119 protein-coding genes and 4 tRNA genes (2 of these 123 only partly in view) are annotated in these 109,793 nt (G+C 60.0%); 47 read left to right on the forward strand and 76 right to left on the reverse strand.

Translation table 11 applies throughout. The features are described from left to right. The 3 genes from AB1E42_RS06075 to AB1E42_RS06085 all read right to left on the reverse strand — a co-directional run. A protein-coding gene (locus AB1E42_RS06075) for a capsular polysaccharide biosynthesis protein (protein WP_368346094.1) crosses the window boundary here: on the reverse strand, positions 1–262 show its 5' portion. 1,634 nt of this gene lie to the left of the window's left edge; 262 of the gene's 1,896 nt are visible here — the first part of the coding sequence; the start codon lies at positions 260–262; its stop codon lies beyond the left edge, outside the window. Between the two features lie 121 nt (positions 263–383). Beyond that, positions 384–1,523, reverse strand: a complete 1,140-nt coding sequence (locus AB1E42_RS06080) for a polysaccharide biosynthesis/export family protein (RefSeq protein WP_368346095.1) — start codon at positions 1,521–1,523, stop codon at positions 384–386. 136 nt (positions 1,524–1,659) lie between these two features. Further along, positions 1,660–2,952: a capsule biosynthesis protein gene (locus AB1E42_RS06085; protein WP_368346096.1), complete on the reverse strand. Its 1,293-nt coding sequence runs from the start codon at positions 2,950–2,952 to the stop codon at positions 1,660–1,662. Between the two features lie 138 nt (positions 2,953–3,090). On the opposite strand from AB1E42_RS06085, the gene AB1E42_RS06090 reads away from it, so the two are divergent. From AB1E42_RS06090 to AB1E42_RS06110, 5 genes are all read left to right on the forward strand, one after another. Further along, positions 3,091–3,693: a riboflavin synthase gene (locus AB1E42_RS06090; RefSeq protein ID WP_368346097.1), complete on the forward strand. Its 603-nt coding sequence runs from the start codon at positions 3,091–3,093 to the stop codon at positions 3,691–3,693. A 148-nt stretch (positions 3,694–3,841) separates the two neighbouring features. Beyond that, positions 3,842–4,966, forward strand: a complete 1,125-nt coding sequence (gene ribB / locus AB1E42_RS06095; RefSeq protein ID WP_368346098.1) for a 3,4-dihydroxy-2-butanone-4-phosphate synthase — start codon at positions 3,842–3,844, stop codon at positions 4,964–4,966. A gap of 5 nt (positions 4,967–4,971) precedes the next feature. Continuing rightward, complete coding sequence (locus AB1E42_RS06100; RefSeq protein ID WP_368346099.1) at positions 4,972–5,511, forward strand: 6,7-dimethyl-8-ribityllumazine synthase; 540 nt, start codon at positions 4,972–4,974, stop codon at positions 5,509–5,511. Then, positions 5,508–5,975 (forward strand): transcription antitermination factor NusB, encoded by a 468-nt coding sequence (gene nusB, locus AB1E42_RS06105; RefSeq protein ID WP_368346100.1) that lies wholly within the window; start codon positions 5,508–5,510, stop codon positions 5,973–5,975. The genes AB1E42_RS06100 and nusB overlap by 4 nt, the downstream gene beginning before the upstream one ends. A gap of 113 nt (positions 5,976–6,088) precedes the next feature. Continuing rightward, the gene (locus tag AB1E42_RS06110) at positions 6,089–6,403 is read left to right on the forward strand and encodes a hypothetical protein (RefSeq protein WP_368346101.1); all 315 of its coding nucleotides are present in this window, start codon (positions 6,089–6,091) and stop codon (positions 6,401–6,403) included. Between the two features lie 206 nt (positions 6,404–6,609). Here AB1E42_RS06110 and AB1E42_RS06115 read toward each other — a convergent pair whose 3' ends face one another. Next, entirely contained in the window at positions 6,610–6,774 is a 165-nt protein-coding gene (locus tag AB1E42_RS06115; RefSeq protein WP_368346102.1) for a hypothetical protein, read from the reverse strand. A gap of 192 nt (positions 6,775–6,966) precedes the next feature. Between AB1E42_RS06115 and AB1E42_RS06120 the strand changes: the two genes are divergently transcribed. After that, positions 6,967–7,446 carry an MmcB family DNA repair protein gene (locus AB1E42_RS06120; RefSeq protein WP_368346103.1) on the forward strand — a complete coding sequence of 160 codons (480 nt, stop codon included), beginning with the start codon at positions 6,967–6,969 and terminating at the stop codon, positions 7,444–7,446. Here the strand turns inward: AB1E42_RS06120 and AB1E42_RS06125 are convergent. Next, positions 7,424–7,624, reverse strand: a complete 201-nt coding sequence (locus tag AB1E42_RS06125; protein ID WP_368346104.1) for a DUF6324 family protein — start codon at positions 7,622–7,624, stop codon at positions 7,424–7,426. The genes AB1E42_RS06120 and AB1E42_RS06125 overlap by 23 nt on opposite strands. A 129-nt stretch (positions 7,625–7,753) precedes the next feature. Here AB1E42_RS06125 and AB1E42_RS06130 point away from each other — a divergent pair. Then, a tRNA-His gene (locus AB1E42_RS06130) sits at positions 7,754–7,830 on the forward strand. Positions 7,831–8,555: 725 nt separating this feature from the next. Here AB1E42_RS06130 and AB1E42_RS06135 read toward each other — a convergent pair. After that, the gene (locus AB1E42_RS06135; protein ID WP_368346105.1) at positions 8,556–8,861 is read right to left on the reverse strand and encodes a DUF6476 family protein; all 306 of its coding nucleotides are present in this window, start codon (positions 8,859–8,861) and stop codon (positions 8,556–8,558) included. Here AB1E42_RS06135 and AB1E42_RS06140 point away from each other — a divergent pair, their 5' ends adjacent. From AB1E42_RS06140 to AB1E42_RS06155, 4 genes are all read left to right on the forward strand, one after another. Further along, entirely contained in the window at positions 8,862–9,914 is a 1,053-nt protein-coding gene (locus AB1E42_RS06140; RefSeq protein WP_368346106.1) for an RluA family pseudouridine synthase, read from the forward strand. A 169-nt stretch (positions 9,915–10,083) separates the two neighbouring features. Beyond that, the gene (rpoH, locus tag AB1E42_RS06145) at positions 10,084–10,980 is read left to right on the forward strand and encodes an RNA polymerase sigma factor RpoH (protein ID WP_368346107.1); all 897 of its coding nucleotides are present in this window, start codon (positions 10,084–10,086) and stop codon (positions 10,978–10,980) included. A gap of 253 nt (positions 10,981–11,233) precedes the next feature. After that, positions 11,234–11,656 carry a hypothetical protein gene (locus AB1E42_RS06150; RefSeq protein ID WP_368346108.1) on the forward strand — a complete coding sequence of 141 codons (423 nt, stop codon included), beginning with the start codon at positions 11,234–11,236 and terminating at the stop codon, positions 11,654–11,656. 309 nt (positions 11,657–11,965) lie between these two features. After that, a complete protein-coding gene (locus AB1E42_RS06155) occupies positions 11,966–13,528 on the forward strand; it encodes a hypothetical protein (protein ID WP_368346109.1) in 1,563 nt (520 codons plus the stop codon). Positions 13,529–13,594: 66 nt separating this feature from the next. Here the strand turns inward: AB1E42_RS06155 and AB1E42_RS06160 are convergent, their stop codons facing one another. Continuing rightward, entirely contained in the window at positions 13,595–14,617 is a 1,023-nt protein-coding gene (locus AB1E42_RS06160; protein WP_368346110.1) for a CsgG/HfaB family protein, read from the reverse strand. 4 nt (positions 14,618–14,621) lie between these two features. Next, entirely contained in the window at positions 14,622–15,050 is a 429-nt protein-coding gene (locus AB1E42_RS06165) for a curli assembly protein CsgF (RefSeq protein WP_368346111.1), read from the reverse strand. A gap of 212 nt (positions 15,051–15,262) precedes the next feature. Between AB1E42_RS06165 and AB1E42_RS06170 the strand changes: the two genes are divergently transcribed. Genes AB1E42_RS06170 through AB1E42_RS06185 form a run of 4 tightly spaced genes read left to right on the forward strand, consistent with a single transcriptional unit; the run spans position 15,263 to position 17,576 of the window. Next, positions 15,263–16,234 carry a Gfo/Idh/MocA family protein gene (locus AB1E42_RS06170; RefSeq protein WP_368346112.1) on the forward strand — a complete coding sequence of 324 codons (972 nt, stop codon included), beginning with the start codon at positions 15,263–15,265 and terminating at the stop codon, positions 16,232–16,234. A 20-nt stretch (positions 16,235–16,254) separates the two neighbouring features. Further along, complete coding sequence (locus tag AB1E42_RS06175; RefSeq protein WP_368346113.1) at positions 16,255–16,563, forward strand: DUF4389 domain-containing protein; 309 nt, start codon at positions 16,255–16,257, stop codon at positions 16,561–16,563. Positions 16,564–16,579: 16 nt separating this feature from the next. Further along, a complete protein-coding gene (locus AB1E42_RS06180) occupies positions 16,580–16,849 on the forward strand; it encodes a DksA/TraR family C4-type zinc finger protein (RefSeq protein WP_368346114.1) in 270 nt (89 codons plus the stop codon). A gap of 31 nt (positions 16,850–16,880) precedes the next feature. Then, positions 16,881–17,576 (forward strand): DUF4336 domain-containing protein, encoded by a 696-nt coding sequence (locus AB1E42_RS06185; protein ID WP_368346115.1) that lies wholly within the window; start codon positions 16,881–16,883, stop codon positions 17,574–17,576. 234 nt (positions 17,577–17,810) lie between these two features. Here AB1E42_RS06185 and AB1E42_RS06190 read toward each other — a convergent pair whose 3' ends face one another. From AB1E42_RS06190 to AB1E42_RS06205, 4 genes are all read right to left on the reverse strand, one after another. Beyond that, positions 17,811–19,622, reverse strand: coding sequence for a M3 family oligoendopeptidase (locus AB1E42_RS06190; RefSeq protein WP_368346116.1), 1,812 nt, complete (start codon positions 19,620–19,622; stop codon positions 17,811–17,813). 66 nt (positions 19,623–19,688) lie between these two features. Further along, entirely contained in the window at positions 19,689–20,540 is an 852-nt protein-coding gene (locus AB1E42_RS06195) for an amidohydrolase (RefSeq protein ID WP_368346117.1), read from the reverse strand. 51 nt (positions 20,541–20,591) lie between these two features. Beyond that, entirely contained in the window at positions 20,592–21,548 is a 957-nt protein-coding gene (locus AB1E42_RS06200; protein WP_368346118.1) for an alpha/beta fold hydrolase, read from the reverse strand. A gap of 4 nt (positions 21,549–21,552) precedes the next feature. Then, positions 21,553–21,843 (reverse strand): SCP2 sterol-binding domain-containing protein, encoded by a 291-nt coding sequence (locus tag AB1E42_RS06205; protein ID WP_368346119.1) that lies wholly within the window; start codon positions 21,841–21,843, stop codon positions 21,553–21,555. Positions 21,844–21,922: 79 nt separating this feature from the next. Here AB1E42_RS06205 and AB1E42_RS06210 point away from each other — a divergent pair, with 79 nt between their 5' ends. The 5 genes from AB1E42_RS06210 to AB1E42_RS06230 all read left to right on the forward strand — a co-directional run bounded on the left by AB1E42_RS06210 (position 21,923) and on the right by AB1E42_RS06230 (position 26,840). Further along, complete coding sequence (locus AB1E42_RS06210) at positions 21,923–22,483, forward strand: hypothetical protein (protein ID WP_368346120.1); 561 nt, start codon at positions 21,923–21,925, stop codon at positions 22,481–22,483. 37 nt (positions 22,484–22,520) lie between these two features. Then, complete coding sequence (locus AB1E42_RS06215) at positions 22,521–25,343, forward strand: helicase-related protein (RefSeq protein ID WP_368346121.1); 2,823 nt, start codon at positions 22,521–22,523, stop codon at positions 25,341–25,343. Next, positions 25,340–25,720: an RNA-binding S4 domain-containing protein gene (locus tag AB1E42_RS06220; RefSeq protein ID WP_368346122.1), complete on the forward strand. Its 381-nt coding sequence runs from the start codon at positions 25,340–25,342 to the stop codon at positions 25,718–25,720. Before AB1E42_RS06215 ends, AB1E42_RS06220 begins: the two co-directional genes overlap by 4 nt. A gap of 48 nt (positions 25,721–25,768) precedes the next feature. Further along, the gene (gene fdxA, locus AB1E42_RS06225) at positions 25,769–26,104 is read left to right on the forward strand and encodes a ferredoxin FdxA (RefSeq protein ID WP_368346123.1); all 336 of its coding nucleotides are present in this window, start codon (positions 25,769–25,771) and stop codon (positions 26,102–26,104) included. 226 nt (positions 26,105–26,330) lie between these two features. After that, on the forward strand, positions 26,331–26,840 hold the full coding sequence (locus AB1E42_RS06230; protein ID WP_368346124.1) for a CarD family transcriptional regulator: 510 nt from the start codon (positions 26,331–26,333) through the stop codon (positions 26,838–26,840). Positions 26,841–26,890: 50 nt separating this feature from the next. Here AB1E42_RS06230 and AB1E42_RS06235 read toward each other — a convergent pair whose 3' ends face one another. The 5 genes from AB1E42_RS06235 to AB1E42_RS06255 all read right to left on the reverse strand — a co-directional run bounded on the left by AB1E42_RS06235 (position 26,891) and on the right by AB1E42_RS06255 (position 31,280). Then, a complete protein-coding gene (locus tag AB1E42_RS06235) occupies positions 26,891–27,604 on the reverse strand; it encodes a DUF1194 domain-containing protein (RefSeq protein WP_368346125.1) in 714 nt (237 codons plus the stop codon). Between the two features lie 2 nt (positions 27,605–27,606). Then, positions 27,607–28,314 (reverse strand): DUF1194 domain-containing protein, encoded by a 708-nt coding sequence (locus AB1E42_RS06240; RefSeq protein WP_368346126.1) that lies wholly within the window; start codon positions 28,312–28,314, stop codon positions 27,607–27,609. Positions 28,315–28,317: 3 nt separating this feature from the next. Next, positions 28,318–28,746, reverse strand: a complete 429-nt coding sequence (locus tag AB1E42_RS06245) for a VOC family protein (RefSeq protein WP_368346127.1) — start codon at positions 28,744–28,746, stop codon at positions 28,318–28,320. An 80-nt stretch (positions 28,747–28,826) separates the two neighbouring features. Further along, entirely contained in the window at positions 28,827–30,200 is a 1,374-nt protein-coding gene (locus tag AB1E42_RS06250; RefSeq protein WP_368346128.1) for a surface lipoprotein assembly modifier, read from the reverse strand. 18 nt (positions 30,201–30,218) lie between these two features. After that, positions 30,219–31,280, reverse strand: a complete 1,062-nt coding sequence (locus tag AB1E42_RS06255; protein ID WP_368346129.1) for a hypothetical protein — start codon at positions 31,278–31,280, stop codon at positions 30,219–30,221. A 190-nt stretch (positions 31,281–31,470) separates the two neighbouring features. Between AB1E42_RS06255 and thyX the strand changes: the two genes are divergently transcribed. Then, the gene (thyX, locus tag AB1E42_RS06260) at positions 31,471–32,379 is read left to right on the forward strand and encodes an FAD-dependent thymidylate synthase (protein WP_368346130.1); all 909 of its coding nucleotides are present in this window, start codon (positions 31,471–31,473) and stop codon (positions 32,377–32,379) included. Positions 32,380–32,416: 37 nt separating this feature from the next. Here thyX and AB1E42_RS06265 read toward each other — a convergent pair whose 3' ends face one another. The 4 genes from AB1E42_RS06265 to AB1E42_RS06280 all read right to left on the reverse strand — a co-directional run bounded on the left by AB1E42_RS06265 (position 32,417) and on the right by AB1E42_RS06280 (position 34,543). After that, complete coding sequence (locus tag AB1E42_RS06265; protein WP_368346131.1) at positions 32,417–32,785, reverse strand: BLUF domain-containing protein; 369 nt, start codon at positions 32,783–32,785, stop codon at positions 32,417–32,419. 381 nt (positions 32,786–33,166) lie between these two features. Beyond that, positions 33,167–33,643 (reverse strand): BLUF domain-containing protein, encoded by a 477-nt coding sequence (locus AB1E42_RS06270; protein ID WP_368346132.1) that lies wholly within the window; start codon positions 33,641–33,643, stop codon positions 33,167–33,169. 99 nt (positions 33,644–33,742) lie between these two features. After that, on the reverse strand, positions 33,743–33,952 hold the full coding sequence (locus AB1E42_RS06275) for a cold-shock protein (protein WP_368346133.1): 210 nt from the start codon (positions 33,950–33,952) through the stop codon (positions 33,743–33,745). Positions 33,953–34,099: 147 nt separating this feature from the next. Next, positions 34,100–34,543, reverse strand: a complete 444-nt coding sequence (locus tag AB1E42_RS06280; protein WP_368346134.1) for a BLUF domain-containing protein — start codon at positions 34,541–34,543, stop codon at positions 34,100–34,102. 133 nt (positions 34,544–34,676) lie between these two features. Between AB1E42_RS06280 and AB1E42_RS06285 the strand changes: the two genes are divergently transcribed. Both AB1E42_RS06285 and AB1E42_RS06290 read left to right on the forward strand, forming a co-directional pair. Further along, positions 34,677–35,003, forward strand: a complete 327-nt coding sequence (locus AB1E42_RS06285) for an arsenate reductase family protein (protein ID WP_368346135.1) — start codon at positions 34,677–34,679, stop codon at positions 35,001–35,003. Positions 35,004–35,044: 41 nt separating this feature from the next. Next, positions 35,045–35,413 (forward strand): hypothetical protein, encoded by a 369-nt coding sequence (locus tag AB1E42_RS06290; protein ID WP_368346136.1) that lies wholly within the window; start codon positions 35,045–35,047, stop codon positions 35,411–35,413. Between the two features lies 1 nt (position 35,414). Here AB1E42_RS06290 and AB1E42_RS06295 read toward each other — a convergent pair whose 3' ends face one another. The 5 genes from AB1E42_RS06295 to thrS all read right to left on the reverse strand — a co-directional run bounded on the left by AB1E42_RS06295 (position 35,415) and on the right by thrS (position 40,125). After that, positions 35,415–35,972, reverse strand: coding sequence for a DoxX family protein (locus AB1E42_RS06295; RefSeq protein ID WP_368346137.1), 558 nt, complete (start codon positions 35,970–35,972; stop codon positions 35,415–35,417). After that, positions 35,969–36,733 carry a putative DNA-binding domain-containing protein gene (locus tag AB1E42_RS06300; protein WP_368346138.1) on the reverse strand — a complete coding sequence of 255 codons (765 nt, stop codon included), beginning with the start codon at positions 36,731–36,733 and terminating at the stop codon, positions 35,969–35,971. Before AB1E42_RS06300 ends, AB1E42_RS06295 begins: the two co-directional genes overlap by 4 nt. Continuing rightward, positions 36,730–37,587, reverse strand: a complete 858-nt coding sequence (locus AB1E42_RS06305) for a DUF692 family multinuclear iron-containing protein (RefSeq protein ID WP_368346139.1) — start codon at positions 37,585–37,587, stop codon at positions 36,730–36,732. The genes AB1E42_RS06300 and AB1E42_RS06305 overlap by 4 nt, the downstream gene beginning before the upstream one ends. A 64-nt stretch (positions 37,588–37,651) precedes the next feature. Further along, entirely contained in the window at positions 37,652–37,954 is a 303-nt protein-coding gene (locus tag AB1E42_RS06310) for a DUF2282 domain-containing protein (protein ID WP_368346140.1), read from the reverse strand. Positions 37,955–38,178: 224 nt separating this feature from the next. Continuing rightward, a complete protein-coding gene (gene thrS, locus AB1E42_RS06315; protein WP_368346141.1) occupies positions 38,179–40,125 on the reverse strand; it encodes a threonine--tRNA ligase in 1,947 nt (648 codons plus the stop codon). A gap of 188 nt (positions 40,126–40,313) precedes the next feature. Here thrS and AB1E42_RS06320 point away from each other — a divergent pair, with 188 nt between their 5' ends. Then, complete coding sequence (locus AB1E42_RS06320) at positions 40,314–41,063, forward strand: alpha/beta hydrolase (RefSeq protein WP_368346142.1); 750 nt, start codon at positions 40,314–40,316, stop codon at positions 41,061–41,063. Here the strand turns inward: AB1E42_RS06320 and phaZ are convergent. Further along, the gene (gene phaZ / locus AB1E42_RS06325) at positions 41,053–42,330 is read right to left on the reverse strand and encodes a polyhydroxyalkanoate depolymerase (RefSeq protein ID WP_368346143.1); all 1,278 of its coding nucleotides are present in this window, start codon (positions 42,328–42,330) and stop codon (positions 41,053–41,055) included. The genes AB1E42_RS06320 and phaZ overlap by 11 nt on opposite strands. Before the next feature lie 101 nt (positions 42,331–42,431). Between phaZ and AB1E42_RS06330 the strand changes: the two genes are divergently transcribed. The 3 genes from AB1E42_RS06330 to phaR all read left to right on the forward strand — a co-directional run bounded on the left by AB1E42_RS06330 (position 42,432) and on the right by phaR (position 45,562). Next, positions 42,432–44,261 (forward strand): PHA/PHB synthase family protein, encoded by a 1,830-nt coding sequence (locus tag AB1E42_RS06330; protein ID WP_368346144.1) that lies wholly within the window; start codon positions 42,432–42,434, stop codon positions 44,259–44,261. Positions 44,262–44,415: 154 nt separating this feature from the next. Next, a complete protein-coding gene (locus AB1E42_RS06335) occupies positions 44,416–44,868 on the forward strand; it encodes a Phasin (protein ID WP_368346145.1) in 453 nt (150 codons plus the stop codon). Positions 44,869–45,013: 145 nt separating this feature from the next. After that, positions 45,014–45,562 (forward strand): polyhydroxyalkanoate synthesis repressor PhaR, encoded by a 549-nt coding sequence (gene phaR, locus AB1E42_RS06340; RefSeq protein WP_368346146.1) that lies wholly within the window; start codon positions 45,014–45,016, stop codon positions 45,560–45,562. Positions 45,563–45,589: 27 nt separating this feature from the next. Here phaR and AB1E42_RS06345 read toward each other — a convergent pair whose 3' ends face one another. The 13 genes from AB1E42_RS06345 to secG all read right to left on the reverse strand — a co-directional run bounded on the left by AB1E42_RS06345 (position 45,590) and on the right by secG (position 58,102). Further along, positions 45,590–46,897 (reverse strand): NAD(P)/FAD-dependent oxidoreductase, encoded by a 1,308-nt coding sequence (locus AB1E42_RS06345; RefSeq protein ID WP_368346147.1) that lies wholly within the window; start codon positions 46,895–46,897, stop codon positions 45,590–45,592. Beyond that, positions 46,894–48,249 carry a glutamine synthetase family protein gene (locus tag AB1E42_RS06350; protein ID WP_368346148.1) on the reverse strand — a complete coding sequence of 452 codons (1,356 nt, stop codon included), beginning with the start codon at positions 48,247–48,249 and terminating at the stop codon, positions 46,894–46,896. Before AB1E42_RS06350 ends, AB1E42_RS06345 begins: the two co-directional genes overlap by 4 nt. After that, positions 48,246–48,929, reverse strand: coding sequence for a type 1 glutamine amidotransferase (locus AB1E42_RS06355; protein WP_368346149.1), 684 nt, complete (start codon positions 48,927–48,929; stop codon positions 48,246–48,248). The genes AB1E42_RS06350 and AB1E42_RS06355 overlap by 4 nt, the downstream gene beginning before the upstream one ends. Before the next feature lie 61 nt (positions 48,930–48,990). Beyond that, positions 48,991–50,325: a glutamine synthetase family protein gene (locus AB1E42_RS06360; protein ID WP_368346150.1), complete on the reverse strand. Its 1,335-nt coding sequence runs from the start codon at positions 50,323–50,325 to the stop codon at positions 48,991–48,993. A 148-nt stretch (positions 50,326–50,473) separates the two neighbouring features. Further along, positions 50,474–51,280: an ABC transporter permease gene (locus tag AB1E42_RS06365; RefSeq protein ID WP_368346151.1), complete on the reverse strand. Its 807-nt coding sequence runs from the start codon at positions 51,278–51,280 to the stop codon at positions 50,474–50,476. Continuing rightward, positions 51,277–52,161, reverse strand: coding sequence for an ABC transporter permease (locus tag AB1E42_RS06370; protein ID WP_368346382.1), 885 nt, complete (start codon positions 52,159–52,161; stop codon positions 51,277–51,279). Before AB1E42_RS06370 ends, AB1E42_RS06365 begins: the two co-directional genes overlap by 4 nt. Before the next feature lie 64 nt (positions 52,162–52,225). Further along, positions 52,226–52,954 carry a transporter substrate-binding domain-containing protein gene (locus AB1E42_RS06375; RefSeq protein ID WP_368346152.1) on the reverse strand — a complete coding sequence of 243 codons (729 nt, stop codon included), beginning with the start codon at positions 52,952–52,954 and terminating at the stop codon, positions 52,226–52,228. A gap of 26 nt (positions 52,955–52,980) precedes the next feature. Further along, positions 52,981–53,757 carry an ABC transporter ATP-binding protein gene (locus AB1E42_RS06380; protein WP_368346153.1) on the reverse strand — a complete coding sequence of 259 codons (777 nt, stop codon included), beginning with the start codon at positions 53,755–53,757 and terminating at the stop codon, positions 52,981–52,983. A gap of 113 nt (positions 53,758–53,870) precedes the next feature. Next, positions 53,871–54,632: a phosphate/phosphite/phosphonate ABC transporter substrate-binding protein gene (locus AB1E42_RS06385; RefSeq protein WP_368346154.1), complete on the reverse strand. Its 762-nt coding sequence runs from the start codon at positions 54,630–54,632 to the stop codon at positions 53,871–53,873. Further along, positions 54,629–55,066: a TerB family tellurite resistance protein gene (locus tag AB1E42_RS06390; RefSeq protein ID WP_368346155.1), complete on the reverse strand. Its 438-nt coding sequence runs from the start codon at positions 55,064–55,066 to the stop codon at positions 54,629–54,631. Before AB1E42_RS06390 ends, AB1E42_RS06385 begins: the two co-directional genes overlap by 4 nt. A gap of 39 nt (positions 55,067–55,105) precedes the next feature. Beyond that, a complete protein-coding gene (locus tag AB1E42_RS06395; protein ID WP_368346156.1) occupies positions 55,106–55,909 on the reverse strand; it encodes a 23S rRNA (adenine(2030)-N(6))-methyltransferase RlmJ in 804 nt (267 codons plus the stop codon). Between the two features lie 7 nt (positions 55,910–55,916). Further along, positions 55,917–57,560, reverse strand: a complete 1,644-nt coding sequence (locus AB1E42_RS06400) for a CTP synthase (RefSeq protein WP_368346157.1) — start codon at positions 57,558–57,560, stop codon at positions 55,917–55,919. 170 nt (positions 57,561–57,730) lie between these two features. Beyond that, positions 57,731–58,102 (reverse strand): preprotein translocase subunit SecG, encoded by a 372-nt coding sequence (secG, locus tag AB1E42_RS06405; RefSeq protein ID WP_368346158.1) that lies wholly within the window; start codon positions 58,100–58,102, stop codon positions 57,731–57,733. A 148-nt stretch (positions 58,103–58,250) separates the two neighbouring features. Here secG and AB1E42_RS06410 point away from each other — a divergent pair, with 148 nt between their 5' ends. Then, entirely contained in the window at positions 58,251–59,543 is a 1,293-nt protein-coding gene (locus AB1E42_RS06410; protein WP_368346159.1) for an adenylosuccinate synthase, read from the forward strand. Next, a complete protein-coding gene (locus AB1E42_RS06415) occupies positions 59,543–59,776 on the forward strand; it encodes a DUF2842 domain-containing protein (protein ID WP_368346160.1) in 234 nt (77 codons plus the stop codon). The genes AB1E42_RS06410 and AB1E42_RS06415 overlap by 1 nt, the downstream gene beginning before the upstream one ends. Here AB1E42_RS06415 and AB1E42_RS06420 read toward each other — a convergent pair whose 3' ends face one another. The 3 genes from AB1E42_RS06420 to AB1E42_RS06430 form a co-directional block, all read right to left on the reverse strand. Beyond that, entirely contained in the window at positions 59,777–60,772 is a 996-nt protein-coding gene (locus AB1E42_RS06420; protein ID WP_368346161.1) for a hypothetical protein, read from the reverse strand. It abuts the gene before it with no gap. Between the two features lie 58 nt (positions 60,773–60,830). Then, positions 60,831–61,988, reverse strand: a complete 1,158-nt coding sequence (locus tag AB1E42_RS06425; RefSeq protein WP_368346162.1) for a WD40/YVTN/BNR-like repeat-containing protein — start codon at positions 61,986–61,988, stop codon at positions 60,831–60,833. A gap of 98 nt (positions 61,989–62,086) precedes the next feature. Continuing rightward, positions 62,087–62,170: transfer RNA gene (locus AB1E42_RS06430), tRNA-Tyr, on the reverse strand. A 133-nt stretch (positions 62,171–62,303) separates the two neighbouring features. On the opposite strand from AB1E42_RS06430, the gene rlmB reads away from it, so the two are divergent. Together rlmB and AB1E42_RS06440 are read left to right on the forward strand one after the other, a co-directional pair. Further along, positions 62,304–63,089, forward strand: a complete 786-nt coding sequence (gene rlmB / locus AB1E42_RS06435; protein WP_368346163.1) for a 23S rRNA (guanosine(2251)-2'-O)-methyltransferase RlmB — start codon at positions 62,304–62,306, stop codon at positions 63,087–63,089. A gap of 8 nt (positions 63,090–63,097) precedes the next feature. Beyond that, entirely contained in the window at positions 63,098–63,433 is a 336-nt protein-coding gene (locus AB1E42_RS06440) for a hypothetical protein (protein ID WP_368346164.1), read from the forward strand. 150 nt (positions 63,434–63,583) lie between these two features. On the opposite strand, the gene AB1E42_RS06445 is transcribed toward AB1E42_RS06440, so the two are convergent. Continuing rightward, a complete protein-coding gene (locus AB1E42_RS06445; protein WP_368346165.1) occupies positions 63,584–63,892 on the reverse strand; it encodes a phosphoribosyl-ATP diphosphatase in 309 nt (102 codons plus the stop codon). Then, positions 63,889–64,650: an imidazole glycerol phosphate synthase subunit HisF gene (hisF, locus tag AB1E42_RS06450; protein ID WP_368346166.1), complete on the reverse strand. Its 762-nt coding sequence runs from the start codon at positions 64,648–64,650 to the stop codon at positions 63,889–63,891. Before hisF ends, AB1E42_RS06445 begins: the two co-directional genes overlap by 4 nt. A gap of 97 nt (positions 64,651–64,747) precedes the next feature. Between hisF and AB1E42_RS06455 the strand changes: the two genes are divergently transcribed. Next, positions 64,748–65,506 carry an SDR family NAD(P)-dependent oxidoreductase gene (locus AB1E42_RS06455; protein WP_368346167.1) on the forward strand — a complete coding sequence of 253 codons (759 nt, stop codon included), beginning with the start codon at positions 64,748–64,750 and terminating at the stop codon, positions 65,504–65,506. Positions 65,507–65,512: 6 nt separating this feature from the next. On the opposite strand, the gene hisA is transcribed toward AB1E42_RS06455, so the two are convergent. Further along, positions 65,513–66,235, reverse strand: coding sequence for a 1-(5-phosphoribosyl)-5-[(5-phosphoribosylamino)methylideneamino]imidazole-4-carboxamide isomerase (hisA, locus tag AB1E42_RS06460; protein ID WP_368346168.1), 723 nt, complete (start codon positions 66,233–66,235; stop codon positions 65,513–65,515). A gap of 132 nt (positions 66,236–66,367) precedes the next feature. Here hisA and AB1E42_RS06465 point away from each other — a divergent pair, with 132 nt between their 5' ends. Continuing rightward, positions 66,368–66,760, forward strand: coding sequence for a DUF2147 domain-containing protein (locus AB1E42_RS06465; RefSeq protein WP_368346169.1), 393 nt, complete (start codon positions 66,368–66,370; stop codon positions 66,758–66,760). On the opposite strand, the gene hisH is transcribed toward AB1E42_RS06465, so the two are convergent. Both hisH and hisB read right to left on the reverse strand, forming a co-directional pair. Next, entirely contained in the window at positions 66,761–67,399 is a 639-nt protein-coding gene (gene hisH / locus AB1E42_RS06470) for an imidazole glycerol phosphate synthase subunit HisH (protein ID WP_368346170.1), read from the reverse strand. A gap of 27 nt (positions 67,400–67,426) precedes the next feature. Next, the gene (gene hisB, locus AB1E42_RS06475; protein WP_368346171.1) at positions 67,427–68,014 is read right to left on the reverse strand and encodes an imidazoleglycerol-phosphate dehydratase HisB; all 588 of its coding nucleotides are present in this window, start codon (positions 68,012–68,014) and stop codon (positions 67,427–67,429) included. Between the two features lie 186 nt (positions 68,015–68,200). Between hisB and AB1E42_RS06480 the strand changes: the two genes are divergently transcribed. Continuing rightward, on the forward strand, positions 68,201–68,884 hold the full coding sequence (locus AB1E42_RS06480; RefSeq protein ID WP_368346172.1) for an isoprenylcysteine carboxylmethyltransferase family protein: 684 nt from the start codon (positions 68,201–68,203) through the stop codon (positions 68,882–68,884). A gap of 17 nt (positions 68,885–68,901) precedes the next feature. Beyond that, on the forward strand, positions 68,902–69,594 hold the full coding sequence (locus tag AB1E42_RS06485) for a tyrosine-protein phosphatase (protein ID WP_368346173.1): 693 nt from the start codon (positions 68,902–68,904) through the stop codon (positions 69,592–69,594). Here AB1E42_RS06485 and AB1E42_RS06490 read toward each other — a convergent pair. From AB1E42_RS06490 to AB1E42_RS06520, 7 genes are all read right to left on the reverse strand, one after another. Further along, the gene (locus AB1E42_RS06490; protein ID WP_368346174.1) at positions 69,591–70,478 is read right to left on the reverse strand and encodes a DMT family transporter; all 888 of its coding nucleotides are present in this window, start codon (positions 70,476–70,478) and stop codon (positions 69,591–69,593) included. The genes AB1E42_RS06485 and AB1E42_RS06490 overlap by 4 nt on opposite strands. Next, positions 70,475–70,789, reverse strand: a complete 315-nt coding sequence (locus tag AB1E42_RS06495; RefSeq protein ID WP_368346175.1) for a polymer-forming cytoskeletal protein — start codon at positions 70,787–70,789, stop codon at positions 70,475–70,477. The genes AB1E42_RS06490 and AB1E42_RS06495 overlap by 4 nt, the downstream gene beginning before the upstream one ends. A gap of 132 nt (positions 70,790–70,921) precedes the next feature. Continuing rightward, positions 70,922–70,996: transfer RNA gene (locus AB1E42_RS06500), tRNA-Gly, on the reverse strand. Positions 70,997–71,015: 19 nt separating this feature from the next. After that, a tRNA-Gly gene (locus tag AB1E42_RS06505) sits at positions 71,016–71,090 on the reverse strand. Positions 71,091–71,168: 78 nt separating this feature from the next. Beyond that, positions 71,169–71,978, reverse strand: coding sequence for a phosphodiesterase (locus AB1E42_RS06510; protein ID WP_368346176.1), 810 nt, complete (start codon positions 71,976–71,978; stop codon positions 71,169–71,171). A gap of 99 nt (positions 71,979–72,077) precedes the next feature. After that, on the reverse strand, positions 72,078–75,527 hold the full coding sequence (locus AB1E42_RS06515) for a pyruvate carboxylase (protein ID WP_368346177.1): 3,450 nt from the start codon (positions 75,525–75,527) through the stop codon (positions 72,078–72,080). Positions 75,528–75,653: 126 nt separating this feature from the next. Then, a complete protein-coding gene (locus AB1E42_RS06520) occupies positions 75,654–77,183 on the reverse strand; it encodes an MDR family MFS transporter (protein WP_368346178.1) in 1,530 nt (509 codons plus the stop codon). A gap of 171 nt (positions 77,184–77,354) precedes the next feature. Between AB1E42_RS06520 and AB1E42_RS06525 the strand changes: the two genes are divergently transcribed. Continuing rightward, complete coding sequence (locus tag AB1E42_RS06525; RefSeq protein WP_368346383.1) at positions 77,355–79,745, forward strand: ATP-dependent helicase; 2,391 nt, start codon at positions 77,355–77,357, stop codon at positions 79,743–79,745. Here the strand turns inward: AB1E42_RS06525 and AB1E42_RS06530 are convergent. From AB1E42_RS06530 to AB1E42_RS06570, 9 genes are all read right to left on the reverse strand, one after another. Beyond that, on the reverse strand, positions 79,742–80,716 hold the full coding sequence (locus tag AB1E42_RS06530; RefSeq protein ID WP_368346179.1) for a type I glyceraldehyde-3-phosphate dehydrogenase: 975 nt from the start codon (positions 80,714–80,716) through the stop codon (positions 79,742–79,744). The two genes, AB1E42_RS06525 and AB1E42_RS06530, sit on opposite strands and share 4 nt — an antisense overlap. 81 nt (positions 80,717–80,797) lie before the next feature. After that, on the reverse strand, positions 80,798–81,544 hold the full coding sequence (locus AB1E42_RS06535) for an ABC transporter ATP-binding protein (protein WP_368346180.1): 747 nt from the start codon (positions 81,542–81,544) through the stop codon (positions 80,798–80,800). Then, on the reverse strand, positions 81,541–82,317 hold the full coding sequence (locus AB1E42_RS06540) for an MlaE family ABC transporter permease (protein WP_368346181.1): 777 nt from the start codon (positions 82,315–82,317) through the stop codon (positions 81,541–81,543). Before AB1E42_RS06540 ends, AB1E42_RS06535 begins: the two co-directional genes overlap by 4 nt. Continuing rightward, positions 82,317–83,354 carry an alanine racemase gene (gene alr / locus AB1E42_RS06545; protein WP_368346182.1) on the reverse strand — a complete coding sequence of 346 codons (1,038 nt, stop codon included), beginning with the start codon at positions 83,352–83,354 and terminating at the stop codon, positions 82,317–82,319. The genes AB1E42_RS06540 and alr overlap by 1 nt, the downstream gene beginning before the upstream one ends. 39 nt (positions 83,355–83,393) lie before the next feature. After that, entirely contained in the window at positions 83,394–84,884 is a 1,491-nt protein-coding gene (locus AB1E42_RS06550) for a replicative DNA helicase (RefSeq protein ID WP_368346183.1), read from the reverse strand. Positions 84,885–85,108: 224 nt separating this feature from the next. Beyond that, positions 85,109–85,783 (reverse strand): orotate phosphoribosyltransferase, encoded by a 675-nt coding sequence (locus AB1E42_RS06555; protein ID WP_368346184.1) that lies wholly within the window; start codon positions 85,781–85,783, stop codon positions 85,109–85,111. Between the two features lie 25 nt (positions 85,784–85,808). Then, positions 85,809–86,864, reverse strand: a complete 1,056-nt coding sequence (pyrC, locus tag AB1E42_RS06560) for a dihydroorotase (RefSeq protein WP_368346185.1) — start codon at positions 86,862–86,864, stop codon at positions 85,809–85,811. A 40-nt stretch (positions 86,865–86,904) separates the two neighbouring features. Beyond that, positions 86,905–87,840: a hypothetical protein gene (locus AB1E42_RS06565; RefSeq protein ID WP_368346186.1), complete on the reverse strand. Its 936-nt coding sequence runs from the start codon at positions 87,838–87,840 to the stop codon at positions 86,905–86,907. Between the two features lie 107 nt (positions 87,841–87,947). Continuing rightward, entirely contained in the window at positions 87,948–89,147 is a 1,200-nt protein-coding gene (locus tag AB1E42_RS06570) for an acyl-CoA dehydrogenase (protein WP_368346187.1), read from the reverse strand. Between the two features lie 105 nt (positions 89,148–89,252). Between AB1E42_RS06570 and AB1E42_RS06575 the strand changes: the two genes are divergently transcribed. The 4 genes from AB1E42_RS06575 to AB1E42_RS06590 all read left to right on the forward strand — a co-directional run bounded on the left by AB1E42_RS06575 (position 89,253) and on the right by AB1E42_RS06590 (position 92,746). Continuing rightward, positions 89,253–90,128 carry a LysR substrate-binding domain-containing protein gene (locus AB1E42_RS06575; RefSeq protein ID WP_368346188.1) on the forward strand — a complete coding sequence of 292 codons (876 nt, stop codon included), beginning with the start codon at positions 89,253–89,255 and terminating at the stop codon, positions 90,126–90,128. A gap of 77 nt (positions 90,129–90,205) precedes the next feature. After that, a complete protein-coding gene (locus tag AB1E42_RS06580) occupies positions 90,206–90,673 on the forward strand; it encodes a peptidase S1 (protein ID WP_368346189.1) in 468 nt (155 codons plus the stop codon). A 118-nt stretch (positions 90,674–90,791) separates the two neighbouring features. Further along, positions 90,792–91,763, forward strand: a complete 972-nt coding sequence (locus AB1E42_RS06585; protein ID WP_368346190.1) for an XdhC family protein — start codon at positions 90,792–90,794, stop codon at positions 91,761–91,763. Next, positions 91,760–92,746 (forward strand): molybdopterin-binding protein, encoded by a 987-nt coding sequence (locus AB1E42_RS06590; RefSeq protein WP_368346191.1) that lies wholly within the window; start codon positions 91,760–91,762, stop codon positions 92,744–92,746. Before AB1E42_RS06585 ends, AB1E42_RS06590 begins: the two co-directional genes overlap by 4 nt. 3 nt (positions 92,747–92,749) lie before the next feature. On the opposite strand, the gene AB1E42_RS06595 is transcribed toward AB1E42_RS06590, so the two are convergent. From AB1E42_RS06595 to cysG, 8 genes are all read right to left on the reverse strand, one after another. Then, on the reverse strand, positions 92,750–93,352 hold the full coding sequence (locus AB1E42_RS06595; RefSeq protein ID WP_368346192.1) for a cyclopropane-fatty-acyl-phospholipid synthase family protein: 603 nt from the start codon (positions 93,350–93,352) through the stop codon (positions 92,750–92,752). Between the two features lie 59 nt (positions 93,353–93,411). Next, entirely contained in the window at positions 93,412–93,954 is a 543-nt protein-coding gene (gene infC / locus AB1E42_RS06600; protein ID WP_368346384.1) for a translation initiation factor IF-3, read from the reverse strand. Positions 93,955–94,061: 107 nt separating this feature from the next. Then, complete coding sequence (locus AB1E42_RS06605) at positions 94,062–94,892, reverse strand: ferredoxin--NADP reductase (protein WP_368346193.1); 831 nt, start codon at positions 94,890–94,892, stop codon at positions 94,062–94,064. 62 nt (positions 94,893–94,954) lie between these two features. Continuing rightward, positions 94,955–95,380: a DUF934 domain-containing protein gene (locus AB1E42_RS06610; protein WP_368346194.1), complete on the reverse strand. Its 426-nt coding sequence runs from the start codon at positions 95,378–95,380 to the stop codon at positions 94,955–94,957. A gap of 28 nt (positions 95,381–95,408) precedes the next feature. Beyond that, positions 95,409–96,167, reverse strand: coding sequence for a phosphoadenylyl-sulfate reductase (locus AB1E42_RS06615; protein WP_368346195.1), 759 nt, complete (start codon positions 96,165–96,167; stop codon positions 95,409–95,411). Further along, complete coding sequence (locus tag AB1E42_RS06620) at positions 96,157–97,827, reverse strand: nitrite/sulfite reductase (protein WP_368346196.1); 1,671 nt, start codon at positions 97,825–97,827, stop codon at positions 96,157–96,159. Before AB1E42_RS06620 ends, AB1E42_RS06615 begins: the two co-directional genes overlap by 11 nt. A 2-nt stretch (positions 97,828–97,829) precedes the next feature. Then, positions 97,830–98,129, reverse strand: a complete 300-nt coding sequence (locus AB1E42_RS06625) for a DUF2849 domain-containing protein (protein WP_368346197.1) — start codon at positions 98,127–98,129, stop codon at positions 97,830–97,832. Continuing rightward, positions 98,126–99,526, reverse strand: coding sequence for a siroheme synthase CysG (gene cysG, locus AB1E42_RS06630; protein ID WP_368346198.1), 1,401 nt, complete (start codon positions 99,524–99,526; stop codon positions 98,126–98,128). Before cysG ends, AB1E42_RS06625 begins: the two co-directional genes overlap by 4 nt. A gap of 139 nt (positions 99,527–99,665) precedes the next feature. Here cysG and AB1E42_RS06635 point away from each other — a divergent pair, with 139 nt between their 5' ends. After that, positions 99,666–100,127, forward strand: a complete 462-nt coding sequence (locus tag AB1E42_RS06635) for an Lrp/AsnC family transcriptional regulator (RefSeq protein ID WP_368346199.1) — start codon at positions 99,666–99,668, stop codon at positions 100,125–100,127. Here the strand turns inward: AB1E42_RS06635 and AB1E42_RS06640 are convergent. After that, entirely contained in the window at positions 100,124–101,287 is a 1,164-nt protein-coding gene (locus AB1E42_RS06640) for a cytochrome P450 (protein ID WP_368346200.1), read from the reverse strand. The two genes, AB1E42_RS06635 and AB1E42_RS06640, sit on opposite strands and share 4 nt — an antisense overlap. 58 nt (positions 101,288–101,345) lie before the next feature. On the opposite strand from AB1E42_RS06640, the gene AB1E42_RS06645 reads away from it, so the two are divergent. From AB1E42_RS06645 to AB1E42_RS06665, 5 genes are all read left to right on the forward strand, one after another. Then, positions 101,346–103,082 (forward strand): ATP-binding protein, encoded by a 1,737-nt coding sequence (locus AB1E42_RS06645; RefSeq protein ID WP_368346201.1) that lies wholly within the window; start codon positions 101,346–101,348, stop codon positions 103,080–103,082. After that, positions 103,079–104,305: a sigma-54-dependent transcriptional regulator gene (locus AB1E42_RS06650; RefSeq protein WP_368346202.1), complete on the forward strand. Its 1,227-nt coding sequence runs from the start codon at positions 103,079–103,081 to the stop codon at positions 104,303–104,305. Before AB1E42_RS06645 ends, AB1E42_RS06650 begins: the two co-directional genes overlap by 4 nt. A gap of 249 nt (positions 104,306–104,554) precedes the next feature. Next, positions 104,555–105,559, forward strand: a complete 1,005-nt coding sequence (locus AB1E42_RS06655; RefSeq protein ID WP_368346203.1) for a DctP family TRAP transporter solute-binding subunit — start codon at positions 104,555–104,557, stop codon at positions 105,557–105,559. Between the two features lie 70 nt (positions 105,560–105,629). Continuing rightward, entirely contained in the window at positions 105,630–106,310 is a 681-nt protein-coding gene (locus tag AB1E42_RS06660; RefSeq protein WP_368346204.1) for a TRAP transporter small permease, read from the forward strand. 4 nt (positions 106,311–106,314) lie between these two features. Beyond that, complete coding sequence (locus AB1E42_RS06665; RefSeq protein WP_368346205.1) at positions 106,315–107,745, forward strand: TRAP transporter large permease; 1,431 nt, start codon at positions 106,315–106,317, stop codon at positions 107,743–107,745. 64 nt (positions 107,746–107,809) lie between these two features. On the opposite strand, the gene tpiA is transcribed toward AB1E42_RS06665, so the two are convergent. From tpiA to AB1E42_RS06680, 3 genes are read right to left on the reverse strand one after another with little or no spacing between them, the layout of a single operon-like run. Next, positions 107,810–108,556 carry a triose-phosphate isomerase gene (tpiA, locus tag AB1E42_RS06670; protein WP_368346206.1) on the reverse strand — a complete coding sequence of 249 codons (747 nt, stop codon included), beginning with the start codon at positions 108,554–108,556 and terminating at the stop codon, positions 107,810–107,812. A 58-nt stretch (positions 108,557–108,614) separates the two neighbouring features. Continuing rightward, entirely contained in the window at positions 108,615–108,998 is a 384-nt protein-coding gene (locus tag AB1E42_RS06675) for a HesB/IscA family protein (RefSeq protein WP_368346207.1), read from the reverse strand. A 30-nt stretch (positions 108,999–109,028) separates the two neighbouring features. Further along, positions 109,029–109,391 (reverse strand): SUF system Fe-S cluster assembly protein, encoded by a 363-nt coding sequence (locus tag AB1E42_RS06680; protein WP_368346208.1) that lies wholly within the window; start codon positions 109,389–109,391, stop codon positions 109,029–109,031. Between the two features lie 140 nt (positions 109,392–109,531). On the opposite strand from AB1E42_RS06680, the gene tgt reads away from it, so the two are divergent. Beyond that, positions 109,532–109,793, forward strand: the 5' end (the start) of a protein-coding gene (gene tgt, locus AB1E42_RS06685; RefSeq protein ID WP_368346209.1) for a tRNA guanosine(34) transglycosylase Tgt. The gene runs 866 nt beyond the window's last position; only the first 262 of its 1,128 coding nucleotides appear in the window; it begins with the start codon at positions 109,532–109,534; its stop codon lies beyond the right edge, outside the window.

A 109,793-nucleotide genomic window follows, 5' to 3' on the forward strand; every position in this document is an offset into this window, starting at 1 on the left:
ATGAATGATCCAGCGGGTCTTCGAGCAAGAGCCTTTCCAGATCGGAGGTTTGGCTACCGTCAAAATGAACGCCGGTGTGATCGAGACAAAGGCCAAGCGGCGCGGCTCCATCGCGACCAGTTTTAACCGAGCGCAGGAAGGCGTCTTCGACCCTTAAGACAGCCGCGCCGGTCCGCTTGGTGATCTTGAGCCCGCGACGGCTGGTTGGGCTATTGCCCCAAATGGCGACTGTGTCATTGGGTTTTGGCAGGCCGATAGTCACTTTGAAACCGGCTGCCGCGAGTATTTTGCGGATAGGGGAGCGCAGAAAGCCCCCATTGAAAACAAAAATCCGCCGCGGAGGTGAGGCCGCGGCGGATTGAGATTGCGGTTTGATCATCCGATTAGTTTAGGCCTGAGCCAATGGACGCGGCGGCGTCGATCTGCTGGAGTGAGCCGAAGGCGGCTGCAATGGCCTTGTTGAACTGAACGAATGGCGCTTCGGTGACGTAGACCGTATCACCGTCGCGAATGGCGAAGTCACGGGCCATGAACACGCCGTTCGGTTTCGTTAGATCAAGCACATAGATGACGCGCTGGGTGCCGATGAGATCGTTGCGCCCGACGAGTTGTTTGGCGATTTCTTCCGGCTCGTTTCGGAAGACAAAAACGCCGGTTGGGTCTGCTGCGTTGGCGCTGAGGCCACCCACTTGGGCAATGGCTTCAATGGCGGAGATAGACTTGCTTTGGAACTGCACACGGTTTTGTGCGCCGGTTGCACCGAGAGCGGTGAAGCTGCGGGTGTCTTCTTCCACAATGATGCGGTCGTTGTTACGCAATGCAATATCAAGCCCAGGCATTTCATGCAGGTCTTCGAACCATACTGAACCGCGAGCCTCGCCGCGCACGACTGTGACCTGGGCGATTTCCGGCTCGATACGGACGCCGCCTGCGCGGGCGAGCATGGCGCTCAGTGTGCGTGTCGGGCGCTCAATCGGGTAGACACCTTGCGCACCAACACCGCCGAGGACGGAGACGCTAGCGCCATCACCCGCGAGGCGTCGCACTTGAACTTGCGGTTCGGGTGTTTGTTCTTCGAGCCGTTCGGTAATCAGGCGGCGCAGGGCTTCAGGTGTATTCCCCGAAGCGCGCAGGCGACCCGCATAAGGGATGAAGACAAAGCCTTGCCCATCGACCTGTACCTCGTCGAGTACGGTGGCGTTCTGGCCGCTCGGAACCAGTAGGCCGTCATCGACGTTTTCCCAGATTGTGATGCCGATCACGTCGCCGGGGCTGATTGTGTCAGAGCCGAGGATGCCAGCATTCTGGAAGCCGTCGGAGAAACCGAGCGCCGGCGCGACTGCCGCGATGCGGTTCACGCGGTCATCGACGGTCAGAACGAATGCGTCGCCTTCCTCCAGAACGGAGCCGGAGAAGATTTCGGCTTTGTTGGGGCCGGAACGCGGAAGGCCGCATGATGAAACAACCAATGCGGCGGCAAAGAGAAGCGCGCGACTGGCCAGTCGCTTGTTTAAGGGTTTCACTGCTCGGTCTCCTCGACCTGTTATTTTTGCCTCGATTTTTGGAAAGCGTAGTCGATCAGGCTCCGCAATGCTAGAAAAAGCGTGCAAGGTTAGCGTGTGTTTAGGGGGAACTGTTGCGCGTGAGACTCGCCGCCCGCTACTTGACCAGCCGCAAATTCTGGCGTGGGGGCAGCTTGCCGGCGCGGAGGGCGTCGTAGGGATCCTCCTCGCTGAGCATCATGTCGACCACTTGTCGCAACAGTTGGCGCCGGCCTCTGGTGGAATAGAAGCTGCCGGGTATCTGGCTGGTTTCAAGCAGGAACCGCCGATAATCGCGATAGGCACGGCTGTCGGGGCGCTGCGGATTCGCGAAGAAATCCTCGATGCTGTCAGCGGCTACGAATTCCGGTTTGTCATATACCGCCTTGCCAAAGACCTTCAGGGGAATGGCCCGCCAAAGCACCTGCTGGGCGGCGGTTGAATTGACGGTCACGGCTGTGCGGGCATCATCAAGGAGGCGCGCAAGTTTGCCGCCCCTGACATAGTGCACACGGTTGGAAATCCCGTATTTCCCTGCCAATTCACTGATCTTGCGGTTCAGGGGCAATTGGCCGTTCTCGAGTGGATGTGCCTTGAAAACGAGGTGGTGGTGTTTTGGTGCGCCTGTCGCGAAACCTGCAATGACCACTTCGAGAAACTCCGCCATCGAGTTGAATGGTGAGTGGGCGATAAAGCTGGAGTCATGTTCGAGCTGTAGCAGCGCAAGGTGGTACGGATAACCGCCGCGACCGATGCGCCATGTTTGCAGCATCCGGCCAAGGGCGATGACCGGCATAAGGAGCAAGCGCCGCGTGTAGAGGGTGGTTTCAGTCCACAGAGGCAGCGCGCGATGGGGTTGGAAATTGCGATAGTCGCCGTTCCTGAATAAAACGAACCAGTGGTAGAGTGCGCCATAGAAGATATGCTGGCGCATGTCGCCCCAGCGGGCTGGTGGTTCTGGAATATCCAGATCCGAGTGGGCCAATGCGCTGCGCATGTCGTCAATCGACAGATCCATCAGACGGGAATTGCCGTTGGAGCCATCGCGCTCGTAGGTGCACCAATAGGGGCGCATGTAGCCTTCTTCGAAAACATGAATGTTGATGCCCATTTCGCGCGCGATGTCGATAGCCTGGGCATGTATTGGGCGGGTGTCGCCGTAGAGGACAATGTCGGTGACGGAGTGCTTACCCAACAAACCTTCGAAGAATGCCGGCCAGTCGCCAGACGGGGCGGTGAACGGAATGTAGCCGCCGGCGCCGAACCAGAATGCGCGGTCCCCGGCGTTGAATCCGACACGAAAAACCTTGGCACCCGCGGCGCGGATCATACGGCCCAGACCGTAGAAGAACGGTCCGTGCGGGCCTTGGAGGAATAAAAAGGTTCTCTGCTCTTTTGACACCGAAGCCACCGAATGCACCAAGTAACACCGTCACTCTAGCATATTTTGCGGCGGTAATAAGACCTTAGGCTGAAATCGTCGCGGCGAAGTCTTGCCGGGATGCGCGCGAACTTATAGGTCATCGCAAGTGCCAAACAGGAGCAGATCATGTTCACCGGGATCATTACAGATATTGGCGAAATCCTCGAAATCGAGAAACGGGGCGATTTGCGTGCGCGTATTCTCACGCGGTACGACGTTGAGACGATCGATATTGGCGCTTCGATTGCCTGCGATGGGGTGTGCCTGACGGTCGTTGCCACGGGAGAAGCGCCGCGTAACTGGTTCGATGTCGATATCAGTGCGGAGACTGTGAACCTGACGAATATCGGGCAGAATGACTGGTCCGCAGGTCGCAGGATCAACCTAGAGCGGGCGCTGAAGATTGGCGACGAACTGGGGGGTCATATCGTCTCCGGCCATGTGGACGGCGTGGCGCATTTGGTCGAGATGTTCGACGAGGGTGACAGTACGCGCATGGTGTTTGAAGCCCCCGAACCGTTGGCCAAGTTTATAGCGCCTAAAGGGTCGGTTGCGCTGAACGGGACTTCACTGACGGTGAACGAGGTTGCGGGGTGCCGGTTTGGTGTGAATGTGATCCCACATACCAAAGAAGTCACCACTTGGGGCGATCGTAAAGTCGGCGATGCGATCAACCTCGAAGTGGACACGATGGCGCGCTATGTGGCGCGATTGCGTGAGTGGGACTAGGTTGCTTTCGACCTGCGTGACGGTCTTTGGGCGCGGGTGGTCGAGTTTGACAGGGCGCGGCAATGCCGGATCTTGCATTGCGACGCTGCAAGCCCTTTCCAATGCGGGCTTGCTGGATTAGATGCCCTGTAACGCCGAAAGGGAAGCCATGCCAACGCCATTTGAAACACCTGGTCCTGTCGAATCCGATTGGAGCGAAGCCATCAGCCCGATCGAAGAGATCATCGAAGATGCCAGAAATGGCCGGATGTTTATCCTTGTTGATCATGAGGATCGGGAGAATGAGGGTGATCTTGTGATCCCCGCGCAGATGGCGACACCCGAGGCGATCAATTTCATGGCGACGCATGGGCGGGGATTGATTTGCCTGTCGCTGACAAATGAACGGATCGAGACGCTTGGTTTGCAGCTGATGTCGACCAACAACTCCTCGCGCCATGAGACTGCCTTCACGATTTCGATCGAGGCCCGCGAGGGTGTGACGACGGGGATCTCAGCGCACGACCGCGCCCGCACGGTGGCGGTGGCGATTGATGGAAGCAAGGGTGCCGCCGATATCGCGACGCCTGGTCATGTGTTCCCTTTGCGGGCGCGTGCAGGCGGCGTGTTGGTCCGCGCAGGGCATACCGAGGCGGCTGTTGATGTAAGCCGTCTGGCGGGCCTGAATCCGTCCGGTGTGATCTGTGAAATCATGAATGAGGACGGCACCATGTCGCGGCTGCCGGAGCTTGTCTCCTTTGCGCAGAAGCATGGTTTGAAGATCGGGACGATCAGTGATTTGATCGCCTATCGTCGTCGCCACGATAACCTTGTGAAAGTCGAAACCGATCAAGTCATCGAAAGCGAGTTCGGTGGTGAGTGGCGGATGCGGATTTATTCGGACCTGACCCACGGCGACGAGCATATTGTGCTGTCCAAAGGCGATCTGGGTGGTGACGCGCCGGTGCTTGTGCGGATGCATGCCATGGACCCGATGCTGGATATCGTCGGCACTGGCCCCAAAGGGCGCGCATCGGAATTTAGCGCGGCGATGCATGCCGTGGCAGAAGAGGGACGGGGCGTGGTTGTCCTCCTGCGGGATACGGCGATGAAGCTTGATGTTGCTGACGAGGTATCGCCAAAGACCCTGCGCCAGTACGGGCTTGGTGCGCAGATCCTGAGCTCTCTGGGCTTGTCGGATATCGAGTTGCTGACCAACTCGCCCATGCCGAAGGTTGTTGGGCTTGAAGCCTATGGCTTACGGATTGTCGGAACACGAAAGATCGGGGTTTAAGATCAATGGCCGGTTCATCTCACCATATTCTGCCGCGTCCGAAGTTTGATACGCCGGTCAAGATCCTGATCGTCGTGGCCCCGTATTACAAAGATATTGCTGATAATCTCGTTGCGGGGGCGCAAGCCGAAATCGCTGCAGCGGGGGGATCACATGAGGTGATCGAGGTGCCGGGCGCACTGGAAGTGCCGACCGCGATTGCGATGGCGGAGCGCTTGAGCAGCTATGACGGATATGTGGCGCTGGGCTGTGTGATCCGTGGTGAGACGACCCATTACGACACCGTTTGCAACGATTCGAGCCGCGCGCTTCAGTTAATGGGGTTGCAGGGGCTTTGCATTGGCAATGGTATCCTGACTGTTGAAAATAAGGACCAAGCGGATGTGCGGGCCGACCCTGAGGGCCAGAACAAAGGTGGTGGCGCGGCTGCTGCGGCCTTGCACCTGATTGCGCTGGAGCGTAAGTGGGGCGGCGCCCGAAAGGGTGTCGGTTTTACCGGTGATATCCTCCTCGCCCGCAACAAGGACGGCAGCGAAAACGCATGACCCGCTCATCTCCTCAATCCCGCAGCATGAAATCAGCGTCGCGGCTTTATGCCGTGCAAGCGCTCTTCCAGATGGAGGCGTCCGAACAGACCGTTGAGGCTGTGTGCCGCGAGTTCGAGGACCATCGCTTTGGCGCGGTCTATGAGGGCGAGGAAATGCAGGAGGGGGATGTCGACTTCTTCCGCAAGCTTGTGGATGTCGCCGTTGATCAACAGGCCAAGATTGACCAAGCAACGGATCGCGCGCTGGTGGCCAAGTGGCCGATCAAGCGGATTGATCCAACGCTGCGCGCCTTGTTCCGCAGCGCTGGTGCTGAATTCGTAAACGCGGAAACGCCGCCGAAGGTAGTGATTGTCGAGTTTGTGCAGGTGGCTGAAGCATTCTTCCCCGAAGGGAAGGAGCCGCGTTTTGTGAATGCGGTGCTTGATCACATGGCGCGTGAGTTCCGGCCTGACGCTTTCTGATAACGGGCCTGTGGCCGGTGGCTTGACGCCGCGCATCCGAGGCAATTTGTCAGGCTGATTTTTGTCTCGTTGGGCGTGTAGTATACTCAGGAACCACGACTCTGGAGGCTGCTATGCCGAAGTTGATTGCGCTTTATATTCGCAGTGTGGCGATTGGCTTTGCCTTGGCGGGACTGTTCGTGGGCTTATTGCTCTGGCTCGACATTGCCGGATTGGGCGGGCTTGTCTGGCGCTCTGATCAAATGGTGTTGGCGGTTGCGATGCTGGTGATGTTCCACGGGGTGGTCTTTGCCGGTGTGCAATTTGCCTATGCGATTATGAGAATGGCAGAGCCGAGCGGCGGGCAGGGGGGACGTGGAAAACCCATTCAAAACAAGGCTTTGATTCCTGCCCTCGTGCGGGCAGTGCCGCCCGCGAGGCGGCGGTAAAAGGCGGCGAGAACCACAGCGACCGTATGGGTTACGAATTCCCGAGGACCTGTGTGAACAGGTGGGCGCCAGATAAATAGGCCAGGACCTAAACAGAGCCAGCTCCCTCGGATTTGCTTAAGGCCACCGGAATTGACCCGTGCTACGCGAAGAGCAGAAACTCGCCTGCGTGACAGGTAGGGCCTACGCGCTTTCGGCGCAAGGGGTCAGAGATCGTCTTCGGTGCTTTCGAGATCAAGGAGCCAGCCGCCGGGGCCGACGATATGATCCGGAAGCCGGTGCAAGATCCGCTCGACGACGGCGAGGGTGATCATTGCAAGGCCGATTTCGGTAAGGGTGATGTTGCCATAGAGAAACGCGAGCAGACTCATAATCAAATTCTTTCGTTTCGCCCCGGAACCCTGATCGGGGGGAAATGCGGCAATCCCGTGGCGGCGAGGGGGCGGTCAGGTGATTTACCGAATATTTACGAAACAAACCGTTTCAAACCGTGAAATATGCATATCTCTTGCAGGGTGGAAAATGGGATTGACCAATGTTCTCCTTATGTTCATGTTAAGATCATGCCGATAAATGAACTTGCATCCAGTTTAGAGCAAAACCCCCTAACAGCCGGTCAACTGATCGCGCGGGGGGTGTGTAGGCATTTGCTTTCGCTGGATTTTGTCTCGGTCGAGGAGCTGGTGCCGACGCGCGGATTGCGGGTCGATGTGATGGCGCTTGGTCCGAAGGGCGAGATTTGGGTCATAGAGTGCAAATCGGGCGTGGCGGACTTTCGCACCGATCAGAAGTGGCAGGGCTATCTGGAGTGGGCGGATCGTTTCTTTTGGGCGGTGGATACCGACTTTCCGACTGAGATTCTGCCTGATGAAACGGGGCTGATCATTGCTGATGCCTATGGCGCCGAGGTCATTCGGATGGGGCCGGAAACGCCGCTACCAGCGGCGCGGCGCAAGGTAATGACGCGCAAATTCGCCCGCCATGCGGCGCGGCGCCATCATTGGGAACGGGATCCGGGGCTTAGCGCTTCCCGCCGCTGGTAACGCTGCGCGCGGCGATGGCCGCTGCGCGAATTTCTTCAGCGATTTCATCGGCTTCGTCGGGTTCGAAATCCATTGGGATCTCGACGCCATCGGCCTCGATGAACAGCCGGACCATGCCGCTGTCGGTGGGACCGATTTGCAGGTTGGCTTCGACGTCGCGTTCTGTGTTGATACCCATGGGTGGATGCTCCTGAAAAACGTTCATTGAGTACAGTCTGGCTTTCAGCGATGCAAGGCGGCAAACATGCATTTGCGGCGGATTAGCCCCTTGCAATCTGTGAGCGGCGGCGGTAATTCCCCCGCCAGTGCCGCCTTAGCTCAGTTGGTTAGAGCGCTGGATTGTGGATCCAGAGGTCCCCTGTTCAAGCCAGGGAGGCGGTACCATCTCCCCCTACATGACAAGGTGAATGCCGCAGGGCAGAAAAACTGCGTTTTTGCGTGGAAAAGTGGATGCACAATCCATGCACAACTGATGCACATCCTATGCATATCGCACCTGCAGAAAGATGAACGGAAGGTTAAGAAGCTGCCGCTCAAAAAGCAGGTTTCGAGGACCGAATAGCACCGCAGGTGCCGGTCCTATCGCCAGACCGCCCGCGAGGGCTGGCGATTTGGATGGGGTGTGCCTCTGGGTAGAGGGCGAGCGGATGTGGTGGGATAAATTGCGCTGCTCGGGCGTTGGGATACCATCCTGTGGTCTGGCGACATCGCGTGCCTTCTTGGGGGCGAGCAGCATCGAAGGTGCAGGCCCATCGCCGCACCGCCCGCTAGGGGATGGTGATTTGGGTTGGGTGTGCATCAGTTTGGAAGGAGGACGGTTTCGATCTGTGAGTGCGCATGAGCGGACCCTCTTTCGTCGGTTCGTGTGTGTTTGTAATGCGGAGGGAACTGCCATTGGCGCCTAGCCGTGCCGTCGGTGGACCGGGGGCTGGCGATCAGGCGGTTGTGCTGAGTGGTTTATGCCCGCAAAGACACAGCATCTGTCTAAACTAGGCGCCCTACATCGACAAATCGCCAGACCGCTGGGCCGGTCCGGCGATGGTACGGCGGGGCTATAGCCCCTTGATTCCGTGCATGGCCTTCGCATTGAATGTCCGCCAAGGGCTCTCTTACTCCGCGCCGATCATAACCCGCTGCTGCAACTGGCTGGTGGCGCGGTCGAAGATGAGAATTTCGTTCTGGCTCGTCACCACAGCAAACCAGTCGTCGCCTTGGGTGAAGGCTTGCGCGGCGGCGCCGTCGGGCAGGGTGATGCGTTCAGGCAGGGGGAGGGGGTCTGCATTCAGGCGGATGACAAGGGCCGCAATCAGGACTAGGAAGCCTGCAATCATCACGACGCTGAGCACTGTCACCAATCGTTTGAGAAACACGATCTGGGGTGGCAGGGGGGCGTCGTTTTCTGGCATGGGGTCCATATGACCGAGTCCCTTATTGAATTCCGGATCGAAGCTGATCCTCCGTCCCGCCTTGATAAGGCGCTTTCGCGTGATGTGCCAGAGAGTGCATCGCTCAGCCGGTCGCGGCTGGGCAAGCTGATCGAGGAAGGGGTGGTGAGCATTGACGGGGTGACCGTTACCAATCCTCGCCAGAAGGTGGCTGAAGGGGCCGCGGTTTCGATCCGTGTGGCGGTTGCCAGCGAGAGCCATATCGGCGCGGAAGACATCCCGCTTGATGTGGTGTGGGAAGATGATGACCTGATCGTGGTGAACAAGCCTGCGGGGATGGTGGTGCATCCGGCACCGGGCACGCCCAGCGGCACGCTGGTGAATGCGCTGATCCACCATTGCGGGGAGAGCCTTTCGGGTGTGGGCGGCGCGAAGCGGCCCGGGATCGTGCACCGGATCGACAAGGATACCAGCGGGCTGTTGGTGGCAGCCAAGAGCGACCGCGCCCATCACGGGCTGGCGGCGCAGTTCGAGGCGCATGACGTGCAGCGCCGCTACATGGCGATCTGCTATGGTGTGCCTGAACAGAGCGACCCTCGCCTGCATGGGGTGAAGGGGACGAGCTTTGAGGGAAGCAATATCCTCAAGATCCAGACCTTCCTTGGCCGCCACCGGACCGACCGCCAACGGCAGGCGGTGAGTTTCAACGGCGGGCGGCATGCGGTGACGCGGGCGCGGGTGATCGCGCCCTTGGGCATGCCTGCGGTGGCGGCGGTGCTGGAATGCTGGCTGGAGACAGGGCGCACGCATCAGATCCGTGTGCATCTGGCGCATTGCGGGCACGGGTTGATTGGTGATCCGGTTTACGGCGGGCGGCGCAAGCTGTCGGAAAAGGCGGTGGGCGAGGCAGGCCGTGCGGCAGCGCTCGATTTCCCGCGCCAGGCGCTGCACGCGGCGACGCTAGGCTTCATCCACCCTGTCACCGAGGAAGAGTTGCAGTTCGAGGCGCCTTTGCCCGACGATATGCGCGGGCTGATCGCCGCTTTGGACCGCAACGCGGCACAAGATCTGGCGGATCACTGACGATCCCATGTGCGTGAGCGCACTGAAATGTGGGGTGCATATGGCGGCTCACAGGTTCATATTAGTCTCAGAAATTGCATTTCGGGGCTTGAATCGGCCCCGGGTGCGCCCATATTGATGTTAAGCCCGTAAACATAGGGCAACAGAAACCGATTAACGGGGGTCTAAGGTGAGTAATTATGCCAATCTTCCGGCACCATCGCCGGAACAGGGCTTAAACAGGTATCTTCAGGAAATTCGGAAGTTCCCGATGTTGGAACCCGAAGAGGAATACATGCTGGCCAAGCGCTGGGTGGATCATGAGGATTCCGGCGCGGCGCATAAGCTTGTCACCAGCCATTTGCGGCTCGCGGCGAAGATCGCCATGGGCTATCGCGGCTATGGATTGCCGCAGGCTGAGGTGATCTCGGAGGCGAATGTGGGCCTGATGCAGGCGGTGAAGCGGTTTGACCCAGAAAAGGGCTTCCGCCTTGCGACCTATGCGATGTGGTGGATCCGTGCCTCTATTCAGGAATATATCCTGCGTTCGTGGAGCCTCGTGAAAATGGGTACCACCAGCGGCCAGAAGAAGCTGTTCTTCAATCTGCGCAAGGCAAAGGCGCGAATCGGGGCGCTGGAAGAGGGTGATTTGCGCCCTGAGAACGTCAAACAGATCGCGCATGATCTGGGCGTGACCGAGGAAGAAGTGATCTCGATGAACCGGCGGATGTCGGGCGGGGATGCATCGCTCAACGCCACGATCGGCAGCGAAGATGACGGTACAGCGCAATGGCAGGACTGGTTGCAGGACGAGGATGCCGACCAAGCGAACGACTATGCGGAGCGCGACGAGATGGATGCGCGCCGCGAGTTGCTGGCCGAGGCGATGGACGTGCTCAACGAGCGCGAGCGGGATATCCTCGTGCAGCGGCGGCTGTCAGAAGAAAGCATCACCCTTGAAGACCTGAGCGCGCAATACAGCGTGAGCCGCGAGCGTATCCGGCAGATCGAGGTACGGGCTTTTGAGAAGCTGCAAAAGCGGATGCAGGAGCTCGCGCTTGAAAAGGGTATGCTCGAAAACGCCTGATAGGTGAAAAAGTTCAGTTTGCAGCCCCGGCCGGAGAGTCTCCGCGCCGGGGTTTCTTTTGTGAAAAGTATGTTTTCGCGCCAAGGGGAGGCGGAAAGCACTGCTTTGGTGATAATTATTAACTATTCTTTTGGGGTAACGGGTGTTTCTTTGGGCTCTGCAATATTCCTCAGAGATACGCGGTTAGCCGGAGGGGAGTAAGACATCCTCAAAGCTTCGGGCCTATAGAATGCTCATCTTACAAAGGTGAGCCATGAACCGTTTCTTCAAAATTGCCGCGATCGCGTGTGCTGCATCGGCCCTGCTGCCGATGGGTGCGTATGCCGCAGGCGAGCAGGAAGAAAGCTTGGTCATGCAGCTTGCCGCTGGTTCCGTCGTTGTAAGCGGTGCCGAGATGCCTTCGCTTTACGTTGATGCTGACGACGCGGTTCTGGTGATGGACGGCGCGATGGCGGTTGCGGGCTTTGATCCGGTGTTTGACGCGATGCCCGAGAACGCAATCCTTCTGGACGGCGTGGGCAATGATCTCAGCGTATCCTTTGCGGGGCCGCTTGGGCAGTTGAGCATGGGTGTTTCCGGCGCGGACAACATCCTTGATATTGCCGTGGGTGTTGAGGGGCAGGTTGCCATCAACGTTCTGGGCGACGAAAACGCGATCCGGCTTATCCAGCACTAAGAGCTGCGCCGACTCGGACGGGCAGGGCGCTCACTCCAAAGTTGCATTCAAAATGATCCTTACCTTAAGGGTGGTCCTATTTTGGGGATACTAAACCTTAGGTTTACCAATCATTGGTCTGTTTATACCTTCGGTTTTTGCTAAGTCGCGTATTGCGATAAAGTTATTGTTCTGTATCAGTAACTTACGTTAAATTCAGCAAATAATATACTTTCGGGTATTTGTATTATATTTTTAGTCTTTATATGCGCTTAAGTGTAATAACGATATTCAGTCGTAGAGCAGAATTTATTAGAAGGAAGAGTAGCCATGACGATGAGGCTACAGGTTTTGAGCGGAGCGGCAACGGTTGCGTTGGCCGTGGTTGGGAATGCGGCTTTTGCGGATTCCTTTTCTGTCAGCAGCAACTCGATTGCGGTTACGCAGGGCGCAAGCGCTGGCGATACTGATTTTCTGACGCAGTTTTACTGGGTAATGCAGGGCAATTCGAGCGCACTGCCGGGCTATCAGGAGTTTTTCTCCGAAATTTATACCGGAGAGAGCGTCGTCGGTACCGGCTTTGGCGGTGTGGGCAACAAGGTGTCGTTTGATGTGCTGGGCACGAAAAACGCGGCCTCTGTGAGCCAGTCGGGTAATTATAATGAGATTGCCACCGACCAGAGCGGCGAGAGCAACACGATCTGGGCTTTGCAGTCGGGCAATGACGCGACCGGAACCATCATGCAATCCGGCGGTGCAGGCAACCTTGCCGCGCTGGCGCAGATCGGCACGGTGAGCGAGGAAAACGGCACCTACACATTCGGCGCTGACGGTGTCTCCTTCGCGGATATGTACCAGACGGGTAATTTCAACATCGCGACGCTGACGCAGCTGGGCAATGCTGGCCTTTCTAGCGCTGTGCTGACGCAGTCGGGCGATGCGAACAATATCTCGGTTATTCTGGGCGCGGGCGGCACCTCCTCCGTCGGTGCCTTCGATGCCAATAACCCGCTCTTCGACACCAATCTGCTGATCGAGCAGTCGGGCGACGAAAACAACGTTGTGATGACAGCCGCCGACGGCATGGCCAGCGCGACGATCCGGCAGAATGGCGATTTTAACTTTGTTGATGCGTCTGTGAGCGGTGCCGATAACGTGATTGACCTGACCCAGACCGGACAGTCGAGCGTGACGATCCGCCAGTTGGGTGATTTCAACGTATTTGACGCCACGATCGACGGCACTGGCAACGAGATCGACCTTGAGCAAAATGGCGGCGCGAGCTTCACGGCCACTGTGACCGGCAATGGCAACGTGATCGGTGCGCTGGCCGATATGACTGGCAGCTACGCCGGTACCCATCAGGCCTTTGTTCAGGCCGCAGGCGCGACCGCGGTGATCGACGTTCAGGGCGATGACAACGCTCTGATGCTGGATCAATCAGATGCCGCGACGCTGTACCTCTCGGTAGGTGCTGCCACTGGCGGCGCGAACGAGGTATATGTTTCGCAGGCTGGTCTTGGTGCTGTTGCTGATTTGAGCCTTTACGGCCAGAACAACACCCTGCGGGTATCGCAGACCGCTGGCGCGGTTTACGGGCTGCACACGGATGGCGTGACCTATGGTCAGGCGATTGTCGATCTGACGGGCAATGGCAACGATATCTCTATCGCGCAGTCGGCACGGGGTTATGCGTCGATTACCGGTTCCGGCAACCGCAACGACATCAGCATTGAGCAAACGGTCGATTATGTAAGCGCGCTGGTCACTGTCGATGGCAACAACCTGAAGTTTGACCTTGTTCAGGATGGCAGCAGCACAATGTCGGTTGTTGTTGAGGAACTCACCAACGGCAAGGTCGCCAAGGTTTGCCAAGGCCGCTCCTGCCGCTAACAGCGGATGGTCTTGTAGAAAAACGGTCCGTGCTTCTGGCGCGGGCCGTTTTTTGTTGTCGGGGGGTTAGAGCGAGAGGCGCTCGATATCCGCAAGCAGTCCGTGAATGGCGCGCTGGAAGGCGGAGTCGAGCGCGAAGGTTTTCGGCTCGTTGATCGCGGTGCCTGCTTCGACATCGAGAATGCGATCCGCCGTGACATAGCCCATACCATTGCTGCCGATGGCGCGGGAGCGGACGGTCTGGTTGATCGTGTGGGTGCCGAGGATGACCCCGTCGGAGATGCGGACAAGCCGCAGGTTGACGGTGATCGCGTCGGTGCGGCTTTCTTGCTGGGCGCCGATGTTGAAGAAGCGCACGCCAAGGCCGTTGGTTTGGATATCCGACTCGTAGGCGACAATGGCGCCGGTGATCAGGTAATCAGCCACCCCGAGCGCTGGCACCGGCGGGCCGCCTTCGAAGGCGGAGAAAGGTTTCTCCTGCTCGATCTCGCTGCGGCGCTGGGTGTAAAGATTCTGAATGTTTTGCTGGGTTTGCGCATAGCTGGGCAAGCCGTCGGGGCGCTGGCCTGACTCCTCGATGGCAGCGTATTCGGCATCCACCTGAGCGCGGATTTGGGTGATCTCGGCATCCAGCGCGGCGATGGCCTCGGCCACGCGGGCGCGTTCGGCGGTGACATGGGCGCGTTGGCGGGCCTCTAGGGTTTGGGCGCTGTCGATGCGGCGCTCTTCGGTAAGCGCTTGCAGGGCGGCACGTTCGACGAGGGTGAACCATGTGCCGCCGCCGACACGGGAGAGGCTATCGATCACCAGAGCCTCGGCGCCTTGTGTCAGTGCGCGGGAGGCCTCGGCAAAATTGGGGTTTGCGCGATTGGCGCCCGTCAGATCGGGGATATCGAACACCGCGACGCGCAGAGGCGTGCGGCGGGGCGCGACATCTTCCAGCGGGGTAAAACCCATATCGGCGGGCAGGGTGTTCTGCTCGGAGAGGGGTGCGGAACTGGGGGGCGACATGAAGAGATCGTCGCCTACATTGCAAGCGCTGAGCCCGAGAGAGAGCAGGGCGGGCAGGGCGACGGTGCGAAACATCATGACATTACCCCAGTGACGGCACGCAGACTTCGGTGGTCGAGACGCCATCCGAGATTGCGAAGCAGACGAGGTTTTCGTTGCTGGTGTCTTCCTTCACCAAAATGCTCAGGCCGCCGGCTTCGAACTCGGTTTCTGTTGTGAGATCAAGGGCATAGATGTCGGAGACGATGCTGGACGCGATTGCCGACAGAATGCGGCGGCGCAGCTGGTCCTCGAACAGTTCGAGATCGGTCAGCTCTGCCTCGCTGTCAGTCGTGAAGCTGGGCTTTTGGGCTTCGAGCTGATTGAGGAAATAGGTGGTGCTGGCGGGAGAGCCGTTGAAGGCAGGCGAGGAGAAGGAAAAACGCATGTCCGAGGCCAATGCGCTCCCTGCTGGCGCAATGCCCAGCATGATCGCATAGGCGACAAGGCGACTTGCTGTGGGAACACGCATCACTGGTCCTGCTCTATTCGTGAAACCCGCTGGAGGCGGGCAGGGCGATCTGGTGCCGCTGTTACTCTCAAAATGATCGAAACGGGCGAATTGCGCAAGAAAAATTGACCTTTTTCAACGTCGCTGGTGCTTATCCGCATCGCCCTTGTCATCTTTTCTCTTTCCGCTTCGGCGGGGTTTGCTAGGCTGTTAGCAACAAAGTGGAGGGATAGATGGCAGTAACAAGATGGGGCATTCTGGGCGCGGCGAATTTTGCCCGCGAGCACATGGCGCGGGCGATCCATGCCGCCGAGGGTGCGGATTTGGTGGCGCTTGCTACCTCCAGCGCTGAAAAGGCGGCTGGATTTAAGGCGTTTCAGCCGAATTTGCGGGTGCATGAGAGCTACGAGGCGCTGCTGGCTGATCAGGAGATTGACGCGGTTTATATCCCTTTGCCGAACCACCTGCATGTGGAATGGACGCTGAAGGCGCTGGAGGCGGGCAAGCATGTGCTGTGCGAGAAGCCCTTGGCGATGAAAGCGGAGGCGTTTGATCCGGTCATTGCCAAGCGGGATGAAACGGGGCTGCTCGCCGCTGAAGCCTATATGATCGTGCATCATCCGCAATTCGCGCGGGCGCGGGAGCTGGTGCAGGGCGGGGCTATAGGAAAGCTGCGCCATGTGGATACGGTGTTCAGCTACAACAACGCTGCCGACACCGGCAATATCCGCAACCGGCCCGAAACGGGCGGCGGCGCGTTGGCTGATATCGGGGTTTATACCTTTGGATCGGCGCGGTTTGTTACCGGATCGGAGCCGCAACGGGTGCCCTATGCGCGGATTGATCGGGAGAACGGGGTGGATGTGTTCAACCTCGTTACCGCCGAGTTTGACGGGTTTACCTATAGCGCGGTCGTGTCGATGCGGCTTCAGAACCGGCAGGAGATCACCTTCCACGGGGATACGGGCCTTGTACGGCTGACCTGCCCATTCAATGCGGGTGTTCATGATCAGGCCGAGTTGGTGCTGGATCAGGGGGGCGGCAAGGTAACAGTTGAGCGCTGGCCCGGAGTGAACCACTATGTGCTACAGGTGGAAGCGTTCTGCCGCGCGGTACAAGAGGGCAGTGCCTATCCGTGCCCGCTGGAATTTTCGCGCGGGACGCAGGCGATGATTGATATGGTGGTCGCGGCGGCCGCCGCTTGAAAACAAAAGGGGGAATGGGGATGACACCGTCAGATGATGAGAAATTCGAGGGGCGTTTGCATGGCGAGCAGCCTGATCCGGGACCAAAGGACCAGCTGATCATGCGGCTGATCTATATGATCCTGATTGCGATCATGATCAGCCTTGCGCAGACCATTCTGGGGGTTCTGACGATCATTCAGTTCGTGATCATGGTGATCAACAAGGGCAAGCCGAACGAACAGTTGGCTGAGTTCGGCACCGCGTTGGGGATTTGGGTGGCAAAGGCTGCGCGGTTCCAGACGGCGGCGAGCGAGGTGAAGCCTTGGCCGTGGACAGAACTGGACTGAGCGCGGCGCCTGCGTAATGGCTGGTGGCTGGAGCCGTGACGGGGCGGTGAACGAACAGATCGAAGCTTCTATCAACGATGAGCTGGCGCGGTTGCGGGCGCAGCGCGGGCCGGTGGGCGAGAGCCTGCCGGAATGTGCTGAGTGCGGCGAGGAGATCCCGCAGAAACGGCGTGACGCGCTGCCCGGTGTGAAGCTCTGCGTGGACTGCGCCGCCGAGCGGCAGGGCCGGCAGCAGCAGCGTGGCGGGATCAACCGGCGGGGATCCAAAGACAGCCAGTTGAAGTGAGGCTGGTGATCTTCGGATCAGAATGGAACAAATGACTGATCTGCACGAATTCGGGCCGGAGATCTGGCTGTCTGACGGGCCGGTGATCAAGGCGGCGCTGGGGTTTCATTATCCGACGCGGATGGCCGTGATCCGGTTGACGGGTGGTGATCTGTTCATTTGGTCGCCGGTGGCGCTGACCGAAGGTCTGCGGGTGCAACTGGCGGAGATGGGTGTTGTTCGGTTCGTTGTCGCGCCAAACGGCTTGCATGATACTTATCTGGCGGAGTGGATGGCGGCATTCCCTGAGGCGGAGCTGCATGTGGCGCCGGGGCTGGCGGCAAAGCGGACCGATTTGGCCATTGAGGCAGAGTTGGGGAATACGGGTCCGTGGGCGGGTGAAATCGCGCAGGTGGTTATGGAAGGAAATAAGATCACTTGCGAGGTGGTCTTTTTCCACAAGCCGAGCGGCACCGCTTTGTTTACCGACCTGCTGCAACAGTTCCCGAGAGGGTGGCACAAGGGCTGGCGTGGCCTTATCGCGCGGCTGGATCTGATGACAGAGCCGATGCCCGCCGTGCCGCGGAAGTTTCGCGTGGCATTTCGGGACCGGAAAAAGGCGCGTTCTGCGGTGCGGGCCATCCTGTCATGGCCTGTCGAAAAGGTGGTGATGGCGCATGGAACGCCGGTGACGGAGGATGGCGCGGCCTACCTGCGGCGGGCCTTTGCGTGGCTGAGGGCTGATTAGCGGCAGGACAAGGCTGAGGGCCGCTCCCTCGGCAGGTCGTTGCTCGCTCAGCCCGGCGATTTGGGTGCGGTGTGCGGGGTTCGAATGTCTTTCGGATTTGGGGAGATAAAGTGCGTTGTGCCGCCGCTGGTAACGCCGCGCCGCGGCCCGCTTTGACGTTGCGCGTTAGTGTCTTCCTGGGCAGGCCCCGCGCCGCGGCCCGTTGATGTGTGGGCGCGGCGCGGGGGGCAGGACTTAGGCTTCTAGCGCTTCCAGCTCGTCGATCAGGCTTTCGATCATGCTCAGGCCTTTGTCCCAGAAGGCTGGGTCGGTGGCGTCGAGGCCGAAGGGGGCGAGCAGTTCCTTGTGGTGTTTGGAGCCGCCAGCGGAGAGCATATCGAAATACTTGTCTTGGAAGCCCTCGGGCGCGTCGCGGTAGGCGGCGTATAGGGCGTTTACCAACCCATCCCCAAAGGCATAGGCGTAGACGTAGAAGGGCGAGTGGATGAAGTGCGGGATATAGGCCCAGAAGGTTTCGTAGCCATCCGCGAAATCGAAGACGGGGCCGAGGCTTTCGGCCTGCACGCTCATCCACAGGGCGTTGATGTCATCGGGGGTGAGTTCACCGCCGCGACGGGCATCGTGGAGTTTGCACTCGAAATCATAGAAGGCGATCTGGCGGACAACGGTGTTAATCATGTCCTCGACCTTGCCAGCAAGGAGGGTTTTGCGTTGTTCCTTGGTTTCGGCGGCATCCAGAAGCTTGCGGAAGGTGAGCATCTCGCCAAATACGGACGCGGTTTCCGCGAGCGTTAGGGGGGTGGAGGAGAGAAGTTCACCCTGTGAGGCGGCGAGCACCTGATGGACACCGTGGCCCAGCTCGTGCGCAAGGGTCATCACATCACGCGGTTTGCCCAAGTAATTCAGCATCACATAGGGGTGGACGGTGGTGACGGTCGGGTGGGCAAAGGCACCGGGGGCCTTGCCGTTTTTGACGCCTGCGTCGATCCAGCCTTGCTCGAAGAAGGGCTGCGCGAGATCGGCCATGCGGGGATCGAAGCCTGCATAGGCGGTCATCACGGTGTCGCGGGCCTCTTCCCAGCCAACGAGGCGGGTGTCTTCCATCGGCAGGGGCGCGTTGCGGTCCCAGACTTGCATCCGCTCCAGCCCGAGCCATTTGGCCTTGAGCGCGTAATAGCGGTGCGAAAGGCGCGGGTAGGCGGCGACAACGGCGTTGCGCAGCGCTTCGACCACTTCCGGCTCGACATGGTTGGCAAGGTGGCGGGAGGTTTGCGGGGTCTCGAAGCCGCGCCAGCGGTCCTCGATCTCTTTCTCCTTGGCGAGCGTGTTGTGGACGCGGGCGAAGGTGCGGATGTTTTCCTCAAACACCTGCGCCAGCGCATGGGTCGCGGCCTCGCGCTGGGCGCGGTCTTGCTCGGTCAGCAGGTTGAGGGTGGCCTCGATGCCCAGTTCCTCGCCATCCACATCAAAGGTCAGGCCGGCGATGGTTTCGTCAAAGAGCTTGTTCCATGCGGATGCGCCAACGGTGGACTGATCGTGGAGGAATTTCTCCAATTCGTCGGACAGCTGGTAGGGCTTCATCGCGCGCATCCGCTCGAAAACGGGGCGATAGCGGGCGAGATCGGCATTGGCCTCCAGAAGGGCGTTGAACTGCACTTCTTCAAGGCGGTTGAACTCAAGGCTCCAGAACACCAGCGGCGTGGTGAAGGTGGTGATCTTGTCCTGACAATCGGAGAGGAACTTGGCGCGGGCGCTGTCTGTCGTCTGCTGGTAGTAGCGCAGGCCGGCATAGGACATGATGCGACCGGCGATGATGTCGATCTCTTCATAGCGCTGGACGGCCTTGAGCATGGCGGCGGCGTCGAGGCTGGCGAGTTTGTCTTCGTAATCGGTGGCGAAGGCGGCGCATTCACTTTCGAGCCAGCCGAGATCGCGGGTCAGTTCCGCGCAATCGGGGGCGGGGTAGAGATCGGTCAGATCCCATTCGGGGAGGGGGCCGAGATCCTTGCCGCCGGTCAGAGTGGCGTCGAAGACGGGAGTGCGCATGGGATACCTCTTCAGAATGTCATTTCCCCTCTAGATAGGGGAGGAACAGACGAGTTGAAAGGCGGCTTAGATGCGATAAAGCCGCGACGGGTTATCGACGAAGATCGCCTGCTGGTCCGCGGGATCGGGCACGGCGGTGAGAAAATCATTGAGAAGCGCGCCTGCGTCGGGCATCCGCACGCCGCCGAGCATCAGATGCGGCCAGTCGCTGCCCCACAGGCACCGCGCCGGATTGGCGGTGACGAGGCTTTTGATCAGTTCGTGCGTTCCATCGTAGCGGTAGGGGGCGGAGAGTTTGACCCATGCTTGCTCCTCCGCCAGTAGGGTGCAGAGCGCTGCGTGGCCCGCGCCGAGGCCGGAGGAAAGATCGGGCCATGCGCAATGGTCAAAGACGATTTGAACGGGCATTTGGCGGACATCCTCCGCCAGCGCTGCGAGGTGCAGATGCGAATGCGCAAGCATTTCGATGTGCAAACCGCGCTCGGCAAGGGCGGGGGCAAGGCGCTTGGCGCCGTCCCAACTGAGCACGCCACCATGAACGTAGTTGAGCCGCACGCCGCGCAAGCCCGCATCGACGAGGCGGTCGAGGTCGGCCTCGGTCGCGGTGTCAGGCACGAGGCCGATGCCGGTGAAGCCTGCTCCCATCTGCCGGACAGCCTCCATCGTGACGGAATTATCCTGCCCGTAGAGGATCGAATGGACGATCACGCCGCGCGTACAGCCGAGATGGGCGAGATGGGCGCGGTAGCGGGTGAGCCAGTGGTCGAGCGTGCCTGAGGGCGGATCTTCGACGCGTTTTTCTGAGAGGGGATAATCATCGCCGATCAGGTGGACGTGGGCATCACAGGCACCAGTGGGAAGCGCGGAAAGCGGCGCTTGGGGGGATTCAGTTGGGGATGCGGCGCGTGGGAGAGACAAGGGAGCAAACCTGTTTAAGTTTTGAATTAAGTATATCGTGTAAGAATCTGTTTAATAATGACTTTTGCCAAAGAAGGCGCATGTTTCCGTGAGGATCTTGGCGCGGATCGGGGGCGTTTCCATCAGCACTTCGTGGCGCGCGCCGGTCAGCATGTGCAACGTGCCGCCTTTCCAGCGGGACATGATGCTGTGAATGCGGGCGGGATCGACGATGCTTTCCTCGGTGCCGAGATAGGTCAGACAGGGAAGCTTTGGCGGGGTCATCGCGGCGAGGCGCCTTGTCTCGCGCAGGGCGGAGTAGACCCATTGCACGGTCGGCCCGCCGAGGGCCAGTGCCGGATGGGCCTGAAGCTGCCGGATCATGGCGGCGTAGGCTTCGCGATCAGAGGTCAGGCTGTTGGCGTCGAAATTATCGAAATCGAAGTGCATGTCGCCGGATTGACCGGGGGCGAAGTTCTGGCTCCGGCCCGTGAGCTGCGAGATGACGCCGATGGCGAGGGCCGCGGGGCGCAGCGCTGGGTGCATGTTGATGCCCCACATCGGGGCGGAAAACACCGCTGCCTGCACCGGAAGCCCGTCATGCAGGGCGCGTAGGCCAATGGCCCCGCCCATAGAATGCGCGATCAGGAAGAAGGGCGCGGTTGCGCCGAGATCCCTTGCCGCCGCGACCATCGCGTGCACATCATGTTGATAGTCGCGGAACTTGTGGACATGGCCCTTGGCCACATCGGGGACAAGGCGGGCAGCAAGCCCTTGGCCGCGCCAGTCGATCGTCAGGACGGAATAGCCGTTGCTGACGTAATCACGCGCTGTTTGCCCGTATTTCTCTGCGTATTCGGTACGACCGGGGAACAGCAGGATGGTGCCTTTGGCGGGTTCCGCCGGCCAATAGACCACGCGCAGGCGCGGGCCATCGGCGGCGGTGATCCAATGCGCCACCACATCCTTGGGGCCCTGTGCTACCTCTGCATAGAAAGGCGCGGGGGGAAGAGCGGTCGCCACGGTCATGGGCTCAGGCGAGGACGCCTGCGAGCTTCATCGCTTCGCCCATATCGCCATCGAGCGACAGCTTGCCCGTCATGAAGGCGGAGGTGGGGTTGATGTCGCCTTCGAGGATGCCTTGGAAGGTTTCGGCGCTGGCGGTGAGGGTGACGTTGGCGTCATCGTCGGCGGCGCGGACGCCGGACCCGTCGATCATGATGCTGCCTTCGCCCTCGATGACGAATTTGGCGGAACCGTCGTAGCCTGCGTCGCCAAGTTTCGCGCTGAGAGCCTCGACGGCTTTGGTGATGATCTCGCTCATGGAATGTCCTTTCTCTCGCGTGGCGCGATATTCTGTTCTGCGGTCTGGTATGACGCGCAGGTTGCGTTACATTTGGAATATGTCTGGTTTGTTCGTCTACCTCAAACGTGCCGTGGCGGCAGTCTGCGTGTGTTTTGCGCTTTCCGTCGCGGGAAATGCCCAAGAAGGACGCGAGGCGTTCCTTTTGGAGGCGCTTTCGAGTGCGGAGGCGAGCGAAATAGCTGGCATTCTTGATTCGTTGAGGGAAATCTGGGGGCAGAGCGGTTCACCGGCGATTGACCTGCTGCTGCGGCGCGGGGAAGAGGCGCTGGACGCGGGCGTACCGGAGGTGGCGGTGGAGCATCTGACGGCAGCGGTGGATCATGCGCCGGAATTCGCAGCGGCGCGGGAGGCGCGGGCGCGGGCTTATTATCAGCTTGACCATATTGGCCCCGCGCTAGATGACATCCGTGTGGTGCTGGCGCTCAACCCCCGCCACATTGGGGCGATGAACGGGCTGGCGACCATCTTGGAGGATGTGGGCCGCATCGAGGAGGCGCTGGCCGTACAGGAAAAGCTGCTGGAAATGATGCCTGCAGCGGAAAATGTCATGGCGGCCATCGGGCAGCTGGAAACGCAACTGAGTGGCCGCGACGCCTAACCCACGCGCGCAGGCCCGCGAGGACGGGATCACGACTATGGCCCATTCCCCGCATGCCGGGCGGATCACCGCGGTTCTTGGCCCGACCAACACCGGGAAAACCCATTATGCCATCGAACGGATGTTGGCGCATCGCACCGGCATCATTGGCCTGCCGCTGCGCCTGTTGGCGCGGGAGGTTTATGACCGGATCGTAAAGCTGCGCGGGCCATCGGTGGTGGCGCTGGTGACGGGGGAGGAGCGGATCGTCCCCGAGCGTGCGCAATACTGGGTTTGCACTGTTGAGGCGATGCCGGAGGGGATGGGCGCGGATTTTCTGGCGATTGACGAAATCCAGCTCTGTGCCGACCCTGAGCGGGGGCATATTTTCACCGATCGGCTGCTGCATGCGCAGGGCCTGCATGAGACGCTGTTCATGGGGTCGGACACGATGCGCAACGCGATTGCGGCGCTGGTGCCGACGGCGCAGTTTCTGCGCCGCGAGCGGTTTTCGACCCTGACCTATACCGGCTCGAAGAAGATCAGCCGGATGCCGGGGCGGGCGGCGATTGTCGGATTCTCGGTTGATAACCTCTATGCCATCGCGGAGCTGTTGCGCCGCACCAAGGGCGGTGCTGCGGTGGTGATGGGCGCGCTCAGCCCGCGCACCCGCAATGCGCAGGTGGAGATGTATCAGAACGGGGATGTGGATTTCCTCGTTGCGACGGATGCGATTGGCATGGGGTTGAACCTCGATGTGACGCATGTGGCGTTTTCGGCGCTGCAAAAATTTGACGGGCAGCGGATGCGGCCCTTGCAGGCGGATGAGCTGGCGCAGATTGCAGGGCGTGCGGGGCGGCATATGACGCATGGCACCTTTGGCGTGACGGGTGAAGCACCCGAGATTGATCCGGCGGTGGCGGAGGCCATTCAGGAGCACCAGTTCCAGCCGGTGCGCAAGCTGCAATGGCGCAACAGCCGGATGGAGTTCGGCTCGGTCGCGCGGCTGATTGGGGCGCTGGAGAAAAAAACCGATAACCCGTGGTTCACCCGTGTGCGGGAAAGCGACGATCTGGCGGCGCTGAAGGCGCTGGCGGAGGATGCCGAGACACGGGCGCGGGCCAGTGATGGGCAGAGCGTCCGCCTGCTGTGGGATGTGTGCCGCGTGCCGGATTTCCGTGGGATCAGCCGTGGCGAGCATGCGGCGCTGCTGCGCGATCTTTATAGCTTTTTGCACGAGCGGGGGAGCATCCCGCAGGATTGGTTTGCGCGGCAGGTGAAACGGATCGACAGGCCAGAGGGTGACATCGACACGCTGTCCAAAAGGCTCGCTTATATCCGCACTTGGACCTATGTTGCGCAGCGGCGCGGCTGGGTGAATGACGAATCCCATTGGCGCGGGGAGACTCGCGCTGTAGAAGACCGCCTGTCGGATGCGCTGCACAGTGCACTGACGCAAAGATTTGTGGACCGGCGGACGAGTGTACTCCTTCGCCGGCTCAAGCAGAAGGAGGGCCTTGTGGCCGACGTGAACGATAAGGGCGAAGTGACGGTAGGCGGCGAGTTCGTCGGCCGTTTGGAGGGGTTCCGGTTCCGGATGGACAAGACGGGGAGCCCCGATGAGGCCAAGACGCTTCGCGCGGCCTCCGTACAGGCACTTGCGCCGCAGTTTCATCTGCGGGCGGACCGGTTCTACAACGCGCCCGATACGGAGTTTGATTTCACCGAGCAAGGCGGCCTGATGTGGGGCACTGATGCGGTGGGCAAGCTGGTCGCTGGCGATGACCCTATGAAGCCGCAGGTGGTGGCGTTTGTCGATGATGAAGCCGGAACGGAAGTGGCGCAGAAGGTGCAGCGCCGTTTGCAGCATTTCATCGACCGCAAAGTGGCTTCCCTCTATGAGCCGATGCTCAATATGCTGAAGGACGAGGCGCTGACGGGGCTGGCGAAGGGGTTTGCCTTCCGTCTGTCCGAGGGCTTTGGCGTGGTGCCGCGCGGGGAAGTGGCGCAAGAGGTCAAGGAGCTGGATCAGGATGCGCGCGGTGCGCTGCGCAAGCACGGGGTCCGCTTCGGCCAGTTCACGATTTTCATGCCGCTTTTGCTGAAGCCCGCGCCGACGCGGTTGCGTTTGGTGCTGTGGTCGCTGGCGCAGAAGTTGGACGAATTCCCCGAAGCGCCGCCGCCGGGGTTGGTGACGGTGCCTGCCGAGAAGGGCGCGGCGCCGGGCTATTTCGCGATGGCGGGCTATCGGGCTGCTGGCGCGCGGGCGATCCGCATTGATATGCTGGAGCGCCTTGCCGACATGCTGCGCGACAAGGACACGCGCGGTGGGTTCGAGGCGACTGCGGATATGCTCTCGATCACCGGCATGACGCTGGAGCAGTTTGCCGACCTGATGCAAGGGTTGGGCTATAAGGCCGAGCGCGGTGAGCGCGTGAAGGTCAAGCCGCAAGCTGCTGATGTTGCTTTGGAAAGCACCTCTGGTGAGCCGGAGGAAGTGCCAGCGGAGACACCGAGCGAGCACCCTGCGGAAGCGCCGCAAGAGGTGCCTGCTGAAGCCCCGAGCGAAGCGCCTGCGGAGGCGCCTGTTGAAGCGCCCGTGCCAAGCGATGACAGTGCGAGCGCCGAGGCGGAAGCGCCTGAGATGGAGGTGTTTTATACCTTTGCTTGGGGTGGCCGACAGCAGCAGCAGCGCGGTGGCAAGCCCGCCCGACCGGCGGGCGACAAGCCGCGTGGTAAGGGCAAGCCGAAGGGCAAGGGCGGAAAGCCGCAGCAGGGTGGAAAAGGCGGACAGCGCTTCGAGGCGCGGCCCCCGAAGGAAAAGAAGATCGACCCTGACAACCCGTTCGCGGCAGCACTTTCGGGCTTCAAGACCAAGTGAGCGACACGATCCGGCTGGACAAGTGGCTCTGGCATGCGCGTTTTTTCAAGACGCGCACGCTGGCGGCCAGTGTCGTCAGCGCCGGAAAGGTGCGGGTGGATGGTACGCCCGTCTCGAAGCCTGCGCGCAGCGTGGGGCCGGGGGTGGTGCTGACCTTCATGAAGGAAGAGGACGTGAAGGTGGTGCGAATCCTTGGCTGTGGCACGCGGCGCGGACCTGCCCCCGAAGCGCAGGCGCTCTATGAAGATCTTTCGCCGCCGAAAGAGGACAAACAGCCCAGAAACCCCGGTTTTGAGGGAAAGGGCCGCCCAGGAAAGCGGGAAAGGCGGAACATGGCGTCCATTCATGGGGGGAAAGGGTCTTTCCCGCTTGAATGACAGGAGATGTTGTCCTAGCTAACCCGCGACAGACATCAGGACGCATCCATGACCTATATCGTCAACGACAATTGTATCGCCTGCAAATACACCGACTGTGTGGAGGTGTGCCCCGTGGATTGTTTCTACGAGGGGGAGAACATGCTGGTGATCCACCCCGATGAGTGCATCGACTGTGGTGTTTGCGAGCCGGAATGCCCCGCTGACGCGATCCGCCCCGATACCGAGCCGGACATGGAAAAGTGGGTTGAGTTCAACCGCAAGTATTCAGAGATGTGGCCGGTGATCATCACCAAGAAAGACCCGTTGCCAAATGCCGACGAGATGGACGGCAAGTCTGGCAAGATGGAGCTTTTCTCCGAGGCTCCCGGCGAGGGTGGCTGACGCTCTGATTCGGCTTGCAGCCTGAAATACAGGGCTGCGATGCCTGTTTCGCTTTAGAAATCCCGCTTTTTTGCGGGGTGTTTCTTTGATGCGAAAACTGTGATATGATTGCTGCAAATGCAGAAAATATGACCCTGCACATATGACAGAGATCGACGGGAACAGCGCCGCTTTCCCGCCGGTATTTTTGTCGCGGTAAGGGGTCGATCGTCAGGAAAGGATGATCATGAGTAAGACCAAGAAAGCCGAATTCAGCCCCAATGATTTTGTCGTTTACCCCGCGCATGGCGTTGGGAAAATCATTTCGATCGAGAGCCAGGAAGTGGCAGGGTTTGAACTCGAGCTGTTCGTTATCTCATTTGAAAAAGACAAGATGACGCTCCGCGTGCCGACCAACAAGGCAACCGAAGTGGGTATGCGCTCGCTGTCCTCGCCGGATGTGGTGGCGCATGCGATGAAAACGCTGAAGGGCAAGGCCAAGGTCAAAAAGGCCATGTGGTCGCGCCGTGCGCAGGAATATGAGCAGAAGATCAACTCTGGCGATCTGATCGCGATTGCGGAGGTGGTGCGCGACCTGCACCGTAATGACGACCAGCGCGAGCAGTCCTATTCGGAGCGTCAGCTCTATGAAGCCGCGCTTGAGCGCCTGACCCGCGAGATCGCGGCTGTTGCCGGTAATGACGAAACCGCTGCCGCCAAAGAGATCGACAGCGTATTGGTCAGCCGCGCCGCCTGATCCACGCGTTATTTTGTGAAAATCCCCTGCCCATCGGGCGGGGGATTTTTTTATGGCTTGGGGGCAAGCTGGCCGAGCAGCATGGATTTCAGCTCGCGCAGGAGCTTGCGTTCCATCGCTTCGGCGTAGGCGTCGAAGCCAAGGGCGGATTCGGTGAAGGCACCGTCGCCGCGGATCACGTTGGACTCGAAATAGGCGCGGAGTTGCTTGATCTCGGCCTGACGGAGATCGCCGATCTCTGCGCCGTAGACGCCGATCACCAGCGCATTGACCGTCACACCTGCGGGCGGGTCGGGCACGGTTTGCGGGCGGGGGCCGGTATTGGCCTCGCCATCGCCGGAGATATCGAGCGTGCGAATCCAGCAATCGGGCCGCTGTTCAAGAAGCGCGTAGCCGGTGAGCATCGCGGTGCCGAGTGCCGTGGTGGGGGGCGCGGCGCTGCGGGGGTGGTTGCGCAGGAGCGCCGTGATCTGGGCGAGGGTGGCGGCGGTGGTGATCTCGGTCCACGGGAGGATCAGCGATTGAAAATCGGGGCCGGACCATTCGTAGATCGCCAGCGCGACAGGGGCGTCGGGCAGTTCAAGGAGGCGTGCCGCCACGCGGGGGCTTTCGAGCGCGGTGGCGAGGCCGTCGAGCTGGAGGCGATATTCGCGGCTGTCCACCGAGCCGGAGACATCCAGCCCCAGCGCCAGCGCCTGACGGCAGGCCGCTAGCGCGGCGTCGGGCAGGAGCGAGAGCAAGAGGAGGGCGATAAAGGCGCGCATCGCTAACCTTGCGGCGGGGTGTCGGGCAGGCCGCCGATCATGATGGCGCGCAGCTCGCGCTCCAGTTTGATCCGCATCGCGCGTTGATAATCGCTATAGCCGCGCGCGCTCACCACGAAAGAACCCGGGCCACGGCGCACACGGTTTTGGAAAAACTCCAACAGCTCAGAGCGGCCCGCGAAGCCCTGATCCTCGATCACCAGCGCGTTGACGGTAACTTCATCAAAGGGGAAATGGGCATAGGCCTCGGCAGGGCCGAAGCCCTCGTTATTGAAGCCGTCGCCGGCGAGGTCGATGGTGCGAAAGAGGCAAGTCGGGGCCTCCTGCAGCGCGACGGCGGCGTGGCCCAAGGCGTGCCCCATTGCGGTGGGCATGTCATCGCGGCTGCGGGTGCTGGCGACGAGGGTTTCAGCCACGGCGACCAGATCGGCGGGGCTGCGGATGATCCGCCACGGCTGGAGGGTGGTTTGATCGTAGCGGCCTGACCATTCAAACGCATAGAGCGCGACGGGATCAGGCACGGAAAAGAATGCCTCCTGTACCTCGGGCGCGAGGAGGGCAGCGGCGAGGCCGTTGCGCTGGAGGCGGTCCTCGATAGCATCGACCGACGAGGACACATCCAGCGCCAGCACAAGGGCGAGGCGGCAGGCATTGGCCTGCGCGCCCCAGAACATCAGGGCCGTTGTCGCCGCGACGATGGCCCGCTTCATGGTTTACCAGCGGCCGGTGTTGCCCATCGAGGCCCACGGCTCCTGCGGGGGTAGGTTGTCACCACGCTGGAGCAACTCGATCGAGACGTTATCGGGGGAGCGGACAAATGCCATGTGGCCGTCGCGCGGCGGGCGGTTGATGGTGATGCCTGCATCCATCAGCTTTTGGCAAAGGGCGTAGATATCATCGACCTCGTAAGCGAGGTGGCCGAAATGGCGGCTGTCAGAGGGTAGGCCTTCGTCTCCGTCCCAGTTATAGGTCAGCTCGACGGGGCATTCCTCTTGGCCATCGGGGGCGAGGAAAACGAGGGTGAAGCGGCCGCCTTCGCTTTCGTGACGGCGTGTCTCCTTGAGGCCGAGGAGCTCATAGAAGGCGATGGATTTGTCGAGGTCTTTGACGCGGACCATTGTGTGCAGATAGCGGATCGACACTGTGTGGCTCCTGTTGCTGTGATCTGACAGGAGACTAGCATGGCAGGCGCGAAGGGCCAGCCCATGTGATAGGCGCCGCGCTAGAAACTGGAGCGGAAGGTGAGGCCGGTGGAGAGCGCGCGGGTGGTATAGCGGTTGACGGTGGAATCCGTGCGGGAGGCTTGGATGGAGAGGACCGGCTTGAAGCCGTAAAACTCCAAGCTCGGCAGTTCGGCATTCAGCCCGAGGGTGGTGGTGTTGTCGCGGCGCGGATCAGGGGTGATACTCGCGCGATAGGCGCGGCGCTCGTGCGATAGGCTGACGCCCAGATCGGATTCACCAAGGAGATCCGGCAGTGACAGGGAAACACCCAGACGCCTGCCGGTATAGGCACGGGTAAGCGTCTCCGAGGTGGTGATGAGCCTTGCCGCTGTTACCGACAGGCCGACGCCATTATCGAGCGAACGGGATAGCTGCGCCTGAACTGCTGAGGCGCGGGCGCTGTCTCCCGCGTCGATGTAGGCGGTGCGCTCCGTGTCAGCGGTTAGCGTGAGGGTAGATGTTTCATCCAGCTTGAACGGCTGGCTGAAGGTGATGCCGTTGCTGGTGGTGTAGAGATCGCCACCGAACCAGCGACGCCCGTGGGTGGCGTGAAGGGTCAGCGGGGCTTCGCCTGGGCTATGTATCCACTCCTGCCGCAGGCCAAGCTGAACGCTGCCGCGATTGAAGTCGCTGGCGGAAATATCCGGCACCCGCGCGGCGGCGGAAGGCGTGAAGGCATAGGCTTGATAGCCGCCGCCGAAAGTGAGGCTCAGGCGGCTGGTGGGGGTTTCATGCAGGCGGTAATTCAGGTCCAGCTGACCTGACAGCTCCCATCCGGCGAGGGCTTTGGCATCCTCGCTGAGAAGAAATTCGAGCGGTACGCCGAAGAGGTAGAAGGTTTGCGTGTCCTCTGAACTGCCGCCGTTGATGTTGCTGGACGGGCGCAGGCCGCCGGAGAGTTGGAAGCGCAGCGGATTGCGGGCGCGGAGGAAGCTGTAATCCTCGGCGGCGGAGCGGCGGGCCTCCTCGTTGGGCGCATCCTGAAATGCGCGGCGGAGCCAGAGCTGGGCCGTTGTATCGCGGCCTTCGAGCGAGAGGGCGAGGGCGGCGAGGCGGGCGGCGCGGAAGCGGGTATCAGGCGTGGTAGCGAGCGGCCATGCGCGGGTCGCGTAAGCGTGCGCGGTTGCAGGGTCGTCGCTGGCGATGGCGGCCTCGGCACCGATCAGCAGCGCGGCGAGGTCGTCCGGATCGCGGGAGAGCAAGGCTTGGGTGAAGGCCAGCGCCTGCGGCGCATCCCCTTGTGCGAGGAGCGACAGCGCAGCGGCGCGCATTTCCTGCGGTGACAGCGCGACGCCTCCCGCTTGCTGCGCATGGCTGGGCAAGCTGAGGGTAAGCGACAGGAGCGCCGCGAGCAGGAATCGGATGAGCATCATGGCGCTGAGTAAACCGGATTAGCGGTAGACAATAAACCCGCCGGTTTCTTGCACGGGCTTTTCAATCCCGTCGCGGGGGTCGAGCGAGTCGATAACGATGATGCCAACGATTTCGCCACCGTCTGCTGCATCGGTTAGATCGCCTGCCATGATCCCGTAATATTTGCCTGTTTCGTATTCGACCTGATTGCCGGACTGAAGATCGAGGCGCGTATTGGACAGGGTGCCGAACATCTCGCCGTCTTCGTTGAAGTTATCGACGCCTTCGGCAATATCGAACGGCAGTGGGTCATAGGGAAGTTCACCGGCGAGGTAATTAGGCCCAAGCACAACGGCGGTGCCATCAGGGTTATAGGCCACGCGGTTGAACAGGCGGCCTTTGACGGTGTTGTTGGCATCGAAGTCGTCGAAGTCGATGGCGATTTCTATGTCTGCTTCGGTGAGTTCGAGCTTGGCAATCCCGTTAAACACCCGCATCCCGGCATATTTTCCAGTAAATCCGGCTTGGCCGGTTGTGTTTTCAGGGGGCAGCGTTACGCCGCCATCGCGCATGTAGATGAAGCCGCCGAACCCGAAACCAGTGTAACCGCCAGTACGGACAATCGCGAAGCGGGAGCGGGGGACGGTGTTGCCATCGTCATCAACAGTGGTGTTGGTGCTTTCCGCATATATCGCGCGGTAGGGAACGATCTGGCCGATTGCATTGCCGGTGAGATAGTCGGCGACCTGAATATCGGCATCGTAAACGTTGAACGCGCCAGCCGCGAGCGACGGGATGTCCGTGCCGCGCTGGTAGGTGTTTTCGCCGTCGAATGCGAGGTTGTTAACGAAGAACGTGTCGTTATCGGCGTTGTAGCGGATATCACGGGCATAGCCGCCGCCGGAGTCGTTCTGCTCCTCGTAGCGCTGGATGCGGCGGGTCGCGCTGGGGGCTTCCTCTGCGGGGGGGAGTTCCTCTGCGAAGCTGCCTTCGTCGGGGGCGTTGATCCACGGGGCGTTCGTGCCGTCGAAGAACGGTTGCGTTCCGTTACATGCGCCAAGAAGCGTCAGAACCGCGACGGCTGAGAGAGAACGTTTCATGTTAGGCCTGCAAGAATTTCTCAAAAGTTATTATTCACAATCCTTTAGGGTAGGTCTGCTGTCAATGGTGGTAGGGCATAACGGGTGCGAACTGTTGCAATTCTCCCAGAAATATAGCGGCATATAGAGGTTCCGGCAGGCGCATCCGCAATATATAGTGAAACGCGACTCGCAGATGAAGGAGAGCGCAATGCCCATCACCCCAGAACAGGACGCAGAAATCGCCGAACTGCGCGCCGCGCCGAAAATGACCTATCGCGCGGTTTCGGAGGGGATGGAGGCGCATCTCTACAAGGTGAACCCCGTGCTGGATCACGGGTTCGTGCGGGTGATCGACTATATGGGCGATGATGCGGCGATCTGTCAGGCGGCGCGGGTGAGCTACGGCAAGGGCACGAAATCGGTGCAGAATGACGCGGGGCTGATCCGCTATCTGATGCGGCACTGGCATTCGACCCCGTTCGAGATGTGCGAGATCAAGTTGCATGTGAAACTGCCTGTCTTTGTGGCGCGGCAGTGGATCCGGCACCGGACAGCGAATGTGAACGAATATTCGGCGCGGTATTCGATCCTTGATCGCGAGTTCTACATCCCTGAGCCGGATGCGCTGGCGGCGCAATCGGTGGTGAACAACCAAGGCCGTGGCGAAGCGCTGAGCGGGGAGGAAGCGGTACGGGTGCTGGAATACCTGAAGGGTGACGCGGCGCGGTGTTATGACCACTACGAAGAGATGATTGGGCAGGAGGGACAGCAGGGGCTGGCGCGGGAACTGGCGCGGATGAACCTGCCTGCGAATATCTACACGCAGTGGTATTGGAAGGTGGACCTACACAACTTGTTCCACTTCCTGCGGCTGCGGGCGGATAGCCATGCGCAATACGAAATCCGGGTCTATGCAGAGGAAATCTGCAAGCTGGTGGCAGACTGGGTGCCGGCTGCCTATGGCGCGTTCGAGGATTACCGGATGGGCGGGGCGACGATATCGGAGCGGGGGCTGCTATGCATGCGGCGGATGCTGAAGGGCGAAACTGTCACGCAGGAAAGCTCTGGCATGAGCGCGGGCGAATGGCGCGAGTTCATGGCGGTGGTTGAGGGGTAGGGGGAGTTCCGAGCTCTACCGCCGCCGGTTGTGCGTATTAAACGCCTGAAAAATGATCGGTGAGGCGCTGGGCGGAGGCGAATTTTGCCTCGTGGCTGCCGCCGCCAAAGAGCGCATCGAAATCGGCGCGGAGGGGGTTGTCCTCTGGCAGGGTGGCGATGTCCAACTCGCCCATTTCGAAATCGGGGAACTGGCGGGCCGTGGCTTCTCCGCTTTCGACAATGGTGATGTTGGTGTGCCGGTAATCCCGCTCGATGGAGCTGAAGACCTGCTCCACCGTCCATTTTGGCCCTTCCAGATATTGCCAGAAACGCCCGTGATCGTGGATCAGCAGGCCGCTGATTTCGCAAGTGAGGTTGCGGATGCGGGCGACGATCAACAGCGCGCGGACTTCTTCGGAGCGCATGAAGCGGGTGGCGTCACTTCAGTAGAAGTGACGGAAAAGTTCCTCGTCGTCGCGGCCGGTGCGGGGTGGAGCGCTCGTGTTCATACGCAAAGGTAGTTTCTGCTCTTGGGGCCTGAGTTGGTCTTTATGACCTTGAGTATAGCGCGCGAGGCGTTTTCGGCTAAACTTTTTGACATTTGGTCAAAAAATACGACGCTAGCTTGAATAGCTAACGGAAAATTTCCGCCTTTGGTTGTGTTCTGGCGGGGATTGTTGGCATGGCGCTCCCGCGCGACGCTATTTTATGTGCGAAGCGGATGGTTGCCGGGAGCGGAACAGCGTGTGCGCTGAACCCATCGCCCGTCATAGTGCGAGACGGTCGCGGCGGGGCGCTTCATCGTCTTATTTCAGGTGAGGGGTGAGCTGCGCCAAAGCGGCGTCTCTCTCAGCAGCGTTTGAGGCGTTCAAAATCGTCTCGAAATTTGCGCGGCAGGATTCTTTGGTTTCTTCCGTTGTAAGATCGACTTCTCCCATTTCGAAGCTCGGGAACTGCCGCTCCGGTTTTACGCCGCGATCGAGGATCACGATTTCGCTGTGGCGGTAATCGTTAGCAATGCTGTTGAAGACCCGTTCCACCTCTGATTGCGGGCCTTCGAGAACCTGCCAGAAACGGGACCGATCGTGGATCAGCGCGCCGGATATATTGGCGGCGACATTTCGCATTCTGGCACTGAGCACGAGGGTCTGCATCGCGGCATCGGAGAGCGGGTGGGAGGAGATGCTTTTGTAGCAGATCGCGTAGCATTCTTGCTCAGCTGGAGGCTCGTCCAGCGGGGCGTGTTTACGGGAAAAGGCGTCGCGAATTTTCTGAAGCAGCATATTCGCCTCGTGCCGGTCTCACGGCGTCAATCGTTGGGCTCCCTGCACCCGATGGTGCAGGTTTAGTATCCCCCAGACCGATTTTCAACCCGAATAGAGCTAGGCTGATTTGGTGATGTTGGAAGCCATCGAGCGGCCATCGCGGCCTTCGACGACCTCGAAGCTGATCTTCTCGTTGTCGGTGAGGCCGGTCAGACCAGAGGCTTGGACAGCGGAAATATGAACAAAGATGTCATTGCCACCATCTTCGGGTTCGATAAAGCCGTAGCCTTTGGTGGTGTTGAACCATTTTACGGTGCCGTTCGGCATGCCGGATCTCCTGTCTTCTTTCGGGTGCGGCGCACCCAATTCAAAGTGCAGGCTGTTGCATCCTGCGTTCCCCTGCACCGCCCGCAACATAGTGCATTTCCGCAAAAGAGAACGCTGTGCCGCTATTTTTGAGCGGAAAATTGCAGATTATGCCGCCCGATTACCCCAAATGCCGTTTAAAAAGGCATTTATGAGAAGTTTTGCATGACCCTTTTGCAGGTTTGCAAAGCCGCCACCATCGCGGAAATGATCGCTCAGGCCGTCGATCTCGCGCAGTTCATCGGGGCTGGCTTCGGAATAGGCCATCGACCAGTCGGCAAAATTGCGTTCGGGAATGCTTTGGGCGAGGATGCGCACGACATTCGCGTGGCGGCGGTCCTTGGCGATGGCATCGTAGAGGCTTTCGACCGCGTCTTTCGGGCCTTCGAGAACCTGAAAGAAGTGCAAGCCATCATGCAGCAGCAGGCCGGTGACGCCCTTGGAGGGGTTGTACGCGCGGGCTGTCTCTAGGATGGCGCGGATCTCTTCCGGCGCGATGCGCTTGCTGGCGGTGCTCGAGTAGACGATTTGGAAAAGATCAGGTTGGGTCATTGCGTCCTCTTCTCGACGTTTCCACAGATTTCTTTGTGCACGTAACGGCCTGCGCAGGGGCCGGTTTAGGTGACGGACCGTTGCGAAACGCGGCGCAAAGGGATAGCCGTGCTGTAAATTTGGAGGGCATCAGATGCGTGTTTTTGCGTTGAAAAGCTGTGATACCTGCCGCAAGGCGCTGAAGGCCATGCGGGAAGCAGGGATGGAACCGGAGGTCATCGACGTCCGCGCGGACGGGGTCGGGGAGGCGGATCGCGCGGCGATCCTTGCGGCCTTTGGCGATGCAGCGCTGAATAAGGCTTCGACCACATGGCGGGGCTTGGATGACGCAGAGAAGGCGCAACCGGCGGCCGCGCTGTTGACGGCGCATCCAACGCTGATGAAACGCCCCGTGATCGAGAAAGACGGGCAGTGGTATCTAGGCTGGAAGGCAGATGTACAGGCAGCGGTTATTGGATAGCGCCACCTGCGTGCCTATGTCGGGGGCAAAGGAGATTTAGCATGCGAAATGCAGCACTGGTATTGGGGATCATCGGCGGTATCGTCGGGATGATGGTTGGGTTTTTCAGCTACGGTTACGCCACGCTCGTGGAGCGGTTCAGCGAGGTGGGCGAGGTGATCGGTTTCTTTGAAAATCCCGCCTTTGTGAAAACTGCAAGTTTCCTCGCGCCGCTGTTGGCGATTGCCGGTGGCGCGATGGCGCGGGCGCGGGCGTTGTGGGGCGGTGTGCTGATGATTGCCTCGGCGCTGGGGATGTATGCCGCGTTTGGCTTCAATTTCGCGACGATGTTCCCGATCGGGATGGTCGGTGTGGCCGGCGTTCTGGCCTTGGCAGCGGGCAAGCCGGACGAAGAAAAGGCGCATTTTTGAGCTAGTCGGTTCCGGTTTTGAAGAATAACCGGTCGAGCGAGAGGGGGCCGGCCCCTTTGAAAATGATTACCAAGAAGAGCAGCATCCAGAAGGCGCGTTGATCAAGGATCAGCGCGTCCGAGTGGCGATCGAACCACGCACCAAAGGCGGCGGGGTCGTCAAGCGCGCCGTGGCCGAAAAGGTCGGTCAGGGATTGGACGAAAACGAACCCGATCATGCCAAGAGATGCCAGCCGCGCAAATAACCCCAGAATGATCAATGCCGGAAGGATGAATTCTGCCCATGTGCCGGCAGTCACCACGGCCCAATGGAGTAGCGAGAGTTGGGAAACATCGTAGACCACCGCCTCCATCGTGCGGGGGAATATCTGAGCGTAGGCGCCGACAGACGGATGAAGGAAGCCAAAGAAGCCATCCCCCAATTTGGTCAGCCCCGAGGCCCAGAAATATCCGGCGAGGGTTGCCGCAAAGACGAAGCGCGCCAATGTGGGAAGCAGCCAATCGCCGCTGTGATCGAGCGCAGGCGACAGACGAGCTTGAAGGGTGGTCGGCAGCCTCATTCGGTATCTCCTTTCGTGATGTGCGTTACGGCACCTGCGCCGAGGAGAAGGCTCAGAAGCGCTGACAGGTCAAAGCCGGGATCGCTTTGCGTGGCGCAGGCAAGCGCGGCTTGCAGCGTGTCGCCCGCGCGCGCCGATGTGATAAAAGCCGCGTCACCGCCGCCGATTGGATGGATTTCGGGATCGAAGTTGCGACGGAGGATCAAAACGGTCTGCGCATGTCCGTCCGGTTTGGGGGCGTTTTCTTGGGTGGCATAGGACCAGATTTCATGGACCGGCCATTTGGATGCGAGGAGGCCAAGCGAAGGCGCAAAGCGCAGATGCGCGGTGTCGAATGCATCGGCGGACATCGCCGCCAGCGTGGACGGGTCTATCGCGGGGGTGTCTTCGGCGTGATAAGCGCGGCGCAGCAGCCATTCGAGCCGTGCCACATCACCGAGATACGGCAGGTGCGAGAGCTGTGGGAGCGTATCGAGAAAAGCGCCAAAATCTGCGCCATAGGTTGAAAGAATTGGTGAGTTGGGAGGAGAACGTCGCAGGTAAATACCTGCAACGCCATCCATGTTCTGTTTGCCCAAGAGGCGCGAAATGGCGGGAAAGCCCTCGTGCAGGGCAATGGTCAGGGAGGCCACGACATTGTTGCGATAGACATTGTAGCGCCGATCTGCTGGGCGACCTTGGCGGCTCAGAAGTCCGTCCGGTGCGGCGCGGGTGGGATCGAGCAGAGCCTCGCGGAAGTCTGTTTGGCGAACTGAAGTCATACGGCGACCGTGGCGAGTGCCGTTGTTGCGCGTGTGGCTTCTGCTTGGAGTGTTGACCAATCGGGGACGTCGGCATCCCATTCTATGAGGATCGGTTTGGCCCCTGAGCGCGCCAGCGTGTAATCAAGAAGCGACCAGACGGGATCGGCAACAGGTTGGCCGTGACTATCGATCAGGAGCGGCGCGCCGTCGTCGTCGGTTTCGACGCTGTGCCCTCCAAGGTGGATTTCGCCAACCTGATCCAGCGCGTAGGCGTCGATATAAGCGCGGGGGTTGGTGTCGAGGTTCGTGGCGGAAACAAATACATTATTCACGTCCAAGAGCAGCCCGCAGCCTGTGCGTCGGGTAAGCTCGGTGAGGAACGCCGGTTCGTCCCAAGTGCTTTCGGAAAAGGCGAGGTAGGAGGAAGGGTTCTCTAACAGCATACGACGCCCGATCGCGTTTTGGAGCTGGTCGATATGGTCTGCGACGCGCGTGAGGGTCGCGTTGGTATAGGGCAGGGGCAGAAGATCGTTCAGAAATGCGCCGTCATGGGTGGACCACGCAAGATGTTCGGAAAAGCTTGCCGGTTGGAGCCAGTCAACCAGATGCGCCAGTCGGTCGAGGTGATCTTGGTCTAGAGGTGCCTCGCCACCGATGGAGAGGCCGACACCATGAACGGAGATCGGAAAACGTTCAGCGAGGGCGCGTAATTGGGCGAGCGGTCGCCCGCCAGCGCCCATGTAGTTTTCGGCGTGGATTTCCAGCCAGCCCACGGTGCCGGGATTTTGGAGTGCGTCTGTGTAGTGTAGCGGCTTGAATCCGACACCGGCGCAGGCGGGCAAATGCGGGAAGTCGATCTGGTTGTCTCGCATGGAAACCTCTTGGTGATTGGTCTTGGATGCGGACGCCCGAACAGGACGTCCGCAAGGGCGTGGTCTATGCGGGCAGGTCGCGCTCCAGCGGCTCTAGGGAGCCTTCGCGCATGGTGCCATCCGCCATCGCGGGCAGCTCTATGTCCATGCAGCTGCCTGCCTCAACAAGGGTCCATGCGTTGCCTTGAAAATCCACGGTGGAGGTTCCTGCACAGGTGGTTCCGGGGCCGGCTGCACAGTCGTTCTGGCCTGCGAGGCTTACGCCGTAGCACTTCTCCTGTTCCTGCGCCTGCGCGGTTGTTGCGTGGCTGGACAAGGCGGCGGCAAAGGCTGTGGCGACGGCAACAGATTTGATCGCTTTGGACATTTTTGAAGTTCCCTTAATTGCTGTTTTCAGGTGTCGTTTCTGACACCCCATCTCTAGCAACGCACAACCATAGCGGGATATTCACGTTGGCGTGCCTCACGGGGCTGTCAGCACGCGTGACTGCAACGGGGGTGTTAATGGATTGAATTATAATGAAAAAATATCTTCATGAAACAAAACGGCCCCTCGAAAGGGGCCGAAAAGCAAACTTAAAACGGGTTTTGTTACAGAAGGTCTGGCGGCGTTGCCTCTTTTGATAACGCTTGTGTTACCGCGTCGAGCGGGGCGACTTTGGTGTCTTTCTCGCCCAAGCGGCGGACGGTGACGGTGCGTTCTTCGACCTCGCGCGCGCCGACGGCGAGGATGACCGGCACCTTGCCAACAGAGTGTTCGCGGATCTTATAGTTGATCTTTTCGTTGCGGGTGTCGGCCTCGGCGCGGACGCCTGCGGCTTGCAGGGCGGCGACGGTTTCGTGCACATAGTCATCCGCATCGGAGACGATGGACGCCACAACGACCTGACGCGGGGCGAGCCAGAAGGGGAGCTTGCCTGCGTGTTCTTCGATCAGGATGCCGATGAAACGCTCGAAGCTGCCCAGAACCGCGCGGTGCAGCATGAAGGGGCGGTGCTTTTCACCATCGGCGCCGATGTAGTGGGCATTCAGCCGTTCGGGCAGGTTCGGGTCCACCTGAAGGGTGCCGCACTGCCAGTCACGGCCGATGGCATCGGTGAGGGTGAACTCGAGCTTTGGCCCGTAGAACGCGCCTTCGCCTTCCAGCACTTCGTAGTCGTAACCGGCGGCCTGACAGGCATCGCCAAGGGCCTTTTCGACGATGTCCCAGCTTTCGTCCGATCCGATGCGCTTTTCAGGGCGGGTGGAGAGCTTGATCGTCCAGTTATGGAAGCCCAGATCGGCGTAGATCTTTGACAAGAAGGCGATGAATTTCGCGGTCTCTGAGGTGATCTGATCTTCGGTGCAGAAGATATGCGCGTCGTCCTGCGTGAAGCCGCGTACACGCATGATGCCGTGCAGCGCACCTGACGGCTCGTAGCGGTTACAGGCGCCAAACTCGGCCATGCGCAGCGGCAGGTCGCGGTAGGATTTGAGGCCCTGATTATAGACCTGAACGTGGCAGGGGCAGTTCATCGGCTTGAGCGCGTTCACGGCCTTTTCGCGGGCGTGCTCTTCGTCCACTTCGACGATGAACATGTTTTCCTGATATTTGTCCCAGTGGCCGGAGGCCTCCCACAGCTTGCGGTCGACGACTTGCGGGGTGTTGACCTCGATATAACCATCACGGCGCTGCTGGCGGCGCATGTAATCCTGAAGCGTGGTGTAGATCGACCAGCCGTTGGCATGCCAGAACACCTGACCGGGGGCTTCTTCCTGCATGTGGAAGAGGTCCATCTCGCGGCCCAGTTTGCGGTGGTCGCGCTTGGCGGCCTCTTCGAGCATGTGCAGGTGGGCTTTCAGCTCTTCCTTGTTGAGGAAGGCGACGCCGTAGATGCGCTGGAGCATGGCGTTCTTGGAATCGCCGCGCCAGTAGGCACCGGCCACGTTCATCAACTTGAACGCATCGGCGGGAACCTGTCCGGTATGCTGAAGGTGCGGGCCGCGGCAGAGATCCTGCCAGTCGCCGTGCCAATACATGCGGATCGCCTGATCGGCGGGGATCGCTTGGACCAGCTCGACCTTATAGTTCTCGCCCGTTTCGCGGTAATGGGCGAGGGCGCGGTCGCGCTCCCAGACCTCGGTGCGGACAGTATCGCGGGCGTTGATGATCTCTTTCATCTTCTTTTCGATGGCGCCGAGATCTTCGGGGGTGAAGGGCTCTTTGCGGTCGAAATCGTAATACCATCCGTGCTCGATGACGGGGCCGATGGTGACTTTCACATCGGGCCAGATCTCTTGCACGGCGCGGGCCATGATGTGGGCCAGATCGTGGCGCACCAATTCCAGCGCGGGGGCGCGGTCTTTCATCGTGTTGATGGCGATGGAGGCGTTTTCGGTGATCGGCCATTGCAGATCCCAATGCGCACCGTTGACTGTGGCGGAGATCGCTTTTTTCGCCAGTGAAGTGGCGATGGAGGCGGCAACTTCGGCAGGGGTGATGCCTGCGTCGTAATCGCGCGAATTGCCGTCAGGGAATGTCAGGGAAATCTGGCTCATAGGCCTAGCTCCTCGTCGGTTTGGCGCCCACGGAACGCCCGGTTGCGGGTTATGTATCGAGCTTTGCTCGTGCCGTATCGGGGGCGGGCTGTCAAGCAGCTCGGGGGATCGGGCCTTGCAAAGCTGGTGAGGGGTGTGGTGTTTGTGTGTTTCGAACAATGCGCAGTCTGCAAGAAGGGGGCCAAGCCGTGACCGAGTATCTGACAACGCCGCAGGGGCGGAAGATTGCCTATCACCTGAGCGATGGGACGGGGCCGGCGGTGGTGTTCTTGGGTGGGTTCAAATCCGATATGGAAGGCACCAAGGCGGTGCATCTGGAGCGCTGGGCACAGGCGCGGGGGCAGGCGTTCCTCCGGTTCGATTATTCGGGCCATGGGGTGAGCGGCGGTGCCTTCACCGATGGCGCGATTGGCGACTGGTACGAGGATGCGCGCGCGGCGATTGGGCTGCTGGCGGGCAAGGTCGTGCTGGTGGGATCGTCGATGGGCGGCTGGATATCGCTGCTGATCGCGCGGGAATGGCCAGAGAAGGTCGCGGGTATGGTGACGATTGCTGCCGCGCCGGATTTTACCGAGGACAGCATGTGGGCGGGGTTTGACAGCACCCAGCGCCGCCAGTTGGAGGCGGAGGGGCAGGTTTTGCTACCCTCAGAATATGGCGAGCCTTACACGATCACGCGGCGGCTGATCGAAGAGGGCCGCGGGCGGCTGGTGCTGCGCGACCCGCTGGCGCTGGGTTTTCCGGTGCGCTTCCTGCAAGGGACGGCGGATGCGGATGTGGAAATGTCTGTCGCGCTGCGGCTTTTGGAGCATGCAACGGGGCCGGATATGCGGCTGACGTTGGTGGATGGCGCTGATCACAGGTTCTCGGATGAGGACTGCCTGAGCCTCATTGAAAGCAGCGTTGAAGAGGTGCTGCGCCGCGCGGCTAGAGGTTAACGACGTTATCCGCCTTGGCAGCTTTGGCCTTTGGTGGCTTGGCATTGCTGTCGATAAATTCGAGCACCAGCGGGCGGATGTTCTGACGCCAGCTTTTGCCGGCGAAAATGCCGTAATGGCCTGCGCCCGGTTCCAGATGGCTGGCTTTCTTCGAATCCGGTAGGCCGGTCAGCAGATCGAGCGCGGCAAGGCATTGGCCGGGGGCGGAGATGTCGTCTTTCTCGCCTTCGACGATTTTCACAGCGACGGTGGTGATCTTGCCGAAATCGACCTTGTGCCCCGCGACGGTGAAATCATTGCGGGCGATCTCGCGGCGTTTGAACACGCGCTCGACGGTGGAGAGGTAAAACTCGCCGGTCATATCCATCACGGCGAGGTATTCGTCGTAAAAGGTGTTGTGCTTGTCGTGGTCTTGCGCCTCGCCCTTGGCGGCGCGGATGATCTGGTTGCTGAACGCCTCACTATGGGTGGAGGCATTCATCGAAATGAAGGAGGCGAGCTGTAACAGCCCCGGATAGACGAGGCGGCCAACGCCTGCGTATTTGTAGCCGACGCGCTGGATCATGGTGTTTTCCAGCTGGCCCATCGTCACCGAGCGGCCGAAATCGGTAACTTCGGTGTGGTTTGCCTCGGGGTCGATCGGGCCGCCGATCAGGGTCAGCGAACGGGGCTGTGCATCGGCGTCCTGCTCCGCCAGGTAGGCGGTAGCCGCCAGCGCGAGCGGGGCAGGCTGGCAGACGGCGATAACGTGGATATCACTGCCGAGCGCCTTCATAAAATCGACAAGGTAGAGGGTATAATCCTCAATATCGAACTTGCCCTCTGACACGGGGATATCACGGGCGTTATGCCAATCGGTGATATAGACCTCGCAATCGGGCAGGAGGGAGATCACGGTTTTACGCAGGAGGGTGGCGTAATGGCCCGACATCGGGGCAACCAACAACACGCGGCGCTTGCGCTCCTTGCGACCGGCAATCTTGAAGTGGATGAGGTCGCCAAAGGGGCGCTCGACGATTTTCTCGACGGTGATGGGGTGGTCGCGGCCATCTTCGGTGGGCAGGGCGGAGATGCCCCAATCGGGCTTGGCGACCATGCGCTCGAAGGTGCGTTCGGTGACTTCGCCCCATGCGCCGACAAGCTGCATAAACGGATTCGGCATCAGCGACATCATCGGGTAGGATGCCATTGCGCGGGCTGTTGCGCCCAGCCATTGGTTGGTCGTGCGCATGCTTTCCATGAGGTCGTATGTCATCATGTACTTCATTTTGTCGCTCCTGTCGGGCCCCGCAAAACCGCTGATTGCATTGACCCGATGGGGTGAATGCGGTTAATGCTGCAACTGCAAAATAGGCGCCGGTGGTCCATATGACAACTAAAGAATTCGAAAATGACGATGCGTCGCAGAATAGCCTCGGTCAATTGGAGGCAAATCTGGAGAAGCTCGAAGAGCTGACGCAGCGGCTTGTCAAAGTCATGGGGCATAAGCGCGAGGTGCCAAGCGCGCTGCAAGGTCCGGGGCAGGAGCTGTATATGAAGGCCGCCACGGCCTACATGGCGGAGATGATGCACAACCCGACGAAGATTTTTGAGCATCAGATCGGCTATTGGGGCAAGACGCTGCAGCATTACATGGAAGCGCAGCAAAACATGTTGCAAGCGGGCATGGGTGAAGAGGTCGCGCCGCCTGCGAAATCAAAAGACCGCAGGTTTTCGGACCCGATGTGGGACACGCATCCCTATTTCCACTTTCTCAAGCAGCAATACATGCTGAATGCCGAGGCCGTTGATACAGCCGTGGCCGATATTGAAGGGCTGGACGAGAAAGAAAAGAAGCGGCTGGAATATTTCAGCCGCCAGATCGTTGATCTGATGAGCCCGACGAACTTTCTCGGGACCAATCCAGAAGCCCTTCAGCGGGCCGTGGAGACGGAAGGGCAGAGCCTTGTAGACGGGCTGGAAAACCTCGTGCGTGATCTTGAGGCCAATGACGGCGATTTGGTCGTCACCTTGGCGGACAAGGATGCCTTTCAGGTGGGAGAGAACATCGGTACCACCAAGGGCAAGGTCGTGTTTCGCAATCGGTTGTTTGAGTTGATCCAGTACAGCCCGACGACCGATCAGGTGCATGAGACGCCGCTGCTGATCTTCCCGCCGTGGATCAATAAATTTTACATCATGGATTTAAAACCCGAGAACAGCCTTGTGAAATGGGTTGTCGATCAAGGCTATACGCTGTTCGTGGTGAGTTGGGTCAACCCCGATGAAACCTACGCGGATGTGGCGCTCGATACCTATATCGAGGAGGGCTATCTGGAAGCGATTGACGTGGTAAAGCAGATTTGCGGCGTCAAAAAGATCAATGCGGTGGGCTATTGCATCGCGGGGACGACACTTTCGCTGACGCTGGCGCTGATGAAGAAGCGCAAGGACAATAGCGTCAAGTCAGCCACCCTGTTTACCACGATGACGGATTTCGCCGATCAGGGGGAGTTCGTGGCCTTTTTGCAGGATGATTTCGTTGATGGAATCGAGGAAGAGGCGCTGAAAACGGGCTATCTGGACAAGTTCTACATGGCGCGGACGTTCTCCTTCCTGCGGTCTAACGACCTGATCTACAAGCCCGCGATCCGCAGTTACATGATGGGGCAGACGCCGCCTGCGTTTGATCTGCTGTATTGGAACGGAGATGGTACCAACCTGCCGGCGAAGATGGCGGTGCAATACCTGCGCGACCTGTGCCAGAAGAACCGCTTTGCCGATGGCGGCATCTCGGTTTGTGGTGAGACCTTGCGGCTGAAGGATGTCAGCTTGCCGGTCTTTGCCATTGCCTGCGAGACGGACCATATCGCCCAGTGGCACGCCAGCTATCAAGGTGTGCAGCAGATGGGATCGAAGGACAAAACCTTCGTTCTGTCGGAAAGCGGGCATATCGCGGGAATCATCAATCCGCCCAGCAAGAACAAATACGGCCATTACACCAATCCTGAACTGGGTCTGACATATGGCGACTGGCGCGAGAGCGCTGAGAAAAACGACGGCTCTTGGTGGCCGCGCTGGGAGGCATGGCTTTCGAAGCAGTCTGGCAAGAAGATTCCTGCCCGCGAACCGGGTACAGATGCCTATCCCGCGCTGTGTGATGCGCCGGGAACCTATGTCATTGGGCAGCCAGATGCACGCGATGGGGCAGGTAAGTAGCTGTAATCGCTAATTTTCTGCGATTGCGAAAACTTTTTTGCTGCAGTGCAGAAAAAACTCTTGAAATGCTGCACTGCAGCGCGCATATTTGTCCTATCGAAATTGATCGGTGCGGTTCTCCTCCCGCCGCACCCAGATCCGAAAGGACAGACAGATGGCTACGAAGACTCAAGACTACAGCGCAATGCTGAAAGACATGATGGGCGCATTCCCCGTCGACACCAAGATTATGCAGGACGTTTACAAGTCGCAGAGCACGCTGGCTGAGAAAATGTCCGCTGTTCAGTTTGACGCGGCGCAGAAATCCACCGAGCTTTCGGCCAAGTGGATGCAGGACACGCTGAACAAGATGTCCTCCATCACCAAAGCCAAAGCAGAGCCTGCTGACTACGCCAAGTCGATGACCGACTTCGCTTCTGCAACGGCCGAATCCGCTGCTGAGCACATGGCTGCTTACGCAGAGATTGCCAAGAAAGTTCAGACCGAGACGCTCGAGCTGATGATGAACGCTGGAAAGACCATGTCGGACGAGATGTCGGCAGCAGCCAAGAAAGCCACTGAGGAAATGACCTCTGCGGCGAAGAAGGCCACTGCTTCTGCAAAGTAAGCAGTAGAAATTCCAGCTGGTTTTCTCCTCCCTCCCTTGAACCGGCTGCGAACTGATGAGCGGGTTGCTGATGCAACCCGCTCTTTTCTTTTTCGCAGGAGCGGCGTAGGCTTTCTGCAACGCCGCAATGCGTGGGAGGAAAACCGTGACTGATACTGCCAAGCCGCTTCTGATCAAGCGTTATGCAAGCCGCCGTCTCTACAACACAGAGACAAGCGATTATGTGACCCTCGACGATATTGCCGCCTTCATTCGCGACGGGCGCGAGGTGCAGATTGTCGATCTCAAATCGGGCGATGACCTGACGCGGCAATACCTGCTGCAAATCATTGCGGAACATGAGAGCAGCGGCGAGAGCGTGCTGCCTGTAAATGTGCTGACCGATCTGGTGCGCAGCTACACCACGCAGGCGAATTCTGTCGTTCCACAGGTGCTGGCGGCGAGCTTCGAGCTGATGCGGCAGGGGCAGGAGCAGATCATGGAGAACATGGGCAAAGCGGGTGGCATCAATTCGATCCCAGGCTTCGAGGCCATGCAGCAGCAACAACAGGCGTTTTTCAACGCGCTGACGGGCGGGATGCTTGGCACAACAGGTCCGGCTCCGGCGAAGCCGTCCGAGGGCGAGGATGACCTCGACGAGATTAAGCAGCAGCTCGCGGAATTGCAGTCCAAACTGTCGAAGCTGGGCAAGTAGGGCGGCAAAGCGCTGGGGCTGGTGCAGTTATACGCCCAGCCTGTCGCGCATTGCGTACCATGCCATAGCGAGCGAGAGCATCGGCCCTTGTGCATAGGGGCCGAGCGGTAGGGTTCCAGACGGGATTTTAGCGAAGAGATCGAAATTGGCGCTCTGGCCGAGGATTGCCTGTGCCATAGCATGACCGGCCATCCCCGAGAGCGCGACGCCGTGGCCGGAATAGCCTCCGGCGATGTAGACCTGTGGCGCGAGGCGGCTGATCCACGGCAGACGAGTCATGGTGACGCCAAGCGTGCCGCCCCATGTGTAGTCGAGCGGCACATCCGCTATTTGCGGGAACATCTCGGCAATGCGGGCGTGGAGTTTGCCGCCGATGTCATTGGGGAAGCGGTGCGAGAAATTGGCGCGGCCGCCGAAGAGGAGGCGGCCATCTTCGCTGAGGCGGAGGTAATTCACCACATGGCTGGAATCCGCGCTGGCGATGTCCGCACCTAGCACATCGCCTGTGCGGTTGCCCAAGGGGGCGGTGGCGCCGATGAAGCTGTTGACCGGCATCACCCGCGCCGCGTAACGCCACGATAGCCGCCGGAGGTAGCCGTTGCCCGCGATGATCACATGCTTGGCGGTGACGGTGCCGGTGGGGGTGGTTAGCCGAGCATGCGGTCCAGTTTCAATCGCGGTGACTTCGGTATTCTCAACGATGGTTGCGCCTGCGGCCTCTGCCTCTTGCGCGAGTGCCAGCACAAGGCGGAGCGGGTGAATGTGGCCCGCGCCGTGGTCGATGGTGCCGCCGTAGTAGAGTGGGGAGCGCAGGACGGACTGGAAATCGGCAACCTCCAGCACCTCCATATCGGTGTAGCCATAGGCGGTGGCGAGGTGGTCTGCGTCGCGCTTTTCGTCCTCGAAATCGCGGGCGGTCAGGCTGCCGTGGGCGATGCCGGACTTATAGTTTGCGTCCGGCGCGAGGGCTGCAACCTGTGAGCGGAGGCGGGATTTGCCTGCTTCGCAGAGATCCCACAACCCGCGGGCGGTATCTGCTCCGAGCCGCTGTTCGAGCCAGCGTTGGGACTTATTATAGCCTGAGCATACCTGCCCGCCATTGCGACCCGAGGCGCCCCATCCGGCTTGGCGGGCGTCGATTACGAGCGGGGTCAGGCCCGCCTCAGCCAAGGTACGCGCGGCGTTGAGGCCAGTGAAGCCCGCGCCAATGATCGCCACATCCACCTGACGGTCGCCATCCAGCGGCTGGCGCGGGGCGGGCAGGGCGCAGGTGTCGGCATACCAGCTGGGCGGGAAGCCAGTGGCGGGGTCGTTGGCGCGGAGAAGGTCGATCACACGTTCAGCAGGAGGTGCTCCCGCTCCCACGGGCTGATGACTTGCAGAAATTCGTCATATTCGGTGCGCTTCACGATCGAATAGACGCGGGCAAATTCCGACCCGAGAACCTCGTGCAATTCGGTGGCGGCATCAAAGAGATCAAGCGCGGAATAGAGGCCTTGGGGGATTTCATCCTCGGCCTCATAGGCATCGCCACGGAAGCGTTTGTCGGGCCAGATCTCGTTTTTCATGCCGAGATAGCCGCATGCCAGTGATGCCGCGATGGCGAGGTAGGGGTTGCAATCCATGCCAGCGAGCCGGTTTTCGATGCGGCGGGCCTCGGGCGGGGAGATCGGGATGCGGATGCCGGTGGTACGGTTATCGCGGCCCCATTCGAGGTTGATCGGGGCGGCGTGGTTGCGCACATAGCGGCGGAAGCTGTTCACATAAGGCGCGATCATCGCGATCACCGAGGGCATATATTCCTGCAAGCCGCCGATGAAGTGGAAGAAGGCGTCCGTCTCGCCGCCTTGCGGGCCTGTGAAGATGTTGCGGCCTTTGTCATCCAGCACGGAGTGGTGGATGTGCATGGCGCTGCCCGGCTCCCCTTCGATGGGTTTGGCCATGAAGGTGGCAAAGCAATTGTGCTTTAGCGCGGCTTCACGGATCAGGCGTTTGAAGTAGAACACCTCGTCGGCCAGTTTGACGGGATCGCCGTGGCGGAGATTGATCTCTAGCTGGCCAGCGCCGCCTTCTTGGGTGATACCGTCGATCTCGAAGCCCTGAACCTCGGCAAATTCGTAGATGTCGTCGATCACGGGGCCGTATTCATCTACGGCGGTCATCGAATAGGCCTGACGCGCGGCGGCGGGGCGGCCGGTGCGGCCCATCATCGGCTCGATGGCCTTGGCGGGATCGGTGTTGCGGGCGACGAGGTAGAACTCCATCTCCGGCGCGACGACCGGCTTCATGCCTTCTTTCTCGAACAACTCGACCACCCGCTTGAGCACGTTGCGCGGGGCAAAGGGGACGGGGCGGCCTTTTTGGTCGAAGGCGTCGTGGATCACCTGAAGGGTGCCATCATGCGCCCAAGGGGCGGCGGTGGTGGTGGTGAGATCGGGGCGCAGCACCATGTCAGGCTCGACAAATCCTTCGTCGCCTGCGGCTTCGCCCCAATCGCCGGTGATCGTTTGGAAAAAGATGGAATTGGGCAGGTGAAAATGGCCCTGACGCTCCCATTTGGTGGCGGGCACGGCTTTACCACGGGCAATGCCGGGAAGATCGGCAATGACACATTCGACCTCGTCGAGCCGGTGGCTTTCCAGATAGGTCCGGGCGGCGGCGGGGATTTGGTCGATCCAGTTGCTCATAAGAGCTCTCTTTCTGTGAAAAAATGTCTGATTTGCGTTGCGAGATGGGCGTTATCGGTTGGCGTCTGTAGCCCCGCGATGGCCTCTGCGAGGAGCGCGTCAGGCACCACGCCAGGACCACGGGTGCGGGCGAGCCCTTCGACGAAGGAGGCTTGGAACTCCGGATGCGCCTGCACGGTAAAGGCGCGGTTGCCGTAGCGGAGGACGGCATAGGCGCAATTATCATTTGCGGCCACGACCTCGGCATCGGCGGGGAGGCGCGTGACCTGATCCTGATGCCAAGCGTTCAGCGTTACGGTTTTGCCTTGCCAGTCATAAGACTTGGCGCCGACATTCCAGCCGCCTGAAAACTTCTCGACATGGCCGCCGAGTGCCTGGGCAATAATCTGATGCCCGAAGCAGATGCCGACCAGCGGCCTGTCGGCCGCATAGATGGCGCGGATCAGCTCTTCGAGCGGGGGAATGAACGGCAGATCATCGTAGGCACCGTGGCGGGAGCCGGTGATCAGCCAGCCGTCTGCGTCCTGCGGACCATTAGGGAAGTCACCGTCGACGATGCTCCATATCTGGAAGGTGAACGGTTCGGTTCCGAGAAGATCGATGAAGAGTTGCCCGTAATCGTGATGGTCCGGAAGCATCGCCTCCGGAGTGTGTCCTGTTTGCAGGATACCGATTTTCATAAGTCACCGTATGGTTTTGTTAGGTCGCAAGGTAGTGCGCCGCTGGACGCGCTGCAAGCGGTCAGACGGTATCGAGATACAGCTCGATACGCTCTTCGTCGCTCAGTTCTTCGAAATAATGGGCTTCCTGCCGTTTGGTCAGGACGAAGTTTTCGATGAGCTGCTTGGAGAAGATGCGCGCGGCGAAGGGGCTTTTCTCAAACGTGTCGATGGCCTCTTTCCATGTTGCGGGGATCTGCGGCATGTCTTGGGCGTAGGCATTGCCTTTGATCGGGGCGGGGGGCGTCAGGGCGTCTTCGATGCCGATGAGGGCAGAACCGAGCGTTGCGGCGATAAACAGATAGGGGTTTACGTCGCCGCCCGCGACGCGATGTTCGATCCGGCGCGCGGCGAGTGACCCACCGGGAACACGGACGGAAGCGGTGCGGTTCTCATAGCCCCAGCAGACGCCGGTGGGCGCGTGGCTGTCGGGCACGAGACGGTCATAGCTGTTGCCATGCGGGGCGAAGATCAGGGCCAGTTCCTGAATGCCGTTGAGACATCCGGCAATTGCATTGGCAAGGAGCGGGCTGCCTTCGAATGTGCCGTTGGCGAAGGCGTTGTTGCCGTGCTCATCAAGCAACGAGAAATGCGTGTGCATACCGTTGCCTGCGTAATCCGAATAGGGCTTTGCCATAAAACTGGCGGCCATGCCGTATTTGCGGGCGAGGCCACGGACCAGCATCTTGAACAGCCATGCATCATCCGCTGCTTTCAGCGCGTCATCGACATGGTTGAGGTTGATCTCGAACTGGCCGAGGCCTGCCTCGGAAATGGCGGCGTCGGCGGGAATATCCATCGCTTCGCAGGCATCGTAAAGTTCGTTGAAGAACAGATCGAACGCATCCAATGCGCGGAGCGACAGGATCTCCGCGCCGGGGCGGCGCTTGCCCGAGCGGGGGCTTTTGGGCTGCTGGATTTCCTTGCCGCTGTCGTCGATCAGGTAGAACTCCATCTCGGTGGCGACAACGGGTGTGAGGCCGTGCTTTTTGAACATCGCGACGACGTTGGCCAAAGCGTGGCGGGGGTCGCCTGCGTAGGGGGTGCCGTCTTCGTTGAACATCCATTGTGGCATCAGCGCAGACGGCACCGAAAGCCACGGCATCGGCACATAGCCGCGCTCGGTGGGCTTGAGAATGCCATCCGGATCGCCGCTTTCGAAAACCAGCGGGCTGTTTTCGATGTCCTCGCCCCAGATATCGAGGCTCAGAAGCGAGATTGGCAGGCGTGTCCCTTCGCTGCCTAGCTTGCGGGCCGCCGAGGCAGGCAGACGTTTGCCGCGTGCCTGACCATTAAGATCGGCCACGCCGCAACGGACGTTTTTGATTTCGGGGTGCTCATCGAGCCAGCTGTTCATTTTCTCACCTGTCGTGTGGGGCAATCATGCGGGTATCCCGCGTGTTGCCTTATTTTTGATCATATTATTGGCTGAAGCGATTCTCGCCATTCCGCTTTGAATTGCGGGGAAAATGCACTACCAAAATAATTTGATCAAAAAATTGATACTACCGGATCAGGTTCGGACGCAAGCGAATTTTGCGGCGCTGCTCTTGCGGCAAGTGACGGTTGAGGCGCTTGTTGATTGCCCCGAAGAGGCCGATCACAACAAGCGTCAGCAGGATGAAATAGCCCGCAAGGATCGGGTATGGGATGAAGGGGTTGAAGGTTTTGTCCGCGAAGTAGCTGGCGTAATAGAGCGCGTCGCCCATTTGGCGGCTGGCGGGAAAACCGGAGAAGAACACCAGCGTTGTCGCATGGAAGAGGAAGATCGCTTCGTTCGTGTAGGCGGGCCAAGCAAGGCGCAGCATGGTGGGCCAGACGATCCGGCGGAAGCGGCTCACGCCGGAAATGCCGTAGGCATCAGCGGCTTCGACATCGCCTTTGGGAATTGATTGCAGGGCGCCGTAGAAGATTTCGCCGGAATAGGCGGCGGTATTGAGGAACAGCACCACCAGAGCGCCGAGCCAAGCGGCTGTGAAGGGGGCGAAGATCGGCAGCGCCCCTTTGAGCGACAGGAACAGGAAATAGGCGAAGAAGAACTGGATAAACAGCGGTGAGCCACGGAAAATGAAGATGAACCATTCCGAAGGTTTGCGCAGCCATGGGCTGCGGGCGGCTTTGCCGAGGGCAACCAGTGTTGCGAGGAAGAAACCGCCAAACAAGGCGACAACGCCGAAATAGATGTTCCAGATCATGCCGGAGCCGATCAGGGTGAACTGCTGGCACAGCGTGAAATCGGAGCGCGGCAGGAGTCGCTCGCCAATGCCTTGGCTGCGCAGGGCGTAATCCGCGATGGTTTCCCAACAGCTCATGCGGGGGCCTTTCGCTGGGCTTCGCCGCCGGTGGTGGCCTGACCTTTGGTGAGGCTCTTCATCACGCGGTCGAGTACGACCTCGGAGAATTTGGTGAAGAGGAGATAAAAGACGAGCAGGGCGAAGAAATACCACATCCGCCAGTCCCCATGAGGGTAATCGGTGAATTGCGGGGTCTTGGTGCCCCCAAGCTCACGCGCCCAATAGACGATATCCTCGACGCCCAAGAGGAACAGCAGCGGCGTGGCCTTGATCAGCACCATCCAGAGGTTCGACAGGCCGGGGAGGGCGAAGACCCACATTTGCGGCACCATGATACGCCAGAAGGCTTGGCGCTCTGACATGCCATAGGCTTCGGCGGTTTCGATCTGGGCGCGGGGAACGGCGCGCATCGCGCCAAAGAGGACGTTGGCCGTGAACGCACCAAACACCAGCGCGAAGGTTAGGATGGCGAGGAAGAAGCCATAGGTTTCGTGCACCCATTGAGGTGAACTGGAGAGCGGTAGTTTGGCCGCAGCACAAACGACGAAATCATTGCCCTGACGGATCGGTTGGTCCCAGTCGGGGCAGAGAACGGAGTGGCGCGCCCACTCGAAGAGTTGGTCGAGCGCGATGACAAAAAACAAGAAAAACGCAATATCTGGCACGCCACGCACGATCGAGATATAGCCTTTGCCGACCCAGCGCAGCGGCGCGAAGCGTGACCGCGCGGCGGTGGCGCCACCAAACCCGAAAAGGATCGCAGCAGGCGCGGTGATCGCGAGCAGGGCGAGGACCGTCAGCACAGACCAATAGAGGCCCATATGCTTGCCTGTGGTCAGGTAGCAGGCCAGCCATTGCGCGGACTCGAGGGTCGAGGGGTCTGTGCAGAAACTAAAAATCGGAGCACCCGTGGGCTAGTGCGGGCTGGCGCGCGAACGCCAGCCCAAAGAGAGAGAGCGAAACTTAGAACGGTTCGCCAATTTCCCACTGTGCGATGAGTGCGTTGAGCGAGCCATCGTCCTTCATCGACTGGATCGCGGCGTCGAACTTTTCTTTCAGTTCGGTGTCGCTTTCGCGCAGGCCCATGCCAACGCCGCCACCGATCATCACGTTCTGGCCGATGAGGGCCAGCTCCGCGTCGGAATCAGCAATCGGCTGAAGGTAGGCGCGGTCAGCGAGAACGGCATCGGCTTCGCCGTTGCGGACGGCTGCGATGGTTTCTTCCGGAGTTGCGAACTCCAGCAGGGTTGCACCGCTGTCAGCGATGAAGGCCGCCTGAATGGTGTTGGCCTGTGCTGCGATCACGCCGCCCATCAGATCAACATCCATGCCGTCCATTGCCAGATAGGCGGAAGGGTCAGGCTGGGTGTAGTTCTGGGTGAAGTCGATCACCTCGTCACGCTCGGCGGTGATGGACATGCCGGCGATGATCGTGTCGTAGTTACCGGACACGAGGTTCGGGATGATGGAGTCCCAATCGTTGGTGACCCATTCACAGGTCAGCTCGGCGCGTGCGCAAAGCTCGTCGCCCAGATCACGCTCGAAACCGGCGACTTCGCCGTTGTCGTCGAGGTAGTTATACGGAGGGTAAGCGCCCTCGGTGCCCATGCGGACAACCATGCCGTGGCCATCCGCAAATGCGGCGCCTGCGAGAACCGCGAATGCGGCACTGGTGAGCAGAATTTTCTTCATTGAGTAGTCTCCCGTTTGGTTTTTGATCAGGCTGAAACTGTAGCGGAAAGAAACTGTTTCAACCGTTCGGTTTTGGGGCTGCCGAAGAGCGACTGCGGAGCGCCTTCCTCTTCGATGCGGCCCTGGTGCAAGAACACGACATGATCGCTGACATCAGCGGCCATGCGCATGTCATGGGTGACGATGATCATGGTCCGGCCCTCGCTGGCAAGATCCTTGATCACGCGGACGACCTCCTGTTCCAGCTCGGGGTCGAGCGCGGAAGTGGGTTCGTCAAAGAGAAGCGCCTTCGGCTCCATGCACAATGCGCGGGCGATGGCGGCGCGCTGTTGTTGGCCGCCGGAGAGCTGGGCGGGGTAGACATCGCATTTGTCGCCGATGCCGACCTTTTCGAGATATTTGCGGGCGGCGGCTTCGACTTCTTCCTTGTCGCGCTTCAGCACTGTGACGGGGGCTTCCATCACGTTTTGGAGGATCGTCATATGCGCCCAGAGATTGAACTGCTGGAACACCATCGACAGGTTTGTGCGGATGCGGATCAGCTGTGCGCGGTTGGCGGGATGGCGGGACATGCCCGTGCCGCGCCATTGAACAGGCTCGCCGCTGAAGAGAATCTCTCCCTGCTGGCTGTCTTCCAAGAGGTTCGCGCAGCGCAGGAGGGTGGATTTGCCGGAGCCTGAGGAGCCGATGAGAGAGACAACATCGCCAGCATTTGCCTTGATATCCACACCTTTGAGCACTTCCAGCGCGCCGTAAGATTTGTGGAGATCGCGAATTTCAATAACCGGAATGGTGTCTGTCACTTGGGCAACCGTTGTTATGTCCTCGGCGGAGTAGGTCGCAAAATGGATAATAATGCAATGCGCTTTATGACATGACGTATGGTCCCAATGTGCAAAATGCACAGTTGAGATGATCAAACCGGAAGTTTGGCTGGGTCTGGCGGGAGGGGAATGTCATACGCCGCAGATGGTAGGCGAACGATTCCCCTCAGGCGCAGCGTGGTGCGTGCGCTTTCGGGGAGGGCGCTGATCGCGGCGGATATGGCGGCGAAATAGGCAGCGGGATCTTCGCCTGTGCGGGTGATGAAGGCCATGCCGGGGCTTGTGGCAGTGCGATCGATCACCTTCAGCGCCAAGGTGAGGGCGGGGTCGCGGGTGCATTCGATCCACCAAGTATGGGCATCAATTGCCGAGAAATCGGCATTGCCGCTGCGGACGGCTGCGATGCTGGCGGCGTGGGAGCCGGTGTGGAGCGTAGGGTGGAGCGAAATGCCGTGTACCTGCGCCCAGAGGTAGGCTGCGCCGTAACCAGAATTGGAAAGCGGCTCGCTATAGGCGAAGGCGGCGCCCGAAAAAGCCTGTGGTGTGTCGCGCGGATCGTCGGCGCGGGCAATGATGACGCTGTTGTAGGTGCCAGGCGCGCAGCCTTCGATCTCGTAATCGGCGTTGCCGATCAGGGTAACGTGATCGTGGAATCGGGCGCGGTAGGGCAGGTTGCAGATCTGGCCGAGGGCGAGATCGGGATGCGCCCAGCTCTCCATATGGCCGATCTGATGATCGAGGCTGTCGGGCGCTGCAAGGCCTGCTGCGCGGAGGTTGTCGCGGATCAGGGCCCAGAGTGCGTCATGCGCGGCGCGGTTTTCGGGCCGCGCATACATCGGCAGGGCGGCGATCATCCTTGTTCGACCGCACGGCGCAGCTGGTGGCTTTCCTGATCGGTGAGGCCGAGCATCGGGGCGACCATGCGCATCAGCGCATTTTCTTCGGCCTCGCGCACGCCATCGGCCAGCACGATCTCCCATAATGCTTGTACAACGGCGGCACGCTCCTCGTAGGGCACGGCATCCTTGATCGCGCGGGTGAAGCGGACGGTATCGGGGGCTTCCGATTCGAGGATCTCGCAATCGGCCCTGAGGGCGGCTGTCTCGGAGGGCGAGAGGGAGTAGCGGGCGCTCAGTGTCTTATCGATCCGCGCGATCTCTTCGGCGTCATAAGCACCGTCAGAACGGGCGATGCGGACGAGAAGTGCGCCAAGCGCGCGGCGGGCGTCGCCATCGGAGAGCGGTGTGGGGGCGGGGGCGGTCATGCGCCGGAGGAGATCTGCAAACATAGCGAAGATATAGGCCGCTTGCGCGGCGGGAGAAAGACCTCAGGCGGGGGAGAGGCCGTCAAATAGACGTGTGAGGGCGGAGAGGCAGTCGTGTAACCCGTAAGGCGCGTTGACGATGAAGAGGCCCGAACCGTTCATGCCGTGGCCGGTGCGGGCGGGGGGAAAGCGCACCTCGTGGCGGATGCCATCGGGGAAGCTGCGGCTAAGCTGCGAAAGCATTGGGCGGTGGCGGTTATCGGCCAGCAGTGGATACCAGAGCACCAGAATGCCGACATTCCAGCGGCGGTGTACATCGGTGAAGAACTTCGGGATGGTTTCGTAATCGGATTTGACCTCAAAAGAGGGATCAACCATCAGGAGCCCGCGCCGTGGTTCGGGTGGAGTGACGGAGCGAGCGATCTGGAAGCCGTCGCGGGCATGGATATGCCGTGTGACATGGCTGCCGGAATTGCGCAGCGCTTCGGTCAGGGCGGCATGCTCAGTAGGGTGCAGCTCGGAGAGGATCAGCGTGTCCTCGGGGCGCAGGAGGTGGGCGGCGATGAGGGGCGAGCCGGGGTAGGTGGATGGCCCGTGCGCCGCTTGATTTTTGGCAACGACTTGCGGGTAGGGATGATCGGGGGCGAAGCTGTCTAGCAGCCCCTTGCGACCGATACCGGCGGCGGCTTCGCCTGTTTTCGTGGCCTCCATGCCGGAGAGGTCATAAAGGCCACGGCCTGCGTGTGTCTCGATATAGGTCAGCGGCTTGGGCTTTACCGTCAGCCGCGCCAGCATCCACGCAAGGGCGGCATGCTTGTGCACATCCGCGAGGTTTCCGGCGTGGTAGGCGTGCTGATAGGAAAGCACGCCCGCCTCAGACCAAGCGCGAGGTTTCGACCGCTGCGCGGACGAAATCGGCGAACAGGGGATGCGGCTCGAACGGCTTCGACTTCAGTTCGGGGTGGAACTGGACGCCGATGAACCACGGGTGGTCCTTCCACTCGACGATTTCGGGTAAGCGGCCATCAGGGGACATGCCAGAGAAGAGGAGGCCACATTTTTCGAGCTTTTCGCGGTATTTTGTGTCCACCTCATACCGGTGGCGGTGGCGTTCCTCGATCGCGGTGCTGCCGTAAACCTCGGCCACTTTCGACCCTTCGGTGAGGGAGGCGGAGTAAGCGCCGAGGCGCATGGTGCCGCCTTTGTCGTCGTCGGCCTTGCGCTCGACCTTATGGTTGCCCTGCACCCATTCCTTGAGGTGATAGACGACCGGCTCGAAGCGCTTTTTGCCAGCTTCGTGGTCGAACTCTTCGGAGCCTGCTTTATCGACGCCAGCCACGTTGCGGGCGGCTTCGATCACGGCCATTTGCATGCCAAGGCAGATGCCGAGATAGGGGATCTTGCGGGTGCGGGCGAATTCGGCCGCTTTGATCTTGCCCTCGGTGCCGCGCTCGCCAAAGCCGCCGGGGACGAGGATCGCGTGGAAGCCTTCGAGATGTGGGGCGGCGTCTTCGCTATCAAAAACTTCGGCATCGACCCACTTGACGTTGACCTTCACGCGGTTCGCCATGCCGCCGTGGGTGAGCGCCTCTTTGATCGACTTGTAGGCGTCTTCAAGCTGGATGTACTTGCCGACGATGGCGATGTTGACCTCACCGTCGGTGTTGTGGATGCGGTCTTGCACATCGAGCCATTTTTCGAGGTTCGGCTTGGGTGCGGGGGAGATGCCGAAGGCGTCCAGCACGGCCTGATCGAGCCCTTCGTTATGGTAGGCCAGCGGTGCCTCGTAGATCGATTTGAGATCATAGGCGGCGACGACGGCCTCTTTGCGGACGTTACAGAAGAGGGCGATCTTCTCGCGCTCTTTTTCGGGGATCGGCTGCTCGGAACGGCAGACGAGCACATCAGGCGCGAGGCCGATGGATTGCAGCTCTTTCACCGAGTGCTGGGTCGGCTTGGTTTTCAGCTCGCCGCTGGCCGCGAGGTAGGGCAGCAGCGTGAGGTGCATGAAGATGCATTCGCCGCGCGGTTTTTCATGCGCGAATTGGCGGATGGCTTCGAAGAAGGGCAGACCTTCGATGTCGCCGACCGTGCCGCCGATCTCGCAGAGCATGAAATCCACTTCATCGTCACCGATGCGGATGAAATCCTTGATCTCGTTGGTGACGTGGGGAACGACCTGAATGGTCTTGCCAAGATAGTCACCTCGGCGCTCGCGCTCGAGCACGTTGGAATAGATGCGGCCGGAGGAGACGGAATCAGTCTTGCGTGCTGGTACGCCGGTGAAGCGCTCGTAATGGCCGAGGTCGAGATCGGTTTCTGCACCGTCATCGGTGACGAACACCTCGCCATGCTCGAAAGGCGACATCGTGCCAGGATCGACGTTGAGATACGGGTCGAGCTTGCGGAGGCGGACGGAAAAACCGCGCGCTTGCAAGAGCGAGCCGAGCGCTGCTGAAGCGAGGCCTTTGCCCAGCGATGACACCACACCACCCGTAATGAAAATATACCGCGCCATGGGCCGCTGTCCCCCGTCTACTCGAACAAAAATAATGGATGTGCGGCCCCGCGTGCATGACTCGTGGTCGCATGTTCACGGGATTTAAGTATAGCCGGATTCGCCCCGCACACGCAACCGACAACGCAACATGATGTTGATTTTGGCGCTACAGCGCCAATAACTAGTGTTTATTCGGCCGCTGGCACCAGTGGCGCGCCGTCATCGGCGGAAGGCGGAAGAAGGTCGGTGCCAAGATCCGGTGCGCTGGAGGCTGGTGCCTCAACCGCAGGCGCATCACCAAGGCGATCAACAACGGACGCACCCGCCGATTTTTCTGCGGCGATGATTGTTAGGGCGATGGATGTGCAAATAAATGCAGCAGCCAAGATCCAGGTCATCCGGCCCAAGGCAGTTGCCGCGCCACGCGCAGAGACTAACCCGCCGCCGCCACCGCCGCCACCGCCGATACCGAGGCCGCCGCCTTCGGAACGCTGCAAAAGCACGATCCCGATGAGCGCGAGGGCCAGAATAAGGTGGATGACGAGAACGACGTTTTCCATTGCGGTAACTCTCTGCTGGACGGGGCGTATCTAGAAGTTGTGGGCCACGCCCGCAACCCCCCAATCAAAGAACGCGCAGAATCCTGTTTTCCCCGCAGCACATGAGCGCTATACGGGCGCGGGTTTTAGCCAAGAGGACCGATCTAATATGGCAAACGTGGTGGTTGTCGGCGCTCAATGGGGCGACGAAGGCAAGGGAAAAATTGTGGACTGGCTCAGCGAGCGTGCCGATGTCGTGGCGCGCTTTCAGGGCGGGCACAACGCAGGCCACACGCTGGTCATCGATGGTGAGGTCTACAAGCTGCATGCACTGCCTTCCGGCGTTGTGCGTGGCGGCAAGCTGAGCGTCATCGGGAACGGGGTCGTGCTGGACCCGTGGCACTTGCTCAAAGAGATCGAGACGATCCGTGCGCAGGGTGTAGAGATCACGCCGGAGACGCTGATGATCGCGGAAAATACGCCGCTGATCCTGCCGTTCCACGGGGAGCTGGACCGCGCGCGGGAAAGCCAGAATGCGGTCGCCAAGATCGGCACGACGGGGCGCGGAATCGGCCCCTGCTACGAAGATAAGGTCGGCCGCCGTGTGATCCGTGTCGCGGACCTTGCTGACGATGCGACGCTGGAGCTGCGGGTTGACCGTGCCTTGGTCCACCACAACGCGCTGCGCAACGGCTTGGGGCTGGAACCGATTGACCGTGATGCGCTGATTGCGCAGCTCAAGGAAATCGCGCCGAAGATCCTGAAATTCGCCGGTCCTGTTTGGAAGGTGATGAATGAGATGCGCCGCGCCGGAAAGCGGATCCTTTTCGAAGGGGCGCAAGGCGCGCTCCTCGACATCGACTTTGGCACATATCCGTTTGTGACCTCATCGAACGTGATCGCGGGGCAGGCTGCGACCGGCGTTGGTATCGGTCCGGGATCGATCGACTTCGTGCTAGGCATCGTGAAGGCGTATACCACCCGCGTGGGTGAAGGGCCGTTCCCGACCGAGTTGCACGACGATGACGGGCAGCGTTTGGGTGAGCGGGGGCATGAATTTGGCACCACCACCGGCCGCAAGCGCCGTTGCGGGTGGTTTGATGCCTGCCTCGTGCGGCAAACCTGCGCGATTTCGGGGATCAACGGCATCTGCCTGACCAAGCTTGATGTATTGGATGGATTCGAGACGCTGAAGATTTGCGTCGGTTATGATTTGGACGGCACGCGGCTCGACTATCTGCCGACAGCGGCGGACGCGCAGGCACGTTGCACGCCGATCTACGAGGAAATCGACGGTTGGTCGGAATCAACGGAAGGCGCGCGCAGCTGGGCTGACCTGCCACCGAATGCGATCAAGTACGTTAAGCGCGTAGAAGAGTTGATCGGGTGCCCTGTCGCGCTACTTTCAACCTCGCCTGAGCGCGAAGACACCATCCTTGTTACGGACCCGTTTGCAGACTGATGAGCCTTTCTTACAAAGCCCGGCGGCGCTGGTCGCTTGTTATTCTCCTGTTGGGGTTGCCCGCCTATATCGTGGCGGCGGTGACGGTCATGAATATCCTTGGTCGGCCGCCGATCTGGGTTGAACTGGGTGTTTACGTCGGGCTGGGCGTGATCTGGGCCTTGCCGTTCAAGTTCATCTTTCGTGGGGTCGGCAAGGCCGACCCTGACGCAGCCCCCAAGGGCGACGATTAATCAGCGCATCCAGAAACCGGCTGTCTTGATCTTGTTGCGCATCTTCTTCTCGGTGAGGGGCAGGGCGTCGCGGTCGAACAATGCGCGGACTTTCAAGCCGCGTTCCTGATAGATCATCCGCTTGAATGGCTCATATTGCTTGAGCAGTTTCTTGATGCGGTTGGGGGCGGTTACGTCGTGCAATGTTTCGATCACAAGATCGCTTTCGCGCGCGTAGAGCAGCGCCAGCACCCGCCAATGGCAAGTGATGTCACCGTCGAGCCCCGCGAGCTCCGGCCCGGGTCTGCCGCCGGCAAAGCTATGGATCACGAGCGGCAGGACGACCTGATCGAGCCACGGGTCGAGCGGCTGGATCGCCAGTTCGGGCGGCGTGTCATCGCGCACTGAGAGGGCGTATTCTGTGAACCGCTGCCCGAAGGCCTGCGGATCGGGGCCGAAGAACCAGCCAGCGTTAAAATAGAGGTAGCGCTGCCAGTATTCGTCAGGCTGGGAAAGGTCGAGAGAGCTTTCGAAATCGAGGCCGAAACGGTCGTAGAGGGATTTCCAGATCGCGGTATAGCCGGGCCAGTAAAGCTCTTCGACGGGCCATGTGCCTTCGCGCCGCATGGAGGCCGAAGGGCGGGAAAAATCGAAGGGAATGCTGCTCAGTTCGCCAGTGATCAGGGTGTCGCTGTCGAGAAACAGAAACGGCTCGCCTGCGGGCAGGGCGGCGAGGGCTTCGATTTTGTTGCCGTGCGGGTAGCTGGCACCGAAATTCTGGGAGTCGAATGGCAGGATGGTTGCGCCCAGTTCCTCAAGCGCGGCGCGGATGTGGGGATGCATGCGCGGATCATCGGGCCAGAGTGGCCCCGGTTGTGGCTCGCAAACAAAGACCTGACCGGCGAATTGCGGACTTTTCGCGCGCAATGAGGCCACGAGCAGAAGCGCCTCGTACTGCAGGCGGCCGGATTGGCCGATCAGCATGAGATTGAATGTGGCGGGCGGGCTTCTCCCCATGGGGGAATCCTTTGTTCTTCTGCGCGATGGCCTGACTATAGGATGGGAGCGGCGGGCATTAAAGCGCGGATGCCGCCGCCGTCACCGTTTCGACCGACAGGACGGTCGGCAGGTGGCGGGCGATCTCGCGCCAGTTTTCGCCGGTGTCCGTGCTGGCGAAGATAGACCCGCTATTGGTCCCGAAATACACGCCCGGTTGGGCGAGCGTGTCGGTCGCCATTGCTTGGCGCAGAACGGTGAAGAAACAGTTCTGTTGCGGGAGGCCATTGCCCATGCGCGACCAGCTTTCGCCCCCGTCTTGGGAACGCCAGACAGCGGCGGAGGCATCGGGCGGGAAGCGGCCTGCCATGTCGCCGTTGAGCGGGAGGGTCCAGATGGTTTGCGGGTCATGGGGATGCAGGGCGATGGGGAAGCCGAAGCGGGAGGGCAAGCCATCGGAGATATCCTGCCAGCTGCGGCCGCCATCCTGACTGCGGAAAACGCCATGGTGGTTCTGCTGGTACATCAGATCGCCATCGGCGCGGACCATGTTGTGTACACAAAGGCCGGTATCGGCGCCGTGGTCATGGCCGTGTTCATGCAGGCTGGGCGCGTTGGAGAGCCGGTTGCGGCGCTCCCATGACTGGCCGCCGTCATCGGTGGCGAAGGTGCCAGCGGCGGAGATCGCGACCCAGAGCTTATTGGGTGCGGCTGGATCGGAGATAATTGTATGCAACACAAGGCCAGCGGCGCCGGGATTCCATGTGGCGCGGGTGGGGTGATTGGCCAAGGTATCGACCAATTGCCAGCTTTGACCCTGATCGGTGCTAGTGAGCAGATTACCGGGTTTGGTGCCGGCATAGAGCGTGCCACCCGCTTGCCCAAGCGACCAGACCGACTCGATCTCGCCGGTGAAAGGCGCGGGGTCGGGCGCGGGGATGCCGATCTCGGCCGCGAAATCGGGATCCCGGTCGAGCCATTCATCCATGCCGCCCCAAGACAGCTTTGACAGCTCCCATGTTGTGCCTTGATCCGCAGAGCGCCAGATGCCCGCGCCGGACCAGCCGCTGCCGCCGCCTGCATAGAGCATACCCGTCTGCGGGTCGGAGATGACGTGATTGATGCTCCAGCCACCGCAATGCGGGCCATTGACGGACCAGTTTTCGCGGGTGCTGTCGGAGGACAGAAGGAAAGCACCCTTTGTGGTGCCGACGAGGAGGGTAACGGATGTGGTCATTGCGGTTCTCCGCCGGAAATATGGGAGAAGTATGGCCGCAAGATTGCGAAATACCAAAGGGGATTTACGTCGAAACCCGCTTAAATCTGGAAGGGGAGTGGTGGGCGACCCTGGAATCGAACCAGGCATGGGTCTCCCCGGCGGAGTTACAGTCCGCTGCCGCACCTTGCAGCTCGTCGCCCGAAACAGCCGTTAAAGGCCGTTTGCGAGGGGCTGAATATGCGGAGTGCGCGAGGGCGTCAACAGGAAAATCGGCTGTTTCTCTTGCGTCTTGCGGCGGGGCATCGCATGGAGGAGAAAACAGCGGATAGACCAATGAAGAAACCGAAGTGGGTGATCGAGAAAGAGCGCGGGAAACGTGCGGCAGCATCGGAAACGGTGTGGCTCTTTGGCTTGCATGCGGTGCGCGATGCGTTGTTGAATCCGCGCCGCGAGCGGTTGCGTTTGGTGGTGACGCTCAATGCCGAGGCGAAGCTTGCGGATGCGATTGCCGAAAGCGGTATGACGCCCGAAATCTCTGATCCGCGCCGGTTTGCGGCCCCATTGGACGAAGGCTCGGTGCATCAGGGCGCCGCACTTGAGGTGCGGCCGCTGAACTGGGGATCACTGGATGATGTCGCGCTCTCCGAGGGCGCGGGGCCAGCGCGGCTGGTTTTGCTCGACCGTGTGACAGACCCGCATAACGTGGGCGCGATCCTGCGTTCGGCAGAGGTATTCGGCGCGCGGGCGGTTGTTGGCGTGCAGCGGCATTCGGCCCCTGAAACGGGTGCTTTGGCAAAAACCGCGAGCGGTGCATTGGAGCGGCAGCCCTATGTGCGGATCAGGAACCTTTCTGACGGTATGCGCAGGTTGCAAGAGATGGGCTATCTGGTGCTGGGCCTTGATGGCGAAGCGGAGATGAGCATTGAAGCGGCGGTGGCAGGGATCGGTGACCGACCTGTGGCGCTGGTGCTGGGTGCGGAAGGCCCGGGCTTGCGGGAAAAAACCAAGGCGACCTGCGATCATCTGGTAAAAATCGACTTTGCGGGCGGATTTGGCTCGCTCAACGTCTCCAACGCGGCGGCTGTTGCCCTATATGCAGCAAGATCGACAGCCAGCTGAGGGACGACATGCCTGCGACGAAGATTGCCACCTGTTGTTACTGCGGCGCAAAGACGGCCTTGGCATTGCGGGGCAACCAGCAGCACACCTTGGCCTGCGATAATTGTGGCGCGCCCTTGAGCCGGATGAAATCCCTTCCGCGCGCGAAAACCGCCGCGCCGGCGCAGCGCCGCCGCGCGCCGAAGCCGGATTGGCATGTCCCACACGGGCATCCCTACGACATGAACCAGCAGCGGGGAGAGGGGCGTTACCACGCGCCACCCCCGCGCCCCAAACGGCGGAAGAGCTTTGGGAAGCTGGTGTTGGAGGGTGTGTTCGACGTGATCGAAGAAATCTTCGACTGACGGTGCGTCAAACGATCACATTTCGATGAGCACCCCTTGGGAAGGCGCGAAAGCTGCCTATTTGTTGTGGTGAGAATGACGACGGAACACGTCTTCTCTGATACTGTCCCTCGTTCCGAACTGGCGCCCGGCATTTGCCCGGGCGCTTTTTTATGAGCGGGAGGCCTTTTCGGCGATGCCGGACGTGCCGGAGCGACGGTCCAGTTCGGACTCGATATCGGCAAGCGAAATGTCATGCGCCGCGCACATGACGAGCAGGTGATAGAGGACATCGGCGGCTTCTGACGTTAGCCGCGCGCGGTCGCCTTTGATCGCCTCGATCACGGCCTCGATTGCCTCCTCCCCGAATTTTTCGGCGCATTTTTCTGGCCCTTTAGCGAAAAGCTTGGCGGTCCAGCTGCTATCGGGATCAGCGCCTTTGCGGGCAGCGATTGTCTTGTCGAGGTCGTGCAGGCTCATGTCAGCCTCATGGGGATGCCGGCAGCGGCCATGTGGGACTTGGCTTCGCCGATTGTGTAGGTGCCAAAGTGGAAGATCGATGCGGCCAGCACAGCAGACGCGCCGCCCTCGGTGACGCCTTCGACAAGGTGGTCCAGCGTGCCGACGCCGCCTGAGGCGATAACAGGGATATCAACGGCATCAGAGATCGCGCGGGTCAGGGCGAGGTTGAAGCCTGCCTTGGTGCCATCACGGTCCATCGAGGTGAGGAGAATTTCGCCAGCACCCTTTGCTGCGGCGGTGCGGGCAAATTCAACAGCGTCGATGCCTGTGGGTTTGCGCCCGCCGTGGGTGAAGATCTCCCATTTGCCGGGGGAGACTGTTTTCGCGTCTATCGCGCAGACGATACATTGCGAACCAAAGCGCTGGGCGGCCTCGGACAGCACATCGGGATTCGCGACAGCGGCGGAGTTGAAGCTGACCTTATCGGCCCCAGCAAGCAGGAGATTGCGCACATCCTCGTGGGTGCGGACGCCACCGCCCACGGTGAGCGGGATGAAGCATTGCTCGGCGCTGCGCTGCACCAGATCGAACATGGTGCCACGGTTTTCGTGGGTGGCGTGAATGTCGAGAAAGCACAGCTCGTCGGCACCGGCGGCGTCATAGGCTTTGGCTGCTTCGACAGGATCGCCTGCGTCGATCAGATCGACAAAATTCACGCCTTTGACCACGCGGCCATCGGCCACGTCGAGGCAGGGGATGATGCGGGTCTTTAACATGGGCTCTCAATAGGCGGTTGTCAGGGAACGGGCAAGGATCGGTTGCGCCTGACGCGCAGGTTGCCTAGCATTTTGTGAACGAATGAGGAGGCAGAACATGCCGGATCAAGACGCCATCTATCCGAGCCTGAAGGGGCGGTCGGTTTTTGTTACCGGCGGGGCGTCGGGCATCGGGGCGGAGATCGTGCGGGCATTCGCGCGGCAGGGCGCAAGGGTTGGGTTTGTTGACATCAACCCGAAAGCAGGTGCCGCGATGCTGGACGAGATCGGACACGCCCATGCCTTCGCCGCCTGTGACTTGCGGGATATTGATGCATTGAAGGAGGCCTTCGCCGCGCTGGCAGAAAAGATCGGCGCGGCCCAGGTGCTGGTCAACAACGCCGCGAGCGACGACCGGCACGATTGGCGCGAGGTCACGGCGGAATACTGGGATGACCGGACGAACACGAACCTACGGCATATGTTCTTTGCCATTCAGACGGTTGCACCGGCGATGATCGCGGCGGGGCGTGGTTCGATCATCAATATGGGGTCAAATTCGTGGTGGGAAGCAGGCGGTGGGTTCCCTGCCTATGCGACCTCGAAAGCGGCGGTGCATGGGCTGACACGCACCATGGCGCGGGATTTGGGACGGCACCGGATAAGGGTGAACACCGTCGTGCCCGGATGGGTGATGACCGAGCGGCAAAAGGAGCTGTGGGCCACGCCGGAGGCGCTGGAACGGCAGCGGGAAAAGCAGTGCCTGCCTGACCTGATCGCGCCGCATTATCTGGCGAAGATGGTGCTGTTCCTGGCCTCGGACGACGCTGCGATGTGCACGGCGAATAACTACATGGTTGAAGCCGGCTCGATCTGACGAGGCTTAGGCTTTGAGGAGCGCCAGCGCCTCTTTCAGATCAATTGCCCCGTCATAGAGCGCGCGGCCGGAGATCGCGCCGTTGAGGGGCGCGCCGCAGTTGCGCAGGGCGGTGAGATCGGCCAGCGAGGAGACGCCACCGGAGGCAATGACGGGGATCGAGACGGCGTTGGCAAGCTCTGCGGTTGCCTCGACATTCGGCCCCTGCATCGCGCCGTCGCGGTTGATGTCGGTATAAATGATCGCGGCGACGCCTGCGTCCTCGAACGAGCGGGCGAGGTCCGTGACCATGACATCGGTTTCTTCGGCCCAGCCTTTGGTGGCGACGCGGCCGTTGCGGGCGTCGATCCCGACGGCGACCTGACCGGGGAAGGCGCGGGCGGCTTCGCGCACCAGCGCGGGGTTTTCGACCGCGACAGTGCCGAGGATCACGCGGGCGAGCCCCTTGGAGAGCCAACGCTCGATCGTTGCCATGTCGCGGATGCCGCCGCCAAGCTGGGCAGGCACTTTGCACCGCTCAAGGATCGCCTCGACGGGTGCCGCATTGACCGGCTCGCCAGCAAATGCGCCGTTGAGATCGACGAGGTGCAGCCATTCGCAGCCCGCATCGACGAATTCGGCGGCTTGTGCGGCAGGATCGTCGTTAAAAACGGTTGCCTGATCCATTTCCCCTTTGAACAGGCGCACGGCTTGGCCGTCTTTGAGGTCGATTGCGGGATAAAGGATCATAGGGTGCTCCGGTATTGGATATTGGGGCTGTTATGCATGGCAAGAGGCGGATTGCAACGGGGGCAGGGACCCAACGTCAGTCTTGCAGGGAATCAAACGGTGAGGCTCTTTTGCCGAAAAAGGGAGATACGCATGAAAACCAAACTATGGGCGCTGGCCGCCGCTGGGATATTTGCCGCAAGTGCCGCGATGGCAGATGAAATCGAGGGCGTGTGGCAGACGGAGCCGGATGACGGCGCCTTTGCGATGGTGGAAATTTCCCCCTGTGGCGACGCCTATTGCGGGCATATTCGCCGGACGTTCACCAGCGATGGCGAATATCAATCTGAAAACATTGGGAAAATGTTGGTGATCGACATGGTGCCGGTCGGTGAGGGTGCCTATGAGGGGCAGGTTTGGCGCCCGTCGAATGACAAGATCTACATCGGCAAGATCAACATTGACGGCACCGAGATGAAGCTGCGCGGATGCGTTGCTGGCGGGCTTTTGTGCTCCAGCCAGCGGTGGGTCAAGCTCAGCGGCTGATCAGGGGCGCCATGTGAGGAAGTTGGCGATCAGCCGGAGGCCTGTCGCCTGACTCTTCTCAGGGTGGAACTGGGTGCCGAGGATATTGTCGCGCCCGATGATGGCTGTCACGTCGCCTGCGTAATCCACATGGGCGAGGCGCTCGGCGCTGTTGCGCGCGGTCATTTGATAGGAATGGACGAAATAGGCGTGGTCGCCAGTGCTGATCCCGTCGAGCACGGGGTGGGGATGGTCGATCACCAGATCGTTCCATCCCATATGGGGGACAGGGAGGGCCGTATCTGACGGGGTGATCCGGTCGATCTCTCCTGCGATCCAGCCAAAGCCTTTGGTTTCTTGGTATTCGTGGCCGACGGTGGCGAGCATTTGCATCCCGACGCAGATGCCGAGGAAAGGCACGCCGCGCTGGATGACGGCGGTTTCGATGGCTTCTGCAATGCCGGAGACGGCATCGAGCGCCGCGCGGCAGGCAGGGAAGGCCCCATCGCCGGGCAAAACAATGCGGTCGGCGCGGGCGATGACATCGGCATCGGAGGTTACGACGACGCTGCATGCGCCGGTTTCGCGGGCCATCCGCTCGAAGGCTTTCTCAGCGGAATGGAGATTGCCGCTGTCGTAATCGACCAGAGCTGTCAGCATGACGGGTATTCCCTGTGGGGCGCCCCTTTAGAGGGCGCCTTTGGTGGAGGGGATGGCATCGGCTTTGCGCGGGTCGGTTTCGACCGCGATACGCAAGGCCCGCGCGACCGCTTTGAAAGCGGCCTCGGCAATGTGGTGGCTGTTGAAGCCGTGCAACCTGTCGATATGCAAAGTGATGCCGCCATGCGTGGCGAGCGCCTGAAAGAACTCGCGCACCAGTTCGGTATCGAATGTGCCGATCTTGGCGGTGGGTAGATCGAGGTTGCAGATCAGATAGGGCCGCGCGGAGAGATCGAGCGCGCAGCGCACCTGAGCATCGTCCATCGCAAGGTGGCACTCGCCATAGCGGCGTATGCCTTTCTTGTCGCCCAGTGCCTCACGCAGGGCCTGACCGATGGCAATGCCGGTGTCCTCGACGGTGTGGTGGTCGTCGATGTGCAGGTCACCCGTTGCGCGGATCTTCATGTCGATCAAGGAGTGGCGGGACAGCTGATCGAGCATGTGGTCGAAGAACCCGACGCCGGTTTGATTGTCGTAGCGACCGGTGCCGTCGAGGTTCAGCTCGACAGAGATATCGGTTTCGGCGGTCTTGCGAGAGATCGACGCGCTGCGCATTGGGGGATCCTTTTGTTGGTTGGGGGGGTTATAGGATCTTGTTTAATGTGAGGAAAGTGGGGAACTGGATCGATCAGCTGTCTGCGGTTTTTTCACAACGGATATAGCCATCCAAAGCCTAATTGGGTATTGACCCAGAATTGGCTGTTATTGGTCAGTAAATCACAGCCTTGGGGTTACTTCGCAATGCAGAACGGTTTGTTGATCGCAATTGGACGGTTCTTCTTTTACCATCGAAATTGGGTATTCCCGGTTCTGATTATCGGGCTTTTTGCTTTGGTAAGGCCCGCTTCTGCAGCGCCTGTGCGCGATTTTTTGGCAGCGGTTTTTCTTGTAGCTGGGTTGCTTGTTCGCTTCTTAGTGCTGGCAGCAACGCCCGTCAGCCGCGACGGTATTGGCAAGCGGGTCAATGCTGAAGAGCTGCGGACCTCAGGGATGTTTTCTGCATGTAGAAACCCACTTTATGTTGGTAACATGTTGATTGCATTTGGGTATTTCGTATTGCATGGCGACTTTTTGATCATTGTTCTTGGCGTAGTTCTGACAGTGGCGATTTATCAGGCGATCATCGCGAACGAGGAAAACTATCTCAGGGGACGCTTTGGCAAGGACTATGTGAATTACCTTGCAAGGACGAACCGCTGGTGGCCTCGTTTGGGAGCACTGAAAGATGGGTTCTCCGGGATGGAAGTTTCTCTCACCACAGGTTTGAGGCGCGATCGGTCGGTGCTTTTGAGTGTCGCAGTGATTACCGCTGGAACCTTATGGTATCGCGCGAGTGGCTATATGCCGCCTCTTGCGAGTTGGGTTGTCCTTGGTGGAGGGATCTTACTGTACTCGCTGGTGCGGGGACGCGATAAGAGCGAGTAACGCGCGCTATGGGAAACTTGGCTGAGAAGTTTCAAGCTTGGGAGCAATCTCTACACGCGAAATATGGAAGGCGGATCGACACGCTGGCTGATCGCAGAAACGCCGATTGGTATATTCGTTGGGTCGACCATGGTGCTCTGCGAGCACCTTATCACAATTTTGGAAAAGTTGCGGACGGTGTCTATCGAGCGAACCATCCTGACCATGCAAGGCTCGTTGCCTATCGAGACGCGGGAATCTCCACGATCTTGAACCTGAGGGGGAAGGACAGAAATGCATTCTACCTATATGAGCGAGAGAGCTGTGCGGCGCTTGGCCTGACTTTGGTAGATCATGCGATGGAAGCGCGACATGCAATGTCGGCAGAAACGCTACTTGGCCTGTTGGATATTTTTGAACGTTTGCAACGCCCTTTCCTGATGCACTGCAAATCAGGCGCGGATAGGACTGGAATAGCGGCGGCGCTTTGGCATCTTCATATAGAGGGGAAACCCCTTAGCTTTGCATGGGGCGAGATGTCTTTTCGATATCTTCACATCCAGCGCAGCAGAACCGGTATCCTCGACTTATTGCTCTATAGTTATGGAGAGTACATCGAGCGACACGGAATGACGCCGGTCCGTTCTTGGCTACAAACTCAATACGATCCGCAGGAACTGAGTGCGCGGTTTGCGCGCTTCCAAGACGGTGGATTCAGGGGTAAACCCTAACCCACCGGCAACTCCCGACCGCGCTTGCGGCTGCGGAGGATGTAGCGGGCGAGGCTGGCGACGACGATGGCGCCGCCGATGAGGGTGAGGGTGGTGGGGCGTTCGTCGGTGCCGAGCCAGACCCAGACCGGTCCGAGGACAGTCTCCAGCAGCATCAAGAGGCTGACATTCGCGGCGGCGGTGTAGCGCGAGGCGAGCGAAAGGGTGAAGAACGACACCGGCAGGATCACCGCGCCGGTAAAGGCGATGGCGGCGATGTTGCCATCCAGAGCGCGGGCGGGGCCGACGAGGGTGAGCGCCATAGTGCCCGCCGTAAGTGCGCCAAGGCCAATGGCTAGCACGAAAGGTACATCGCGGTGATGGCGGATCAGCGCGAAATTGAGTGCCAGCGCAATCGCCACGCCAAAGCCCGCGAGGGCGCCGAGGATGGTGCTTATATCAAGCGCGACTTGTCCTCCATGACCAAACACAGCAAGGCCCACGCCAAAAAGAACGATAGCGATGGTGATCCATGTTTCATTCGACGGGATCTCGCCGGAAATCATCCGCCCGAATATCGCGGAAAAGATCGGCACCGTCGCGACGGCGAACAGCACGACCGACACGGGTGCTAGGCCAATGGCGGTGGGGAAAAGCGTGGCATTGAAAAACTGGCAGAGGAAGACGCCAAGCCCCGCCCAAGTGATCAGGCGGCGGAGGTCTGTGCGGTGGGAGCGGCTGGTTACGAGCCAGATCAGGAGGAACACCGGACCTGCAAGCATACCGCGCCAGACGAGCATTTCTGTGCCGTCCAGCCCTGACCAACGCATGAAGAGTGTATCCGGCGTCAGAACAAGTGCGCCGAATGTTGCGAGCAGAAGCCCGAACAAGGGGTGAGCGGTCATTCGCCGCTGATGGCGATCTTGCCCTTTAGCCGTGCGCCCTTGTGCGACTCGAGCTGCTTGGCGGTGACGTCTGCCTCCACGCGGGCGTCGGTGTGCAGTTCGACGTCGTCAGCCTTCAGCGTGCCGGAAAGCGTGCCGCGTACCTGAGCGCTGGTGGCCTTCACGTTGCCCTGCACGGTGCCACCGACGAGGATGTCCACAGCTTTGGCGTTGATGTCGCCGGTGACTTTGCCGGCAATATCAACGGTGGTTGCGCTGCCGCTGAGATCACCGGTGATCGTAAGGTCTTCGGCGATGATGGTCTTGCTCATGATAGAAATCTCCCTGATGGGCGCTTTTTGGCATGGAAAGGCGCGACTGCCAATCCGCCCTTACAAACATTCGCGAAAGGTCGCCTGTGGGCCTGTGCCAATAAGGTCACGATCTTCATAGGAAGTTCAACATGGAGCGGGCGATGAGATTCGAACTCACGACCCTTACCTTGGCAAGGTAATGCTCTACCCCTGAGCTACGCCCGCGCGCCATGTCTGACCAATCTGGAGCGGGCGATGAGATTCGAACTCACGACCCTTACCTTGGCAAGGTAATGCTCTACCCCTGAGCTACGCCCGCGCCGATTGGTATGCGCGGCATAGAAAAAGCCGCAGGAGGGTGCAAGTGGAAAATGCGCGTTGCCTGCGCATTTTTGGATCATTGCGATGTGCGGTCAGACATGGTGGTTGTTTCGAGCCCGACATCAACATGGTGGATGGTGATTTGGGCAGGACGATCCAGCAGGGCGATGCCGTAGCCACCCGGTTCGTCGATCGAAAGGCCGGAATCGGGAGTGACGAAATCAATCGGTGCCTGATGGCAGGGGCTTTTGAAGCTGGACCAGCCGACGCCTTTCGTCGCGCCGGAGATAGTACGGTGGATATGGCCGAACAGGAGGTAGGCGCCATGATCGGCCAGCCGCGAGAGGAGGGCATCTTCGTTCTGAAGGCGGATTGCATCCATGCCGGGGAGGCCAACGCAGAAGGGCGGGTGATGGCAGGCGACGACGGGCATGCGCGTGCCGCAACCGGCCAGAGCCTTGTCGAGCCATGCGAGGCGGTCGGGGCAGAGAATGCCGGAGCGGAAGCCATCAGGGTGATCGCCGCCATCGTGAGAATCCAGAAGGATCAGGCGGTGATGGGGAAAATCGACAACCTGCTGGACGAAACCCGAGTCCGTGACCGGCGCATCAGGAAACGCGGTGCGGAATGCGGCGCGGCGGTCGTGATTGCCAATCATCAGGTGGATCGGCAGCGGGCAGGCGGCGAGGACGCTTTGGAGGCGGGCATATTGGCGGGGCGTGCCGTGATGGGTCAGATCGCCCATCAGCAGTACGGCCGCGGCATCAGGGTGATCGCGGGTGGCGGCGCTCAGCACCTCCTGAAAGCGAGCAAGGGGATCGAGGCCGATGATCGTTTGCGTGGCCTCGGTGAGATGGATGTCGGTCAGGATCAGAAGTTTGGTCATGCGCCGCAGGTTGGGCGCTGCGGTGCAAAACACAAGTGCTAAATGCAAACGCCCCCCCGCGATTGCGGAGAGCGCTTGAGGTGGCCGGTTCGGGCGGGATTACTCCAGTTCGATCAGCAGATCTTTCGCGTCGATCTGGCCGCCGGCCTGAACGTGAACGGCTTTGACCACGGAATCGCGTTCGGCGTGGAGGCCGGTTTCCATCTTCATCGCTTCGATGGTCAGAAGCAGATCACCGGCTTTGACGACCTTGCCAACCTGAGCGGCGACGGTGGCGACGACGCCCGGCATGGGTGCACCGATATGGTTGGGGTTGCCTGCTTCGGCCTTGGGGCGCTGAACCTTATCGGCGGCAGCGAGGCGGTTGAGCACCCGCACGGCGCGGGGTTGGCCGTTCAGTTCGAAGAAGACCTTCACCTCGCCGTTTTCATCCATGTCGCTTACCGCTTGAAGGCGGATTTCAAGGATCTTGCCGGGGTCGATTTCGGCGCTGATTTCCTCGCCCGGTTCCATGCCGTAGAAGAAGGTACGGGTCGGTAGGCTGCGGACGGGGCCGTAGATGCGATGGCGGCCCATGTAATCAAGGAAAACCTTGGGATACATCAGGTAGCCATTGAGATCCTCGTCGTCGACCTCCTTGCCATCGAGCTGCTTGGAAAGGTCAGCGCGGGTGGCTTCGAGATCGACCGGCTTAAGGTGCTTGCCGGGGCGGTCGTCGAAGGCTTTATCGCCTTTGAGGATCTTCTTTTGCAGCGCTTTGGGCCAGCCACCCGGAGGTTGACCGAGATTGCCCTTAAACATGTCAATCACGCTGTCGGGGAAGGAGACATCGACGGCGGGGTCTTCGACCTGTGCGCGGGTGAGGCCTTGGCTGACCATCATCAGGGCCATATCGCCCACAACCTTGGAAGAGGGGGTAACCTTCACGATGTCGCCGAACATCTGGTTCACGTCGGCGTAGGTCTGGGCGACCTCGTGCCAGCGGTCCTCCAGCCCCATGGAGCGGGCCTGTGCCTTGAGGTTGGTGAACTGGCCGCCGGGCATCTCGTGGAGGTAGACCTCGGAGGCGGGGGCCTGAAGGCCGCTCTCGAAGGCGGTGTAATGGCCGCGCACCTGTTCCCAGTAGTTCGAGATTTCGCGGATCGCGGCGATGTCGAGGCCGGTATCGCGCTCGGTGCCGCGCAGCGCCTCGACAATAGAGCCGAGGGTGGGCTGCGAGGTGTTGCCGGAAAACGCATCCATCGCGGCATCGACCACGTTCACGCCTGCATCGGCGGCGGCAACGATTGTGGCTATGGAGGCGCCGGAAGTATCGTGCGTATGGAAGTGGATCGGCAGATCGACCTCTTGCTTGAGCGCGGTGAAGAGAGCTTTGGCCGCAGCGGGCTTGAGGAGGCCAGCCATATCCTTGAGCCCCAGCACATGGGCGCCTGCTTTCTCAAGTTCCTTGGCCATGCCGATGTAATACTTGAGGTCGTACTTCGCGCGGGACGGATCGAGGAGGTCGCCTGTATAACAGATGGTGCCTTCGCAGATTTTGCCGCTCTCGACGACGGCATCCATTGCGATGCGCATGTTTTCGACCCAGTTGAGGCTATCGAACACGCGGAACACATCGACGCCCGAGGCTGCCGCCTGTGCGACGAAGGCTTGCACCACGTTATCGGGGTAGTTGGTGTAGCCGACGCCGTTGGAGGCGCGTAGCAGCATTTGGGTCATGATATTGGGCATGCCGGCGCGGATGTCGCGGAGGCGCTGCCACGGGCATTCCTGCAAGAAGCGGTAGGCGACATCGAAGGTCGCGCCGCCCCAGCATTCGACCGAGAAGAGATCGGACATCTTCGCGGCATAGGCGGGGGCCGCGCCAATCATATCGATCGAGCGCATCCGCGTGGCCAAGAGAGACTGGTGACCGTCGCGCATGGTGGTGTCGGTGATCAGCAGTTTGTTCTGCTCTTTCATCCATTTGACAACGGCCTCGGGGCCTTTGGCATCCAGCAGGGTGCGGGTGCCTGCGGGGGCTTGCGTTACTTCACCGCGCCGAACAGGTGGCCGCGCTGCCTTGATATCGGCGGGCGGCTTCGGGCGACCGGCAGTCTCTGGATGGCCGTTGACGGTGATATCGGCAATGTAGGTCAGGATCTTCGTGGCGCGGTCGCGGCGCTTTTTGAAGCTGAAGAGATCCGGCGTCGTGTCGATGAACTTGGTTGTGTATTGATTCGACAGGAAGGTCGGGTGTTTCAGCAGGTTCTCGACGAAGGCGATGTTTGTCGAAACGCCACGAATGCGGAATTCGCGCAGGGCGCGGTCCATCCGGGCAATCGCCATTTCGGGTGTCGGCGCGTGGGCCGTGACCTTGGTGAGAAGGCTGTCGTAATAGCGGGTGATCACGGCACCAGAATACGCGGTGCCGCCATCAAGGCGGATGCCCGGGCCGGTGGCCGAGCGGTACATCTGGATGCGGCCATAATCGGGGATAAAGTTATTGGTGGGGTCTTCGGTCGTTACACGGGTTTGAAGCGCGTGACCGTTCAGCGCCACGTCATATTGGCTGGCGACGCCGGTTGCCTCGGTCAGGGATTTCCCTTCGGCGATCAGGATCTGGGCGCGGACGATATCAATGCCTGTCACCTCTTCGGTGACGGTGTGCTCGACCTGCACGCGGGGGTTCACCTCGATGAAGTAGAATTCGCCGCTGTCCATATCCATCAGGAATTCGACGGTGCCGGCGCATTCGTAGTTCACATGCTGGCAGATTTGCTTTCCGAGGTTGCAGAGCTTTTCGCGCTGGGCCTCAGAAAGGTAGGGAGCGGGCGCGCGCTCGACGACCTTTTGGTTGCGGCGCTGAACGGAGCAGTCACGCTCCCACAGGTGGTAGATGTTGCCTTGCTTATCACCAAGGATCTGCACCTCGACGTGGCGGGCGCGGATGATCATCTTTTCGAGATAACCTTCGCCGTTGCCGAAAGCGGCTTCGGCCTCGCGACGGCCTTCGCGAACTTTGTCGGCCAGTTCTGCCTCGGATTCGATTGGGCGCATGCCTCGGCCGCCGCCGCCCCAGCTGGCCTTGAGCATCAGGGGGTAGCCGATTTCGGCGGCTTCTTTGCGGATCGCGTCCATATCGTCGCCCAGCACCTCGGTCGCGGGGATGACCGGAACGCCGGCGGCGATGGCGACGCGACGGGCGGAGGCTTTGTCGCCCAGCTCGCGCATGGTTTTGGCTTTGGGACCGATAAAGGTGATGCCGTTCTTTTCGCAAGCATCCACAAAATCGGGGTTTTCGGACAGGAGGCCATAACCGGGGTGGATGGCATCGGCGCCAGACATTTTGGCAACGCGGATGATCTCGTCGATGCTGAGATAAGCGGCTACGGGACCGAGGCCCTCGCCAATGCGGTAGGCTTCGTCTGCCTTGAAACGGTGGAGGCCGAGTTTGTCCTCTTCGGCAAAGACAGCAACGGTCTTTTTGCCCATCTCGTTGGCTGCACGCATGATGCGGATGGCGATCTCGCCACGGTTTGCGACGAGAATCTTCTTAAAATCGGCCATGAGCCTCCCCCTTCTTCGCAGTTGCAGCATTATCAATATGGACTTTCTGCGTCGCAGTAAACAGTTTTGCGAGCAGTTTTTGTTAGCGCTAACTTCGTGGTTCTGAAGTGGTGTCTGCCGTGCGTGTTATTCGTGCTGCGGGGAAACTTGCCGGTTCACCAGCTTTACTTCTTGCAGCAGGAAGGAAACCAGCAAACCGCAGAACGCCAGTGCCGCTGCGAGGAGGTAGATAGGCGAAAGCGCATCAACCACTGCTTGGCCGATCATCGCTTTTGCCATGTCCGGTAGACCAGCCAGCATTTGCGGGCCGATCTCCATGCCGCCACTGTCGCCGGTTGGAATGCGATCACCGAGCGAGGCGGCGAGACGCGCGGAGAACATCGCGCCGAAGACTGCCACGGCAAGCGATCCGCCGATCTGACGGAACATCAGGCCGGCGGCGGTGGCGGTGCCCATCTGCTCGCGCGGGACGGCGTTTTGCACGGAGGTGGTGATAACGGGAAAGATGAAGCCCATGCCAAAGCCGACCGTCGCCAAGGATAGGCTAAAGACGGTGAGGGATGTGTCTGGTTGCAAACGGGAAAGGAGCAACATGCCGAGGATCAGCGCGCTCATTCCGAGGAGCGGCAGGATGCGGTATTTGCCGGTTTTCGCCATATAGCGGCCCGACCCGATCGAGGAGAGGAGGATGCCCACGGTCATCGGTATCAGCAGCAGGCCAGACATTGTAGGCGAGGCGCCTTGGGCGATTTGCAGATAGAGCGGCATAAAGGTGACTGCGCCGAACATTGCGGCACCTGCAATGAAGCCGATGACGCAGGTGACCCAGAACACGTTGAGCCGGAAGAGGTTGAGCGGCAGGATTGGTTCTGCGGCGCGGCGTTCGATACGGATGAAGGCGAGCGCGGAGATAGATGCGAGCGCCGATAGGCCGATGATCTCGACCGAAATCCACGGGAAGCTGCGGCCGCCGAGGGCTGTAACGAGGGTGAGTGCGGCGAGGGCAACAGACAGCGTGACGGCGCCGGACCAGTCGATCGCATGGGAGGTGCGCTTTCCGGTCGGTTTGAAGCTGGCGGCGAAGCCAAGCACCGCGATCAACCCAAGGGGAATGTTGATGAAGAAGATCCAGTGCCAGCTGAATACATCGACGAACCAGCCGCCCATCAGGGGGCCGATGACCGATGATACCGAAAACACCGCCGCAAAGACACCTTGCACCTTGCCGCGGTCTTTGGCTGGAATGACGTCGCCAACAACGGAGAGCGCCAAAACGAAAAGACCACCGCCGCCGAATCCCTGTATGGCGCGGGCGAGGATGAGATAGGTCATGTTGGTCGCGGCTCCACAGAGGATCGAGCCAACCAAGAACAAACCAACAGAGACGAAGACCGTGTTCCGCCGCCCATAGAGGTCGCCCAGCTTGCCATAGAGTGGCGCGACGACGGTGGAGGAGAGGATATAAGCGGTGACGACCCAGCTCAGATGCTCAAGCCCGCCGAGATCAGCCGTAATGGTGGGCAGCGCGGTCGAAACGATTGTCTGATCGAGCGCGCCGAGTAGCAACAGCAGGCCGATTGAAATGATGACCATGCGGACATTGACGTCCTCATGCGGTTGGTCGGGTGACGACGGCTGTTCTGAGGTGTGGGACATGAGGCTCCGCTCTGGCGGCCAAATGGGCCTGCCGATGGGGTGACTATTCCTGCTTGGCGGGAGAAGTCAATGAACAGATCGGTTCAGTTTTGGTCGGCGGGTGCGAAAACCTTGCGAACGTATGGTGAACAAGGGCTTTTCTCGGCAGGCCGCATCGGTTACGGTCGCGCCATGAGCAGTGATACTGAAAACGCCTTTGATGCGGCCGTTCCGCTGAGCCAGCGGGCAATGATGGGTGCGCGCGGTGCGCCGCGTTATCTGGATGATCTGAACCCTGCGCAGCGGGAGGCTGTTGAGGCGCTGGACGGGCCTGTGCTGATGCTGGCGGGGGCTGGCACCGGTAAAACCAAGGCACTGACGACGCGGATCGCGCACTTGCTGAACACAGGGCGCGCGCGGCCTAATGAAATTCTGGCCGTGACTTTTACCAACAAGGCCGCGCGGGAGATGAAAGAGCGCGTGGGGCGGCATTTGGGCGAGGCCGTGGAAGGCATGCCCTGGATGGGCACGTTCCACTCGATCTCGGTCAAGCTGTTGCGGCGGCATGCGGAATTGGTGGATCTGAAGAGCAATTTCACCATCCTCGATACCGATGATCAGATCCGGTTGATGAAGCAGCTGATCGTCGCGAGCAATATCGACGAAAAGCGCTGGCCGGCGCGGATGTTGGCCGGAATCATCGATGGGTGGAAGAACCGCGCGCTGACACCGGATAAGATTCCCGTCGCCGATGCCAATGCCTTTGACCGGCGCGGGGCGGAGCTATACGCGCAATATCAAACGCGATTGCGGGAGCTGAACGCGGTCGATTTTGGTGATCTGCTGCTGCATGTAGTGACGATTTTTCAGGCCCATGCAGATATTCTCAAGCGCTATCAGGAATGGTTCCGTTACATCCTCGTGGACGAGTATCAGGATACCAACGTAGCGCAGTATTTGTGGCTGCGCTTGCTGGCGGGTGGTCATAAAAATATCTGCTGCGTGGGCGATGACGATCAGTCGATCTATGGCTGGCGCGGCGCGGAAGTGGGCAACATCCTGAAATTCGAAAAGGATTTCCCCGGTGCAAAGATCATCCGGTTGGAGCAGAACTACCGCTCGACACCGCATATCCTTGGCGCTGCGGGCGGGGTGATTGCCGCCAATAAGGGGCGTTTGGGCAAGGAACTGTGGACCGAGGCCGAGGACGGCGAGAAAGTACGCCTGATCGGCCATTGGGACGGCGAGGAAGAGGCGCGCTGGATCGGCGAAGAGATCGAGGCCATGCAGCGTGGCACGCGCGGGATGGCCCCTGCGAGCCTGAATGCGATGGCGATTTTGGTGCGGGCCTCGCATCAGATGCGGGCGTTTGAGGACCGGTTCCTGACCATTGGATTGCCGTATAAGGTCATTGGCGGGCCGCGCTTCTATGAGCGGATGGAGATCCGCGATGCGATGGCCTATTTCCGGCTGGCGGTGAGCCAAGACGATGATCTGGCTTTTGAGCGGATTGTGAACACGCCGAAGCGGGGGTTGGGCGACAAGGCTGTGCAGACGATCCAGCGCGCGGCGCGAACCAACGGCGTGTCGCTCGTGGAAGGTGCGCGGCTGGCGGCGCAGGGCGAGCTGATCAAGGGCAAGGGCGGCGCGGCGCTGGGCCAGTTGGTCGCTGATCTGGACCGCTGGCACGGGCAGTTGCGGGCCGAGGCGGATACGCATGTCGAGTTGGCCGAGATGATCCTCGACGAATCCGGCTATACGACGATGTGGCAGAACGACAAAACGCCAGAGGCGCCGGGGCGGCTTGAGAACCTTAAGGAACTCGTAAAAGCGCTTGAAAACTTTGATAATTTGCAAGGTTTTCTGGAGCACGTCGCGCTGATCATGGATAATGAGAGCGACGATGCCGACGAGAAGGTCAGCATCATGACCCTGCACGCGGCGAAGGGGCTGGAATTTCCTATCGTCTTCCTCCCCGGTTGGGAGGACGGCTTGTTCCCCAGCCAGCGCAGCATGGATGAAAGCGGGCTGAAGGGCTTGGAGGAAGAGCGGCGGCTGGCCTATGTGGGGATCACGCGGGCCGAGGAGCTGTGCACCATTTCCTTTGCCGCGAACCGGCGGGTTTATGGTCAGTGGCAGAGCCAGTTGCCGAGCCGGTTCATCGACGAATTGCCAGAGGCGCATGTGGATGTGCTGACCCCGCCGGGGCTTTACGGCGGCGGCTATGGTGCTGCGGGCATGAGTGCTGCGGCTTCACCAGCGGCAGAATACGGGCGCTCTACGTTGCAGGACCGCGTCGGGCGGGCGGATGTCTACAACTCGCCCGGATGGCGGCGGCTGCAAGATCGTAGCCAGCAGCGCCCAATGCGCCAGCCCACCGAGCAGCGCGGGATGACGATTGATCTGGAGGCAGTGTCGGCTTTCAGCGAAGGAGATCGCGTGTTCCACCAAAAGTTCGGCTATGGCGATGTGATGGGGATCGAAGGCGACAAACTGGCGATCAGCTTTGACAAGGCCGGCGAAAAGAACGTTGTGGCCCGCTTCGTGGTGCCTGCTGCAGAGGCGGATGACGTGCCGTTCTAGCGCATGCGCAGGGCGACGTCGATCATCCGGTTCGAGAAGCCCCATTCATTATCGTACCATCCAAATACCCGCAGCAGACCGCCGCTGGTGACGGTGGTTTCGTTCCGGTCCATGACGATAGACTCTGGGCGCATACGCAGATCGGTGGAGACGAGCGGCAGGGGTGTCAGGCCAAGGACAGCGCCTTGATGGGTTTCGAAGAGGGTGTTGACCTCAGCCGCTGTGACAGGGGTGTACAGCTTCGCCGTGAGGTCGATGGCGGAGACGGAGGCCGTTGGTACGCGGACGGCGCGGCCTTCGACCCGACCTGCCAGATGCGGCAGGACGATATCGGTCAGGCGGGAAGCGGAAGTGGTGGTTGGCACCATCGAAAGGCCCGCAGCGCGGGAGCGCACCAGATCGCCGCGCGGGGCGTCAACGGTGGGTTGGCTGCCAGTGTAGCAATGGATGGTGGTCATGTGGCCAGTTTCGAGGCCGAAAGCATCATCTAGAATGCGCAACAGTGGGGCGAGCGCATTGGTGGTGCAGGAGGCGTTTGAGACGATCTGTTGCTCCTTCAGCGCGGTGTCATTCGCGCCGAGGACCACGGTTAGGTCAGCGTCGCCGCACGGGCCGGAAATGAGAACCCGCTTGGCACCTGCTTGCAGCACGCGCTCGGCGAAGGCGCGGTCTGTGGCCTTGCCGGTGCAATCGATCAAAAGATCGACGCCGGAGAGGTCGATATCGCGCGGGTCTGCGTGACTGGTCAGCGGAAAGCGGTGGCCGTTGATGATGAGGGCTTCATCTTCATGTGCGACGGTGCCGCCGAAGGGGCCGTAGACACTGTCATGCGCAAGCAAATAGGCGCATAGTTCGGGCCGTGCGATATCGTTGAGGTGTACGATCTCCAGCCCTTCGCCCGCGCGGGTGGTGGTGAGCAATCTGAGAACGGCGCGGCCGATCCGGCCAAGCCCATTTATCGCAATTCGCATTGGGGTCTCCTTTGCCGGCGATCCAATCCGAAGCGCGGGACGACTGCAAGGGGTTGCGTCGGTGTTAGGGGGCGCAGAAGGCTAGCGGACGGAGGGGATCGGACCTTCGGCGCGGCCATTGATGAACTGATCGAGATAGGGATCGCCGCTGGTGTCCATCTGGGCGACAGGGCCATGCCAGCGGATCTTGCCGGCATGGAGCATCGCTACCGTATCTGCGATGGCGCGAACGGAAGTCATATCATGGGTGATGGTGATTGCCGTGGCGCCCATTTCGGTGACGATCTCGCGGATCAGATCATTGATCACGCCGGACATGATCGGATCAAGGCCGGTGGTCGGCTCGTCGAAAAAGATGATCTCCGGTTCAGCGGCGATGGCGCGGGCAAGGCTGACGCGCTTCTGCATGCCGCCGGAAAGTTCGGCTGGGAGGCGGTCAGCCACTTCGGCCCCAAGGCCAACACGGCGGAGCTTCTCGACGGCGATCTCACGGGCCTCGTCTCGCGGGCGCTTTAGGCTGCCGCGCAGGAGACGGAAGGCGACATTCTGCCAGACGGGAAGGCTATCGAACAAGGCGCCGCCCTGAAACAGCATCCCGAAACGGGCAAGGAAGGCATCGCGCGGGGCGCGGGAGACATCGACCCCATCGACAGTGATGGTACCGCTGTCGATCTCGACCAAGCCAAGGATGGTTTTGATCAGGACGGATTTGCCCGAACCGGACCCGCCTATGACGACGAGGCTTTGGCCCTTTGCCACGGTGAGGTCGATGCCGCGTAGGACATGGTTGCTGCCAAAAGAGCGGGTGACGTTGGAGAGTTCGATCATAATGTGAAGAACGCCTCCGTCAGTATGAAGTTCGCCGCGAGGATCAGCACGGCGGCGGCAACGACCGAGGATTTGGTCGCGCGGCCAACGCCCATCGCGCCACGGCTGGAGTTCATGCCGAAATAGCAGCCCATCAGCGCGGCGATAAAGCCGAAGACAGCGCCTTTGACCAGCGAGGACACCACGTCGCGGGTTTGCAGGAAGTCGACGGTGTTCGTGAGGTAGGCGGCTGCGTTGAAGCCGAGCCGCTCTGTGCCGACAAGATAGCCACCCATGATGCCGATGATATCCCCCACGCCAACCAGCACTGGCACCGCGAGCGTTGCTGCCAGAACGCGCGGCAGGGTGAGGTATTTCATCGGGTGGGTAGAAAGGGTGACGAGCGCGTCGATCTGTTCAGTCACTTTCATCGTCGCGATCTCGGCGGCGATGGAAGATGTCACGCGGGCGGCGATCATCAGGCCCACCAAAACCGGACCAAGCTCGCGCACCATGCCGATAGCGACAATCTGGGGGACCACCGCCTCCGCCGAGAAGCGCGCGCCGCCAGCATAAATTTGCAGGGCGAGGGCGCCGCCGGTGAAGATCGCGGTGAGGCCAACCACGGGGAGGGAGAAGTAACCGATTTGCAGGAGAGCGACGCCAAATTCGCGCGGATAAAAAGGAGGGCGGAACAGGTGCGAGAGCGTTTGTGCGGTGAAAAGCGCAATACGCCCAATGGCGGCCAGTGCAGCGAGAACCGTTGCGCCGATGGCGGAAAGCGCACGCATCATCACCCGCCGATATAGGTGCGGCCATAGCGGTGGCCCAGCGAGGTGAGAATTTCGTAACCGATGGTATCCGCGAGATCGGCCAAGACGTCGACGCCCTGATCCGGCCCGAGGAGGGTCAGATGTTCTGGTGCGGGGCCATCAAGCGGAACTTCGACCGTCAGCAAATCCATCGACACGCGGCCGCGAAGCGGGCAAGGGGTGCCGTTGTGCCAGAGTGTGACCTTTGAGGACAAGGCGCGGAGGATGCCATCGGCGTAGCCTGCCGCGATGGTGGCGATGCGGGTGGGTGCGGTGGCTGTCCAGCTGTTGCCGTAGCCAACCGTTTCGCCCGCCTCGACGATACGAGTTTGGATCACTGGGATATCAAGGCGCACCACGGGGGTCGCGTCGGTGAAGGGGAAGCCGCCGTAGAGGCCGATGCCGGGGCGGGTCAGTTCAAAGTGATAGTCCGGTCCGAGCAAAATACCGCCAGTGGCCGCGAGTGAGCGGGGCGCGTCGATCCCGTCGACCATTTTGCGGAAGGCCTGCAATTGTTGGGCATTCATCGGGTGGTCGGGTTCGTCGGCGCAGGCGAGATGGCTCATGACGAGCGTAGGCTTGCGGGCAAGGAGATCAGGCGCGAGCGCATGCCATTCGGCGGGCTCCATGCCGAGACGGTTCATGCCGCTGTCCAACTGAACACCGAACGGGTGATCAGGCAGCGCTTGTAAGTGTCGCTCGACCTGTTCGCGGGAATTCAACATCGGAACAAGGTTGAGGCGCTGGATCAAAGCGGCATCGCCCGCCATGTGACCAGAGAACACGTTGATCTGCGGCTCGGGGCCGATGGCAGAACGCAGCTTGATCGCTTCTTCCGCTACGGCGACGAAAAACTGACGTGCGCCTGCGCGACGCAGAGCGGCCGCGACGCGACCGGAATCGAGGCCGTACCCGTCTGCTTTGACAACGGCGGCGGTTTCACCGCTGGAGCGGGAGGCAAGGGCGCTCCAGTTATCGACGATGGCGTCGAGATGAATGGTGAGATGTGCTGCGGTCATAGCGCTCTTTTGGCAGGGGTGGGGCGGGGCGACAAGCCCCTAGAAGCCATCCGAGTCGCCGCCGTTCTGCTGCCACGGTTTGACGAGGTTGCCGAAGCGGGTGAACTGGCCCTCGAAGGAGAGATCGACGGTGCCGATGGGGCCGTGACGCTGCTTGCCGATGATCACTTCGGCTTTTCCGTGCAGGCGTTCCATCTCCTCCTGCCACTGGGCCATCTTTTCCATCTCGTGTTCGCCCGGTTTTTCGCGTTCTTTGTAGTATTCCTCCCGGAACACAAACATCACCACGTCTGCGTCCTGCTCGATGGAGCCGGATTCACGGAGGTCGGAGAGTTGGGGGCGTTTGTCGTCGCGCGATTCGACCTGACGGGAGAGCTGCGAGAGGGCGACAACGGGAATATCGAGTTCCTTGGCGATGGCTTTGAGGCCTTGGGTGATTTCGGACACCTCGTTGACGCGGCTGTCTTTCGCGGTGGCCGGACGGACAAGCTGCAAATAGTCCACGAATAGCGCATCAAGCCCGTGGGTCCGTTTGAGGCGGCGGGCGCGGGCGGCGAGCTGGCTGATCGGCAACGCGGGCGTGTCATCGATGAAGAGCGGGCAGCTTTCCAGCTCTTTCGCGGCGTCGACGAAGCGGCGGAACTCGGCCTCAGTCATGTCGCCCCGGCGAATGTTTTCGGACGGGATTTCCGCCGCCTCGGAGAGAATACGCGCGGCAAGCTGCTCGGCGCTCATTTCGAGGCTGTAGAAGCCCACGACGCCGCCGTTTGCGGCGCTGCCGTCCGCCCCTTTGCGGTAGGCTTTGGCGATATTGTAGGCGACGTTAGTGGCGAGCGAGGTTTTACCCATTGAGGGGCGACCAGCGAGGATCAGCAAGTCGGACCGGTGCAGGCCGCCGAGCTTTTTGTCGAGATCGACAAGGCCGGTAGATACGCCTGCCAAGCCGCCATCGCGCTTGTAAGCGGCGGCGGCGACTTCAACCGCATCGGTTACGGCCTTGAGAAAGCTCTGAAATCCGCTTTCCGAGGTGCCTTGTTCTGCGAGCTTGTAAAGGGCTTGTTCGGCTTCGACGATTTGTTCGCGAGGCTCGGAGCTGACATCGACCTTGCGGGCCTTGCTGGAGATATCCTGCCCCAAGCGCATCAGTTCGCGCCGGACGGCGAGATCATAAATCATCTGCGCGTAATCGCGGGCTGCGAAAGCAGAGATCGCGGAGCCTGCGAGGCGGACGAGATAGGCAGGGCCGCCAAGCTCTTGCAGGCCTTCGTCTTCCTCGAAAAACGCTTTCAGCGTGACAGGGCTGGCGAGTGCGTTCTTGGCGATGCGGTTTGCGGCCGTTTCGTAGATGCGCGCGTGAACGGGCTCGTAAAAATGCTCGGGCTTGATGACCGATGCGATGCGGTCATAGACATCGTTATTGGTCAGAATCGCGCCGAGCAATTGCTGCTCGGCTTCGATCGAGTGGGGGACGCGATCGGCTTCGGTGTTTTCTGAAGATGAATCCGTTTTGAAAGACGTAATTTCGTTCATTTTTCCCCACCTTTCTGGCCAGCGCTCGCCACGCGCCTGTCTAGCCATATCGCGGTGATTTGACCATCGGGATATAGCTGTGGGCAAGCCACGGGATAAGTTTGTGGATCACCCGCAAAGTGTGGCGTTTTTCCGTTATTTTGGATGCCACAGCTTGAAACATACCATATCTTGTTGTGCTGTGCGATTCTTCTTGTGGAAGTGTCCACAAGGCTGTGGAAAATTCAGGCGTTGCGCTCGGACCAGCCGTTCGGATCGTTAAGATAGGCCTCGACCTCGGTGAGGGTTTCCTCGTCGAAGGCTGCGCGGCGCTTGGCTTCTGCAAGAACATCCCACCATGTGCAGAGATACATCAAATTGATGCCATGCTCGGCGAGGGTGTCTTCGACGCCTTTGTGGATGCCGTAGAAGAAGATGACCGCCGTGGCGTCGCAGGTTGCACCCGTATCGCGGATTGCGTCAACGAAGGACAGCTTGGAACCGCCATCGGTGGTCAGATCTTCGACGAGAAGCGCGCGCTGGCCTTCGGACATGGCGCCTTCGATTCGGGCATTGCGACCGTAGCCTTTCGGCTTCTTGCGGACATAAGTCATTGGCAGGGCGAGTCGTTCAGCCACGAAAGCGGCGAACGGGATGCCCGCCGTTTCACCACCGGCGATGTTGTCGTAGGCCTCGAACCCGCCTTCACGCATGATCGTTACCGCGAGGAAATCCATCAAGGTCGAGCGGATGCGCGGAAAGGAGATCAGCTTGCGGCAGTCGATATAGGTTGGTGCCTTCTTGCCGCTGGCATGGGTGAAGGGATCGCGGGTATTAAAATGAATGGCTCCGATCTCGATCAGCATGCCGGCGGTGAGGCGAGCGATTTCTTCCTTCGAGGGGAAAGAGGAGGGGATCATGAGCTGTCCTTTGTTCTAGGGGTGGTCAGGCTTCGACGTGCCAATGCAGCGGGAAGCCGGGGTCGAAAACGGTGACGGGGCCTGCGCCGGTATCAATGCGTTCGGGATAGGCGACGGGATCGCCTTTGACGAGGGTGATTGTTTCTTCATTGGGCGGCAGGCGGTAGTAGGCTGGCCCGTTGAGCGAGGTGAAGGATTCGAGCGCTTTTAGCTTTCCTGCGGCCTCGAACACCTCAGCCAGACAGGAGAGCGTGTTAGGTGCGGTGAAGCAGCCTGCGCAACCGCAGGACTGGAGCTTGGCCGGATCCGTATGCGGTGCGCTGTCGGTCCCGAGGAAGAAGCGCGGATCGCCCGAAACAGCGGCTTGCACCAGCGCGATACGATGGCGCTCGCGTTTGGCGACGGGCAGGCAGTAATAATGCGGGCGGATACCGCCAGCGAGGATGCTGTTGCGGTTGATGATCAGGTGATGGGTGGTGATCGTCGCTGCAAGGTTCTTTGGGTTGTCGCGAACGAAATCTACGGCGTCTTGTGTGGTGACATGCTCCATGATCACGCGCAGGTCAGGCACTTTTTTACGGATCGGTTTGAGGACGCGGTCGATGAAAGTGGCTTCGCGATCGAAGATATCGATTGCGTGGTCTGTCACCTCGCCATGCACACAGAGGGGCATACCGATTTCGGCCATTTTCTCCAAAACCGCGCGGACTTTATCAAAATCGCGCACACCGGAGGCGGAATTCGTCGTGGCACCAGCGGGGTAGAGCTTAACCGCCGTGGCGATGCCTTCGGCATGGGCGCGGGCCACGTCGGCTGGATCGGTGTCCTCGGTCATGTAGAGCGTCATCAGCGGGGTGAAACGCATGCCATCCGGCAGCGCGGCCATGATGCGGTCCCGATAGCCTGCGGCTTGTTCAGCAGTGACCACCGGCGGCACCAGATTCGGCATGATGATCGCGCGGGCGAAATGGGCCGCGGAGTAGGGCAAAACGCTCTCGAGCATTTCGCCGTCGCGGAGGTGGAGGTGCCAGTCGTCAGGACGGCGGATGGTCAGGCGGGTGATAGGTGTCTTGTCGCTCATAATGCCCACTTACACCGAAGCGGGCGGATTTGACCATAGGCTACGAATGTTCAAATCGGCGGGCGCGCAACCGTTCAAGCCGCTGGGCAAAAGCGGGGACATCCTTTCGGGCGAGGACATATTCGCACAGGCGGATGGCGAGGTCTGGGTGACCGGATTCCTCAAGAGCGCGCAGGAGGGTGCGGAGGTAAAACTGGCTTTTGCGGCGGTTGCGGAACAAGCGGGCGAATTCGAGCGTATCGAGCCCGCCGCGCATGGCGGCTTCGATCAGGCGGGGCAGGATGCCGAAAGCGCCAAGGGCGGCATCGACTTGGCGGCCAAGATAACGGGTGGGAAGGAACTGGACATTCGGGCGGCGGAACAGCGCGGCGTGGGTTGCGTCCTCGCTAAGGGAGGGGTCGAACACGATCCAAGCTTCGGCGGCGGCTTCGATCATATCGGGGGCGAAACCGTAGCGGTCGGTAAAGCTGATGCGGCGGAATGATCTGTAGCGTTCGTCCCAGCCGGTGACGCGAGGATCAAGTGAGGCGACGGGGCGGAGTGCAAGGACGCGCGCGCCCGGCGCGGCAACAGAATAAGCGGCAGCGGCATAGCCGCCCGCATGTGTGCCAAAAAACAGGATGTTATCGAAACGATCGAAGAAACCGTCATCCTGAAGCCTGTCGAAATATTCATAGAGCGCGGGATCGCGGAACCAACTCGGACCTTCGGACAGGATGGTCAGGCAGGACCAACCGTTGCGCCGCACCATCGAAAAGGCGCGCGGTTCGCGCTCTGGCCCGTATTGGCAGATTTCGGGGTAGCTCTCGAAAGTGACCATGAGACTGGAGCCGGCATCAATAAATGCCGCTGCATGATCCGCACCGATATCGTCGAAGCGCCCCTCTTCGGAGGTGAACTCTTCAATCCGGTCGAACCAGTCGTCCAGCCCGAGTCCTGCAAGGGCCGGCTCGAAATCTGTCATGACATCTTTCATCGTGTCGCAGCCTTACTCGCCACCAATTACCCAGCCAAACTCTTCATGGCAGCAGTTTGCGGCGAAAATGCGCGAAACCCAAGTCGGATTTTGGAATAAAATTGGACTCAGAAGAATGCTTGCAGCCCCGTTTGCGCCCGACCGAGGATCAGAGCGTGCACATCATGGGTGCCCTCATAGGTGTTTACAGTTTCCAGATTGACCATGTGTCGGATCACCTGGAACTCTTCCGAGATGCCATTGCCGCCGTGCATATCACGGGCGGCGCGGGCCACATCGAGTGCTTTGCCGCAATTGTTGCGCTTCATCATGCTGATCAGCTCGGGCGCGGCAGTGCCTGCATCAAGTAGACGGCCAAGTTGCAGAGAGCCTTGTAAGCCAAGGGAAATTTCTGTCTGCATATCGGCCAGTTTCTTCTGGAAGAGCTGGGTTTGGGCAAGCGGTTTGCCGAATTGTTTGCGGTCCAGCCCGTATTGGCGCGCGGCATGCCAGCAGAATTCGGCCGCGCCCATCACGCCCCAGCTGATGCCATAGCGGGCGCGGTTGAGACAGCCGAACGGGCCTTTTAGCCCCTCGACGCCGGGGAGGAGGGCGTCTTCGCTGACGGCGACGTCCTTCATCACAATCTCGCCGGTGACAGAGGCGCGGAGGGAGAGTTTGCCGCCGATTTTGGGCGCGCTCAGACCGGGTGTGCCTTTCTCCAGCACGAATCCGCGAATCTTGCCGCCATGAGCTTCCGACTTTGCCCAGACGACAAAGACATCAGCGATCGGAGCGTTGGATATCCACATTTTGGCGCCGTTCAGCAGATAGCCATCTTCAGTCTTTTTGGCGATGGTTTTCATCCCCGCCGGATCGGAGCCTGCATCGGGTTCGGTAAGCCCGAAACAGCCGATTAATGCGCCGCTGGCGAGGCCGGGCAGGTACTTTCTGCGCTGCGCGTCGGTGCCGTAGGCGTTGATCGGGTACATAACGAGCGAGGATTGCACGGACATCATGGAGCGGTAGCCGGAATCGACGCGCTCGATTTCGCGGGCGATCAGCCCGTAGGTGACGTACCCCGCGCCAAGGCCACCGAATTCCTCAGGGATGGTGACGCCGAGAAGGCCCGCAGCGCCCATCTCGCGGAATATTTCCGGATCGGTCGTTTCGTTGCGATAAGCCTCGATCACGCGTGGCTGAAGTGCCGATTGCGCGAACTCGCGTGCTGCATCGCGGAGCATACGCTCGTCTTCCGTCAGCTGACTTTCCATAAGGAAAGGGTCTTGCCAGTCAAAACGGGACAGTTCGGGCGCGTCGTTGGCCATGCTGATCTCCTGATGCAGAATATTGTCGCATCATTATCCCTGTCCCAGACATAAAACAAATGAATTGGCCTTGCATTTGCATAACTTTTTCTCATCAATTGTGCTATGCGGAGAAATTACACACCGAGCCTTGGTGAGCTTCAGGCATTTGTTGCGGCGGCGGAGTGCGGCTCGGCCACGCAAACCGCAGAAAGGCTCGGGCTGACGCAAAGCGCTGTGAGCCGTTCGCTGAAGGCGTTGGAGGAGCGGCTTGGCGTATTGCTGTTTCATAGACAGAACCGGCGGCTTGTCCTGTCAGATGCGGGGCGGCTTTTTGCGCGAGAGGCGCGGGAGCTGTTGCAGGCGCTGGATGAAAGCGCGTTGCGGATCATGTCGTTTGGCGGGCGGCGCAATGTGTTGCGTATCTCGGTGTTGCCAACTTTTGGGGCGGTCTGGCTGGTGCCACGCTTAGCGGAATTTGCGAAGGCGCATCCGGATGTGACATTTGACATAAGATCAACGCTGCAGGCGGTAGATTTTGTACGCGACGACGTTGATTTTGCGGTGATCCGAGCAGAGGAGCGTGGCGTGGGTGAAGTGCTAACCGAAGAGCGGCTAATTGTCGTCGCCTCGCCTGCGCTTTGTGATGGCTGGTTATCGGATGACCGTTTGGTGACGCTGCCCCTCTTGCAGCAGGCGACGCGGCCGAATCTGTGGTTAGAGTGGTTTGTTGAGGCGGGATTCGATCCCGTAACGATTGCGCGTGGCCCGCGATTCGAGCAATTCGGGATGGTTCTTGCCGCAGCGCGGGCCGGAATGGGCGTGGCGCTGGTGCCAGAGGTTTTGGTCAGTGTCGAGATCGCGCGGGGCGTATTGCGACAGGTCAGCAAGCGGTCATTGGTCAGCGCGACGCACTATGTTCTGTCTTACCCTGAGCGGAGCAGAGAGTTGCCGGACTTCGAGGCGCTGAGGACGTGGCTGACCCGCTACACTGCAGTATGAGAATAAATGTCACGTTGACACCTAAGCGCTCATGCGGGGCATACTGGTGTAAATAAACCGATGAAAGGTAATCAGGTATGGGTAAAGCATTTTTGTTTTCGTTGGCTACGGCTGTTGGTTTGGCTGCGGTCCCGGTGGCCGCGTGCCCTGACTGGCAGGGGACGCCGCATTTCGGGCAGATAGACTTGTGGGCCGGTTTCGAGCCTGATCCCTATGTACGCCGGATCACAGCGGGCGGTTTTAACAGTTTGGAAAACTGCTTTACCGGCGGCTATACCGGCTATGTGACGACGCGGCCTGACTTTGATCTGTACTGGAACGGCTATTCAGGCCAGTTGACGATTGCGGTTGAGGCGTCTGCGGACGCTATATTGCTGGTCAACGACCCCAACGGGGACTGGTTCTACAGTGATGATTATCGCGGAACCAATCCGGCGATCACTTTCTACGATCCTGAAGAGGGCCTCTACGATATTTGGATCGGCAGTTATGACGGGTCGCGGCGCAATCCCGGGCGCTTGATCTTTACTGAATACGACTACTGAACTGTGTGATCGGCGACGAAATTAAGGGAGGTGCGGCTGCGCCTCTCTTTTTCTTTGTTGTGACGCAGCCTTGTCCGCGCTTACCTGTATTATAGGCCAGGGAAGAGGAGGGTTCAGCATGGGTGACATGATTCCAGAGATCGCGCTGGACTGGCATCGGCAGGGCCGTGCGGTGGCCTTGGCGACGGTGGTCGAGACATGGGGCTCGGCGCCACGGCCCGTAGGAAGCCAGTTGGTGATTGATGCTGACGGCGCCATGGAGGGGTCTGTCTCTGGTGGCTGCGTCGAGGGGGCGGTGATCGTTGAGGCGCTGGAGGTAATCGACGAAGGACGTGCGCGACTGCTGGATTTTGGCGTGTCGGATGATGATGCCTTCGCGGTCGGCCTCGCCTGTGGCGGGCGGATTAGGGTGCTCGTTGAACCAGTGGGCGCGGTTTGGCCGGTGGCGCTGCTCGAGGCCTTGGTTGCGGCGCGAGTGGAGCGGCGCCCCGTCGCCTATGTCGCTGATCTTGAGAGCGATGCGCGGCGCCTTGCTGGTAAAGAGGAGTTTCTCGAACGGTTCAGGCTGGATCGCTCGGGTATCGAGCCTGATGGCCGCCATTTCGTGGCGGTGCATAATCCGCCCTTAAAGATGATTATCGTGGGCGCAGTGCATATCGCGCAGTATTTGGCCGAATTTGCGAAGGCCTGCGGGCATGCGCCTATCCTGATTGATCCACGGCCTGCCTTCGGCTCGGCTGCACGGTTCCCCGAGATTGCCATTCATGATGGGTGGCCGGATGAAGCAATGGAGGAGATCGGGCTGGATGCTCGGACGAGTGTGATTACCCTGACCCATGATCCTAAACTGGATGATCCTGCCATCAAGGCGGCGCTGCGTGCGCCGGTGTACTATCTGGGATGCCTTGGCTCGACTCGCACCCACGCAAAACGGGTCACGCGGCTGGAAGAGGCAGGTTTTTCGGATGCGGAGATTGCGCGGATCCACGGGCCGGTCGGGCTTGATTTGGGAGGACGGTCGCCTTCCGAGATTGCGATAAGCATCATGGCAGAGGTGACGCGCGCATTGCGGGGCGGGAAACGGGAATGATTTTCGGGGAGGTGGCGCTCAACCATGCTGAAGGCGCGATTTTGGCGCATTCTATCGCCCTTTCAAAAGGTGGTCGCATCCGAAAAGGCAAGATGTTGACCGAGACAGATATCACGCTTTTGCGTACGTCGGATATCCACGCGGTGATTGTTGCCCGTTTGCAAGAGGGTGATGTTCACGAAGATGCCGCCGCCGCGCGGATTGGCGCGGCGCTTCGCGGCGCGGGGTTGCGTGCCAATGTTGCGTCAACGGGGCGTGTGAACCTTTATGCGGAGGCGGCAGGTGTAGTCGATATCGACCGAGACGCCATTGACGCGGTCAACGCCATTGATCCGATGATCACGATAGCCACCGTTGGTGAATGGCAACGGGTCCGAGAGGGCGGAATGGTGGCAACCGTGAAGATCATTTCATATGCGGTTGCCGATAAACTTGTTGTTGCGGCGGAAGAGGCAGCGCGTAACGCGCTCCGGCTGCGCGGGCTGGCGCGGCGACGGGTGAGCCTGATCGAGACGGGTGGCGCGATTTCCCTACGCGCGGCGGAAGCGATTGGCGGTCGCTTGGCGCGGATGGGAGCGGAAATGAGCGCGCATGTGGCGACGGTGCATGAATGTGATGCCATCGCCCGCGCTTTTGCCGAAACGTCAGGGGATCTGATCCTTCTTTTGACGGAAACCGCGACATCGGACCCAGCGGATGTGGGACCGGAGGGGTTGCGACGCGCAGGCGGTACCGTCACCCGTTTTGGTATGCCAGTTGATCCGGGTAACTTACTGTTTTTTGGAGATTTAAAAGGCAAGCCGGTGATCGGTTTGCCGGGATGCGCACGTTCGCCCGCGCTGAATGGCGCTGACTGGATCCTTGAGCGGATGTTATGCGGGGTGCCTGTCCCCACCGACAGCGTGGCGCGAATGGGCGTTGGAGGGCTGTTGAAGGAAATCCCCGAGCGCCGCGCCCCGCGGGAGGCACCGGAGCGGGAATAATCCCTATTGAGACGGCTTGCGTGCAATAAGGTCAATCAAGGCGGAGCGACCGCTGTGACCAACTCCTTCCTCTATCACCGCGTCATAGGACCGAAGATCGAGAATTTCAAATTCCGCAAAAGCGGCCTCCAGCATGGCGTCGGTGTACATATTCTCGGCGTGAGGCGGGCCGCCGGTGCCGTATGAAACCTGCTCGGGACGGTAGCCGTGCAAGAGAACGAGCCCGTTGGGCGCGACGGCACGCTTCATATTCTCGAAAAGGGCATCCCGCTGCGGGGGCGTGGCGAATTGGATAAAGATACCAACCACGGCGTCAAACTGGCGGCTCCAGTCCCAATCCTCGATACCGGCGTTGTGATAGGAGACAGCCACGCCAGACTGAGCGGCAAGGTCTTTGGCCTTTTGCAGCGCGACGGTGGAGGTGTCGAAAGCGGTTACGTCATGGCCTGCTTGGGCGAGGAAAACCGAGTTCCGCCCTTCGCCATCGGCAATGGCGAGCACGGAGCTGCCCTCGGGGATGCGGGAAATGTGGGTTTCCAAGAAGGTGGCGGGTGCTGTGCCAAACAGATATTCGGCGCGGTCGTAGCGCGCATCCCAAGTGGTCATTGGTCCTCCGAAAAAAAAGAGCCCACCAGAGGGTGGGCTCACTGCGATCGTCTGTTCGATTATTTCAGCGGGCTGATCATCATGACCATTTGCCGGCCTTCCATCTTGGGCATGTTGTCTACTTTGCCCAGCTCCTTGATGTCTTCCGCGACGCGCTCGAGAAGCTGCCGGCCGAGATCTTGGTGAGCCATTTCGCGCCCCCGAAAGCGCAGCGTCACTTTGACTTTGTCGCCATTATCGAGAAACTTGAAAACATTGCGCATTTTGACATCGTAGTCATGGGTATCCGTTGTGGGGCGGAATTTGACCTCTTTGACCTCGATAATCTTCTGCTTTTTGCGCGCTTCGGCCTCTTTCTTCTGAGTCTCGTATTTGAACTTGCCATAGTCCATGATTTTACACACGGGCGGGGTGGCATTGGGAGAGATCTCAACGAGGTCTAGGCCGGCCTCTTCAGCGAGGGCGAGGGCTCTCTCGGGCGAGACGACGCCGACGTTTTCACCTTCTGCGCCGATAAGACGGATTTCCGTTCCACGGATGCGATCATTCACGCGGGGGCCGGTGTCACGCGTTGGAGGCGCGTTGTGTGGTCTGCGAGCTATGGCTTTGGTCCTTTCGGTGTTTCAATTCTGGTTGGCAAAGTAGACGTGGCCCCGCCTGCGTGCAACCGCAAATGCGAGGCCGAATCTGTCATGCCAGCGGGTTCTGCTTAGTCGAGGAATGCCTTTTCCACAACGTAATGCTTTGGATCCGAGTTGGCGCCTTCCTCGAGGCCGTAGCTTTCGAGAAGCTCTTTGATCTCGAGGTTGAAGGCCAGGTTGCCACAGACCATCGCGCGATCGGCTTCTGGTGAGAGAGGTGCCACGCCGAGATCCTCGAACACTTCGCCGGAGCGCATGAGATCGGTGATGCGGCCCATTTTCGGGCTCTCTTCGCGGGTCGTCGTCGGATAATAGCGCAGTTTCTTCAGGTTTTCCGCGCCGATCAGTTCTTGCAGCAGCTCGTCATTGCGGATGTCTTCGATCAGGCGCGCGCCATAGGTCAGTTCGCCCACCTCGCGACAGGTATGGGTGATGATGACCTCGTCATAATCCTCGTAGGTCTGCGGATCACGCAGGAGCGAAGCGAAGGGTGCAAAGCCGGTTCCTGTTGCGAAGAACCAGATACGCTTGCCCGGCAGAAGGGCGTCATGGACGAGCGTGCCAACGGGCTTCGGGCGCAGAACCACCTGATCGCCCGGTTTGATGTGCTGGAGCCGTGAGGTTAGCGGGCCGTCAGGTACTTTGATCGAGTAAAATTCAAGCTCCTCGTCCCATGAAGGGGAGGCGATTGAGTATGCACGCAGCAGCGGGCGGCCGTTGTCGCCCATCAAGCCGATCATCACGAACTCGCCGGAACGGAACCGCAGCGATTGCGGGCGGGTCACGCGGAACGAAAACAGCCGGTCTGTGTAATGCTCGACAGACGTTACCGTCTGTGCATCGGGCAGGGTGGGGACTTTGGTTGCGGTGGCTTTGGTCACTGGTTTTTGCTCGGTCATTCGTCCATCGCGGCCTCAAGAGCCGCGCCTTCTCCTAACGGTAAATCTGGGGAGTGAAAAGGTCAGCCGCGGGCGCGGAGCCGCGACTGATAGTCATGGGCCTGCCAATTCGCGCGGCGGAGCCAGTCTGCTTCGGGCTGGCGCGCGGCCTGCTCATCACTGATTTCGACCTCATCGAAACCGGCGCGACGGGCCATCGCGTATTGGTCGGGGATAACGTGCCCGCGTGCGCGGAGGCGGCCTGAGAACCCCATCAGGCGCAGTTGGCGGGCGATAGTAAAGCCGCGCCCATCGGCAAAGCTTGGGAAGTCGATGCGGATCAGGTCAATTTCTTCGAGGCGTTCCGACAGCGCAATGGGATCGAAATCGGAAGGCAGATCAATGGCGGTATCGACGCTGCCTGCGTTGGCGGGTAGCGCCGCGACTTCGGTAAAAGTGCCGGTCCAGTCCTCTTGGGTGAACCCTGCATCGGTGACGATAACAGACATAGATGTAATCCTTGGTATCGGGGTGCCGCTACGCGGCGACCCCTCCGTTGCCACTGCCGGTGCCGCCTGCGCGGACCAGTTTGCCGTTGACGTAGTGGATGCCGCATTCCTCTTTCGAGGTATCGCGCCAGCGCCCTGCGCGGGGGTCTTCGCCATCGTTGACGCGGGTGGTGCAGGGCGCACAGCCGATGGACGGGTATCCCTTGGCAACGAGCGGATGCCGTGGGAGGCGGTTTTCAGCGATATATTCCTGAAGATCCTTGCTCTCCCAATGCGCCAGCGGATTGATCTTGATCCGGCGATCGTCTTCGTTCTCGAAGAAGTCGATCGCCGCGCGGGCTGCGCCTTGGTAGCGCTTGCGGCCGGTGATCCACGCATCGAAGCCATCCAGTGCATTTTGCAGCGGAAGTGTCTTGCGCAGATGGCAGCATGCGTCAGGGTCATGCAAGTGCAGCAGGCTTTCGTTGTCGTGTGTGAAAATCTGGTCCCTGTCTGCGCGGATGATGCGCACGTCTTTGAGGTTGAGCCGCTCGGCTAGTTCCTGCTGGTAGACAAGGGTTTCGGTGAACAGCATTTCGGTGTCGATGAAGATCACCGGCGTTTGGCGGTCAATGATCGAAACGAGATGTAGCAACACAACGGATTCCGCGCCGAAAGAGGATACCAAAGCGGTCTTGCCCACTTCGGCATCGCGCAAGGCGTGCTCCAGAACGGATGTTGCGCCGTGATGTTTGTAGCGGGTGTTGAGCGCTGTCACGCGCTCTTGAACGGACTGATTATGCGGCATTTGCCTTATCCTCCGGCGGGTAGAGAAGCGCCTTGAACGGCTCCATCCCGAGCCGCTTGTAGGCGTCGAGGAAGGTTTCTTCTGGGGTTTCCCGCAGATCGAGATAGCCGAGAACGAGCCGCTCGATTGCAGGGATGATTTCCTCGGCGGGGAAGCCGGGGCCGGTGCGGGTGCCAATGGCGGCGTCTTCGGTGCTGTCGCCGCCAAGCGTGATCTGGTAGTTTTCGACGCCAGCACGGTCGAGGCCCAAAATCCCGATATGGCCGACATGGTGATGCCCGCAGGCATTGATGCAGCCGGAGATTTTGATCTTTAGCGGGCCGATGTCGTGCTCGAGCTTCAGCTCATCAAAGCGGGTGGCGATCTCTTGGGCGATCGGGATCGAGCGTGCGGTCGCGAGTGCGCAGTAGTCCATGCCGGGGCAGGCGATGATATCGCTGACCAGTCCGATATTTGCCGTGGCGAGATCAGCTTCGCGCAGTGCAGCATAGACAGCCGGAAGATCAGACCTATGCACATGCGGCAGGATCACGTTCTGTTCGTGGCTGATGCGCAGTTCGGAGTGGCCGTAGCGCTCTGCCAGATCGGCCATAACGCGCATCTGCTCTGCGGTGGCATCGCCCGGTGTGGCGCCATGCTTCTTGATCGAGATGGAAACGATCGCGTAGCCCTCGGCCTTGTGCGCGGCGAGGTTGGTATCGGTCCATGAGCGGAAGGCGGCGTTGGTTGCGCGGGCCTGTTCGTAGGCGTCGGTCGATTTCTTCACGAAGGCAGGTGCTGCGAATTGCGCCTCGATCTCGCGCAGAAGCGCCTGATCGACACCGCCGAATTCGGGGCGAAGGGTGTTGAAACGCTCTTCCACCAGATCGCGGATTTTTTCCAAGCCGTTTTCGTGAACGGTGATTTTGATGCGCGATTTGTATTTGTTGTCGCGGCGGCCGAGGAGGTTCCACACGGATACAACCGCTTCGATATAAGGCAGGAGGTCTGCTTTTGGCAGGAAGTCGCGAATGACTTTGCCGACCATCGGTGTGCGCCCCAGGCCGCCGCCAACGATGACCTCGTAGCCCGGTTCACCTGCGGCGTTGCGCACCATGCGGAGGCCTACGTCATGTGCCTTCGTCACGGCGCGGTCATTCGGGCTGCCAGTGACCGCGATTTTGAATTTGCGGGGTAGGAACTGGAATTCCGGATGATCGGTGGACCATTGGCGCAGCAGCTCGGCCACGGGGCGCGGGTCTTCGATCTCGTCGGCGGCGGCACCGGCGAAATGGTCCGCCGTCACGTTGCGGATCGTGTTTCCAGAGGTCTGGATCGCATGCATTTGCACATCGGCCAGCGCATCGAGGATGTCGGGGACGTCTTTTAGCTTCGGCCAGTTGAACTGGATGTTCTGACGGGTGGTGAAGTGACCATATCCTTTGTCCCAGCGCTTGGCGATATAGGCAAGCTGGCGCATTTGCGTGGGGTTCAGGGTGCCATAGGGCACGGCCACGCGCAGCATGTAGGCATGCAGTTGCAGGTAGAGGCCATTCATCAGGCGCAGCGGTTTGAATTCGTCCTCGGTCAGCGCGCCGTTGATCCGGCGTTCGACCTGATGGCGGAACTGCGAGACGCGTTCGCGGACGAAGGCTTCATCGAAATCGGTGTAGCTGTACATATTTAGGCCTCCACTTGCTTGCCGTGGGCGTAATTGGACGGGCCGCAGGTGCGGAACGCTTCGCGAAAATGGGTCGGCTCGGGGCCGTCCTCACCTGCGCGGGCGTCTGTGAGATAGGCGCCGACCACGATGTTGGCCTGACGCTGCGCGTCGAGCAGGCGGATCTCGGCATGGGCTTCGTCGTCGATCAGTTCGGCCTCGGACATGGTGCGGGTCCAGCGGTCATCTTCGGTGAGCCAAACCACGTCGCCCTCAATGAGGGCGTTGGCGGTGACGACTTTGGGGGTGAAACGGCGGCTCATTGGATGGCTTCCTTATGCTCGATCGTTGGCGCGAGGGCGGCGGCATCGCGCGGGGCGAGGCCGTAGAAGGTGAGGGCGGGGCCGGTCAGGCCTGCGTTGGTCAGGGTCGGTTCCAGCTCGGCGAGGCGGGTGGAGAGCACGCGGCTCTCGGGGCGGGAGGCGTTTTCGATGACCGTCACCGGCGTATCGGGATGGGCGCCGTGCATCAGCAGGCGACCTTGAATAAAGCGCGCGGACTTCTTGCCCATGTAGATCGCGGCGACTTCGCCTTGGCGAGCAAGAGCGCGCCAGTCATGCTCGGCAAAGCCTTTCATGTCGTGGCCGGTGAGGAACCGGACGGATGAATTGCGGTCGCGGCGGGTGAGGCTCTGGCCAATTTGGGCGACAGCGGCAGAGGCGGCAGTGATGCCCGGGACAATCCGCCAGCTGATGCCTGCGGCCGCAATCGCTTCGATCTCTTCGTCAAGGCGGCCATAGACAGTAGGGTCGCCGGATTTGAGGCGGACGACCTGAAGGCCCTGTTGGGCGTGCTCCACGATCAGAGCGTTGATCTGCTCTTGCGGCATGGACTTGCCGAAGCCCTCTTTGCCTGCGTTGATCAGGGTTGCTTCGCGACGGGCGAGTTCGAGGATTTCCGTGCTGACGAGGCGGTCGTAGATCACAACGTCAGCTTCATCGAGCGCTTTGCGGGCCTTGAGCGTCAGAAGCTCGGGGTCGCCTGGCCCTGCGCCGACGAGGTCGACATGGCCATTTCGTGCCTCGGCTGCTGTGTGTCGCGCCAGAAGATCATCAAGTGCTGCTTCGATGGCGGTTTCGCCGCCCTGTTCTACCGCCTTAGGGCCGGAGTTGAAATAATAGTCCGCCCAGAAGTCACGGCGCTTGCGGCCCATCGGCAGGACTTCAACGGCACGGCGGAAGGATTTGCCGATCCGTGCGAGAAGGCCGAGGGAGGCAGGCAGACGGGCTTCGAGGTCTGCCTTGATTGCGCGGGCCAGCACCGGCGCCGCGCCTTCAGTGCCGATGGCAACGGTGACGGGATCACGGTCGACGATGGCAGGAGTGATGAAAGCGCTGTCTTGGAGGTTATCAACGATATTGACCAGAGCGCCATCAGCACGCGCGAGGGCGGAGGCGCGGGCATCTTCCTCGGCGTCTTCGTTGGCAGCGTAGAAGAGTACGGCGCAGAGCGCGTCACCCGCCTCCATCTGGCGCGACACAAGGCGCAGCTTGCCTTCGTTGGCCCAGTTATGGATTTCTGGCGCGGCGTCTGCGGAGAAAACGGTGAGGCTGGCCTCGGTCTTCAACAAAAGGCGCAGCTTGGCCAATGCGGCATCGCCACCGCCCGAAAGAACGATGCGGCGACCAGCGACGGCCATGAAGATCGGAAAGTGCTGCATTGGGGCGGCTCCAGTTGAAATCTGGATCTAATATAGAATATTTTCCCGATAATTTGCTATTGCAGCGGTGTAATAAGGACGTATGTTCCAAATTGAAGCGCTGCGATAACGGGCGTTCCTTAACGGCGGAGAAAGCAGAATGGATATCCGAATAGACGAGATGGACCGGAAGATTCTTGCAGAGCTTCAAAGGGACGCGAGCCAGTCTTTTGATGAAATTGCAAAGAATGTCGGCTCCTCAAAGACCCCTGTTTGGAACCGGATTCGGAAGTTGAAAGAGGCCGGAATCATCGGGCAGCAGACTGTGCTGCTCGATGCTGATGCGCTGGGGTTTGAGGCGACGTTTTTCGTGTTGATCCGCACATCGGAACATGAAGCGGACTGGCAGGCCAAGTTTCTGGACGCATTGAAGAAAAGGCCGGAGGTGCAGGAGGCGCATCGGCTGGCGGGGGATATAGATTACATCCTCAAGGTCAGGGTCAAGAATGCCCGCGCTTATGATGCCTTTTATCAGGCGCTTATCTCTGAAGTGCGGGTGTATAACGTGACGGCGTTGCTCTCGATGGAGGAACTGAAATCGACCGTCTCGCTGCCGCTTTAGCGGCTGACCATCAGGTTTTCCAAGCCGTGGAAGTGGTACAGGTCTGCGTAGTGGGGCGGCGTGGCAATCTTTAAATCAGGGAAGCGATCGAAGAGGGCGCGCAGCGCGTGAAGCACTTCGAGCCGTGCGAGGGGCGCACCGACGCAAAAATGGATTCCGCCGCCAAATGAGGTGTTTTGCGGCCCCTTGCGGAATGGATCGAAGGTATTGGGATCGGGGTAGACTTTCGCATCCCTGTTGGCGGCGCCGAGCAGAAGGCCCACCTGATCGCCATGTTTGAAATGATGCCCGAACAGTTCGACATCTTCATAGGCCCAGCGGGTGAACATATGCAGAGGTGGATCGAAGCGGATCAGTTCTTCGACGGCGGTTTCGGTAATGTCGCGATGACCGTTTTCGAGCAGCGTTTTGATGCCGTTGCCGAGGGTGTGGACGGTCGCCTCATGCCCTGCATTCAATAGCAAGATGCAAGTGGTGATCAGTTCGTCCGTTGAAAGCTTTTCGCCAGCTTCTTCGGCGGCGATCAGTTGGGAGAGGAGGTCATCGGCGGGATTGCGGCGTTTTTCGGCGATATAGCCGGTGATGAAATCGCGAAATTCTAGCGTGGCGGCAACAGCGGCGTCCTCGATCTCGCGGGTTTTGCGGGCTTGATACATCGCGACCATCGCATTGGACCAGCGGAGCAGGTCTTCGGATCGTTCTTCAGGAACTCCTAGAAGGCGACAGATTATGATGACGGGGATCGGCTTTGCAAAATGGTCGATGATATCGAAGGGGCCGGTAGGGAAGCGGTCGATAAGGTCATGGCTTAGCGCGGTGATTTCAGGAACCAGACCGGCAATGCGCCGTGTGGTGAAGGCGCGCAGAACGAGGCCGCGCAGCCTTGTGTGGCGCGGCGGTTCCAGTTCCAACATCGAATGGGCTTCGATGTCATAGAAGGGGCGCAGGTGATCTGGGATCGGCTGCGCCGATTCAGGTGGCACTTCGCGGCCGAAGCGCCTGTCGCGTAGGAGCGCGCTGACGGCACCATGCGATACCGCGCAGGTCATATTGTAGTCGCCCCAGTGGAACAAATCGCCATGCGGCCGCATGGAATCGTAGAACGGATAGGGGTTCTGGACGAAAGCGTCGTCGGTTGGGTCTTGGAACACGGTTTTCATGCGCGCAAGATGAACAGGGGTACTGGCCTTTGCAAGCACGGGTTTCTAGTCTGAGAAGATGAAAACAACTTTTCGTCAGAGATTTTTCGCGGTTGCTGGTTTTCTTCTGATCATCGGCGGTTTGTCCGGCGTGGTATGGGTCTATGCGGAGCGGTCGGCGCTGAATGGCTTGGCGCAGCGGGGGCAATCTGATCTGGCGCTCGCGGCAGACCGGCTGACCAGCGAGCTTCAGCGGTTCCGCGAGCTTGCGGTGCTGACAGCGGATCACCCGTTTGTGGCGCCGGTCTTGCTTGGGGAGCAGCCGGCGGAGGACTTGGCGGCGGTCTTACAAAAGGTCGCTGACAAATCGGGTTCGCTCAACGTGGTGGCCGTTGACCGCTTTGGCAAACAATTGGCTGCGGCACGGGCGGATGGTGCGGCAGAGGTTGCAGACAGCCGTTACTTCCGGCGGGCGATGGATGGCGCTCTCGGGGTGGACCATTTCCTCAGCACGAGCTTTGACCGGCGGGCCTATGCGTTCGCGGCGCCGGTTTTTGCAGATGAGGGGCCGGTGATCGGGGCGGTTATCGTGCTGGCGGATGTGGAGGAGATTGAAGCCTCGTGGCGCGGTGGAAGGCCGACGGTGTTCTTCACTGACGAGGAGGGGTTTGTCTTTGTCTCCAACCGGTCGGAGCTTGTCTTGCTGGCGCGTGATGGTGCCGAGACAGCGTTTGTCCCTTATTCCGAGCAACAGCGCTGGGGGCATCGGCTGTGGTCGTTGGATGCAGGGCGCTATCTCCCCTCGGTGGCGTTGCATATTTCGCTGGACCTGCCGGTAATCGGCCTGACGGGGGAAGCGCTCATTGATGTGGAGCCGGCGCGGCAGCTTGCCGCGTTACAGGCTGCCGTCGTCGCTGCGGTGTTCCTTGCCTTTGGCGCGCTCTTATTCCTCGCGACCGAGCGGCGGCGCGCACTGAAAGAGGTAAATGCGCGGCTGGAAGCGCGGGTCGCGCAAAGAACGCAGGCGCTGGAAAGGCTGAACCGTGATCTGCGCCACGAAGTCACCGAACGCACATTTGCCGAAGCACAGCTGAAGAAAGCCCAAGATGATCTTGTGCAGGCTGGCAAGCTGTCCGCATTGGGGCAAATGTCGGCGGGGATCAGCCATGAATTGAACCAACCGCTGATGGCCATCGGTTCATTCGTGGAAAACGCGGAGACTTTTCTGCAAAGGGGCAACACCGATGCGGCGGCCCGCAATTTGACGCGGATCGGTGACCTGTCGCGCCGGATGGCACGGATCATCCGGAACTTGCGGGCCTTTGCGCGACAGGAAAGCGAGGCGCTTTCGGAGGTGCATCTACAAAACGTCATACAGGCAGTCCTCGAAATGGTTGAGGCCCGCGCGCGGACAGCCGGCGTGACGATCGCGTGGGAGCCGCCTGCGGAACCAATTTATGTGCGTGCGGGAGAAATCCGGTTGCAGCAGGTTGTGCTGAACCTTGTTGGAAATGCGATTGACGCGATGATCGGGCAACCTGAACCGCGCATGGAGATCGGTGTCTCCATCAGTGAGGGGCGGGTGCAGGTGAGTGTCAGGGACAGTGGACCGGGCATTGCGGAGCCTGAAAAGATTTTTGACCCCTTTTATACCACTAAGGAGGTGAGTGACTCAGAGGGCATGGGGTTAGGCTTGTCGATCTCCTACGGGCTTGTGCAATCCTTCGGTGGCGATATTCGTGGGCGGAACCATCCCGACGGGGGCGCGGTATTTACCGTCGAACTGGACCTGATCGAGAGGAGTGTTGCGGCATGATGCAGCGTGTTTTGTTGGTGGATGACGACAAGGAAGTACGCGAGGCATTGGGCCAATCCCTCGAACTGGCGGATATGGCGCCAATTTTGGCCAGTTCTTTCATCGTAGCGAAAGATCACATTTCCACCGATTTTGAAGGGGTGATTGTGACCGATATTCGCATGCCGGGTAGGGACGGTTTTCACCTGTTAACCTATGCGCGGAGTATCGACCCCGAATTGCCAGTGATCCTTCTGACCGGCGAGGGTGACATTCCGACGGCGGTGAAGGCGATGGAGCAGGGCGCGCATTCCTTTTTGGAAAAACCCTGTGCGCCGAATGAATTGATTATGCTGATCGAAAAGGCCTCCGAGACGCGCCGGGAGGTTTTGGAAAACCGCAGGCGAAAGTTGGAGATGGAGAGCGGCGATGCTGCGGCGCGTATGTTGTTTGGTCGTTCAGCATTGGCCGAAGGATTGCGACAGAGGGTGCGCACGGTTGCACGAACTAATGCCGAGGTCTTGGTCACTGGGGAGACGGGTACCGGAACACCCAAGGTGGCCGAGGTCATTCATCTTCTTTCGGCAGCGGCGCGTTATCCCTTTGTCAAACGCGCGGCGGCATCGTTGACGGTGGAAGGGCTGGGCGATGCGATGACGGCAGCAAAAGCGGGGACGCTCTACCTTGATGAGGTCAGCTTGTTGCCGGCTGGCGTGCAGTTTGCCTTGCTTGATACCCTCGAAGGCGGCGGCGGCTCGGCGCGGGTGATCGCGGGTACGACGCGCGAACTGGAGGAGGAGGTTGCAGCGGGGCGGTTCAATTCTGATCTGTTCTACCGGATCGATCTCATGCGTGTGCGTATCCCGGCGCTGCGGGAACGGACGGAAGATATTCCGACCCTTTTCCGGACCTATGTGGCGCAGGCGTGTGAGCAGGCCAACTTGCCGGAACCGGAGATCCCCGCGCAGACGATTGCGCGGCTGATGGCGCAGGACTGGCCAGGCAATGCGCGCGCCCTGATGAATGCGGCCATGCGGTTTGTGATGGGGCTTGGAGATGGGGAAGAGGATGCGAGCCTTGGCTTGAGTGAGCAAATGGCGCAAGTGGAGCGGTCCTTACTCATCGAGGCTCTGCGACGCCATTCCGGCAATGCGACCGAGACGGCGAAGGCGCTAAGGCTGCCGCGCAAGACCTTCTATGATAAATTGGCGCGCCATGATCTCCGAGCGGAAGATTATCGATAATCGCCAGCGCGCGCAGTTGTGCGGTTTTCCGCACATGTGGCGTTGTTCACTGTGTGAAACTTCGCGCGTGGTGATGATGGTGGGCGAAAACACTTCAGTTCAAACCTCATTAACTGACTGAATATCATCATTAAATTTGGGGATATCGCCCTTCTGGCATTGTTCAGTTGCGCGGGCGCTGGGCAGGGTCTTCACTCTCTGCACCACCACTATGTGGTAATGGCTATCTCAAATGGGAGGAGATCCGATATGAAATTTGTTAAACTGGCGACTGCAAGCGCACTGGCGTTGACGATGGGCGCAGGCGCTGCTTTCGCGGCCTGTGACGATGGCGAGATTGTCGTCAAGTTCAGCCATGTGACGAACACCGACCGTCACCCAAAAGGCATCGCTGCAACGCTTCTGCAAGAGCGCGTGAATGCCGAGATGGATGGCACGATGTGCATGGAAGTGTTCCCGAACTCTACGCTCTATAACGACGATCAGGTTCTCGAGGCGATCCTGCAAGGGGACGTTCAGCTTGCCGCACCGTCGCTGTCGAAATTCGAAGCGTTTACCAAGCAATTCCGTATTTTTGACCTGCCGTTCATGTTCAAGAACGTTGACGCCGTTGACGCGTTCCAAGCGTCTGAAACAGGTCAGGCAATGAAAGACTCCATGCAACGCCGTGGCCTTCAGGGCTTGCAGTTCTGGCACAATGGTATGAAGCAGTTCTCGGCTAATGTTCCGCTGAACGAGCCGACCGATGCGGCTGGCCTGAAGTTCCGCGTTCAGACCTCGGATGTTCTCGTCGCGCAGATGGAAGCGCTGGGCGCCAGCCCGCAGCCGATGGCCTTTTCGGAAGTGTACGGCGCCCTGCAGACCGGCGTTGTAGACGGGCAGGAGAACACTTGGTCCAACATTTATGGCCAGAAGTTCTTTGAGGTTCAGGATGGTATCACCGAAACCAACCACGGCATCATCGACTACCTCGTTGTGACCAGCGTTGACTGGCTCGATAGCCTTGACGCCGATGTGCGCGACCAGTTCATGACCATTCTCGCGGAGGTGACGGAAGCGCGTAATGCTGAGTCCACCGCAGTGAACGAAGCGAACAAGGAAGCCATCATCGAAGCAGGTGGCATTGTCCGGACGCTTGATGCAGACCAGCGTGCTGCTTGGGTCGCGGCGATGAAGCCGGTCTGGGAGCAGTTTGTCGACGATGTGGGTCAGGACAACATCGACGCCGCTCAGGCGATCAACGAGTCGATGTAAGTCGGATATGCTTGGGGCGGCTTCGGTCGCCCCACTCAATTTGGTTCGGTTTGCATAGATGGGGGCTGCGATGAGCGGTGGACGACATCATCCGGAAGGTCGCATTGCGACGCTATTCAATAATATCGAAGAAACACTGATCGCGTTCATCCTCGGGGCGATGACGCTGGTGACATTCATCAATGTGGTGTTGCGTTATGCGTTCAACAGTCAGCTCATTTGGGGGCTTGAACTAACATTGGTGCTGTTTGCGTGGCTGGTGATCCTTGGCATTTCGTATGCGTTCAAGGTCACTGCACATCTTGGCGTGGATGCGATCCTTAATATTGTTGGCCCGCGGGCGCGTAAAGCAATGACATTGATAGCCTGCGCTGTCTGCCTTGCTTATGCTCTGCTGCTGCTGAAAGGCGCGTGGGATTACTGGGCGCCATTTGCGGGGCTGAATGCAACGGAGGGACGCTGGTTCCCGACGGGTTTTGCCAACAGTCGTGATCAGGCGTGGTACGAGACGGAGCAAATCCCGATCCCGTTCGCGCGGGAATGGCTCGAAGCCACTTTCAACTTTGGTGAGGAATACGAGAAGCTGCCGCGCTTTATCCCTTATTCTGTTCTGCCATTCGGTATCGCCTTGATGACTTACCGCATTGTGCAGGCGACGCTGCGCGTCATTTCCGGCGCGGCGGACAGTATCATCGTCAGCCATGAAGCCGAAGACGCCGTTGAAGAAGCGGCGCTCGCGAACAAGGAATAACCCGATGGATGTCGTACTGCTCTTTCTCATGATCGTCGGGCTTTTGCTGATTGGGGTGCCAATCGCTGTCTCGCTCGGTTTCAGCTCTGTTCTCTTCCTGCTGATGTTTTCGGACACCTCTTTGGCGTCTATTGCCCAGTCGCTGTATCAGGCGATGGCAGGGCACTACACATTGCTGGCTATTCCGTTCTTCATTCTCGCGTCGTCTTTCATGTCAACTGGCGGTGTGGCGAAGCGGATCATTCGTTTTGCAATTGCTTGCGTGGGCCATCTGCAAGGCGGGCTTGCCATTGCGGGCGTGTTCGCTTGTATGATTTTCGCCGCGCTTTCTGGGTCTTCGCCAGCAACGGTTGTGGCCATCGGCACAATCGTGATCGCGGCGATGAAGCAGGTTGGCTACACCAAGGAATTTGCAGCAGGCGTGATCGCCAACGCAGGTACGCTTGGCATCTTGATCCCGCCCTCCATCGTTATGGTGGTGTATGCCTCGGCCACGGATGTATCCGTCGGGCGGATGTTCCTGGCCGGTGTGATCCCTGGATTGATGGCGGGTGGTATGCTGATGGTCACGATTTATGTGATGGCGCGTATCCGCAAGATGCCGAAAGGCGAATGGAAGGGCTGGGGTGAAATCATCAACAGCTTCACAGATGCTTTCTGGGGGCTATTGCTGATCGGTATCATCATGGGCGGTATCTATGGCCATCCGTGGATCCGCTTTAGCGGTGAGGGAAGCTTTTTCTATTGGAAGAACGGTGCCTTTACGCCGACCGAGGCGGCGGCTGTTGCGGCTGTCTATGCGTTCCTAGTCGCGAGCTTTGTGTACCGCGATATGGGTCCGCTGGCGGCGCGTGACGGGGCGACACGCCCGAGCGCCTTGTGGGAAAAACCTTACGCGCTGGTCACGGCGTTTTTCCACAAAGATACCCGAGACACGCTTTTTGAGGCCGGCAAACTCACGGTGACGTTGATGTTCATCATCGCCAATGCGCTGATCCTCAAACACGTTCTGACCGATGAACAGATCCCGCAACATATCGCGGGGGTAATGTTGGATGCCGGTTTCGGGCCGATCATGTTTCTTGTGATGGTAAATGTGATCCTGCTGATCGGCGGTCAGTTCATGGAACCATCTGGTTTGATCGTGATCGTGGCGCCGTTGGTGTTCCCGATTGCGATCGAATTGGGGATCGACCCGATCCACCTCGGGATTATCATGGTCGTGAACATGGAAATCGGGATGATCACGCCGCCGGTGGGCTTGAACCTCTTCGTGACCTCAGGCGTGGCCGGAATGCCGATGATGAACGTTGTCCGCGCCGCGCTTCCATTCCTCGCCGTTCTGTTCGTGTTCCTGATCCTCGTGACCTATGTGCCTTGGATTTCAACAGCACTGCCGAACAGCGTGATGGGGCCGGAAATCATCGTGAGGTGATCGCCCCTAAAATGAGAAAAGCCGCGCAAGAAGCGCGGTTTTTTTCTTTGCGAAGTGCCTTGCGTCAGGCGGCTTCAAGAGCCGATATGATCGGGGAGAAATCCGCGGCTTTCAAGCTGGCACCGCCGACCAGCGCCCCGTCAACATCGGCCACTGCAAAAATTTCCGCAGCGTTGGAGGGTTTGACCGACCCCCCGTAGAGGATGCGCATCTTTTTGCCCTCATCGCCGAAACGCGCGACCAGCTCGGAACGGATGAAGCCATGCACCTCAGCGATTTGTTCGAGTGTCGGAATTTTGCCGGTGCCAATTGCCCATACAGGTTCATAGGCGATGACGGTATTGGCGCCTGTTGACGTTTCAGGGGCCGAGCCTGCGAGCTGGGTACCGACGACATCGAGCGTTGTTCCAGTTTCGCGCTCATCAAGCGTTTCACCGATGCAGATAAACGCTGTCAGCCCAGCCGCGAATGCTGCTTGCGCTTTGGTGTGAACGAGCGCGTCTGTCTCACCGTGGTCGGCGCGGCGTTCGGAATGGCCGAGGATCACAGCGCCGGCACCAGCGTCGCGCAGCTGATCGGCAGATATGTCACCAGTATGCGCGCCGGAGGGTGCTGTGTGGCAATCCTGCCCACCCACGGCTAATGCATGCGCGCCCTTTGCCGCGACCATCGACGCAACCAACGTGGCAGGGGGGCAGAGCAGTATATCCACCGCAGGTTCGGGATGTGCCGCAACGAGGTCATGGACCTCTCCGAGGCTGGCGGCGAGGCCATTCATTTTCCAGTTTCCGGCGGCGAGTTTGCGGCGCATGTGACGTCTCCTGTCCTGTCATACAGAGCAGGTAGCAATTCGGCGTTTGTTTGAGAAGTCAGGAATGCTGGTTTTGTTCGGCGCGTAGCTCATCGACGTCTTTGAACTTGATCGATTCGCCACATCCGCAAGCGTCAGCCACGTTGGGGTTGCGAAATTTGAAGCCGCTTTCCAGCAGGGACACTTCGTAGTCAATCTCGGTGCCGAAAAGGAACATCTGCGCCATTGGGGCGATCATCACCCGGGCGCCGTCATGCTCGACGACCTCATCATTCGGGTCGATCTCATTGGCGTAGTCCATGGTGTATTCCATGCCCGCGCAGCCGCCTTTCTTGACGCCGATCCGCAAGCCCTTCTTCCCGTCGCGCTCCATGAGCGTACGGATTTGGCCTGCTGCTTTCGGCGTCATGGTGACGGCCTGTTTGCCTGGAATTCCGAACATTTCAGTCTCCGTTGCGCGGTGCGCGGACATTTACATGAAGCCAAGTTCCAAACGGGCTTCATCTGACATCATATCCATGCCCCATTGAGGTTCAAAGGTCATTTCGACATCGACTTGCTTGACGCCGGGCAGAGGCTCTACCGCATCAGCGACCCATCCCGGCATCTCTCCTGCGACGGGGCATCCGGGCGCGGTGAGGGTCATGATAACGTGCACTTCATTTTCATCATTAATATCAATGGTGTAAATGAGGCCAAGATCATAGATATTGACCGGAATTTCGGGGTCATAGACCGTCCGGCAAGCCTCGACGATCGTGTCGTAGAGCGGATGCTCGGTGCTCGAAGGGGCGATCAGCGCTGTTCCTTCGAGATTTTCTGTTGCTTCGGTCATCGTCACCATCCGTTGAATACCCGACTGTTCATATAGGGTTTGTCCCTCGTCGGGTAAAGGGGGCGCAAGGCAAGGAGGCTTGGACTTTTATTCGGCGTAAAATCGGGTATTGGGGGCAAAACAACGATTACAGGTCTTGGATGACACGGTTTTCTTTTGAGCTGATGAACACTGACGGGAAGGCCCGCCGCGGCGTGATCAAGACCCCGCGCGGGGAGATCCGTACGCCCGCTTTCATGCCTGTTGGCACGGCCGCAACCGTTAAGGCGATGATGCCAGAAAGTGTTGCGGCGACGGGTGCAGATATTCTGCTCGGCAATACTTATCACCTTATGCTCCGGCCTACTGCAGAGCGTGTGCAGCGGCTGGGTGGGCTGCACAAATTCATGAACTGGGAGAAGC

The sequence above is a fragment of the Pelagovum sp. HNIBRBA483 genome (assembly GCF_040931995.1).
Classification (GTDB): domain Bacteria; phylum Pseudomonadota; class Alphaproteobacteria; order Rhodobacterales; family Rhodobacteraceae; genus JAEPMR01.

Coding starts and splice junctions, on each gene's coding strand:
- AB1E42_RS06090 (WP_368346097.1), top strand. CDS start 3,091: ATGTTCACCGGGATCATTACAGATATTGGCGAAATCCTCGAAATCGAG.
- ribB (WP_368346098.1), top strand. CDS start 3,842: ATGCCAACGCCATTTGAAACACCTGGTCCTGTCGAATCCGATTGGAGC.
- AB1E42_RS06100 (WP_368346099.1), top strand. CDS start 4,972: ATGGCCGGTTCATCTCACCATATTCTGCCGCGTCCGAAGTTTGATACG.
- nusB (WP_368346100.1), top strand. CDS start 5,508: ATGACCCGCTCATCTCCTCAATCCCGCAGCATGAAATCAGCGTCGCGG.
- AB1E42_RS06110 (WP_368346101.1), top strand. CDS start 6,089: ATGCCGAAGTTGATTGCGCTTTATATTCGCAGTGTGGCGATTGGCTTT.
- AB1E42_RS06115 (WP_368346102.1), bottom strand. CDS start 6,774: ATGAGTCTGCTCGCGTTTCTCTATGGCAACATCACCCTTACCGAAATC.
- AB1E42_RS06120 (WP_368346103.1), top strand. CDS start 6,967: ATGCCGATAAATGAACTTGCATCCAGTTTAGAGCAAAACCCCCTAACA.
- AB1E42_RS06125 (WP_368346104.1), bottom strand. CDS start 7,624: ATGGGTATCAACACAGAACGCGACGTCGAAGCCAACCTGCAAATCGGT.
- AB1E42_RS06135 (WP_368346105.1), bottom strand. CDS start 8,861: ATGGACCCCATGCCAGAAAACGACGCCCCCCTGCCACCCCAGATCGTG.
- AB1E42_RS06140 (WP_368346106.1), top strand. CDS start 8,862: ATGACCGAGTCCCTTATTGAATTCCGGATCGAAGCTGATCCTCCGTCC.
- AB1E42_RS06150 (WP_368346108.1), top strand. CDS start 11,234: ATGAACCGTTTCTTCAAAATTGCCGCGATCGCGTGTGCTGCATCGGCC.
- AB1E42_RS06155 (WP_368346109.1), top strand. CDS start 11,966: ATGACGATGAGGCTACAGGTTTTGAGCGGAGCGGCAACGGTTGCGTTG.
- AB1E42_RS06160 (WP_368346110.1), bottom strand. CDS start 14,617: ATGATGTTTCGCACCGTCGCCCTGCCCGCCCTGCTCTCTCTCGGGCTC.
- AB1E42_RS06165 (WP_368346111.1), bottom strand. CDS start 15,050: ATGCGTGTTCCCACAGCAAGTCGCCTTGTCGCCTATGCGATCATGCTG.
- AB1E42_RS06170 (WP_368346112.1), top strand. CDS start 15,263: ATGGCAGTAACAAGATGGGGCATTCTGGGCGCGGCGAATTTTGCCCGC.
- AB1E42_RS06175 (WP_368346113.1), top strand. CDS start 16,255: ATGACACCGTCAGATGATGAGAAATTCGAGGGGCGTTTGCATGGCGAG.
- AB1E42_RS06180 (WP_368346114.1), top strand. CDS start 16,580: ATGGCTGGTGGCTGGAGCCGTGACGGGGCGGTGAACGAACAGATCGAA.
- AB1E42_RS06185 (WP_368346115.1), top strand. CDS start 16,881: ATGACTGATCTGCACGAATTCGGGCCGGAGATCTGGCTGTCTGACGGG.
- AB1E42_RS06190 (WP_368346116.1), bottom strand. CDS start 19,622: ATGCGCACTCCCGTCTTCGACGCCACTCTGACCGGCGGCAAGGATCTC.
- AB1E42_RS06200 (WP_368346118.1), bottom strand. CDS start 21,548: ATGACCGTGGCGACCGCTCTTCCCCCCGCGCCTTTCTATGCAGAGGTA.
- AB1E42_RS06205 (WP_368346119.1), bottom strand. CDS start 21,843: ATGAGCGAGATCATCACCAAAGCCGTCGAGGCTCTCAGCGCGAAACTT.
- AB1E42_RS06210 (WP_368346120.1), top strand. CDS start 21,923: ATGTCTGGTTTGTTCGTCTACCTCAAACGTGCCGTGGCGGCAGTCTGC.
- AB1E42_RS06215 (WP_368346121.1), top strand. CDS start 22,521: ATGGCCCATTCCCCGCATGCCGGGCGGATCACCGCGGTTCTTGGCCCG.
- fdxA (WP_368346123.1), top strand. CDS start 25,769: ATGACCTATATCGTCAACGACAATTGTATCGCCTGCAAATACACCGAC.
- AB1E42_RS06230 (WP_368346124.1), top strand. CDS start 26,331: ATGAGTAAGACCAAGAAAGCCGAATTCAGCCCCAATGATTTTGTCGTT.
- AB1E42_RS06235 (WP_368346125.1), bottom strand. CDS start 27,604: ATGCGCGCCTTTATCGCCCTCCTCTTGCTCTCGCTCCTGCCCGACGCC.
- AB1E42_RS06240 (WP_368346126.1), bottom strand. CDS start 28,314: ATGAAGCGGGCCATCGTCGCGGCGACAACGGCCCTGATGTTCTGGGGC.
- AB1E42_RS06250 (WP_368346128.1), bottom strand. CDS start 30,200: ATGATGCTCATCCGATTCCTGCTCGCGGCGCTCCTGTCGCTTACCCTC.
- AB1E42_RS06255 (WP_368346129.1), bottom strand. CDS start 31,280: ATGAAACGTTCTCTCTCAGCCGTCGCGGTTCTGACGCTTCTTGGCGCA.
- thyX (WP_368346130.1), top strand. CDS start 31,471: ATGCCCATCACCCCAGAACAGGACGCAGAAATCGCCGAACTGCGCGCC.
- AB1E42_RS06265 (WP_368346131.1), bottom strand. CDS start 32,785: ATGCGCTCCGAAGAAGTCCGCGCGCTGTTGATCGTCGCCCGCATCCGC.
- AB1E42_RS06270 (WP_368346132.1), bottom strand. CDS start 33,643: ATGCTGCTTCAGAAAATTCGCGACGCCTTTTCCCGTAAACACGCCCCG.
- AB1E42_RS06275 (WP_368346133.1), bottom strand. CDS start 33,952: ATGCCGAACGGCACCGTAAAATGGTTCAACACCACCAAAGGCTACGGC.
- AB1E42_RS06280 (WP_368346134.1), bottom strand. CDS start 34,543: ATGACCCAACCTGATCTTTTCCAAATCGTCTACTCGAGCACCGCCAGC.
- AB1E42_RS06285 (WP_368346135.1), top strand. CDS start 34,677: ATGCGTGTTTTTGCGTTGAAAAGCTGTGATACCTGCCGCAAGGCGCTG.
- AB1E42_RS06290 (WP_368346136.1), top strand. CDS start 35,045: ATGCGAAATGCAGCACTGGTATTGGGGATCATCGGCGGTATCGTCGGG.
- AB1E42_RS06295 (WP_368346137.1), bottom strand. CDS start 35,972: ATGAGGCTGCCGACCACCCTTCAAGCTCGTCTGTCGCCTGCGCTCGAT.
- AB1E42_RS06300 (WP_368346138.1), bottom strand. CDS start 36,733: ATGACTTCAGTTCGCCAAACAGACTTCCGCGAGGCTCTGCTCGATCCC.
- AB1E42_RS06305 (WP_368346139.1), bottom strand. CDS start 37,587: ATGCGAGACAACCAGATCGACTTCCCGCATTTGCCCGCCTGCGCCGGT.
- AB1E42_RS06310 (WP_368346140.1), bottom strand. CDS start 37,954: ATGTCCAAAGCGATCAAATCTGTTGCCGTCGCCACAGCCTTTGCCGCC.
- thrS (WP_368346141.1), bottom strand. CDS start 40,125: ATGAGCCAGATTTCCCTGACATTCCCTGACGGCAATTCGCGCGATTAC.
- phaZ (WP_368346143.1), bottom strand. CDS start 42,330: ATGAAGTACATGATGACATACGACCTCATGGAAAGCATGCGCACGACC.
- AB1E42_RS06330 (WP_368346144.1), top strand. CDS start 42,432: ATGACAACTAAAGAATTCGAAAATGACGATGCGTCGCAGAATAGCCTC.
- AB1E42_RS06335 (WP_368346145.1), top strand. CDS start 44,416: ATGGCTACGAAGACTCAAGACTACAGCGCAATGCTGAAAGACATGATG.
- AB1E42_RS06350 (WP_368346148.1), bottom strand. CDS start 48,249: ATGAGCAACTGGATCGACCAAATCCCCGCCGCCGCCCGGACCTATCTG.
- AB1E42_RS06355 (WP_368346149.1), bottom strand. CDS start 48,929: ATGAAAATCGGTATCCTGCAAACAGGACACACTCCGGAGGCGATGCTT.
- AB1E42_RS06360 (WP_368346150.1), bottom strand. CDS start 50,325: ATGAACAGCTGGCTCGATGAGCACCCCGAAATCAAAAACGTCCGTTGC.
- AB1E42_RS06365 (WP_368346151.1), bottom strand. CDS start 51,280: ATGAGCTGTTGGGAAACCATCGCGGATTACGCCCTGCGCAGCCAAGGC.
- AB1E42_RS06375 (WP_368346152.1), bottom strand. CDS start 52,954: ATGAAGAAAATTCTGCTCACCAGTGCCGCATTCGCGGTTCTCGCAGGC.
- AB1E42_RS06385 (WP_368346154.1), bottom strand. CDS start 54,632: ATGATCGCCGCCCTGCCGATGTATGCGCGGCCCGAAAACCGCGCCGCG.
- AB1E42_RS06390 (WP_368346155.1), bottom strand. CDS start 55,066: ATGTTTGCAGATCTCCTCCGGCGCATGACCGCCCCCGCCCCCACACCG.
- AB1E42_RS06400 (WP_368346157.1), bottom strand. CDS start 57,560: ATGGCGCGGTATATTTTCATTACGGGTGGTGTGGTGTCATCGCTGGGC.
- secG (WP_368346158.1), bottom strand. CDS start 58,102: ATGGAAAACGTCGTTCTCGTCATCCACCTTATTCTGGCCCTCGCGCTC.
- AB1E42_RS06410 (WP_368346159.1), top strand. CDS start 58,251: ATGGCAAACGTGGTGGTTGTCGGCGCTCAATGGGGCGACGAAGGCAAG.
- AB1E42_RS06415 (WP_368346160.1), top strand. CDS start 59,543: ATGAGCCTTTCTTACAAAGCCCGGCGGCGCTGGTCGCTTGTTATTCTC.
- AB1E42_RS06420 (WP_368346161.1), bottom strand. CDS start 60,772: ATGGGGAGAAGCCCGCCCGCCACATTCAATCTCATGCTGATCGGCCAA.
- AB1E42_RS06425 (WP_368346162.1), bottom strand. CDS start 61,988: ATGACCACATCCGTTACCCTCCTCGTCGGCACCACAAAGGGTGCTTTC.
- rlmB (WP_368346163.1), top strand. CDS start 62,304: ATGAAGAAACCGAAGTGGGTGATCGAGAAAGAGCGCGGGAAACGTGCG.
- AB1E42_RS06440 (WP_368346164.1), top strand. CDS start 63,098: ATGCCTGCGACGAAGATTGCCACCTGTTGTTACTGCGGCGCAAAGACG.
- AB1E42_RS06445 (WP_368346165.1), bottom strand. CDS start 63,892: ATGAGCCTGCACGACCTCGACAAGACAATCGCTGCCCGCAAAGGCGCT.
- hisF (WP_368346166.1), bottom strand. CDS start 64,650: ATGTTAAAGACCCGCATCATCCCCTGCCTCGACGTGGCCGATGGCCGC.
- AB1E42_RS06455 (WP_368346167.1), top strand. CDS start 64,748: ATGCCGGATCAAGACGCCATCTATCCGAGCCTGAAGGGGCGGTCGGTT.
- hisA (WP_368346168.1), bottom strand. CDS start 66,235: ATGATCCTTTATCCCGCAATCGACCTCAAAGACGGCCAAGCCGTGCGC.
- AB1E42_RS06465 (WP_368346169.1), top strand. CDS start 66,368: ATGAAAACCAAACTATGGGCGCTGGCCGCCGCTGGGATATTTGCCGCA.
- hisH (WP_368346170.1), bottom strand. CDS start 67,399: ATGCTGACAGCTCTGGTCGATTACGACAGCGGCAATCTCCATTCCGCT.
- hisB (WP_368346171.1), bottom strand. CDS start 68,014: ATGCGCAGCGCGTCGATCTCTCGCAAGACCGCCGAAACCGATATCTCT.
- AB1E42_RS06480 (WP_368346172.1), top strand. CDS start 68,201: ATGCAGAACGGTTTGTTGATCGCAATTGGACGGTTCTTCTTTTACCAT.
- AB1E42_RS06490 (WP_368346174.1), bottom strand. CDS start 70,478: ATGACCGCTCACCCCTTGTTCGGGCTTCTGCTCGCAACATTCGGCGCA.
- AB1E42_RS06495 (WP_368346175.1), bottom strand. CDS start 70,789: ATGAGCAAGACCATCATCGCCGAAGACCTTACGATCACCGGTGATCTC.
- AB1E42_RS06510 (WP_368346176.1), bottom strand. CDS start 71,978: ATGACCAAACTTCTGATCCTGACCGACATCCATCTCACCGAGGCCACG.
- AB1E42_RS06515 (WP_368346177.1), bottom strand. CDS start 75,527: ATGGCCGATTTTAAGAAGATTCTCGTCGCAAACCGTGGCGAGATCGCC.
- AB1E42_RS06520 (WP_368346178.1), bottom strand. CDS start 77,183: ATGTCCCACACCTCAGAACAGCCGTCGTCACCCGACCAACCGCATGAG.
- AB1E42_RS06525 (WP_368346383.1), top strand. CDS start 77,355: ATGAGCAGTGATACTGAAAACGCCTTTGATGCGGCCGTTCCGCTGAGC.
- AB1E42_RS06530 (WP_368346179.1), bottom strand. CDS start 80,716: ATGCGAATTGCGATAAATGGGCTTGGCCGGATCGGCCGCGCCGTTCTC.
- AB1E42_RS06535 (WP_368346180.1), bottom strand. CDS start 81,544: ATGATCGAACTCTCCAACGTCACCCGCTCTTTTGGCAGCAACCATGTC.
- AB1E42_RS06540 (WP_368346181.1), bottom strand. CDS start 82,317: ATGATGCGTGCGCTTTCCGCCATCGGCGCAACGGTTCTCGCTGCACTG.
- alr (WP_368346182.1), bottom strand. CDS start 83,354: ATGACCGCAGCACATCTCACCATTCATCTCGACGCCATCGTCGATAAC.
- AB1E42_RS06550 (WP_368346183.1), bottom strand. CDS start 84,884: ATGAACGAAATTACGTCTTTCAAAACGGATTCATCTTCAGAAAACACC.
- AB1E42_RS06555 (WP_368346184.1), bottom strand. CDS start 85,783: ATGATCCCCTCCTCTTTCCCCTCGAAGGAAGAAATCGCTCGCCTCACC.
- pyrC (WP_368346185.1), bottom strand. CDS start 86,864: ATGAGCGACAAGACACCTATCACCCGCCTGACCATCCGCCGTCCTGAC.
- AB1E42_RS06565 (WP_368346186.1), bottom strand. CDS start 87,840: ATGAAAGATGTCATGACAGATTTCGAGCCGGCCCTTGCAGGACTCGGG.
- AB1E42_RS06570 (WP_368346187.1), bottom strand. CDS start 89,147: ATGGCCAACGACGCGCCCGAACTGTCCCGTTTTGACTGGCAAGACCCT.
- AB1E42_RS06575 (WP_368346188.1), top strand. CDS start 89,253: ATGCGGAGAAATTACACACCGAGCCTTGGTGAGCTTCAGGCATTTGTT.
- AB1E42_RS06580 (WP_368346189.1), top strand. CDS start 90,206: ATGGGTAAAGCATTTTTGTTTTCGTTGGCTACGGCTGTTGGTTTGGCT.
- AB1E42_RS06585 (WP_368346190.1), top strand. CDS start 90,792: ATGGGTGACATGATTCCAGAGATCGCGCTGGACTGGCATCGGCAGGGC.
- AB1E42_RS06590 (WP_368346191.1), top strand. CDS start 91,760: ATGATTTTCGGGGAGGTGGCGCTCAACCATGCTGAAGGCGCGATTTTG.
- AB1E42_RS06595 (WP_368346192.1), bottom strand. CDS start 93,352: ATGACCACTTGGGATGCGCGCTACGACCGCGCCGAATATCTGTTTGGC.
- AB1E42_RS06605 (WP_368346193.1), bottom strand. CDS start 94,892: ATGACCGAGCAAAAACCAGTGACCAAAGCCACCGCAACCAAAGTCCCC.
- AB1E42_RS06610 (WP_368346194.1), bottom strand. CDS start 95,380: ATGTCTGTTATCGTCACCGATGCAGGGTTCACCCAAGAGGACTGGACC.
- AB1E42_RS06615 (WP_368346195.1), bottom strand. CDS start 96,167: ATGCCGCATAATCAGTCCGTTCAAGAGCGCGTGACAGCGCTCAACACC.
- AB1E42_RS06620 (WP_368346196.1), bottom strand. CDS start 97,827: ATGTACAGCTACACCGATTTCGATGAAGCCTTCGTCCGCGAACGCGTC.
- AB1E42_RS06625 (WP_368346197.1), bottom strand. CDS start 98,129: ATGAGCCGCCGTTTCACCCCCAAAGTCGTCACCGCCAACGCCCTCATT.
- cysG (WP_368346198.1), bottom strand. CDS start 99,526: ATGCAGCACTTTCCGATCTTCATGGCCGTCGCTGGTCGCCGCATCGTT.
- AB1E42_RS06635 (WP_368346199.1), top strand. CDS start 99,666: ATGGATATCCGAATAGACGAGATGGACCGGAAGATTCTTGCAGAGCTT.
- AB1E42_RS06640 (WP_368346200.1), bottom strand. CDS start 101,287: ATGAAAACCGTGTTCCAAGACCCAACCGACGACGCTTTCGTCCAGAAC.
- AB1E42_RS06645 (WP_368346201.1), top strand. CDS start 101,346: ATGAAAACAACTTTTCGTCAGAGATTTTTCGCGGTTGCTGGTTTTCTT.
- AB1E42_RS06650 (WP_368346202.1), top strand. CDS start 103,079: ATGATGCAGCGTGTTTTGTTGGTGGATGACGACAAGGAAGTACGCGAG.
- AB1E42_RS06655 (WP_368346203.1), top strand. CDS start 104,555: ATGAAATTTGTTAAACTGGCGACTGCAAGCGCACTGGCGTTGACGATG.
- AB1E42_RS06660 (WP_368346204.1), top strand. CDS start 105,630: ATGAGCGGTGGACGACATCATCCGGAAGGTCGCATTGCGACGCTATTC.
- AB1E42_RS06665 (WP_368346205.1), top strand. CDS start 106,315: ATGGATGTCGTACTGCTCTTTCTCATGATCGTCGGGCTTTTGCTGATT.
- tpiA (WP_368346206.1), bottom strand. CDS start 108,556: ATGCGCCGCAAACTCGCCGCCGGAAACTGGAAAATGAATGGCCTCGCC.
- AB1E42_RS06675 (WP_368346207.1), bottom strand. CDS start 108,998: ATGTTCGGAATTCCAGGCAAACAGGCCGTCACCATGACGCCGAAAGCA.
- AB1E42_RS06680 (WP_368346208.1), bottom strand. CDS start 109,391: ATGACCGAAGCAACAGAAAATCTCGAAGGAACAGCGCTGATCGCCCCT.